Source organism: Vibrio sp. SCSIO 43153, from assembly GCF_023716625.1.
Lineage (GTDB): Bacteria > Pseudomonadota > Gammaproteobacteria > Enterobacterales > Vibrionaceae > Vibrio > Vibrio rotiferianus.
In genome coordinates this window covers 747,999-863,341 of the sequence record NZ_CP071855.1, presented here as the reverse complement: position 1 = coordinate 863,341, position 115,343 = coordinate 747,999, and the positions used below count along the sequence as shown (strand labels likewise).

Annotated in this window: 106 protein-coding genes and 2 tRNA genes (1 of these 108 only partly in view); 46 read left to right on the top strand and 62 right to left on the bottom strand. The window is 44.6% G+C overall.

What is annotated here, in order from left to right:
- Positions 1-658: 658 nt before the first annotated feature.
- Both J4N37_RS04035 and znuA read right to left on the bottom strand, forming a co-directional pair.
- Positions 659-4,054 carry an AraC family transcriptional regulator gene (locus J4N37_RS04035; RefSeq protein WP_045392946.1) on the bottom strand — a complete coding sequence of 1,132 codons (3,396 nt, stop codon included), beginning with the start codon at positions 4,052-4,054 and terminating at the stop codon, positions 659-661.
- Between the two features lie 208 nt (positions 4,055-4,262).
- Positions 4,263-5,141, bottom strand: coding sequence for a zinc ABC transporter substrate-binding protein ZnuA (znuA, locus tag J4N37_RS04030; RefSeq protein WP_045392950.1), 879 nt, complete (start codon positions 5,139-5,141; stop codon positions 4,263-4,265).
- Positions 5,142-5,219: 78 nt separating this feature from the next.
- Here znuA and znuC point away from each other — a divergent pair, with 78 nt between their 5' ends.
- Complete coding sequence (gene znuC, locus J4N37_RS04025) at positions 5,220-6,008, top strand: zinc ABC transporter ATP-binding protein ZnuC (RefSeq protein WP_045392953.1); 789 nt, start codon at positions 5,220-5,222, stop codon at positions 6,006-6,008.
- Positions 6,001-6,786: a zinc ABC transporter permease subunit ZnuB gene (znuB, locus tag J4N37_RS04020; protein ID WP_010446842.1), complete on the top strand. Its 786-nt coding sequence runs from the start codon at positions 6,001-6,003 to the stop codon at positions 6,784-6,786. The genes znuC and znuB overlap by 8 nt, the downstream gene beginning before the upstream one ends.
- A gap of 111 nt (positions 6,787-6,897) precedes the next feature.
- Here the strand turns inward: znuB and sucD are convergent, their stop codons facing one another.
- From sucD to sdhC, 8 genes are all read right to left on the bottom strand, one after another.
- A complete protein-coding gene (sucD, locus tag J4N37_RS04015) occupies positions 6,898-7,770 on the bottom strand; it encodes a succinate--CoA ligase subunit alpha (RefSeq protein WP_005436989.1) in 873 nt (290 codons plus the stop codon).
- Positions 7,770-8,936 carry an ADP-forming succinate--CoA ligase subunit beta gene (gene sucC / locus J4N37_RS04010; protein ID WP_005426700.1) on the bottom strand — a complete coding sequence of 389 codons (1,167 nt, stop codon included), beginning with the start codon at positions 8,934-8,936 and terminating at the stop codon, positions 7,770-7,772. Before sucC ends, sucD begins: the two co-directional genes overlap by 1 nt.
- Positions 8,937-9,138: 202 nt before the next feature.
- Positions 9,139-10,347 (bottom strand): 2-oxoglutarate dehydrogenase complex dihydrolipoyllysine-residue succinyltransferase, encoded by a 1,209-nt coding sequence (gene odhB, locus J4N37_RS04005; protein WP_252041701.1) that lies wholly within the window; start codon positions 10,345-10,347, stop codon positions 9,139-9,141.
- 28 nt (positions 10,348-10,375) lie between these two features.
- Positions 10,376-13,201 carry a 2-oxoglutarate dehydrogenase E1 component gene (sucA, locus tag J4N37_RS04000; RefSeq protein WP_010446836.1) on the bottom strand — a complete coding sequence of 942 codons (2,826 nt, stop codon included), beginning with the start codon at positions 13,199-13,201 and terminating at the stop codon, positions 10,376-10,378.
- A gap of 92 nt (positions 13,202-13,293) precedes the next feature.
- Positions 13,294-14,004: a succinate dehydrogenase iron-sulfur subunit gene (locus tag J4N37_RS03995; protein ID WP_038885285.1), complete on the bottom strand. Its 711-nt coding sequence runs from the start codon at positions 14,002-14,004 to the stop codon at positions 13,294-13,296.
- Between the two features lie 18 nt (positions 14,005-14,022).
- Entirely contained in the window at positions 14,023-15,789 is a 1,767-nt protein-coding gene (gene sdhA, locus J4N37_RS03990) for a succinate dehydrogenase flavoprotein subunit (RefSeq protein WP_010446832.1), read from the bottom strand.
- Entirely contained in the window at positions 15,790-16,134 is a 345-nt protein-coding gene (gene sdhD / locus J4N37_RS03985) for a succinate dehydrogenase, hydrophobic membrane anchor protein (protein WP_010446829.1), read from the bottom strand. It lies immediately after the preceding gene.
- Positions 16,128-16,520: a succinate dehydrogenase cytochrome b556 subunit gene (gene sdhC, locus J4N37_RS03980; RefSeq protein WP_005426687.1), complete on the bottom strand. Its 393-nt coding sequence runs from the start codon at positions 16,518-16,520 to the stop codon at positions 16,128-16,130. Before sdhC ends, sdhD begins: the two co-directional genes overlap by 7 nt.
- Positions 16,521-16,915: 395 nt before the next feature.
- On the opposite strand from sdhC, the gene J4N37_RS03975 reads away from it, so the two are divergent.
- Positions 16,916-18,205 carry a citrate synthase gene (locus J4N37_RS03975; RefSeq protein WP_010446823.1) on the top strand — a complete coding sequence of 430 codons (1,290 nt, stop codon included), beginning with the start codon at positions 16,916-16,918 and terminating at the stop codon, positions 18,203-18,205.
- Between the two features lie 227 nt (positions 18,206-18,432).
- On the opposite strand, the gene J4N37_RS03970 is transcribed toward J4N37_RS03975, so the two are convergent.
- A complete protein-coding gene (locus tag J4N37_RS03970) occupies positions 18,433-19,191 on the bottom strand; it encodes a Nif3-like dinuclear metal center hexameric protein (RefSeq protein ID WP_252041700.1) in 759 nt (252 codons plus the stop codon).
- A gap of 132 nt (positions 19,192-19,323) precedes the next feature.
- Here J4N37_RS03970 and J4N37_RS03965 point away from each other — a divergent pair, with 132 nt between their 5' ends.
- Positions 19,324-20,076, top strand: coding sequence for a DUF1853 family protein (locus J4N37_RS03965; protein ID WP_252041698.1), 753 nt, complete (start codon positions 19,324-19,326; stop codon positions 20,074-20,076).
- Positions 20,077-20,200: 124 nt separating this feature from the next.
- On the opposite strand, the gene pgm is transcribed toward J4N37_RS03965, so the two are convergent.
- Together pgm and seqA are read right to left on the bottom strand one after the other, a co-directional pair.
- The gene (pgm, locus tag J4N37_RS03960; RefSeq protein WP_252041697.1) at positions 20,201-21,847 is read right to left on the bottom strand and encodes a phosphoglucomutase (alpha-D-glucose-1,6-bisphosphate-dependent); all 1,647 of its coding nucleotides are present in this window, start codon (positions 21,845-21,847) and stop codon (positions 20,201-20,203) included.
- 93 nt (positions 21,848-21,940) lie between these two features.
- Positions 21,941-22,483, bottom strand: a complete 543-nt coding sequence (gene seqA, locus J4N37_RS03955) for a replication initiation negative regulator SeqA (RefSeq protein WP_010446807.1) — start codon at positions 22,481-22,483, stop codon at positions 21,941-21,943.
- Positions 22,484-22,575: 92 nt separating this feature from the next.
- On the opposite strand from seqA, the gene J4N37_RS03950 reads away from it, so the two are divergent.
- The 3 genes from J4N37_RS03950 (at position 22,576) to fldA (ending at position 24,260) form a co-directional block, all read left to right on the top strand.
- A complete protein-coding gene (locus J4N37_RS03950; RefSeq protein WP_010446805.1) occupies positions 22,576-23,343 on the top strand; it encodes an alpha/beta fold hydrolase in 768 nt (255 codons plus the stop codon).
- A 112-nt stretch (positions 23,344-23,455) separates the two neighbouring features.
- Positions 23,456-23,677 (top strand): DUF2788 domain-containing protein, encoded by a 222-nt coding sequence (locus tag J4N37_RS03945; RefSeq protein WP_010446802.1) that lies wholly within the window; start codon positions 23,456-23,458, stop codon positions 23,675-23,677.
- A 49-nt stretch (positions 23,678-23,726) separates the two neighbouring features.
- Entirely contained in the window at positions 23,727-24,260 is a 534-nt protein-coding gene (gene fldA, locus J4N37_RS03940; RefSeq protein ID WP_038885291.1) for a flavodoxin FldA, read from the top strand.
- Between the two features lie 54 nt (positions 24,261-24,314).
- Here the strand turns inward: fldA and J4N37_RS03935 are convergent, their stop codons facing one another.
- The gene (locus J4N37_RS03935) at positions 24,315-24,818 is read right to left on the bottom strand and encodes a DUF4442 domain-containing protein (RefSeq protein WP_038885315.1); all 504 of its coding nucleotides are present in this window, start codon (positions 24,816-24,818) and stop codon (positions 24,315-24,317) included.
- Positions 24,819-25,017: 199 nt separating this feature from the next.
- Here J4N37_RS03935 and fcrX point away from each other — a divergent pair, with 199 nt between their 5' ends.
- Both fcrX and J4N37_RS03925 read left to right on the top strand, forming a co-directional pair.
- Positions 25,018-25,467, top strand: a complete 450-nt coding sequence (fcrX, locus tag J4N37_RS03930) for a ferric iron uptake transcriptional regulator FcrX (RefSeq protein WP_010446797.1) — start codon at positions 25,018-25,020, stop codon at positions 25,465-25,467.
- 75 nt (positions 25,468-25,542) lie between these two features.
- Complete coding sequence (locus J4N37_RS03925; protein ID WP_252041696.1) at positions 25,543-26,124, top strand: type II secretion system protein; 582 nt, start codon at positions 25,543-25,545, stop codon at positions 26,122-26,124.
- Between the two features lie 62 nt (positions 26,125-26,186).
- Here J4N37_RS03925 and glnS read toward each other — a convergent pair whose 3' ends face one another.
- Together glnS and nagE are read right to left on the bottom strand one after the other, a co-directional pair.
- Entirely contained in the window at positions 26,187-27,857 is a 1,671-nt protein-coding gene (glnS, locus tag J4N37_RS03920) for a glutamine--tRNA ligase (RefSeq protein ID WP_038885293.1), read from the bottom strand.
- Between the two features lie 236 nt (positions 27,858-28,093).
- Positions 28,094-29,668 (bottom strand): N-acetylglucosamine-specific PTS transporter subunit IIBC, encoded by a 1,575-nt coding sequence (gene nagE, locus J4N37_RS03915; protein ID WP_252041695.1) that lies wholly within the window; start codon positions 29,666-29,668, stop codon positions 28,094-28,096.
- 490 nt (positions 29,669-30,158) lie between these two features.
- Between nagE and nagA the strand changes: the two genes are divergently transcribed.
- The 4 genes from nagA to asnB all read left to right on the top strand — a co-directional run bounded on the left by nagA (position 30,159) and on the right by asnB (position 36,077).
- Positions 30,159-31,295 (top strand): N-acetylglucosamine-6-phosphate deacetylase, encoded by a 1,137-nt coding sequence (gene nagA, locus J4N37_RS03910; RefSeq protein ID WP_038885294.1) that lies wholly within the window; start codon positions 30,159-30,161, stop codon positions 31,293-31,295.
- A 2-nt stretch (positions 31,296-31,297) separates the two neighbouring features.
- A complete protein-coding gene (gene nagC / locus J4N37_RS03905) occupies positions 31,298-32,512 on the top strand; it encodes a DNA-binding transcriptional regulator NagC (protein ID WP_010446789.1) in 1,215 nt (404 codons plus the stop codon).
- 81 nt (positions 32,513-32,593) lie between these two features.
- Positions 32,594-34,183, top strand: coding sequence for a cation:proton antiporter domain-containing protein (locus tag J4N37_RS03900; protein WP_138956011.1), 1,590 nt, complete (start codon positions 32,594-32,596; stop codon positions 34,181-34,183).
- A gap of 229 nt (positions 34,184-34,412) precedes the next feature.
- Positions 34,413-36,077, top strand: coding sequence for an asparagine synthase B (asnB, locus tag J4N37_RS03895; RefSeq protein ID WP_010446787.1), 1,665 nt, complete (start codon positions 34,413-34,415; stop codon positions 36,075-36,077).
- Positions 36,078-36,420: 343 nt separating this feature from the next.
- Here the strand turns inward: asnB and rfaH are convergent, their stop codons facing one another.
- The gene (gene rfaH / locus J4N37_RS03890) at positions 36,421-36,915 is read right to left on the bottom strand and encodes a transcription/translation regulatory transformer protein RfaH (protein WP_010446786.1); all 495 of its coding nucleotides are present in this window, start codon (positions 36,913-36,915) and stop codon (positions 36,421-36,423) included.
- Between the two features lie 331 nt (positions 36,916-37,246).
- Here rfaH and J4N37_RS03885 point away from each other — a divergent pair, with 331 nt between their 5' ends.
- The gene (locus J4N37_RS03885) at positions 37,247-38,635 is read left to right on the top strand and encodes a peptide MFS transporter (protein ID WP_010446785.1); all 1,389 of its coding nucleotides are present in this window, start codon (positions 37,247-37,249) and stop codon (positions 38,633-38,635) included.
- Positions 38,636-38,727: 92 nt separating this feature from the next.
- Here the strand turns inward: J4N37_RS03885 and hemH are convergent, their stop codons facing one another.
- The 3 genes from hemH to htpG form a co-directional block, all read right to left on the bottom strand.
- Positions 38,728-39,693, bottom strand: a complete 966-nt coding sequence (gene hemH / locus J4N37_RS03880; protein WP_252041694.1) for a ferrochelatase — start codon at positions 39,691-39,693, stop codon at positions 38,728-38,730.
- 140 nt (positions 39,694-39,833) lie between these two features.
- Complete coding sequence (gene adk / locus J4N37_RS03875; RefSeq protein ID WP_005425498.1) at positions 39,834-40,478, bottom strand: adenylate kinase; 645 nt, start codon at positions 40,476-40,478, stop codon at positions 39,834-39,836.
- Between the two features lie 319 nt (positions 40,479-40,797).
- Positions 40,798-42,702 (bottom strand): molecular chaperone HtpG, encoded by a 1,905-nt coding sequence (htpG, locus tag J4N37_RS03870; RefSeq protein ID WP_252041693.1) that lies wholly within the window; start codon positions 42,700-42,702, stop codon positions 40,798-40,800.
- Between the two features lie 269 nt (positions 42,703-42,971).
- Here htpG and J4N37_RS03865 point away from each other — a divergent pair, with 269 nt between their 5' ends.
- From J4N37_RS03865 to J4N37_RS03850, 4 genes are all read left to right on the top strand, one after another.
- Positions 42,972-43,850, top strand: a complete 879-nt coding sequence (locus J4N37_RS03865) for a transcriptional regulator (RefSeq protein ID WP_071235567.1) — start codon at positions 42,972-42,974, stop codon at positions 43,848-43,850.
- A gap of 11 nt (positions 43,851-43,861) precedes the next feature.
- On the top strand, positions 43,862-44,377 hold the full coding sequence (locus tag J4N37_RS03860) for a regulatory protein ToxS (protein ID WP_010446781.1): 516 nt from the start codon (positions 43,862-43,864) through the stop codon (positions 44,375-44,377).
- A 46-nt stretch (positions 44,378-44,423) separates the two neighbouring features.
- Positions 44,424-45,179, top strand: a complete 756-nt coding sequence (locus tag J4N37_RS03855; RefSeq protein ID WP_252041691.1) for a sulfite exporter TauE/SafE family protein — start codon at positions 44,424-44,426, stop codon at positions 45,177-45,179.
- 289 nt (positions 45,180-45,468) lie between these two features.
- Positions 45,469-45,747: an Rdx family protein gene (locus tag J4N37_RS03850; RefSeq protein WP_045399025.1), complete on the top strand. Its 279-nt coding sequence runs from the start codon at positions 45,469-45,471 to the stop codon at positions 45,745-45,747.
- A 53-nt stretch (positions 45,748-45,800) separates the two neighbouring features.
- Here J4N37_RS03850 and yfcE read toward each other — a convergent pair whose 3' ends face one another.
- From yfcE to J4N37_RS03820, 6 genes are all read right to left on the bottom strand, one after another.
- Positions 45,801-46,346 (bottom strand): phosphodiesterase, encoded by a 546-nt coding sequence (gene yfcE, locus J4N37_RS03845; protein WP_038885303.1) that lies wholly within the window; start codon positions 46,344-46,346, stop codon positions 45,801-45,803.
- A gap of 85 nt (positions 46,347-46,431) precedes the next feature.
- Positions 46,432-46,641, bottom strand: coding sequence for a hypothetical protein (locus J4N37_RS03840; protein WP_010446774.1), 210 nt, complete (start codon positions 46,639-46,641; stop codon positions 46,432-46,434).
- Between the two features lie 124 nt (positions 46,642-46,765).
- The gene (locus tag J4N37_RS03835; RefSeq protein ID WP_010446771.1) at positions 46,766-47,170 is read right to left on the bottom strand and encodes a CBS domain-containing protein; all 405 of its coding nucleotides are present in this window, start codon (positions 47,168-47,170) and stop codon (positions 46,766-46,768) included.
- Positions 47,167-47,517 (bottom strand): P-II family nitrogen regulator, encoded by a 351-nt coding sequence (locus tag J4N37_RS03830; RefSeq protein WP_010446770.1) that lies wholly within the window; start codon positions 47,515-47,517, stop codon positions 47,167-47,169. Before J4N37_RS03830 ends, J4N37_RS03835 begins: the two co-directional genes overlap by 4 nt.
- Positions 47,507-48,298 (bottom strand): DUF1538 domain-containing protein, encoded by a 792-nt coding sequence (locus tag J4N37_RS03825; protein WP_010446768.1) that lies wholly within the window; start codon positions 48,296-48,298, stop codon positions 47,507-47,509. The genes J4N37_RS03830 and J4N37_RS03825 overlap by 11 nt, the downstream gene beginning before the upstream one ends.
- Positions 48,295-49,029, bottom strand: coding sequence for a DUF1538 domain-containing protein (locus J4N37_RS03820; RefSeq protein ID WP_010446766.1), 735 nt, complete (start codon positions 49,027-49,029; stop codon positions 48,295-48,297). The genes J4N37_RS03825 and J4N37_RS03820 overlap by 4 nt, the downstream gene beginning before the upstream one ends.
- Positions 49,030-49,268: 239 nt before the next feature.
- On the opposite strand from J4N37_RS03820, the gene J4N37_RS03815 reads away from it, so the two are divergent.
- The 6 genes from J4N37_RS03815 to J4N37_RS03790 all read left to right on the top strand — a co-directional run bounded on the left by J4N37_RS03815 (position 49,269) and on the right by J4N37_RS03790 (position 53,906).
- Positions 49,269-50,186: a TIGR01777 family oxidoreductase gene (locus J4N37_RS03815; RefSeq protein ID WP_038885316.1), complete on the top strand. Its 918-nt coding sequence runs from the start codon at positions 49,269-49,271 to the stop codon at positions 50,184-50,186.
- Between the two features lie 37 nt (positions 50,187-50,223).
- Complete coding sequence (locus J4N37_RS03810; RefSeq protein ID WP_010446761.1) at positions 50,224-51,051, top strand: SDR family oxidoreductase; 828 nt, start codon at positions 50,224-50,226, stop codon at positions 51,049-51,051.
- A gap of 74 nt (positions 51,052-51,125) precedes the next feature.
- Entirely contained in the window at positions 51,126-51,308 is a 183-nt protein-coding gene (locus J4N37_RS03805) for a hypothetical protein (RefSeq protein WP_077201018.1), read from the top strand.
- Positions 51,309-51,506: 198 nt separating this feature from the next.
- The gene (locus J4N37_RS03800; RefSeq protein ID WP_010446759.1) at positions 51,507-52,361 is read left to right on the top strand and encodes a thioredoxin family protein; all 855 of its coding nucleotides are present in this window, start codon (positions 51,507-51,509) and stop codon (positions 52,359-52,361) included.
- A gap of 159 nt (positions 52,362-52,520) precedes the next feature.
- The gene (locus J4N37_RS03795) at positions 52,521-53,435 is read left to right on the top strand and encodes an SPFH domain-containing protein (RefSeq protein ID WP_010446739.1); all 915 of its coding nucleotides are present in this window, start codon (positions 52,521-52,523) and stop codon (positions 53,433-53,435) included.
- A 9-nt stretch (positions 53,436-53,444) separates the two neighbouring features.
- Positions 53,445-53,906, top strand: coding sequence for an NfeD family protein (locus J4N37_RS03790; RefSeq protein WP_045385374.1), 462 nt, complete (start codon positions 53,445-53,447; stop codon positions 53,904-53,906).
- A gap of 601 nt (positions 53,907-54,507) precedes the next feature.
- Here J4N37_RS03790 and J4N37_RS03785 read toward each other — a convergent pair.
- From J4N37_RS03785 to zipA, 4 genes are all read right to left on the bottom strand, one after another.
- Positions 54,508-54,876: a DUF2799 domain-containing protein gene (locus tag J4N37_RS03785; protein WP_010446733.1), complete on the bottom strand. Its 369-nt coding sequence runs from the start codon at positions 54,874-54,876 to the stop codon at positions 54,508-54,510.
- 75 nt (positions 54,877-54,951) lie between these two features.
- Positions 54,952-56,337 (bottom strand): hypothetical protein, encoded by a 1,386-nt coding sequence (locus J4N37_RS03780; protein WP_010446732.1) that lies wholly within the window; start codon positions 56,335-56,337, stop codon positions 54,952-54,954.
- A 512-nt stretch (positions 56,338-56,849) separates the two neighbouring features.
- Complete coding sequence (gene ligA, locus J4N37_RS03775; RefSeq protein WP_045385371.1) at positions 56,850-58,862, bottom strand: NAD-dependent DNA ligase LigA; 2,013 nt, start codon at positions 58,860-58,862, stop codon at positions 56,850-56,852.
- A gap of 88 nt (positions 58,863-58,950) precedes the next feature.
- Positions 58,951-59,907, bottom strand: a complete 957-nt coding sequence (gene zipA / locus J4N37_RS03770; RefSeq protein ID WP_010446730.1) for a cell division protein ZipA — start codon at positions 59,905-59,907, stop codon at positions 58,951-58,953.
- A 291-nt stretch (positions 59,908-60,198) separates the two neighbouring features.
- Between zipA and cysZ the strand changes: the two genes are divergently transcribed.
- The 5 genes from cysZ (at position 60,199) to crr (ending at position 65,106) form a co-directional block, all read left to right on the top strand.
- On the top strand, positions 60,199-60,936 hold the full coding sequence (gene cysZ / locus J4N37_RS03765) for a sulfate transporter CysZ (protein ID WP_252041690.1): 738 nt from the start codon (positions 60,199-60,201) through the stop codon (positions 60,934-60,936).
- A gap of 166 nt (positions 60,937-61,102) precedes the next feature.
- Positions 61,103-62,071, top strand: coding sequence for a cysteine synthase A (gene cysK / locus J4N37_RS03760; RefSeq protein ID WP_005436896.1), 969 nt, complete (start codon positions 61,103-61,105; stop codon positions 62,069-62,071).
- Between the two features lie 298 nt (positions 62,072-62,369).
- Positions 62,370-62,627: an HPr family phosphocarrier protein gene (locus J4N37_RS03755; protein WP_005436894.1), complete on the top strand. Its 258-nt coding sequence runs from the start codon at positions 62,370-62,372 to the stop codon at positions 62,625-62,627.
- Between the two features lie 139 nt (positions 62,628-62,766).
- On the top strand, positions 62,767-64,491 hold the full coding sequence (ptsI, locus tag J4N37_RS03750; protein WP_010446728.1) for a phosphoenolpyruvate-protein phosphotransferase PtsI: 1,725 nt from the start codon (positions 62,767-62,769) through the stop codon (positions 64,489-64,491).
- 105 nt (positions 64,492-64,596) lie between these two features.
- Positions 64,597-65,106, top strand: coding sequence for a PTS glucose transporter subunit IIA (gene crr / locus J4N37_RS03745; protein WP_005425608.1), 510 nt, complete (start codon positions 64,597-64,599; stop codon positions 65,104-65,106).
- Between the two features lie 98 nt (positions 65,107-65,204).
- Here the strand turns inward: crr and J4N37_RS03740 are convergent, their stop codons facing one another.
- The 16 genes from J4N37_RS03740 to J4N37_RS03665 form a co-directional block, all read right to left on the bottom strand.
- Positions 65,205-66,329: a flagellin gene (locus J4N37_RS03740; RefSeq protein WP_252041689.1), complete on the bottom strand. Its 1,125-nt coding sequence runs from the start codon at positions 66,327-66,329 to the stop codon at positions 65,205-65,207.
- 113 nt (positions 66,330-66,442) lie between these two features.
- Positions 66,443-67,576, bottom strand: coding sequence for a flagellin (locus tag J4N37_RS03735; RefSeq protein ID WP_252041688.1), 1,134 nt, complete (start codon positions 67,574-67,576; stop codon positions 66,443-66,445).
- A gap of 496 nt (positions 67,577-68,072) precedes the next feature.
- Positions 68,073-69,227 carry a flagellin gene (locus tag J4N37_RS03730; RefSeq protein ID WP_010446723.1) on the bottom strand — a complete coding sequence of 385 codons (1,155 nt, stop codon included), beginning with the start codon at positions 69,225-69,227 and terminating at the stop codon, positions 68,073-68,075.
- A 404-nt stretch (positions 69,228-69,631) separates the two neighbouring features.
- On the bottom strand, positions 69,632-70,822 hold the full coding sequence (flgL, locus tag J4N37_RS03725) for a flagellar hook-associated protein FlgL (RefSeq protein WP_010446722.1): 1,191 nt from the start codon (positions 70,820-70,822) through the stop codon (positions 69,632-69,634).
- 13 nt (positions 70,823-70,835) lie between these two features.
- A complete protein-coding gene (gene flgK / locus J4N37_RS03720) occupies positions 70,836-72,752 on the bottom strand; it encodes a flagellar hook-associated protein FlgK (RefSeq protein ID WP_071235550.1) in 1,917 nt (638 codons plus the stop codon).
- 167 nt (positions 72,753-72,919) lie between these two features.
- Positions 72,920-73,846 carry a flagellar assembly peptidoglycan hydrolase FlgJ gene (flgJ, locus tag J4N37_RS03715; protein WP_252041686.1) on the bottom strand — a complete coding sequence of 309 codons (927 nt, stop codon included), beginning with the start codon at positions 73,844-73,846 and terminating at the stop codon, positions 72,920-72,922.
- Between the two features lie 18 nt (positions 73,847-73,864).
- A complete protein-coding gene (locus J4N37_RS03710; RefSeq protein WP_010446716.1) occupies positions 73,865-74,956 on the bottom strand; it encodes a flagellar basal body P-ring protein FlgI in 1,092 nt (363 codons plus the stop codon).
- A gap of 45 nt (positions 74,957-75,001) precedes the next feature.
- On the bottom strand, positions 75,002-75,781 hold the full coding sequence (gene flgH, locus J4N37_RS03705) for a flagellar basal body L-ring protein FlgH (RefSeq protein WP_171359203.1): 780 nt from the start codon (positions 75,779-75,781) through the stop codon (positions 75,002-75,004).
- 27 nt (positions 75,782-75,808) lie between these two features.
- Entirely contained in the window at positions 75,809-76,597 is a 789-nt protein-coding gene (gene flgG, locus J4N37_RS03700; protein WP_005382032.1) for a flagellar basal-body rod protein FlgG, read from the bottom strand.
- An 18-nt stretch (positions 76,598-76,615) separates the two neighbouring features.
- On the bottom strand, positions 76,616-77,365 hold the full coding sequence (locus J4N37_RS03695; RefSeq protein ID WP_010446701.1) for a flagellar basal body rod protein FlgF: 750 nt from the start codon (positions 77,363-77,365) through the stop codon (positions 76,616-76,618).
- 299 nt (positions 77,366-77,664) lie between these two features.
- Positions 77,665-78,978, bottom strand: a complete 1,314-nt coding sequence (gene flgE / locus J4N37_RS03690; protein WP_010446697.1) for a flagellar hook protein FlgE — start codon at positions 78,976-78,978, stop codon at positions 77,665-77,667.
- Positions 78,979-79,009: 31 nt separating this feature from the next.
- On the bottom strand, positions 79,010-79,717 hold the full coding sequence (gene flgD / locus J4N37_RS03685; RefSeq protein WP_010446696.1) for a flagellar hook assembly protein FlgD: 708 nt from the start codon (positions 79,715-79,717) through the stop codon (positions 79,010-79,012).
- Between the two features lie 17 nt (positions 79,718-79,734).
- Entirely contained in the window at positions 79,735-80,148 is a 414-nt protein-coding gene (flgC, locus tag J4N37_RS03680; RefSeq protein WP_038886574.1) for a flagellar basal body rod protein FlgC, read from the bottom strand.
- A 5-nt stretch (positions 80,149-80,153) separates the two neighbouring features.
- The gene (gene flgB / locus J4N37_RS03675; RefSeq protein ID WP_010446694.1) at positions 80,154-80,549 is read right to left on the bottom strand and encodes a flagellar basal body rod protein FlgB; all 396 of its coding nucleotides are present in this window, start codon (positions 80,547-80,549) and stop codon (positions 80,154-80,156) included.
- A gap of 319 nt (positions 80,550-80,868) precedes the next feature.
- A complete protein-coding gene (locus tag J4N37_RS03670) occupies positions 80,869-81,696 on the bottom strand; it encodes a protein-glutamate O-methyltransferase (protein ID WP_010446693.1) in 828 nt (275 codons plus the stop codon).
- A gap of 11 nt (positions 81,697-81,707) precedes the next feature.
- Entirely contained in the window at positions 81,708-82,634 is a 927-nt protein-coding gene (locus J4N37_RS03665) for a chemotaxis protein CheV (protein WP_010446692.1), read from the bottom strand.
- A 75-nt stretch (positions 82,635-82,709) separates the two neighbouring features.
- Between J4N37_RS03665 and flgA the strand changes: the two genes are divergently transcribed.
- The 3 genes from flgA to J4N37_RS03650 all read left to right on the top strand — a co-directional run bounded on the left by flgA (position 82,710) and on the right by J4N37_RS03650 (position 84,351).
- Complete coding sequence (gene flgA / locus J4N37_RS03660; RefSeq protein ID WP_038886578.1) at positions 82,710-83,456, top strand: flagellar basal body P-ring formation chaperone FlgA; 747 nt, start codon at positions 82,710-82,712, stop codon at positions 83,454-83,456.
- 126 nt (positions 83,457-83,582) lie between these two features.
- Positions 83,583-83,897: a flagellar biosynthesis anti-sigma factor FlgM gene (flgM, locus tag J4N37_RS03655; protein ID WP_010446690.1), complete on the top strand. Its 315-nt coding sequence runs from the start codon at positions 83,583-83,585 to the stop codon at positions 83,895-83,897.
- A 28-nt stretch (positions 83,898-83,925) separates the two neighbouring features.
- A complete protein-coding gene (locus J4N37_RS03650) occupies positions 83,926-84,351 on the top strand; it encodes a flagella synthesis protein FlgN (protein ID WP_010446689.1) in 426 nt (141 codons plus the stop codon).
- A gap of 122 nt (positions 84,352-84,473) precedes the next feature.
- On the opposite strand, the gene flgP is transcribed toward J4N37_RS03650, so the two are convergent.
- On the bottom strand, positions 84,474-84,905 hold the full coding sequence (gene flgP / locus J4N37_RS03645) for a flagellar assembly lipoprotein FlgP (protein WP_010446688.1): 432 nt from the start codon (positions 84,903-84,905) through the stop codon (positions 84,474-84,476).
- Between the two features lie 9 nt (positions 84,906-84,914).
- Positions 84,915-85,553 (bottom strand): FlgO family outer membrane protein, encoded by a 639-nt coding sequence (locus tag J4N37_RS03640; RefSeq protein WP_038886580.1) that lies wholly within the window; start codon positions 85,551-85,553, stop codon positions 84,915-84,917.
- Positions 85,554-85,724: 171 nt separating this feature from the next.
- Between J4N37_RS03640 and J4N37_RS03635 the strand changes: the two genes are divergently transcribed.
- The 3 genes from J4N37_RS03635 (at position 85,725) to J4N37_RS03625 (ending at position 87,935) form a co-directional block, all read left to right on the top strand.
- The gene (locus J4N37_RS03635) at positions 85,725-86,858 is read left to right on the top strand and encodes a flagellar assembly protein FlgT (protein ID WP_252041685.1); all 1,134 of its coding nucleotides are present in this window, start codon (positions 85,725-85,727) and stop codon (positions 86,856-86,858) included.
- Between the two features lie 68 nt (positions 86,859-86,926).
- A tRNA-Arg gene (locus tag J4N37_RS03630) sits at positions 86,927-87,003 on the top strand.
- Between the two features lie 425 nt (positions 87,004-87,428).
- On the top strand, positions 87,429-87,935 hold the full coding sequence (locus J4N37_RS03625; protein ID WP_045385347.1) for a hypothetical protein: 507 nt from the start codon (positions 87,429-87,431) through the stop codon (positions 87,933-87,935).
- A gap of 113 nt (positions 87,936-88,048) precedes the next feature.
- On the opposite strand, the gene J4N37_RS03620 is transcribed toward J4N37_RS03625, so the two are convergent.
- From J4N37_RS03620 to J4N37_RS03610, 3 genes are all read right to left on the bottom strand, one after another.
- The gene (locus J4N37_RS03620; protein ID WP_171359201.1) at positions 88,049-89,008 is read right to left on the bottom strand and encodes an OmpA family protein; all 960 of its coding nucleotides are present in this window, start codon (positions 89,006-89,008) and stop codon (positions 88,049-88,051) included.
- 604 nt (positions 89,009-89,612) lie between these two features.
- Positions 89,613-91,040 carry a glutamate--tRNA ligase gene (gene gltX, locus J4N37_RS03615; protein ID WP_138956021.1) on the bottom strand — a complete coding sequence of 476 codons (1,428 nt, stop codon included), beginning with the start codon at positions 91,038-91,040 and terminating at the stop codon, positions 89,613-89,615.
- A gap of 161 nt (positions 91,041-91,201) precedes the next feature.
- A complete protein-coding gene (locus tag J4N37_RS03610; protein ID WP_045385340.1) occupies positions 91,202-92,593 on the bottom strand; it encodes an OprD family outer membrane porin in 1,392 nt (463 codons plus the stop codon).
- 475 nt (positions 92,594-93,068) lie between these two features.
- Here J4N37_RS03610 and J4N37_RS03605 point away from each other — a divergent pair, with 475 nt between their 5' ends.
- The 3 genes from J4N37_RS03605 (at position 93,069) to J4N37_RS03595 (ending at position 96,613) form a co-directional block, all read left to right on the top strand.
- Positions 93,069-95,765: a heavy metal translocating P-type ATPase gene (locus J4N37_RS03605; protein WP_045385337.1), complete on the top strand. Its 2,697-nt coding sequence runs from the start codon at positions 93,069-93,071 to the stop codon at positions 95,763-95,765.
- A 24-nt stretch (positions 95,766-95,789) separates the two neighbouring features.
- Positions 95,790-96,239 (top strand): DUF411 domain-containing protein, encoded by a 450-nt coding sequence (locus tag J4N37_RS03600; RefSeq protein ID WP_045385334.1) that lies wholly within the window; start codon positions 95,790-95,792, stop codon positions 96,237-96,239.
- A 143-nt stretch (positions 96,240-96,382) separates the two neighbouring features.
- The gene (locus tag J4N37_RS03595; RefSeq protein WP_010446514.1) at positions 96,383-96,613 is read left to right on the top strand and encodes a PAS factor family protein; all 231 of its coding nucleotides are present in this window, start codon (positions 96,383-96,385) and stop codon (positions 96,611-96,613) included.
- Positions 96,614-96,806: 193 nt separating this feature from the next.
- Here the strand turns inward: J4N37_RS03595 and J4N37_RS03590 are convergent, their stop codons facing one another.
- Entirely contained in the window at positions 96,807-97,463 is a 657-nt protein-coding gene (locus J4N37_RS03590; protein WP_045385332.1) for an oligogalacturonate-specific porin KdgM family protein, read from the bottom strand.
- A 440-nt stretch (positions 97,464-97,903) separates the two neighbouring features.
- The gene (locus tag J4N37_RS03585; RefSeq protein ID WP_252041684.1) at positions 97,904-100,555 is read right to left on the bottom strand and encodes a beta-N-acetylhexosaminidase; all 2,652 of its coding nucleotides are present in this window, start codon (positions 100,553-100,555) and stop codon (positions 97,904-97,906) included.
- A gap of 458 nt (positions 100,556-101,013) precedes the next feature.
- On the opposite strand from J4N37_RS03585, the gene J4N37_RS03580 reads away from it, so the two are divergent.
- Positions 101,014-101,892 (top strand): TraB/GumN family protein, encoded by an 879-nt coding sequence (locus tag J4N37_RS03580; protein WP_252041683.1) that lies wholly within the window; start codon positions 101,014-101,016, stop codon positions 101,890-101,892.
- Positions 101,893-101,973: 81 nt separating this feature from the next.
- Positions 101,974-102,396, top strand: a complete 423-nt coding sequence (locus J4N37_RS03575) for a hypothetical protein (protein ID WP_038885393.1) — start codon at positions 101,974-101,976, stop codon at positions 102,394-102,396.
- Positions 102,397-103,178: 782 nt separating this feature from the next.
- Here J4N37_RS03575 and J4N37_RS03570 read toward each other — a convergent pair.
- Positions 103,179-103,255: transfer RNA gene (locus J4N37_RS03570), tRNA-Pro, on the bottom strand.
- Positions 103,256-103,515: 260 nt separating this feature from the next.
- Here J4N37_RS03570 and J4N37_RS03565 point away from each other — a divergent pair.
- The 3 genes from J4N37_RS03565 to rluF all read left to right on the top strand — a co-directional run bounded on the left by J4N37_RS03565 (position 103,516) and on the right by rluF (position 105,630).
- Positions 103,516-103,656, top strand: a complete 141-nt coding sequence (locus J4N37_RS03565; RefSeq protein ID WP_005382236.1) for a DUF3149 domain-containing protein — start codon at positions 103,516-103,518, stop codon at positions 103,654-103,656.
- Between the two features lie 133 nt (positions 103,657-103,789).
- The gene (gene smrA, locus J4N37_RS03560; RefSeq protein ID WP_045385321.1) at positions 103,790-104,371 is read left to right on the top strand and encodes a DNA endonuclease SmrA; all 582 of its coding nucleotides are present in this window, start codon (positions 103,790-103,792) and stop codon (positions 104,369-104,371) included.
- Positions 104,372-104,475: 104 nt separating this feature from the next.
- Positions 104,476-105,630, top strand: a complete 1,155-nt coding sequence (gene rluF / locus J4N37_RS03555; RefSeq protein WP_005438611.1) for a 23S rRNA pseudouridine(2604) synthase RluF — start codon at positions 104,476-104,478, stop codon at positions 105,628-105,630.
- 64 nt (positions 105,631-105,694) lie between these two features.
- Here the strand turns inward: rluF and ybaK are convergent, their stop codons facing one another.
- The 8 genes from ybaK to hemA form a co-directional block, all read right to left on the bottom strand.
- Entirely contained in the window at positions 105,695-106,168 is a 474-nt protein-coding gene (gene ybaK / locus J4N37_RS03550; protein ID WP_005438610.1) for a Cys-tRNA(Pro) deacylase, read from the bottom strand.
- 91 nt (positions 106,169-106,259) lie between these two features.
- The gene (gene ushA / locus J4N37_RS03545) at positions 106,260-107,921 is read right to left on the bottom strand and encodes a bifunctional UDP-sugar hydrolase/5'-nucleotidase UshA (RefSeq protein WP_009705661.1); all 1,662 of its coding nucleotides are present in this window, start codon (positions 107,919-107,921) and stop codon (positions 106,260-106,262) included.
- A 339-nt stretch (positions 107,922-108,260) separates the two neighbouring features.
- Positions 108,261-109,112: a 3-deoxy-8-phosphooctulonate synthase gene (gene kdsA, locus J4N37_RS03540; protein ID WP_012127204.1), complete on the bottom strand. Its 852-nt coding sequence runs from the start codon at positions 109,110-109,112 to the stop codon at positions 108,261-108,263.
- Positions 109,113-109,166: 54 nt separating this feature from the next.
- Positions 109,167-109,976 carry a SirB1 family protein gene (locus J4N37_RS03535; RefSeq protein WP_010446497.1) on the bottom strand — a complete coding sequence of 270 codons (810 nt, stop codon included), beginning with the start codon at positions 109,974-109,976 and terminating at the stop codon, positions 109,167-109,169.
- A gap of 5 nt (positions 109,977-109,981) precedes the next feature.
- Complete coding sequence (locus tag J4N37_RS03530) at positions 109,982-110,365, bottom strand: SirB2 family protein (RefSeq protein WP_010446496.1); 384 nt, start codon at positions 110,363-110,365, stop codon at positions 109,982-109,984.
- Positions 110,366-110,405: 40 nt separating this feature from the next.
- A complete protein-coding gene (prmC, locus tag J4N37_RS03525) occupies positions 110,406-111,263 on the bottom strand; it encodes a peptide chain release factor N(5)-glutamine methyltransferase (RefSeq protein ID WP_252041682.1) in 858 nt (285 codons plus the stop codon).
- 3 nt (positions 111,264-111,266) lie between these two features.
- Positions 111,267-112,355 carry a peptide chain release factor 1 gene (gene prfA / locus J4N37_RS03520; RefSeq protein WP_038885386.1) on the bottom strand — a complete coding sequence of 363 codons (1,089 nt, stop codon included), beginning with the start codon at positions 112,353-112,355 and terminating at the stop codon, positions 111,267-111,269.
- 29 nt (positions 112,356-112,384) lie between these two features.
- A complete protein-coding gene (gene hemA / locus J4N37_RS03515; RefSeq protein ID WP_038885385.1) occupies positions 112,385-113,641 on the bottom strand; it encodes a glutamyl-tRNA reductase in 1,257 nt (418 codons plus the stop codon).
- Positions 113,642-113,775: 134 nt separating this feature from the next.
- On the opposite strand from hemA, the gene lolB reads away from it, so the two are divergent.
- The 3 genes in view from lolB to J4N37_RS03500 are tightly spaced (at most 28 nt apart) and all read left to right on the top strand, a layout consistent with a single transcriptional unit that may run on beyond the window.
- Positions 113,776-114,414 (top strand): lipoprotein insertase outer membrane protein LolB, encoded by a 639-nt coding sequence (gene lolB / locus J4N37_RS03510; protein WP_081641200.1) that lies wholly within the window; start codon positions 113,776-113,778, stop codon positions 114,412-114,414.
- Complete coding sequence (gene ispE / locus J4N37_RS03505) at positions 114,411-115,283, top strand: 4-(cytidine 5'-diphospho)-2-C-methyl-D-erythritol kinase (protein WP_252042100.1); 873 nt, start codon at positions 114,411-114,413, stop codon at positions 115,281-115,283. The genes lolB and ispE overlap by 4 nt, the downstream gene beginning before the upstream one ends.
- Positions 115,284-115,311: 28 nt before the next feature.
- Positions 115,312-115,343, top strand: the 5' portion of a protein-coding gene (locus J4N37_RS03500) for a ribose-phosphate pyrophosphokinase (RefSeq protein WP_010446481.1). 913 nt of this gene lie beyond the right edge of the window; only the first 32 of its 945 coding nucleotides appear in the window; the start codon lies at positions 115,312-115,314; its stop codon lies beyond the right edge, outside the window.

The window sequence follows — 115,343 nt, the reverse complement described above, 5'->3', positions numbered from 1 at the left end:
AATTAAAACTCCGTCATTTTCGTCAAAATCAATAAATGAGCCCACAGAAAACAATAACAAACCGATAACAAAAGAAACCCAAAAATAAATTAAACCCTATTTATCAATGCCTTACGGTATAAAATTCAACTTGTCGCATTTCTCACATAAAGGTGTCGTTATTTTTATAAGAAAAATAAGTAAGGTCTCGTATAGTTAACCCATCGAGAGGCAACAGCCACTCAAAAGAATTCCAGAGGTGGCATGGCAACATGTCACTCCGGCAGCAAGCGAAGGTGTCATTGACACCCGTGGTATAGTCCCCCCGGCTATACCACGATATTTTTTTCTTCTCTTTCTTTATTGTTTCTTAAGTAACCTCCACTAACCTCTTAAATCTCTACTACTAGTCAATAGTCGTTGTTACCCTTATTACCTATCGCTCTTACATACCACCCCATTGATTTTGAACTAGTTAACTAAAGCCCTGTGTCTAGTTTTTAGGCGACATCTCGTATCTCGTATCTCGTATCTCGTATCTCGTATCTCGTATCTCGTAGAAATTAAAGCGGATATCCAACAAACCAACATTTAGTTTGCTTTGTTCTATCAGCAGCTCGCACGGCAAGCGTAAAAAAGCCCAGCGCTAAGGCTGGGCTAAGTCATATCGAATTAAGAGCTATAGGCTTGTTTGGCTCTCTTGAGTCGTTGCGAACTTGGACGGTGGCAGTCCAAAATGCAGTCTAAACTTCTGACTAAAATAAGAAGGGTCATTAAAGCCACAATTAAACGCGACCTCGCTAATTTTCTCGCCAGCTAGGAGCTGCTCGCATGCTGTTTCTAAGCGAACTTCGGTAAGATAATCTTTAAAAGTACGAGATGACGCTGATTTAAAACGTCGTTGTAAGCTTCTTTCTGACATAAACAACAATTTTGCAGCTGAGGCAGTACCAAACTCAGCGTCGGAGAAATTGTCACTCACTAGCTGATAAACTTTGTTGAGCCACTCTTGTTCTGGTGACATCTTAACTGGCTCTTGCCTAGTCGGCTCTAACACGTCATCGAAGCTATTCATCATTACATGCTCGAGTTGTTCATCCGTGAAATGAACTTTCGGCCACGTAATGTCGAACTTATTCTGCGTATCAGAGCTTATAATCGATAACTTCCCTCCACTAGCTTCAACCAACGTTGATAACTGCTCAATACTCAGATCCACTTGGTTCATTGATATTGGCTTACCAAACGTCAGTTTAGAAGGGAGTTGATTACCAAAATCCAACATGGTTAAAGTGATATGCTGCTCATCTTCCCCGATTGAAACCCTAACGGACTGACCTCGATAAGAACGTTTAATAATATTGGCGAAAACTGTATTAAAGATCACATCAAGATTAAAGCTTTCCAGTACAACTCTGCTGTGGCTTTCAACATCCTGAAATTCTAGTTCTAAGCCTGCTTTTTTAAAGTCTTCTCGCCACACGTCAATCACTGAACTGGTAATTTGATTCAAATCGTAACTCTGAGCACTCCCAGTGTTCTCTACCGGTACTACTTTTAATTCATTAAGCTGCCAATATGCTTTCTTCAAATGATCTTGCGTCGATTCATCGCAATCATCAGGAACAAACTTAGCAAAGACGTCGATACTTGTTTTTATGGAACTTGCAACGTGATCAACAAGCAGGTTTCTCACTTGAATTTGCTTACGTAGTTGCTGATTACTAGAAAGTAATACCCGACTTTGATGACGAAGCTGGTTAGTTTTTAATGTTACCTGCGCCGCCAACTCTTTATTATGTTGAAGGACATAACGTGACCGCCAGTAACCTACAGCGCCAAACACGAACAGCAGCGTCATTACAAAACTAAAAATAGCAAATGACGTACGATACCAAGGTTCTAATACCGTAAATTGAAACTCAGCCCCCACCTGACCGCGTATAACTTGCTCACCGCTGCTAACTTGAAGTGTGTAGTGACCAGAACTCAGATGCTCTAAGTTCAATTGTCTGCCTTCTAGCACTTGCCACTCATCATAGGTATTGAGTCTAAAGTGAAGTACTTGGGTATTCGGTTTTGGCATCACACCGAATAAAAAGCTCACCGAAGACCCATACGGAATGTAAGTGTCATTAAGCTCCCCACCGCCAACTTGAATCACGCCACTTTCCGAGGACACCCGGCTAATAATGACTTTGGATTCAGGAGATTTAGACACAAGCAGGGTTGTGGAGTCAGCCTTAACCAGACCGTATTTTGAGCCAAACACTAATGTTTTATGGTTACTCTCAGGATGAGAAATCTGATTACAAACCCCTGAGGTAAATTCATTGTTGATCAACCCTGAAGCTGAAGAGTAGTGTTTGACTAATTCACCAGATAACCGGTAATAACTTAAACCTACGGATGATGAAAGCCAGACACCTTCAGAGTCAGCCAACATGCAGGCCGGACGAGCATTATCAATCCGCAACGCCATGGATACTTGTTCATTACTACGTAGCTGAGTTTTGAATACGCCATACGCCGAAGCAAACCAATATGCCCCATCGGTTGATTCGACAATATCTAGCACCTCTCCATAACTTGCCGAAAAGTGATTAAATCGTATTTTTTCGCCATCATACTGATAATAACCATGGTCAGTACCAATAATCAGTTCAGAGCTAGAAGCAAATAATCGGGTTATTTTCGCAGGAAGATATTTTGCAACGAGCCAATCACCGCCTAAGTTACGTAGCAACTGCTTAATAGGGTCGATGTAGAAAAGGCTTTTTCCACGAGCAAGCCATATTTTTCCTTCATCTGTATTAATAATGTGCTCTATTGGCGCTCCCGCTAATGCCCTCAGATATGGAAGCTCAACCCATTGTTGTGTAGATAAGTCATAAACTTGAAGGCCATCATTGGTAGCAATCCAAATCTGCTTCTCTCTTATAGCAAACTGTGTGATCTCATTTTGAGCTTGAATGATGAGTTTGGTACGATCATTACTGCGCAGATACACATTCCGACCACTTGATAACCACAGCTGATCCTTTGGCCCTGTGTAGGTTTGCGTAATTTTGTTGAGATCTGCAATTCGATGTCCACCATCGAAAGTCATTCGCTCAAATTTTTTGCTAAACATCGAGTAATATCGAATACCACGATTTGTCGCAACCCACATACCGCCCATGTTGTCATTAAGCAATGAGTAGATTTTACTTTGACTCAAATCGAGCTCTTGGAAACTGGCAGCGGTTACCTTAGAAGTCTCACCGGATAAGAACGAATGAACGAAGAGCCCATGCTCTGTACCTATCCAATACTCTTGATTCGTTTCTGCTATTGCCAATACATGCGAATCGCCAATTCTTACAATAGGTTGTTCTGCATTTTCTAGACTGAACACTAACGCCCCTTTTAGGGAACCAATGACGATCTCACGCCTTGAGGCTGAATAATAAACTTTTTCAATGAAGTGCTTTTTAGAAGAGACAACATGATTAAATCGCTTGCCTTCAGATAAGTACGCCCCTGAGTTCGTTGCTAATACCCAGCGCGTTTTTACGAAAATAGCGTCATTGATGTAAACATGACTGTTGTTGCTATGTTGATACAACTGAAGCAATGAGTACGCCTCGAGCTTATTTTGAGCAACATGGTAAGTGTAAAACTGCGAGCCATCACTAACCCAGATATAGTCACCTGATGCACCAATTTTTCTAATTTGTGCACCTGGATTCAAACTAAAGATTAGCTTTCGTTCTTGATTTGGCTTAGTTCTATAGACTTCGTTATTGAAAAAAGTCCAAAACGCTCCATCAATATAAGCAACTTGATCTACAGAAAAATCTAGCAAACTACCTGACTTGGGCTGAAGGTTACTGCCATCATAAAAAAGCACTCGGCCATGCACGTCATGAATCCACAAGCCGCCCTGCTCTCCAGAGAAAAGGTGTTGGGCAGCAATGAACGTACCCTTTATCTGAGTCGGTAATGGGTAGAAGATTGCACTGGCACTATCAAGCGCAAGTACTGGAAAGGAAAGCAAAATACCCAACCATAGCTGGGTGATAGTACGGAGCAAGTCGAAACCCTTAATAACATAATATTGCGCTTCATATGCCTTTCAACAATCCATGGTCAGGCTTAAAGTATCGTTATTTCGAAGCGCTAATTATGCTAATAATATATCAATTCCCGTGCGATAAAAGTTTCGACTCACGATTGCTGTCAAATCTTACTGCTGGATCACGTTAAAAACAGATTCAATGCCGACAAGTACAACACAATTGTTACTTTTCGCTCAAACATTGAGCAAAACTGTTTGAAATTCCTTTCAAGAATACAAAGTAACTGCCTGATTTAACATCAACACTGCTACCCAATGGGTCAAGAACGCCAGCATTAACATCGCTGCCACGCATCACACTTTCAACCACAGCAGGGGTGAATTGTGGTTCTGAGAACACACAAGCAACATCACCTGTACCCAACGTTTTACGAATATGAATCAATGTTTTTGCTCCCGGTTTACGATCTGGAGAAACCGTAAAGTGCCCGAGTTGATTTAGGTTGTAACGTGATTCAAAATAGCCGTAAGCATCGTGGAAAACAAAATAACCTTTGTCTTGCACTGGTGTCAGTTGTTGCTTAATCTCCGCATCCGTAGCTTTTAACTCCGCTTCAAACTTCTTCAAGTTTGCTGCGTAAGTGTCTGCATTCGTAGGATCGATTTCTGCAAGTTTGTGAGCGATAGCGTTGGCAACTTGTTTTACGGTTTCAACACCCAACCAGAAATGTGGATCGTGTGTGCCGTGATCGTGACCATCATGGTGATCATGCTCACCACTAAATGCACGTAACGACAGGCCCGGAATTTCGCTAACAGTTAGCGTGTTACCTTTATCCGTCACCACTTTCTCTAGGAAAGGTTCGAGATCATGGCCGTACCAAATGACAAGGTCGGCGGAAGCTACTTTCTTCACATCTGATGGACGAAGCGCATAGTCATGAGGTGACGCATTTGATTGCAGCAAAACATCTGGCGATGTAACGCCTTCCGTCAGCTCGGTTGTGATCATTTGAATTGGCTTAATACTGGTTAACACCGTTACTGCATGAACAGGCACTGTCAATAATGTAGAAACGGCAAGAATGATGGCTCTTTTCATAGTTTTTCTTGGGGTATGGCGTGGAAAGTGAGATAATGTTACATTATAACATTATTGAATTGCAAATGAGTTTCATTCATGTCTTCACTAGTCCGTCTTGAGCAGTTATGCGTCGAATTTGACGAACGCAGAGTTCTCGATAATATCACTATGGAATTAGAAAAGGGCAAGATCACCACCCTAATTGGTCCCAATGGAGCGGGGAAATCGACGTTAGTTAAAGTCATTTTAGGTCTCCAAAAGCCAACTAGTGGCAAGCTAATTAGACAACGTAAACTGAAAATTGGCTACGTACCTCAAAAGCTGAAACTCAATGACTCGTTACCACTGACTGTCATCCGCTTCTTAAACTTAGCAGGAAAATACAGTAAGCAAGAATGCCTCGATGCATTAAAGCTTGTCGGTGCTGAACACCTCATCGCAAGCAACATGCACCGTCTTTCTGGTGGTGAGAATCAACGTGTACTGCTTGCCCGTGCGCTCCTACAGCGCCCAGAGTTATTAGTGCTGGATGAGCCGGCTCAAGGTGTCGACGTACAAGGTCAAATCGACTTATATGATCTGATAGAGAGCATTCGCCATCGCTTTGATTGTGGTGTATTTATGGTTTCGCACGACCTGCATTTAGTCATGGCAAAAACTGATGATGTAATTTGCTTACATCACCATGTGTGCTGTTCAGGTTCACCAGCCACCATTACTCAACACCCTTCTTATATTGCGTTATTTGGTAACGCCGCTCGTGAGTCTTTAGCATTTTACCATCACGACCATGAACACCATCATCACGACTTGGCTGGAGCACCAGTGACTGGTGACGCGACATCTTGTTCAAACCATTCTCACGGACACCATCATCATGATTGAGTTTTTATTGCCTTCAATTCTGGCCGGTATTGGTATCGCAATCATCGCAGGCCCACTTGGCTCATTCGTGGTATGGCGCAAAATGGCTTACTTCGGTGATACGCTTGCACATGCATCTTTGATGGGGTTGGCACTTGGCTTCCTACTAGATATAAATCTATACCTTGCACTGCTTGTTTGCTGTCTCGCTTTAGCAGTACTGCTAGTGACACTTCAAAAGCAACAGCTTGTCGCAACAGATACTTTGCTGGGCATCTTAGCGCACAGTGCTCTATCTATCGGTTTAGTATCGGTGAGTTTCTTAGACAACGTTCGTGTCGACCTAATGAGCTACTTGTTTGGTGACCTATTGGCGGTATCACCTCAAGATCTGATGTTCATCTATGCTGGTGTTGTCGCAGTCAGCGCTTGTTTGTATCTGTTTTGGCGCCCATTGCTATCCAGCACTGTGAGCGAAGAGCTTGCTGCTGTTGAAGGAGTGAACACCGATTTAGTGCGTCTAGTACTGATGCTTATGGTAGGTGTGGTGATTGCAGTCGGAATGAAATTTGTTGGTGCATTGATCATGACGTCGCTATTGATCATCCCAGCCGCAACTGCGCGTAAAGTTTCTTCTTCGCCAGAACAAATGGCACTGTTTGCTTCGATTATCGGTTCGATCGCTGTGCTGATGGGTCTGAGCCTGTCTTGGCATTTCGATACTCCAGCTGGCCCTTCCGTTGTGATTAGCGCGACGACCCTGTTTATGCTTAGCCAACTGATTAGGCGCAAAGCATAATCGCACTGAGTGTTAGAAAAACCATACTTGAGACGCAAATCAAGATGGACCAGAAAAAGAAAAGCCTGCGAAATCGCAGGCTTTTTAATACTTATAACGTGGTTTGGTTGATTACCAACCTGTCACTTCGCGTAGACCTTTACCAATCTCAGCTAGAGATTTCACAGTCTTAACGCCAGCCGCTTCTAGTGCTGCGAATTTGTCTTCTGCAGTACCTTTACCACCAGAGATGATAGCACCTGCGTGACCCATACGCTTACCAGGAGGAGCAGTAACACCCGCAATGTAAGAAACCACTGGCTTCGTTACGTTTTCTTTGATGTAAGCCGCAGCTTCCTCTTCCGCAGTACCACCAATTTCGCCAATCATTACGATTGCTTCTGTTTCAGGGTCTTCTTGGAAAAGCTTCAGGATGTCAATGAAGTTTGAACCTGGGATTGGGTCGCCACCGATACCAACACACGTTGACTGGCCAAAGCCTTCGTCAGTCGTTTGCTTAACCGCTTCGTACGTTAGTGTACCTGAGCGAGAAACGATACCCACTTTACCTTTCTTGTGGATGTGACCAGGCATGATGCCGATCTTACACTCATCAGGCGTGATAACACCCGGACAGTTAGGACCGATCATGCGAACGCCAGTTTCTTCTAGCTTCACTTTTACGTCGATCATATCTGTCGTTGGGATGCCTTCAGTGATCGTTACGATAAGCTCGATACCTGCGTCGATCGCTTCTAGGATTGCATCTTTACAGAATGGTGCTGGAACGTAGATAACTGTTGCTGTTGCGCCAGTCACTTCTACTGCTTCACGTACCGTGTTGAATACAGGAAGACCAAGGTGAGTTTGACCACCTTTACCTGGAGATACACCACCAACCATTTGTGTACCGTAAGCAATTGCCTGCTCTGAGTGGAAAGTACCTTGACCACCAGTGAAGCCCTGACAGATTACTTTAGTGTCTTTGTTAATTAGTACAGACATTATTTAGCCTCCGCAGCAGCAACAACTTTCTGAGCAGCATCTGTTAGCGACTCAGCAGCAATGATATCAACATCAGAATTAGCAAGAACTTCGCGACCTAGGTCTGCGTTAGTACCTTCTAGACGAACAACAACAGGTACTGTTACACCAACTTCTTTCACTGCACCGATAATGCCTTCTGCGATCATGTCACAACGTACGATACCGCCGAAGATGTTTACTAGGACGGCTTTCACGTTGTCATCAGATAGGATGATCTTGAATGCTTCTGCTACACGCTCTTTTGTCGCGCCGCCACCTACGTCTAGGAAGTTAGCTGGCTTACCACCGTGTAGGTTTACGATGTCCATTGTACCCATCGCTAGACCCGCACCGTTAACCATACAGCCAACGTTGCCATCTAGTGCTACGTAGTTCAGTTCCCACTGAGCTGCGTGCGCTTCACGCTCGTCTTCTTGTGAAGGATCGTGCATTTCACGAAGCTTAGGCTGACGGTATAGTGCGTTTGAGTCGATGTTGATCTTACCGTCAAGACACAGCAGGTTGCCTTCGCCAGTAATAACCAGTGGGTTGATCTCTAGTAGCGCTAGGTCGTACTGAGAGAACATAGTGCCAAGACCCATGAAGATCTTAACGAATTGTTTGATTTGGTCACCTTCAAGACCAAGTTTGAACGCTAGCTCGCGACCTTGGTAAGCCTGAGGGCCCACTAGTGGATCGATTGCCGCTTTGTGGATTAGCTCCGGCGTTTCTTCCGCAACTTTTTCGATTTCCACACCACCTTCAGTCGAAGCCATGAAAACGATCTTACGAGTCGCACGGTCTACAACCGCACCAAGGTAAAGTTCGTTAGCGATGTTAGACGCTTCTTCTACAAGGATTTTAGTAACAGGCTGACCATTTGCGTCTGTTTGGTAAGTCACCAAGTTCTTACCTAGCCATTTTTGTGCGAATTCTTTTACGCCATCTTTTGTATCGTGTAGCTCAACACCGCCCGCTTTACCGCGGCCACCAGCGTGAACCTGACATTTTACAACTTTCTTTTCAGTAGTGATGCGACCCGCTGCTTCGAAAGCTTCTTGTGGCGTATCACATGCGTAGCCTTCCGGTACAGGCAAACCGAATTCTGCAAACAGCTGTTTGGCTTGGTATTCATGCAAATTCATTTTGATATTCCGTTTGTTTATCCCTCAAGGGATTTATTATTTCCATAACACCACTTCATGCGGTGCGTCTGTAGGGTCTTCTCAAATCAACTGCTTATGTATTTATCGGGCGCAGTTCAAGTGAAGGCCAGACGCTGAGCCAGTCTAGCCTTGGATATCGTGGACGTCGAGCTATCAAGGACAACTCGACGTTTTAGCGATATTAAACGTCTAATAACAGACGTGCTGGATCTTCTAGTAGCTCTTTAATCGTTACTAGGAAACCCACAGATTCACGACCATCAATCAAACGGTGATCGTAAGATAGTGCTAGGTACATCATTGGCAAGATTTCTACTTTGCCGTCAACCGCCATTGGACGCTCTTGGATTTTGTGCATGCCCAAGATTGCCGATTGTGGTGGGTTGATGATTGGCGTAGACATCAATGAACCAAATACACCACCGTTGGTGATAGTGAAGTTACCGCCCATCAACTCATCAACCGTTAGCTTGCCGTCACGGCCTTTGATTGCTAGCTCTTTGATGCCTTTCTCGATGTCAGCAAAACCTAGTGTGTCACAGTCTTTTAGAACTGGAGTCACTAGACCACGTGGCGTAGAAACCGCCATGCTGATGTCGAAGTAGTTGTGGTAAACGATATCATCACCATCGATAGAGGCATTCACTTCTGGGTAACGTTTTAGTGCTTCAGTTACTGCTTTCACGTAGAAAGACATGAAGCCAAGACGAGTGCCGTGACGCTCTTCGAACTGGTCTTTGTATTGCTTACGAAGGTCCATGATTGGCTTCATGTTCACTTCGTTAAACGTGGTTAGCATTGCCGTGTTGTTCTTCGCTTCTAGAAGACGGTTTGCTACTGTCTTGCGCAGACGCGTCATTGGTACACGTTTTTGGCTACGAGCTACTGCAGGCGCTTCAACGGCTGCTGGAGCTTCTGCTTTCGGTGCCGCTTTTGCGTTTGCAAGGTGTGCTTCAATGTCTTCGCGAGTAATACGGCCGCCAACACCAGAGCCTTTCACTTGGCTAGCTTCAAGACCGTGTTCAGCAAGAAGACGACGAACTGCTGGGCTTAGCGCATCGTTGCTCTCTTCTGTTAGCGTTGCTTTATGACGCTTATCAGGAGACGCTTCTTTGTCTTCTGTTGAATCTGTTGTTGGTTCGCCTGCTACTGCACCTGGCTTAAGCTTGGCGATCAACTGCTTAGAAAGTACTGTTGCACCTTCTTCTTCAATAATGGCTTCTAATACGCCCGCTTCCGGAGCAGGTACTTCAAGCACAACTTTATCGGTTTCGATGTCAACCAGAACTTCATCACGCTCTACTGCGTCGCCTGGTTGTTTGTGCCATGTCGCTACGGTTGCGTCAGCAACTGATTCAGGTAAATCTGGAACCAGAATTTCAATTGTCATATCTGTTTCTTCCTTTAACTTCTAGTTCTTAATTCGAAGTTTTTGAGTTCACGTTCAGAGCGTCTTCAACCAACGCTTTTTGTTGTTTCAAGTGCACCGACATGTAGCCTACTGCTGGCGAAGCAGAAGCTGGGCGACCTGCGTATTTAAGATCTGCGCCTGCTGGGATAGCAGCACGGAAGTTGTGTTGGCTACAGTACCAAGCACCCTGGTTTTGAGGCTCTTCCTGACACCATACGAAATCTTCAACATTCGTGTATTGTGCAATAGCGGCTTGAACCTCATCCATCGGGAATGGATAAAGCTGCTCGATACGCACAATAGCCACATCATCTTGTTCGTTGTTGCGACGCTGTTCTAGCAAGTCGAAGTAAACCTTACCCGAACAGAACACAACACGCTTCACTTTGCTTGGCTCCAGATTATCAGTTTCTGGAATTGCTGGTTGGAATGTGCCATCAGACAACTCTTCCAACGTTGAAGTACAAAGTGGATGACGCAGTAGCGACTTAGGTGACATAACAATCAGTGGGCGACGCATAGGACGCACCACCTGACGACGGATCATGTGGTAAACCTGAGCTGGTGTAGATGGCACTACAACCTGCATGTTTTGTTCTGCACATAATTGTAGGTAACGCTCTAGACGCGCTGATGAGTGCTCTGGACCTTGACCTTCATAACCGTGTGGCAACAGCATGGTTAGGCCACACAGACGAGCCCACTTTTGCTCACCTGACGAGATGAACTGGTCAATCACCACTTGTGCACCGTTTGCGAAGTCACCGAACTGTGCTTCCCAAATGGTCAAGCCGCTTGGCTCTGCTGTAGCGTAACCATATTCAAACGCCAATACCGCTTCTTCTGACAACACTGAGTCAAAGACTTGGAATGGACCTTGTTTGTCATGAATATTCGCCAGCGGGATATAGGTGCTAGCATCGTTCTGGTTATGTAGAACTGAGTGGCGGTGGAAGAAAGTACCACGTCCAGAGTCCTGGCCTGAGATACGAATACGCTTGCCATCATCAACCAGCGTTGCGTATGCCAGTGTTTCAGCCATACCCCAGTCAATCGCCTTTTCACCGCTGATCATTGCAGAACGATCATTGTAAAGCTTGTTTACACGGCTTTGCAGCTTATGGCTATCTGGGTATTGAATCAGACGTTGACCTAGCTCTTTCAAGCGAGTCGCATCAAACTTGTTGTCCCACTCCACATCCCAGTCGTGACCAAGGTATGGTGACCAGTCTACTGAATGAAGTGCCATTGGACGCCACTCTTTTACCACAACCTCACCTTTATCAAGTGCGTCACGGTACTCATTAACTAGCTGGGTCGCCACCTCGATGTCTGATTCGTTTTTGTCGATCAGAACATCAGCGTACAGCTTACGAGGCGTTGGATGTTTTTTGATTTTTTGGTACATCAACGGCTGAGTCGCATTCGGCTCATCCGCTTCGTTGTGACCGTGACGACGGTAACAAACCAAATCAATCACAACATCACGTTTGAACTCGTTACGGTAATCCAGTGCAATGCGTGTTACGAAAGCAACCGCTTCTGGATCGTCTGCATTAACGTGGAAAATTGGTGCCTGAACCATCTTCGCGATATCAGTACAGTACATAGTCGAACGTGTATCACGAGGGTTCGACGTAGTGAAGCCAACTTGGTTGTTAACAACAATACGGACCGTACCGCCAACGCAGAAACCACGTGCAAGAGACATGTTGAACGTCTCTGCTACCACACCCTGACCTGCGATTGCAGAGTCACCGTGGATAGTAATAGGCAGTACGCGGCTTCCATCAAAGTCACCTAAGCGATCTTGACGAGCACGAACCGAACCAATAACTACTGGGTTTACAATCTCAAGGTGAGATGGGTTGAAGGCTAGCGCGAGGTGAACATCACCACCCGGTGTTGCAAAGTCTGCAGAGAAACCTTGGTGGTACTTAACGTCACCCGTACCCCATGTTTCATCATGCTTACCCGCAAACTCATCAAACAAATCTTGCGGCTTCTTACCAAGAACGTTAACAAGCATGTTCAAACGTCCACGGTGAGCCATACCGATAACCACTTCACGCATGCCACTTGTACCAGCATGACGGATCAGCTCTTTTGTCATCGGAATCAGTGCATCACCACCTTCTAGAGAGAAACGCTTCGCACCTGGGAACTTCGCACCCAAGTAACGCTCAAGCCCTTCAGCAGCCGTTAGCTCCTCAAGGAATGTACGTTTTTCGTCTTTATCGAAAGATGGCTGACCAACGACAGATTCAAGACGTTGTTGGATCCAACGCTTTTGCTCTGTGTCTGTCATGTGCATGTATTCTGCACCGATAGAACCACAGTAGGTTTTCTTCAGTGCTGAGTAGATGTCTTTCAACTGCATCGTTTCTTGGCCAATGGCAAAAGAACCTACGTTGAAAGTTTCTGCGAAGTCATCTTCGGTGAGATTGTGGAATGCAGGGTCTAGCTCCGCCACAGGTGGGCGTTGCCATAAACCTAGAGGATCAAGTTCAGCAGCTTCATGACCGCGGAAGCGGTATGCGTTGATAAGCTGGAGAACTTTTACTTGCTTAGCGTCGACATCTGGATCACTAACCTGGACACTGTAATGCTTTGTTTCTTGAGCGAGTCGTCGGAAGTAGTCGCGGACACGCGAGTGCGGCTGATCAGCCACTTCTTCTGAGTTCTTAGGCAACTCATCGAATACACGTTTCCACTCCTCACTTACCAGATCGGGGTCACTTAGATACAGTTCGTAGAGGTCCTCTACATACGTTGCATTGGCGCCAGCCAAGTGTGAAGACTCGAGCCATGCCTTCATCACGCCGTTGTGCATATTTTCCCTTAACCAGTAGTTTTCACGTTTGCTTCGGTCTGCGCCGAGCTATTAAGAGCCGCTCCAAGTGGAGCGGCAATTTTTGTTGTTAATTAAATCGAACGATTCACTAGCATCGACTTGATGTGACCGATGGCTTTCGTAGGATTTAGCCCCTTAGGACAAACACTTACACAATTCATGATGCCATGGCAACGAAAAACGCTAAATGCATCATCAAGATCGGACAAACGTTCATCAGTTGCTGTATCTCGGCTATCAATTAGCCAGCGATAAGCCGCTAAAAGACCAGCAGGGCCGATAAATTTATCTGGGTTCCACCAGAATGATGGACAAGACGTTGTACAACATGCACACATGATACATTCGTACAATCCATCTAAATGGGCACGCTCATCTGGCGACTGTAAGTTTTCACGAGATGGTGGTAGAGCACCATCATCAATCAAGAAAGGCTTAACTTTCGCATAGTTATCGTAGAACTGTGTCATGTCAACGATAAGATCGCGTACTACTGGTAGACCAGGTAATGGACGGATGACAATCTGGTCGCCTTGAAGTGCTGAAAGTGGCGTAATACACGCAAGGCCATTCTTACCGTTCATGTTTAGGCCATCAGAGCCACATACACCTTCACGGCATGAACGACGAAACGCAATGCTAGGATCTTGCTCTTTTAATAGAATCAAGGCATCCAGAAGCATCATGTCTGATCCTTCTTCCACTTCAAGCGTGTAGTCTTTCATGTACGGCTTTTGGTCGACATCAGGATTGTAGCGGTACAAAGAGAAATTCAGTTTCATAATATTACCCTCCTTTCCTTAGTACGTACGTGCTTTTGGTGGAAATGCTTCACGATGGATAGGCTCCATGTTTACACCACGTTTCGTCATTGCTTCCGTTTCTGGGTTGTAGATAGAGTGGCATAGCCACTGCTCATCATCACGGTCTGGGAAGTCAAAACGAGCATGCGCACCACGGCTTTCTGTGCGGTAGTTAGCCGCAACCGCCGTCGCATAAGCAGTTTCCATCAAGTTTTCTAGTTCAAGACACTCAATACGTTGTGTGTTGAACTCAGTCGACTTATCAGCAAGGTGAGCGTTTTTCAGACGTTCACGGATAGCTTTCAGCTCTACTAGACCTTTTGCCATTGCATCACCTTCACGGAATACCGAGAAGTTGTTTTGCATACACTGTTGTAGGTCTTTACGAATTTGCGCTGGGTCTTCACCGTCAGTACTATTTTCCCAACGGTTGTAACGCTCTAGTGAACGTTCAATATCAGCTTCTGTAGCAGGTTTCGCGTCAGCTTGTTTAAGCAGTGTTTCACCCAGATGAAGGCCCGTCGCACGACCAAATACCACCAAGTCAAGTAGTGAGTTACCACCTAGACGGTTTGCACCGTGTACCGATACAGAAGCAATCTCACCACAAGCAAATAGACCTTGAACTTCAACGTCACCGCCATTCTCATCCTGACGAATCGCTTGGCCTGATACTTGAGTAGGAATACCACCCATCATATAGTGACAAGTAGGAATTACAGGGATTGGCTCTTTGACCGGATCAACGTGAGCAAATGTACGAGACAGTTCACAAACGCCAGGTAGACGTGACTCAAGTGTTTCTTTACCCAGGTGGTCCAGTTTCAGTTTAATGTGTGGACCCCAAGGGCCATCACAGCCACGACCTTCACGGATTTCAATCATCATTGAACGTGCAACCACGTCACGACCAGCAAGGTCTTTCGCGTTAGGTGCATAACGTTCCATGAAGCGCTCGCCGTCTTTATTAAGAAGGTAACCACCCTCGCCACGACAACCTTCGGTTACAAGCACACCTGCGCCAGCGATACCCGTTGGGTGGAACTGCCACATTTCCATATCTTGCATCGGAACACCCGCACGAAGTGCCATACCAACACCATCACCAGTATTGATGTGCGCGTTAGTTGTTGATGCGTAAATACGGCCTGCACCACCAGTTGCTAAGATAGTTGCTTTCGATTTGAAGTAGCACACTTCACCCGTTTCCATGCATAGCGCAGTACAGCCTAGAACAACACCATCTTCATTTTTAACGATATCAAGAGCATACCACTCAGAGAATACCGTTGTTTTGTGCTTGATGTTCTGTTGGTAAAGCGTGTGCAGAAGTGCGTGACCAGTACGGTCAGCCGCTGCCGCTGTACGTGCCGCTTGCTCACCGCCAAAGTTCTTTGACTGACCACCAAACGGGCGTTGGTAAATAGTGCCGTTATCAAAACGAGAGAAAGGAAGACCCATTTTCTCTAGCTCGATAACAGATTCAGGACCGTTCTTACACATGTACTCGATTGCGTCTTGGTCACCGATATAGTCAGAACCTTTAACCGTATCGTACATGTGCTGTTCCCAATGGTCTTCGTGCGCGTTACCTAGCGCAACCGTAATACCACCTTGAGCAGAAACAGTGTGTGAACGAGTTGGGAATACTTTAGATAGCAAAGCACAAGAAAGGCCTTGCTCCGAAATTTGTAGTGCAGCGCGCATACCTGCACCACCAGCGCCGATTACTACGGCATCAAACTCACGAACTGGAATAGACACTTACGCACCCCACAGAATAAATAGACCAGAGAAGACATAGCCGAATAGCACGGCAATAACACCAAGTTGAAGTGCACCACGAAGTTTCGCGCACTTAATGTAATCGGTTAATACTTGCCACAAACCAATCCACGCGTGAATCAGTACTGAAACAAGTGCCAACATGGTGAAGACTTTAGTGAATGTTCCACCAAAGAATTGGGTCCAAGATGCATAAGAGATATCTGTGAAGGCACAAAAGCTAACCAGATAAATCGTGTATAAAGTCATAATGATCGCTGATGCACGAATCAATAAGAAATCGTGGACACCATTACGACCAAATGAAGAAACGTGTTTTACCATACCAAGATCCCCGCCAATAGTGATAACACTGCAGTAGCACCAAACGCGACTTTCGCGCTCATCGCGCCGGATTCGAGTTCTTCAAAGTGGCCTAGGTCCATCAGTAGGTGACGAACACCACCAGCAATGTGGTAGGCAAGTGCAGTTAGAATGCCCCACAGAATGAATTTCACGAAGAAGCTATCGACAATGTCAGCGGCTTCCATAAAACCCATAGGGGATGACAGAGAAATGGACAGTAACCAAAGCAATATGCCCACCGCAACAAACGTAATCACTCCCGACACACGGTGTAGGATTGACGCGATTGCTGTGATGGGAAAGCGGATGGTCTGTAAATCTAAATTAACAGGTCTTGACTTTCTTTCTTTCACGGGCTTGCTCACTCAGCTCCATTGAGCATTTATTGTTATAACTAATTTCAGCTTCCAAATGTGCAAAAGTTAACATTTGATTAACAAATACTCGCAATATACCTAGAGATAATTGTAAACACTTTGTTAACAACCGGAGTCCACAAACAAACCTCACTTTTGTTTCCAGCCCCGAATTTATAAGGATTTAACTAAAATTTTCTGTGCCAATATACGACCAGCAACATTCTAATACAATTGATGTAACAAATTATGCTACATAGAACAGATTTTTAACGATTTTCATGAGAAAAATCATAACAAGTGCACACAAAAATGGAGAAAAATTGACTTTAAGCTTTAACAACAGTACAAAAATGGCACATAAACATCCTGGACGGATTAAATAATAAACAAAGGAGATTGTTATGGCGGATAAGAAAGCTACCCTTCATGTTGAAGGTCATGCGCCGATCGAACTGCCAATTATGGACGGTACGCTAGGTACACCTGTAATTGATGTTCGTAAACTGGGAGCCAATGGTTACTTTACTTTTGACCCAGGTTTTCTTGCCACTGCATCTTGTGAATCATCAATCACATACATCGATGGCGGCAAAGGTATTCTTTTGCACCGCGGTTACCCGATTGATCAATTAGCCAATAACGCAGATTACTTGGAAGTATGTTACATCCTGCTTTATGGCGAAGCCCCTACCCGTGAGCAATACGAGCAATTCAAAACAACTGTTACTCGCCATACTATGGTGCACGAGCAAATCGCAAGCTTCTTCCATGGCTTCCGTCGCGACGCTCACCCAATGGCAGTAATGTGTGGCGTAGTTGGTGCACTAGCGGCCTTCTACCACGATTCACTAGATATCAACAACGACGAGCACCGCGAAATTGCGGCTTACCGTCTGCTATCGAAAATGCCAACATTGGCGGCGATGTGTTACAAGTACTCAATCGGCCAGCCGTTTATTTACCCTCGTAACGACCTAAACTACGCAGAAAACTTCTTACACATGATGTACGCAAACCCATGTGAAGAATACGAGGTAAACCCTGTTGTTGCGCGTGCGATGGATAAAATCTTCACACTTCACGCAGATCACGAGCAAAACGCTTCAACGTCGACGGTTCGTCTATCTGGTTCTTCTGGCGCGAACCCGTTTGCGTGTATTGCCGCAGGTATTGCTTCTCTATGGGGTCCTGCACACGGTGGTGCAAACGAAGCGTGTCTGAAGATGCTTGAAGAGATTGGCAGCGTAGATAACATTCCTGAGTATGTAGAGCGTGCGAAAGACAAAGATGACCCATTCCGTCTGATGGGCTTCGGTCACCGCGTTTACAAGAACTACGACCCACGTGCAACAGTAATGCGTGAAACATGTCACGAAGTGCTAAAAGAGCTGAACATCAAAGATCCACTACTAGATGTAGCAATGGAACTTGAGCGTATTGCACTTTCTGACGAATACTTCGTGTCTAAGAAGCTTTACCCGAACGTAGACTTCTACTCAGGCATCATCTTAAAAGCGATCGGTATTCCTGTATCGATGTTTACGGTAATCTTCGCGATTTCTCGTACTATCGGTTGGATCGCTCACTGGAACGAAATGCACAGCGACCCACTAAACCGAATCGGTCGTCCTCGTCAGCTATACACTGGTGAAACTCAACGTGAGTTCTCTCCATTGCACGAGCGTGAGTAACGGTTAGAATCGAATAAAAATAAGGGTTGGCGTGAAAGCGTCAACCCTTTCTTTATTTAAGGAACTCAGGAACAAGCTGAAGCCCTATGGATGCGGGATAGCGCTCGTGCGGGGTCCGAGTACTTCGTCACCCTCAAGAGCGAGGGACGAGCGAGTTGGGGATCTGTTCTCCCTTCAGATCCCGAAGTACAACAGTCTCTCATGGCAAAGGACAAAGCCCTTCCCTTTTATACTGGGTTATCAATATCGATAAACGTGACGTCTAAGCCATGCTCCTGCGCTAACCACTCACCCAACGCTTTAATGCCGTAACGTTCGGTTGCATGGTGGCCAGCTGAGAAATAATGAATGTCTAACTCACGAGCCGTGTAAGTGGTGCGCTCCGAGATCTCACCCGAAATAAATGCATCTAATCCATGCTGAGCAGCAAGCTCAATGAAATCCTGACCACCGCCAGTACACCAGCCGACTGTCTCAATCATTTTGTCTGCATTGCCAGGGGCAATATGCAAAGGTTCACGGTTTAGTACTTGATTGATTTTGTTCGCGAAGTCGGCACCTGTCATTGCCTGTTTCAAACGACCAAACATCGCTACCGATTGAGGATCTCCTTCTAAGCCGCCTTCCACTTCAATGTCTAGCAAGCGTGCAAGTTCTGCGTTGTTACCAAGTTCAGGATGAATGTCTAACGGTAAATGGTAGCTATATAGGTTGATATCATTTTTGATCAAGCTACGGATACGCTTTCCTTTCATACCACGAATTGGCTCTGGCTCGCCTTTCCAAAAGTAGCCGTGGTGAACAAGCAGTGCATCAGCATCTAACTCGATGGCTTTATCGATCAGCGCTTGTGAAGCAGTGACACCTGTCACGATGCGTTTGATTTCTAATTTGCCTTCTACTTGCATACCATTAGGTGCATAGTCTTTAATCAGTTGCGGCGACAGTTTCTCGTTAAGGAGCTTTTCCAGCTGTAAATTATTCATTTTTACTTCCAATACTTGTGGCTTGAGCAAAGTGTATCTCGAACCGCAATCGAGATGCCAGTTGTGGCATCCCCAAGTCAAATAAATTTAGATACAATAAAGACGCTTTGCCCGTGACAACAAGGATAATGGATGAATTCTCTACAACGTTTCTATCAATGGGTTGCTAACACCCCACCACTTTTTAAACTTCAAACGCCCTTTGTCACTGTTGAAGATATTCCGGCATTGCCGCTACCAGACAATGAAGATTACGATGGCAACCCACGACTCGGCTTTCTATACCAACATCTTTGTACCAAGTTGCTGACTTGCTCCTCTCGATATGAGTTGGTTGCCGAAGAGATTCAACTCAATGATGCTACCGGTCGCACAATTGGCGCCGTCGATTTGGTCCTCGAAAATCAAGAAACCAAACAGAATGAGCATTGGGAAGTGGCCATCAAGTTTTACTTACTGCATGAAGGCATTTGGTATGGGCCGAATGCACACGACCAACTGCATAAGAAACTCGAACGTATGCTCACCCACCAGCTAAAGATGAGCCAGAGAGAAGAGTTCCATCAGCAACTGCCTTTAGACCATATCCCGAGTGAGCACCTCCTGATGCAGGGACGTCTTTACGTTAACCCTTTTTCTGCAGAACCTATCCCAACAAGCTGTTTAGGATACGAACTAAACCAAAGCCAAATATCCGGTTACTGGTGCTATCAAAGTCAATGGGAGCAAGTCGAAGAGCCGCTTTACGCCCTTTCTAAACCGCTTTGGGCAATAGGCAATGAGGAGTTCTTAGAGCCAATCGATAAACCATCAGATAGGTTTGTTCACGCTCAAACAAAGAACGGTCAATTTTGGTTTGTTGTACCGGACACTTGGCCGAACTAAAGCGGGAAACGGGAATCTCGATTCCTAAAGCGAAGCGCTCCCGACTCTCGAAGCGCAGCGTTTCCTCTTCACAAACAAAAAGGGCCGACGCAATGTCGACCCTTTCGAACTTTAATCGTTTGAATTACAAACCAGCGGCTGCAAATACTTGATTAACGATTTCTTGTGCTTCAGCTTCGATTTGTTTCAGATGCTCTTCACCTTTGAAGCTTTCACAGTAGATCTTGTAGATGTCTTCAGTGCCTGATGGACGTGCAGCGAACCAACCATTCGCTGTCGTTACTTTAAGGCCACCAATCGCAGCACCATTACCTGGAGCGTGCGTCAGACGAGCAGTGATTGCATCACCAGCTAGAGTTTCAGCCGCAACCATTTCTGGTGACAACTTCTTCAATACGTCTTTTTGTGGGCCATTTGCGACAGCTTGAATACGGTTGTACTTAGACTCACCATGCTTCGCCGCTAGCTCTTCATAGTAATCTTGAGGGTTCTTACCCGTTACCGCAGTGATCTCTGCAGCTAGAAGACATAGCAAGATGCCATCTTTGTCTGTTGACCAAGGCGTACCATCTTTACGAAGGAAAGATGCACCAGCGCTTTCTTCACCGCCGAAACCGAACTTACCAGTGTACAGGCCATCCACGAACCATTTGAAGCCAACAGGTACTTCACATAGCTCACGACCTAGATCCGCAACAACACGGTCAATCAGAGCACTTGAAACTAGCGTTTTACCCACAGCGACATCTTTACCCCACGCGTCACGGTGACGGTATAGGTAATCGATACAAACCGCTAAGAAGTGATTCGGGTTCATCAAACCTTTTGGCGTCACGATACCATGACGATCGTAGTCCGGATCGTTACCAAATGCTAAGTCGTATTCATCTTTCAACGCCAATAGACCCGCCATTGCGTAAGGAGATGAACAGTCCATACGTACAACGCCGTCTTTATCTAGAGACATAAATTGGAAAGATGGGTCAATGGCTTCACTTACTAGCGTTAGATCTAGGTCGTATGCCTGACCAATTTGACGCCAGTAATCAATACCGCTGCCACCCAATGGATCTACACCAATCTTCAGATTTGCTTTTTGGATCGCTTCCATGTCGATAACATTCACTAAGTCATCGATGTACGGCTTCACCAAGTCCATCTCAACGAACAACTCCGAAGCTTTAGCTTCTGCTAGTGGTAGGCGTTTAACACCTTGTAGGCCTTCTGCAATCAGCGCGTTTGCACGATCTTCGATAGCTTGAGTCAGCTCTGCTTCTGCAGGGCCACCGTGCGTCGGGTTGTATTTGATACCGCCGTCTTGTGGTGGGTTATGAGATGGGGTAATTACAATACCGTCAGCTTTGTCATCATGCTTGATGTTGTGAGTCAGAATTGCATGTGAAATACCCGGTGTTGGTGTATAGCCGTTGTCTTGTTGGACAATCACTTTCACACCATTTGCAATCAATACTTCAATCACACTTGAAAACGCTGGTTCAGATAGCGCATGCGTGTCTTTACCTACAAACAGTGGACCTGTTGTACCTTGCTCAGCACGAACTTCTGCTACCGCTTGAGCGATGGCTAAAATGTGGTTTTCGTTAAAAGTGTGCTTATCTGCTGTACCGCGGTGACCAGAAGTACCAAATTGAACTTTGTGTTCTGCGTTTGCTGCGTCTGGTTGAAGTAAGAAGTAGTTAGCAACGAGTGCTGGGATATTGTGAAGATCTTCCTGCTGCGCTTTTTGCCCAGCACGAGGGTGCATAGCCATGTTTGACATCCTTTCTTTAAATACAAATAAAATTAAAAAAGCCTCATAATATCCGCTAAACGCTACACATTATGAGGCTTCTATCAGGTTTCTTTAGATTGAACCTGTTACTTTTTCGATTAAGTCAGGTTGGAACTCCATGTGTGTCATTACCTGCTCAACCATCTGTCTTTTACGACTGGTATTGTTATTGGTAATCACCCAAAACGGTGTATCCGGAATAGCTTTAGGCTTGGTTGTATTACCGTTTGCTAACAGTGTCTCTTCGTTGTCTGCAAAATATACACGTTTGCGACCTTTAACCTTTGTTGCTTGCGCAAACCCTTCTGGGTTCAGGTTATGCAATGTTGACAATACCAACATAAAACGATCAATTGCTTTTTTAAGTGACGCGAACTCATCCGAAATTAATAGCGAACGCATTTCTTTCACAGTATCAATTTGCGCGTCTTTACCAGCATCTTTACTTACTACAATTCCCTGTGGCTGCTCTAATACAGGAGCACTTGTTTGCTGCTGTTTTTGACCATCTAGGTCCAAAAGGCGTCGTAAAATATCCGAGGCACTTTCACCGATATGCTGAGTTTTGCTCGCAATAAAACGGTATAGATCCTCATCAACCTCAATTGTTTTCATTCGCTTTTCACATTCTCAATGTTTAAACTCTGGGGGATTATAACGAGATCCTCTCGGATACTCCACGTTAAACCCATCACGAATAAGATAAAATGTCAGCATTACTCAACTATAAGCAAGAAGGGCAAGGCCAACCGGTTGTTTTGATTCATGGATTGTTTGGAAGTTTCAGTAATCTAGGGTTACTGGCTCGCGATCTCGTTCAGGATCACTCGGTGATCAGTATCGATCTCCGAAATCATGGCCTCTCTTTCCATTCAGACACGCACAATTATGAAGTTCTAGCACAAGATGTGGCCGATTTACTTCGCTATCTAAAGGTTGAGCCTGCACTTGTCATCGGCCACTCTATGGGTGGAAAAGTCGCTATGAAGTTGGTGGATGCAGCACCTGAGTTTGTTAAACGACTTGTCGTGCTGGATATGGCGCCCGTGGCTTACCAAACCAACCGTCACGACAACGTATTTAATGGCTTGCAAGCAGTAATCAAAGAGCAACCAGCTAATCGCCAGCAAACAATGGATATTCTCGCTCAACATATTGAAATCGATGGAGTCAGACAGTTCCTGTCGAAATCGTTGTATAAAAATGGCGACAAAATGGATTGGCGCTTTAACGTTGCGAGTTTGTTCAACAACTATAACGACATCATTGGCTGGCAAGAAATCGCACCGACAAACATTCCCACTTTGTTTGTTAAAGGTGGTGATTCAGATTACTTAATGCCTGAGCACCAGCCTGCGGTTCAGCGCCAGTTTAATAACGCCAAAGCACACATTATTGCCAATACTGGGCACTGGTTACATGCCGAGAAGCCGGCCGAAGTGATGCGCGTGATCAGGAAATATATTTCGAGTTAACAAATTCGAAAAACTACGCCTAATTATTGAATTAACCCTTCTTATAGTGCATTAACTTTACGGATTAACAGTGGTATAGTGCGCCCAAGATTTTTTGGCATGAAGGACGACAATGCTATACGACTATATGGACATGCTCGAGTCAATTGGACTCGATCTGCTTTTTGCTGCTATCTTCTTTTTCATCGGGATGGCAATAAAAGATGTACTCAAGCAAGGCAATGTACCTGTTTTTGGTCGTCGTATCGTATGGTTAGTCCTTTTCCTAGGCTGTGCTGGTTTTATCGCTAAAGGCATTATTCAGCTAAGCTGGGAAGGTACTGGATTAGGTTAAGTCCGGCTCCCCCATCGCCAGTAACATACAATGTAAAGGTATAGACTCTATGGCAAGTGTAGGTATCTTCTTCGGTAGCGACACAGGTAATACTGAAGCCGTTGCAAAGATGATTCAAAAGCAGCTAGGTAAACAGCTAGTTCACGTTCAAGACATCGCAAAAAGCAGCAAAGAAGACATTGATAACTTTGATCTTCTACTTCTAGGTATCCCAACTTGGTACTACGGTGAAGCACAATGTGATTGGGATGACTTCTTCCCAGAGCTTGAGCAAGTAGACTTCTCAACTAAGCTTGTGGCTATCTTCGGTTGTGGTGACCAAGAAGATTACGCAGAGTATTTCTGTGACGCGATGGGCACAGTGCGTGATATCGTTGAAGCAAAAGGCGGTACTATCCTAGGCCACACTTCAACTGATGGTTATGAGTTTGAAGCGTCTAAAGCACTTGTTGAAGGCGATGACAGTCAATTCGTCGGTCTATGTATTGATGAAGATCGTCAACCTGAATTGACTGACGAACGCGTTGAAAACTGGGTTAAGCAAATCTACGAAGAGATGTGCCTAGCCGAGCTTGAAGGCTAACACAGCATTCATGAAGAAAGACCTCCTATTGGGAGGTCTTTTTTTCTCTGATGATTATGGTGCTTCTGTTGCAATTTCTTCTTCTCGATACTGAGGCTTTTTACGTACATATAGCTTACGTTTAACTTCAGACACTACGTTACCATCTTTGTCTTTCACATAAGTGATGAATTCAGGAAAACACTTTTCTCCATTTCGCGTCATCTGATAGATCTCATCTAACATCCCATCGGTCACTTCGAAATCTGCATACAAATCACTTTGACCAGGTTTAATAAAGTTAATGCTCGCCTCTTTGTCCCATACATAGTATTCCTCTCGCAGAATGCCCATTAGCATCAGAGAATAAACAGGATCGGTCAGAGAGAAGATACTGCCACCATATTGGGTTCGATTTGCATTTTTGTTCCACCACCGAAGCTTCAGTCGGACTTTAACTGTTCGAAAGTCCTCGGAAATATGTAAGATTTTAATTCCAGCCCCCCAAAAAGGAGGCCAAATATTGAGCGCAAACTTCACTATTCCCGGCTTATATATTTTGGCGAGTCGCTTATTCATTGCCTTCCATGCCTCTAACATTTCCATGTTACGCAATTGTAACTGGTCTGATCTGTAATATAATCGACCCGTTCCCAATTTACAAAAATAATCTATTAACCCTTTGAAGTTCGTGGTTTATTGTTGACGCGGCTTAACCTATAATGGTAGGAATATTGAATTCTGTTAAATCGCTGCAGATGATCCAACGGGAAAGTATATGTCAGACAACAATCAGGCGCTAAAGGATGCGGGTCTTAAAGTAACGCTTCCTAGGCTAAAAATTTTAGAAGTACTACAACAGCCAGACTGCCAACACATCAGCGCTGAAGATTTGTACAAGAAGCTTATCGATTTAGGTGAAGAAATTGGTCTTGCGACTGTTTATCGAGTTCTAAACCAGTTTGATGATGCGGGTATCGTAACTCGCCACCATTTTGAAGGCGGCAAGTCGGTATTCGAACTTTCAACTCAGCACCATCACGACCACCTAGTGTGTCTTGATTGTGGTGAGGTTATTGAATTCTCAGATGACATTATCGAGCAACGCCAGAAAGAGATTGCAGCTCAATACAACGTACAGCTGACTAACCACAGCTTATACCTTTACGGTAAGTGCAGTGATGGCTCTTGCAAAGACAACCCTGACGCACATAAACCATCAAAATAAATAGTTGTTGATGTTTATGTAATTTATGGTTAAAACGCTAGCGTAAAGCTGGCGTTTTTTGTTTTGGAGGTAGCCATGAATTCTCAGCAGAATGGTTTTACACTGCTTGAGCTTGTAATCGCGATCTTTGTGCTTGGTATTCTTGCTGTCGTAGCAGCGCCAAGATTTCTCAACATTCAAGACGATGCATATCTAGCTAAAATCGAAGATATCGCCACAAACCTCCAAACCGGGGTAAAGTTCACCCAGAGTCAGTGGCTCGCCAATGGTGCTACACCTGAAGCTCAGGTCAATTTACAAGGATATGGTGGTGGAAGCCTGGATGTAAATGAATTTGGCTATCCGCTAGGAACCAACAAAGGTAACAGTAACGGTAAGATTGGTAGTCCTTTTAACATTGGCAAGAACAACCCAGGCTGTATCGCCGTATGGGAAGCGTTATTGGGGGCTGAATATCGTTTATCTAACTCCAATAACCAGCATGATGCTGTCGACTTCATTACAAAAAGAGTAAAAGACAGCTCTGGTCACTGGTCTGTATGTTATTACATATATACAGTAAAGGGATATGATGATGATCCTGACAGCGCTCAGTTTGTGATTTGGTATGACTCTAAACAAGGTACCGCTTCCACAACAAAACCAGGACGTCTCTAACACTAACGTACAAACAAAAAATGCCAGCAATTGCTGGCATTTTTGTTGGCGATAAATTGAGATTATTGGTTCTCGATTTTCGCCCAAGTATCACGTAAACCAACCGTACGGTTGAATACTAGATTATCTGCTGAAGAGTCTTTCGAATCTGCACAGAAGTAACCCATACGCTCAAATTGGTAACCTTTTTCAGCTTCTGATGATGCTAAACTTGGCTCAACAAAACCGTTTAGAATCACTAGTGATTCTGGGTTGATTGTCGCAGCAAAGTCATCCGCAGCAGCTGGGTTTGGTACTGTGAACAAACGATCGTACAGACGAATTTCTGCAGGCAGCGCTTTGTCCGCTGAAACCCAGTGAATTACACCTTTCACTTTACGTCCATCTGCTGGGTTCTTACCTAGTGTATCAGCATCGTAAGTACAGAAGATTGTTGTGATGTTGCCTTCTGCGTCTTTCTCGATGCGTTCAGCCTTGATCACGTATGCGCCACGTAGACGTACTTCTTTACCTAGAACAAGACGCTTGTACTTCTTGTTTGCTTCTTCACGGAAGTCTTCGCGCTCGATCCAAACTTCACGAGTGAATGGCACTTCACGCTCACCCATTTCAGGTTTGTTTGGATGGTTAGCTACCGTTAGAGTTTCAACCGCGCCTTCTTCAAAGTTCTCGATAACGATCTTAACTGGATCTAGAACGGCCATCGCACGTGGTGCATTTTCGTTTAGATCATCACGAATACAAGATTCTAGTGAACCGAACTCAATCATGTTCTCTTGCTTCGTTACGCCGATACGCTTACAGAACTCACGAATAGATGCAGATGTGAAACCACGACGACGCAGACCTGATACGGTTGGCATACGTGGGTCATCCCAACCATCAACCAATTTCTCAGTTACTAGTTGGTTTAGCTTACGCTTAGACATCACTGTGTATTCAAGGTTTAGGCGGCTGAACTCGTACTGGTGAGGACGACATTCAATTGTGATGTTATCTAGTACCCAGTCGTACAGACGACGGTTATCCATGAACTCTAGCGTACAGATAGAATGCGTAATGCCTTCTAGCGCATCAGAGATACAGTGTGTGAAGTCGTACATTGGGTAAATGCACCACTTATCACCAGTCTGGTGGTGAGTCGCGAAACGTACACGGTAGATCACTGGATCACGCATAACCATGAATGAAGAACCCATGTCGATCTTCGCACGAAGACACGCTTTACCTTCTTCGAACTCACCCGCACGCATTTTTTCAAATAGCGCTAGGTTTTCTTCTACCGGACGATCACGGTATGGGCTTGGTTTACCCGGAGCCGTTAGCGTACCGCGGTATTCACGAATCTGCTCAGGACTTAGCTCATCAACGTACGCTAAGCCTTTATTAATCAATTCAATTGCATATTCGTAAAGCTTGTCGAAGTAGTTTGATGAGTAACATACTTCACCATCCCACTCAAAGCCCAACCAGTTTACATCTTTCTTGATAGACTCAACGTATTCGATGTCTTCTTTTTCAGGGTTTGTATCGTCGAAACGTAGGTTACATTGACCCTGGTAGTCCTGAGCAATACCGAAGTTCAAACAGATAGACTTAGCATGACCGATATGCAGGTAACCATTTGGTTCCGGCGGAAATCGAGTATGCACGCTAGTGTGTTTACCATCCGCTAGATCTTTATCAATGATCTGGCGAATAAAGTTTGATGGACGAGCATCAGCTTCACTCATCTATAGCACCTCAAAATAATAGTATTGTCAGAGAAAACGAGACTCTGTTAACCGCTATGGTTTTACAGAGTGCATTGCTCCTAATGATCCACAATTATTAGTAATTAGACAACAAGATCTCGCTTTAAATAGCCATTATTTATCGTGTTAGCTTGATTGCTCAGCAGTTCATCGTCTTAAAAACGAAAAAAGGCCTCCCGAAGGAGGCCCAATCATAGAGAGTCAGTTTGATGTAACTAAGGAAGTTTTACATCTGATAGGTCTTCACCTGCACCGATTGCTTTCATTTCACCAGCAACGATTTCAGCAAGAGGACCAAGGATAACTTGAAGGTTGTTTTCGCCTAGCTTAACGACACCTTTCGCACCTAGTTTCTTAAGTACAGCTTCGTCTGCTACTGAGCGGTCTTTAAGAGTAAGACGTAGACGAGTGATACATGCGTCGATTGAAGTTAGGTTGTCATGACCACCTAGCGCTTTCAGGTATTGACGAGCTAGGTCACCTTTCTTCGCATCACCAGCTGGAGCAGCAGATGTATCTTCGTCATCGTCTTCACGACCTGGAGATTTCAGGTTGAATGCGCGGATTGCGAAGCTAAATGTGAAGAAGTATAGAGCACCGAAGCCTAGACCGATTGCGAACAATAGTAGAGGTTTAGTTGCTAGGCCGTAGTTCAATACGAAGTCGATAAGACCAGCAGAGAAGCCGAAGCCGTGCAGTGTACCAAACATGTTAGCAACTACTAGAGATAGACCAGTAAATACTGCGTGCATTGCGTATAGAGCTGGAGCTAGGAATACGAACATGAACTCTAGTGGCTCAGTGATACCTGTTAGGAATGAACAGAATGCTACTGAGAATAGTGCACCACCAACTTGGCTACGTTTTTCAGCAGGTGCTGCAAGGTACATAGCTAGAGCTGCACCAGGTAGACCGAACATCATTACTGGGAAGAAACCGTTCATGAATACACCAGCGCTCTTATCGCCGCCGAAGAAACGGTGTAGGTCACCAGATTTAACAGTTTCTGTTACTTCTTTAACTGTTGCAGTGATTTCTGGAGTTACAGAGTTAGCAAATTCGAATGTGTGAGTTTGACCAACAACAAGAGTCTTAGCTAGAGCTGGGTCAACACAAAGCTGTTGTAGAGCAGGAAGAGCTTGACCAGCAGCCGTTGCGCCAGAAACTAGAACTTCTTGACACGTACCCATACCGAACCAGAAGTACGAGTTTAGTACGTGATGTAGACCTACAGGGATAAGTGCACGGTTAAGAGTACCGTATACGAACTGACCGATAGCACCAGAAGTAGAAACTGCGTGAGCTAGCGCGTCAAGACCGCCTTGGATTGTTGGCCATACAACACCAGCAACAGCACCAGCTACTAGCGAGAATAGACCTGCCATGATTGGTACTAGACGTTTGCCAGAGAAGAATGCCAACCACTCAGGAAGACGTGTAGCATGGAAAGCGTTGTAAGAGTGACCAGCGATAATACCAGCGATGATACCGCCGAAGAATGACATGTTAACGTCAGCGTTGATTGTGGTCGCTGTTGCTGTAATTACGAAGTAAGCAACTGCACCAGCTAGACCTGCAGCACCTTGACCGTCTTTAGAAAGACCAATCGCAATACCTAGACCAAATAGAAGTGGAAGCTGACCGAAGATCGCGCCACCAGCTTGAGCCATAAATGGAATGTCTAATAGGTCACCTTGACCTAAGCGTAGTAAAAGCGCCGCAACTGGAAGCGTTGCGATAGGAAGCATAAGAGCTTTACCTAACTTTTGCGCATATCCAAGAATATTCACCTTAAGTTCCCCCTATAGGATTTTATGTTTTGTCGAAAGACTTATTTCAGTCGTTCAATTTAGTCGTTCTCAGTTTATGATATTAATTTTGCTCCGCAAATTAAAAGCTCATTGTTTGTGATCATAATCACCAGTTTTTGCCTTTCCAAAAGGTTTTTGCTAGCGAGATCATAAAACTTATTTTATTATACGAAAAAATGGCGTTTTAAAGATAAGATTCTCGCACTTTATGCAAGACAGAATCAGTGTTATTTTGGTATCTCAATAGATGATTCATAGTAACTTCGCTCTAAAAAACAATCATAAAAACCAATTACTTTTATGTTTTTCAGTTGGTTACTCTGATAATGACATCGATAAAACGCGACTTGCTGTATTTAACTCGTTATCTAATTCAGTAACACAAAGTAAGTTACCGATTAGGTTCGCATTCATCGCTATTAGATAACGAGGAAGAATTTAAATTCTCACGTATAAGGATTAGCTGACTATGTATGCGCTAAGTAACTGTAAAATCTATACCGGTAGTGATGTTCTTACCGATCATGCGGTCATCATCGACAACGACAAGATTCAATCAGTAGTGCCAGTTACTGAACTGCCAGAAGGTATGGAAATTAGAAACCTAGAAGGTGCCAACCTAAGCCCGGGTTTTATTGACCTTCAGCTAAACGGCTGCGGCGGCGTGATGTTGAATGATGAAATCACTCCAGAAACAATGCAGATTATGCATGAAGCTAACCTCAAGTCTGGTTGTACAAGCTTCTTACCTACTCTTATCACTTCTTCAGACGAAGACATGCGTGCTTCGATTGCTGCGGCCCGCGAGTACCACAATAAATACCAAAACCAATCGCTAGGTTTGCATCTTGAAGGTCCGTACCTAAACGTAGCGAAAAAAGGTATTCACAGCGTTGACTTCATCCGCCCTTCTGACGACGGTATGATTGACCTGATCTGTGCGAATGCTGACATCATCGCAAAAGTAACGCTAGCACCAGAACAAAATGACCCAGAGCACATCTCTCGTTTGAAAGCGGCTGGTATCGTGGTTTCTATTGGTCATACCAACGCGACTTATGCAGAAGCTCGTCAAGGCTTCGACGCAGGTATCACTTTCGCTACGCACCTATTTAACGCAATGACACCAATGGTTGGTCGTGAACCAGGTGTAGTTGGTGCGATTTACGACACTCCTGAAGTTTATGCAGGTATCATTGCTGACGGCTTCCACGTTGATTACGCAAACATTCGAATTGCTCATAAAATCAAAGGTGAAAAGCTTGTTTTGGTGACGGATGCCACAGCTCCAGCAGGTGCTAACATTGATCACTTTATTTTTGTCGGTAAGAAAGTATATTACCGAGATGGTAAGTGTGTTGATGAAAATGGCACACTAGGCGGCTCAGCTCTGACTATGATTGAAGCAGTTCAGAATACAGTTGAGCACGCAGGCATCGCTTTAGACGAAGCTCTACGAATGGCTACGCTGTATCCAGCAACCGCAATTGGTGTTGAAGACAGTCTTGGTCGTATTCGAAAAGGAATGGTAGCTAACCTGACCGTTTTCGATCGTGACTTCAATGTAAAAGCGACGGTTGTTAACGGACAATACGAGCAAAATTAAGCATGAATGGCGGACAGATTGGTAATGTAGATTTAGTAAAACAGCTTAACAGCGCTGCGGTATATAGGCTGATTGACCAACAAGGTCCAATCTCCCGTATTCAGGTCGCGGATGTTAGTCAGCTCGCTCCAGCGAGTGTTACCAAAATAACCCGCCAACTTTTAGAGCGCGGCTTAATCAAAGAAGTCGCGCAACAAGCTTCTACCGGCGGTCGACGAGCTATCTCGCTGACCACTGAAGTAAAACCTTTTCACTCCATCGCTGTTCGATTAGGACGAGACTATGTTCAGTTTTGTCTGTATGACCTCGGTGGCACCGCACTAGCAGAAGACCAACACGAACTTCACTACACCAATCAAGCAGACCTCATTGCAGGTTTGGTCGATTTGTTAAAAGAATTTGTGGATCGCTGCCACGATAAGATCGATCAATTAATTGCTATTGGCATTACGCTTCCTGGCTTGGTAAACCCTACCACCGGCGTAGTTGAGTACATGCCAAACACAGATATTGATAACCTAGCCTTGGGTGAGATCATTCGTGAAAAGTTCAATACCGCATGTTTTGTTGGTAACGACGTGCGTGGTATGGCACTGGCTGAACACTACTTTGGTGCGAGCCAAGATTGCCAAGACTCAATCCTTGTCAGTGTTCACCGTGGTACCGGTGCTGGTATCATTGTGAATGGCCAAGTATTCCTCGGCTTTAACCGCAACGTAGGTGAAATTGGTCACATTCAAATCGACCCGCTTGGCGAACAATGCCAATGTGGCAACTTCGGTTGTTTAGAAACCGTAGCGGCAAACCCAGCTATCGTTCAACGAGTGAAAAAGCTGATTGCACAAGGTTACGAATCTAGCCTTACCCAGCTTGAGCACATCACCATTGAAGATGTATGCACGCATGCAATAAACGGTGACGAATTAGCGAAACAAAGCTTAGTCCGCGTGGGCAACCAGTTAGGAAAAGCCATTGCGATTACTGTTAACTTGTTTAACCCACAGAAAATCGTCATTGCCGGCGATATTACTGAAGCAGAAGAAATTGTTTTCCCTGCAATCCAGCGTAATGTTGAAAACCAGTCACTTAAAACATTCCACAATGAGCTGCCTATTGTCGCATCTCTTATTGATAAACAACCGACAATGGGTGCCTTTGCGATGATCAAACGCGCTATGTTGAACGGAGTTTTGTTACAAAAGTTGCTAGAAGACTAAGTTTATACAACCAATTGAGTTACAATCTCGGGCTGTGGTTTCACAGCCCGTTTTTGTATATCAGGAATATAGCTCAACAGTATGGAAATTATTCTAATTACAACGGCGTTTCTCGCCGGCTTCATCGCTCTAAAATGTAACCTCCCCCCTTTGGTCGGCTTCCTACTTGCAGGTTTTGGCCTTCATGCGTTTGGCTACCAAAGTAATGACGTCATTGTCACGCTCGCAGATCTTGGTGTGACCTTGCTGCTTTTCACCATTGGTTTAAAGCTGGATGTAAAAACGCTGCTTTCTAAAGAAATTTGGGGCGGTGCTACAGCGCACAATATTCTCTCGACTCTTTTCTTTGCGCTGGTTCTCGTTGGGCTGAAGTTGCTTGGGCTTTCATCCCTTGCCACCATGGATCACAGTCAGATCCTATTACTTGCCTTTGCGCTCTCTTTCTCTAGTACCGTATTTGCCGTTAAAACTCTACAAGAAAAAGGTGAGATGAATGCTACTTACGGTACGTTAGCAATTGGTATTCTGGTTATGCAGGATATTTTTGCTGTGGTCTTCCTTACGGCTTCTACAGGCAAGATTCCAGAGTGGTACGCCATAGGTTTATTTGCATTACCGCTCCTTCGACCATTGTTCTACAAGCTGCTCGATAAAGTAGGTCACGGTGAAATGCTGGTTCTGTTCGGCATCTTTTTCGCGTTAGTGGTTGGTGCAGGCTTATTTGAACTGGTTGGTATGAAACCAGATTTAGGGGCTTTGATCTTAGGTATGCTACTGGCTGGTCACCGTAAAGCGTCTGAGCTATCAAAATCGCTCTTTAATATGAAAGAGCTATTCTTAGTCTGTTTCTTCCTTAACATCGGTTTATCTGCGTCATTGAGCTTTACAGGTGTTGGCTTAGCTCTGCTATTTATTCTGCTGCTGCCAATCAAGGGCTTGCTCTACTTCCTGACCATCAACCACTTTAAGTTCCGTGTGCGTACTTCATTGCTGACATCGTTATCACTTTTCAACTACAGTGAATTTGGTCTGATTGTTGGTGGCTTGGCCTATAAGATGGGATGGATGCCTAGCGACATGCTGGCTGCAATTGCTGTTGCGGTGTCTATTTCATTCATCATTTCAGCCCCGCTGAACAGACTTGGCCACCAGATTTACCAACATTCTGGCAAGTGGTTGCAAGAAACTGCAGCAGAAAAACTGAACCAACGCGACCAGCTCATCAATCCCGGCCATGCCCAAGTCTTAATTCTTGGTATGGGTCGAATTGGCACTGGTGCTTACGACGAATTACGCGCTCGCTACGGTAAGATTTCGCTCGGCGTAGAAGTTCGTGAAGACGCCGCTCACAAGCATCGCTCTGAAGGCCGCAATGTCATCTCTGGCGATGCGACTGACCCAGATTTCTGGGAGCGTATTTTAGATACAGCAAACGTCAAACTGGTTCTATTGGCGATGCCGCATCACCAAGGTAACCAAACTGCGCTAGAGCAGCTGCAAAGTCGAAACTATAAAGGGCAAATTGCAGCGATTGCCGAATACCCAGATCAACTTGAAGGCTTGCTAGAGACTGGCGTCGATGCCGCATTCAACATCTATAGCGAAGCTGGTAGTGGTTTTGCACGTCATGTTTGCGATCAACTTCAACCTCAATTTACGCCGATGAAATAAGCATCGAGGTGGATATTTTTACCGAGCCCTCTTTCAATAAGAGGGCTTTTTTGTACATTTCTTAAACCAAACCTTGATCTCATTCATTAAAAATAGATAATTTTTAAATAAAATCTAATCAACAAGCCTTTTTATCATTTTTTTAATCACAAAACGTTGCTTTTTTTACTCAGAATGGCAAATTGAATCCATACCGATTAAAAATTGTTTAGTTTAAAAAGGATGTTGTATGTGTTCAGTATTTGGCATTTTAGACATTAAGAGCGATGCAGCGGCATTGCGCCCTATCGCACTTGAGATGTCGAAAAAGCTTCGTCACCGTGGTCCCGACTGGTCTGGTATTTACTCATCAGAGCGCGCAATCCTAGCGCATGAACGTCTGGCGATCGTTGGTCTAAATAGTGGTGCCCAACCGCTATACAGCCCTGATAAAAAACTCATCCTTGCTGTAAACGGTGAAATCTACAACCACAAAGAGATTCGTGCTCGCTACGAAGGCAAGTACGAATTCCAAACCGATTCAGACTGTGAAGTGATCCTAGCGCTATACCAAGACATGGGCGCTGACCTTCTGGAAGAACTAAACGGCATTTTTGCATTCGTACTTTACGATGAAGAAAAAGACGAGTATTTAGTAGGTCGTGACCACATCGGTATCATTCCGCTTTACCAAGGTTACGATGAGCACGGCAACTACTACGTTGCATCAGAAATGAAAGCACTAGTACCCGTGTGTAAAACCGTGAGTGAGTTCCCTCCAGGTTGTCACTACAGCAGTGCAGATGCGGAGCCTCAGCGTTACTACACCCGCGACTGGAACGAATATGCAGCCGTACAAGGCAACAGCACAAGCAAAGAAGAGCTAACTGAAGCGCTAGAAGCAGCAGTAAAGCGTCAGCTCATGACAGACGTGCCATACGGTGTACTTCTTTCTGGTGGTCTAGATTCTTCTATCACATCAGCAGTTGCAAAACGATTTGCAGCGATGCGTATTGAAGACGATGAGAAATCTGAAGCATGGTGGCCACAACTGCACTCATTCGCAGTTGGCCTGGAAGGTGCACCAGACTTGAAAGCCGCTCGTGAAGTTGCAGACCAGATTGGTACGGTTCACCACGAGATGACATACACCATTCAAGAAGGTTTAGATGCGATTCGTGATGTGATTTACCACATTGAAACCTACGACGTAACAACGATTCGCGCTTCAACACCAATGTTCCTAATGGGTCGCAAGATCAAAGCAATGGGCATCAAGATGGTACTGTCAGGTGAAGGCGCAGATGAAATCTTCGGTGGTTACCTATATTTCCACAAAGCGCCAAACGCGAAGGAATTCCACGAAGAGACAGTACGTAAGTTGCTTGCTCTGAACATGTTTGACTGTGCACGTGCTAACAAATCACTAGCAGCATGGGGCGTAGAAGGCCGTGTACCTTTCCTAGACAAAGAGTTTATTGACGTAGCAATGCGCTTGAACCCAGCAGACAAGATGTGTGGCAACGGCAAGATGGAAAAACACATTCTTCGCGAATGTTTTGAGCACTACCTTCCAGAGTCGATCGCATGGCGTCAAAAAGAACAGTTCTCTGATGGTGTAGGCTACAGCTGGATCGATACGCTCAAAGAAGTTGCAGAACAGAAAGTAACGGATCAACAAATGGAAACGGCGCAATTCCGCTTCCCTTACAACACACCAACGACGAAAGAAGGTTATGTGTACCGCGAGATCTTCGAAGAGTTGTTCCCACTGCCATCTGCTGCAGAGTGTGTTCCTGGTGGTCCGTCAGTAGCGTGTTCTTCGGCTAAAGCGATCGAGTGGGATGAGTCGTTCCAAAACTGTGTCGACCCATCGGGTCGTGCAGTACAGACCGTTCACAACGACGCATACTAATCTTATTGAGCTTTTATTAGGGCTGGCTTCCCCAGCCTTGAATACAGGTAAGACAAACACGATCAAAAAGAGGTGCTTTCGCTCCTCTTTTTCTATTTACTAGGGCCTGCTGATCTTTTGAGCTGATTTTTGCAGCACTTTGTGGGAAATTTCTACAAGGCAGAGGCTTTGAAGTGTAGCTAGCCTACACGAGAAGCCGATAACGCTGTAGAAATGAACCACAAAGGCTGCCCGAAGGGTTCGGTTAGAATCGTTTTATACTTCTTGCCGCGCCTAAAACGATTCTGACTAGGCGTCCCCATCCGAACAAAATTTAACCGCGAAAGATCAACAGACCCTAGCATCACAAGTCGAGATCTTTATTCTCAATACTGACAGGTACGCTTTGCGTAATCATTTTCACCAGCATCATTGAACGCTTCTCGCCATCTTTTTCTTGGAAGATCGCTTCTATACCAGCAAACTGACCACTCTTAATACGAATCATGTCTCCTTGCTTTGGCAAGCAACTGGCTGTTACTTGTTCGATTTGATGTTCCGATTCCCTTAGTTCAGAAATCAATGCTCCATCCACTTCTGTGGGTTGTGAGCCAAAGCGAACAAAGTCAATGACACCTCGAGTTGAACGAACTGCCGTAAATGTTGGTCCTTGCTCATAGTCAAACTTAGCAAAAACATAGGAAGGGAAAAGAGGCTCATTAACAACCTGCCTTTTCCCTCGTAAAATCTTTTCGACTTCTACCGTCGGATAGAAACACTCTACCGATTGGTTCTCTAAGTGCAGTTTCGCTCTAGCCTGCTCACCACGCTTACAATAAATCAAATACCAACGTTTCATTTTTTATATTCGCCTACTGCTTTTTTAATTATCGTAGCATTATCAAGAAAACGAGTCATTCCCGATCAAAATCATATACGTAACACCAAAACACATCCACGAAATCAATAACTTAAAACAACCCAACGCCGCAAAAGTCTATAACCAAAACTGAAAAGTAAGTTTGTAATACAAACATTACACCGACAAAAACACTGGATTTATGCTCAAAAACAGCAACTTAACAAAGGATTACTATCGAAACATGAAATTTTATTATTTGTCATCACACAAATTGCAATGTATACGTAGATTTCGTTAAAAAATGTAATAACTACTATTAGAAGAGCTTATGTCAAACCAACATCAATACTTTGGTCACCCACGTGGCTTGTTCTTATTGTTCGGAACTGAACTATGGGAACGCTTTTCTTACTACGCAATGCGCGCCATTCTAGTACTTTACCTGACTGACACAACCATGAACGGTGGTCTTGGCTGGTCGACTAAAGATGCTCTAGATCTTTACGGCATCTATACTGGACTTGTCTACATCACTCCTCTTATCGGTGGCTACCTTGCGGATAACTACTTAGGTCAACGCCGCTCAATTCTGATTGGTGGTGCGTTAATGGCTGTTGGTCAATTCACGCTAGCGATGCCTGCAGATGCTCTAGGTCTTGGTTCTCTTCACACTTTCTACCTAGGTCTTGGACTTCTTATTGCTGGTAACGGCCTGTTTAAGCCAAACATCTCAACGATGGTAGGTGACCTATATCAAGAAGGTGATAACCGTCGTGATGGTGCTTTCACTATTTTCTACATGGGTATCAACATCGGTGCATTGCTTGCTGGCGTTGTATCAGGCTCAGTAACTAACGAATTTGGTTGGAAAGCAGGTTTTGTTGCCGCTGGTATTGGTATGCTTGTCAGCCTTGTTATGCAAATGACATTCGCTCAGTCTTGGCTTGGTGATATCGGCCGTGAACCAGCAGCAAAACGCGATCTAGCAAACAAGAATTCAGAGAAAAAAGAGCCACTAACGAAAGAAGAAGTGGATCGAATCAAAGTTATCCTAGTGATGAGTTTGTTTACTATCGTTTTCTGGGCTGGCTTTGAGCAAGCTGGTGGTCTAATGAACATCTACACGCAGCAATACACGGATCGCATGATCGGTGGCTTTGAAGTTCCAGCAGCGTGGTTCCAATCACTAAACCCATTCTTCATTATCACCCTTGCTCCTGTATTAGCAGTACTTTGGGTAAAACTAGGCAAACGTGAACCAAACTCACCAATGAAATTTGCCTTAGCTATGTTCTTCCTAGCTCTTGGCTTCCTATGCATGGTTGGTGCAGTTATGGAACAAGGCGGTGACACTGCTGTTAAAACATCAATGCTATGGCTAGTGGGCGCATTCTTCTTCCATACCCTTGGTGAACTGTGTCTATCTCCTATCGGTCTATCTCTAGTAACGAAACTAGCTCCGCTACGCCTTGCTTCGCTTATGATGGGTGCATGGTTTGGTTGTAACGCGATTGCAAACTACGTTGCAGGTTACGTAGGCTCTCACGTGGGTGAACTTGGTGCGCTAGCTATCTTCAGCGGCATCGCAGTTACTGCAACAATTTCAGGCGTGATTCTACTGTTGTTCTCTAACACGCTAGTTCGTTGGATGCACGGTGCTGAAAACACGCACAGCACAGCAGAACAAATTGAAGAGCAACAAACTCAAGTTGCTTAATATAAAGTACAAATAAAAACAAAGGGTCGCAATCGCGACCCTTTTTGTTTTCTGACACTCAAACAACGTTGGTGATAGATTTGGATTAAGCTTTACAGCTTAGAACGAACAAGCTCAGTCATCATTTCGATGTGGTCATCGTTGTCGTTCAAACAAGGGATATAGCTAAAGCTCTCGCCACCAGCCTCTAGATAGATTTCACGACACTCTTCAGAGATCTCTTCAAGCGTTTCTAAACAGTCTGCCGAGAAAGCTGGAGTTATAATGTTCAGCTTCTTCTTACCTTGGCCAGGTAGCACTTCTAGGGTCTTATCCGTGTATGGCTGTAGCCACTCTTCGCGACCGAAGCGAGACTGATACGTCATGCCGATCTGCTCTTCATTCAAGCCTAGCGCTTCACCAAGCAAACGTGTCGTCTCTTCACAATGCTTAGGGTAAATATCACCATTATCTGCGTATCGTTTAGGAATACCATGGTAAGAACACAGCAAGTAATCACCTTGGCCATGCTCTGCCCAATGGTCACGCACCGATTGCGCCAATGCAGCGATGTATTGGGGATGGTTGTGGTAATCACGGATAAAGCTAAACTCTGGCATTACAGGCATTTTTTTGAACGCCTTCGTCATACCATCAGAGACGGCGGCCGTCGTTGTGCCTGAGTATTGCGGGTAAAGAGGCAATACAATCACTTCCTCTACCCCCTGAGCCTGCAGCGCTTCAAAGCCTGATTGTAAGCTTGGGTTACCATAAGTCATACCCAACTCAACTGGCATATCGAGGGCAACAGCTAACTTCTGAGCTTGTCGTTTTGAGTACACCATTAAAGGCGAGCCCTCTTCCATCCAGACGGACTGGTACAGCTTGGCAACTTTCGGTGAGCGAATTGGCAAGATGACACCGTGAAGAATTGGACACCAAAGCCAACGCGTCATATCAACGACACGATGATCATGAAGAAACTGACTTAAAAAGCGTTTTACAGCTGGTGCAGTTGGCTCATCAGGCGTACCCAAGTTAACCAATAACACGCCCTGTTTATTATTGTTGTTTTTCATAACATCCTATTCATGGTGATCGGCTTGCTTTGTACGGTGGAACGAACCAGATGGTTCATCGTACTTACAGGCAAAAATAAAAAAGCGACCCAAAGGTCGCTTTTAAATATATCAAAATATTAAATTTTGCCGTTAGCAAATTATGCTAGTGCTTTCTCAATATCTGCGCTTACTTCTGCAACTTGCTTAGTACCATCGAATTTAAGGTACTTAGTGTTACCAGCTTCAGCTTCTTTACCGTAGTAGTTGATAAGTGGCGCTGTTTGCTCGTGGTAAACACCTAGACGTGCACGTACTGTTTCTTCTTTGTCGTCATCACGAACAACTAGGTCTTCACCCGTTACGTCGTCTTTACCTTCCACTTTTGGTGGGTTGTAAACAACATGGTAAGTACGACCTGAAGGAAGGTGAGCACGACGACCAGCCATACGCTCAACAATCACGTCATCCGCTACATCAAATTCAATAACGTAGTCTACGTCAACGCCCATTTCTTTTAGGCCGTCAGCTTGAGGGATAGTGCGAGGGAAACCATCTAGTAGGAAACCTTTTTCGCAATCGTCTTGAGCAATACGCTCTTTGATTAGACCAAGGATGATTTCATCAGAAACTAGCTGACCAGCGTCGATAACAGCTTTAGCTTGTTTACCAAGCTCTGTACCTGCTTTGATAGCAGCACGAAGCATATCACCAGTAGAGATTTGTGGAATACCGTATTTATCCATGATGAAGTTTGCTTGTGTGCCTTTACCTGCACCTGGAGCACCTAGAAGAATGATGCGCATGATTTATCCTCTTTAATATTTAAGATTTATACCGAAGCTCACAATAGCTGGGCTTCCAGGAATCAATCCTGCGAAGCACTGGCAACGATAAGTTTCGGTATAACGTTTAGGCGAGCCAAAATACACGCCTTATTACTCACATTCAAGTGTTGCGATTCTAACACAGGTTAACGATGCAATGAGCAGGTTAAGACTAAAGAATGTTAGCAATGCCTGCTTTCTTGTCTTATTGATTACTAACTCAACACTTAAAGTGTGAATCTATGCGGTAGCAAACAAAAAGCCCGCATTTTGCGAGCTTTTTGCTGATATTTGACTATTAAACCTTAGTCAAAAGCTTGTTGATGGCACCGACAAATTGCGTTGGATCTTCCATCGAACCTCGCTCTGCCAGCATTGCTTGGCCTAGTAACACTTCTACCCAACGTCCGAATGCTTCTTCATCTGCTTCGTCCGCCATACGCTTCACTAGCTCATGCTCTGGGTTAATTTCGAAGATGTACTTAACTTCAGGTACCGCTTGACCGGCGGCTTCGAGAAGCTTCGCCATCTGCGTGCCCATTTCGAAATCATCCGTCACGACAACCGCTGGCGTAGTAGCAAGTTTGAAAGTCGTACGAACTTCTTTCACTCGGTCGCCTAGGTAAGACTGGGTGCGCTCAACAACAGACTTAAACTCTTCTTCAGTTTCTTTCTGCTTTTCTTTTTCCGCTTCGTCTTCAAACTTACTTAGGTCTAAGCCTGCTTTAGTAATCGACTGGAACTGCTTACCATCAAACTCAGTCAGGTAGTTCATCAGCCACTCATCAATGCGGTCAAACATCAAAATAACTTCGATGCCTTTCGCTTTGAACTGCTCTAGGTGCGGGCTGTTCTTCGCGGCTGCGTAGCTGTCTGCCGTTAGATAGTAAATCTTATCTTGGCCTTCTTTCATGCGTTCAATGTAAGAAGCAAGTCCGACAGTTTGCTCAGCAGAATCCACTTCAGTAGAAGCAAAGCGCAATAGACCGGCAACTTTCTCTTTGTTTGCCATGTCTTCTGCAACGCCTTCCTTCATCACAAGGCCGAACTCTTTCCAGAATGATTGGTATTTAGCTTCATCATTCTTCGCCATGCGCTCTAGCATAGTAAGCACACGCTTAGTACAAGCATTACGTAGCGATTGAGTAACTTTATTGTCTTGTAGGATTTCACGCGATACGTTCAAAGGCAGATCGTTGGAATCAATCAAACCACGAATAAAGCGCAAGTAAGAAGGCATAAATTGCTCTGCATCATCCATGATGAACACACGCTGCACGTACAGCTTCAGACCCGATTTATGGTCACGATTCATCATATCCCATGGTGCTTTTGCCGGGATGTAAAGCAGGCTGGTGTAGTCGTTCTTACCTTCTACACGGTTGTGGCTCCAAGCAAGAGGATCAGCAAAGTCATGAGAAACGTGCTTGTAGAACTCTTGGTACTCTTCTTCAGAGATATCTGATTTATTGCGAGTCCAAAGCGCTTGAGCTTTGTTGATTTGCTCCCACTTCTTCTCACCAGTTTCTTTACCTTCGTCATCACGAACCGCAGTTTGGATAGAAACAGGGATACCGATATGATCAGAGTATTTGCTGATCACATCACGCAGACGCCATTCGTTTAGGAATTCTTTACCTTCTTCACGCATGTGTAGCACGATATCCGTACCACGAGTGTCTTTGGTGATAGTCTCGATGGTGTAATCACCTTCACCTGCAGAATGCCATTGAACCGCTTCGTCAACCGCTAGGCCCGCAGCACGAGTGCGAACAGTTACCGCATCAGCAACGATGAACGCCGAGTAGAAACCAACACCAAATTGACCAATTAGCTGAGAGTCTTTACTCTGCTCATCAGATAATTTTGAGAAAAATTCTGCCGTCCCTGATTTTGCGATCGTACCTAAGTGTTCAATCACATCATCACGGCTCATACCGATGCCGTTATCAGAGATGGTTAATGTGTTCGCGCTTTCATCAAACGCAAGCTTGACACCAAGGTCTGCATTGCCCTCAAACAAGTCTGGGTTAGATAGCGCTTGAAAACGCAGTTTATCCGATGCATCAGACGCATTTGAGATCAATTCGCGCAGGAAAATCTCTTTATTCGAATAAAGAGAATGAATCATAAGGTGAAGTAGCTGTTTTACTTCAGATTGAAAGCCACGAGTTTCTTTGTTTTGAGATACGGTCTCGCTCATGTTTGCTCCATATATCTAAATTAACGGCCATAACTGGCGTAGCCTGAGAGGCATTTAATCATTCAATGCCAACGTGAGATGCTATTTAACATGTGGCTGACAAATGTAAATTCAAGGTCAATATTGGTAAAAACGGTGTTTTTTTAGAAAAATTTGTTTATCCTTGATGCATAAAACCTTCTAAAATTCACTATTTTGATCTTGTTATTGCAGAATAAATGCGATGCAAATCACCACTATTACAAAATCATCCATCTAAGAAGAACTAAATGACTAACATCGGCACCAAATTCCTACTTGCTCAAAGGTTTATCTTTGACCCAAATAGCAATTCTCTCGCTGACCAACAAAGTGGCAATGAAGTTGTTCGCTTAGGAAGCAATGAAAGTCGAATTCTGCTTATGCTTTCAGAGAGACCAAATGAAGTATTAACCCGCCATGAGCTCCATGAGTTTGTTTGGCGAGATCAAGGCTTTGAGGTGGATGACTCAAGCCTAACTCAAGCGATTTCTACATTGCGCAAAATGTTGAAGGACTCAACAAAATCCCCCGAGTTTGTAAAAACGGTACCTAAACGCGGCTATCAGTTGATTTGTAGTGTCGAAAGAATGAGCACTCCAACCTCAGAGCCAAATGCCGAGCTTGAAGATATCGACGCTGAAGAAAGCACTTTTGAAAGTGTTACCGAAGAGATTCAAGCGCAACCGCAGGCTGAAGACTCTGTATCAACAGATCCAAGCTCAGTAAGCGACAACGCAACACCACTTTCAGCGGCAAAAGTAAGTTCAAAAAACAACTGGTTCACGCGTGCCATTTTATTCGTTGCTGTACTGCTGCCAATCATCGTCTTTACCCTCACTAAACCAGCTGAATCTCAATTTCGCCAAATTGCAGAGTTTAGCGGTGTACCCGTTATGACTCCGGCAAACCACCCTCAATTGATGCAGTGGATGCCTTCCATCGAGCAATGTGTTGCTCGATACGTAGAAAATCATACAAACGATGTAATGCCAGTGAAAGTTATCGCTACTGGAGGTCAAGGTAATAAGCTTGTATTGAACTACATTCACGATACGGACCATTCATATGAAAATGTGACATTGCGTATTTTTGCTGGTCAAAACGACCCAACTGACATCTGCAAATAATAGGAGGCATGATGAAAATTAAACTCGCTATTGCGGTGTTAGCCGTGTCTGCATTATTTAGTAGCTGGCTTTATTGGGGCAGTGACCTAAAAGTAGAACAAGTTCTGACTTCTAATGAGTGGCAATCCACTATGGTTACCGTCATTACAGATAATTTACCGGATGACACAGTAGGCCCATTACGCCGTGTCAACGTTGAATCGAACGTCAAATACTTACCTAACGGCGATTACATTCGCGTAGCAAATATTAAGTTGTTTGCTCAGGGTTCATCTGCTGAGTCCACGATCAACATTTCAGAACGAGGACGCTGGGAAGTAAGTGACAATTACCTCTTAGTCACCCCATCAGAGTTCAAGGATATCTCGTCATCTCAGTCAAAGGATTTTACTGACGAACAGCTGAGCTTAATTACGCAGATTTTCCGACTGGATGCCGAGCAAAGCCGTCGCATCGACGTGGTTAACGAAAAAACGTTACTACTGACTAGCTTGAACCACGGTTCTACGGTACTGTTTAGAAACTGATTTTGATTCAATGATAAGGGGCCAAGATGGCCCCTTTCTTTCACGCATGGATTGGCTAGATACTCTCACTCTCTTCTTCGGTTCCCTTGTTGCAAATACACTCGCTTCCCTCTCTGGTGGCGGTGCTGGCTTATTGCAATTTCCGCTATTGATCTTTCTCGGCTTGCCCTTTTCTGTCGCACTTGGTACACACAAAGTGGCTTCAGTGGCACTTGGACTAGGTGCGGCAAGCACACACCTCAAAGCGGGCACAATAAAACCGAAAGTCGCACTTTATCTGATTCTAGTCGGCAGCATTGGTGTCGTGATTGGTGCGAATCTGATTGTCCAAATACCTGACAATATCGCTGAGAAAATGCTTGGTGCGATGATCCTTGCTCTTGGCATCTATTCCCGCTTTAAAAAAGAACTTGGCCAAGTCGAGCTTGCTACCCACCGAGATACATTGGGCTGGATCTTGGGCGGATTGGGGTTGATGTTAATAGGCATAGTCAATGGTTCTCTGACCGCAGGTTCAGGTCTCCTTGTGACGCTGTTCCTCGTGCGTTGGTTTGGGTACGACTACAAGCAAGCAGTGGCTTACACCATGATTTGTGTCGGTCTGTTTTGGAATGGTATTGGTGGTGTTGCCATCGTACACGCAGGCGCTCCGATTCATTGGGCATGGCTACCCGTGCTGTTATTGAGTTCATTTTTAGGTGGCAGTTTAGGTGCGTGGGCAGCAACTCGATACAGCAATCGCGTTATCAAGATTGCGTTTGAGATCCTCACCTTTGCTGTCAGCATCAAACTGCTACTTTAGGGTCTGTTGACCTTTCGAGCTGATTTTTGCAGCGAATTGTTGGGTATTTATACAAGGCAGAGACTTTGTTGTGTAGCTAGCCTACATGAGAAGTCGATAACGCAGTAGAAATGACCAACAAACGCTGCCCAAAGGGTTCGGCTAAAATCGTTTTATGCTTTGTTAAGGAGTATTTGCTTAGAATGACTAGGCGACACACTCCTCGCCTCACCTAAAACGATTTTATCTCGAACAAAATTTAACCACGAAAGTTCAACAAACCCTCGTGTTTAGAGAAAGGAAATAAGAAATGGATAAAGCCATCATAGACATTTACTACTGTCGCCAGTGCAATTGGATGTTGCGCTCTACTTGGCTATCGCAAGAGCTACTTCATACTTTCAGTGAAGAGATTGAAACCATCAGCTTGCATCCGGACACAGGTGGCCGTTTTGAGATTTTTTGCAACGGCACGCAAATTTGGGAGCGTAAAAAAGACGGCGGTTTTCCTGAGGCTAAAGTCCTTAAACAACGAGTAAGAGACATCATCGACCCAGAGCGTGATTTAGGCCATTCAGATACAAAATAGGGAGCCAATGGCTCCCTATTATTTAATATCTGATGTGCTCTATGACTCGTTGATTAAATCGTTGTTTGAGCTAGCACTGCACCTTCCGGCGTTTGCACGGTTAGTGTGTTACCTTCCATCAAACCATAGCTGCGCGGCAAACCGTTTCGAGGAAATGTCATCGAGCCAGGGTTAAAAATAACAGCCCCGTCTTGTTCCTCTGCCACTGGTATATGAGTATGGCCGTGAGCAATAATGTCTCCCTCACGCAATGGTGGACGCTTACCACTATGATACAAGTGACCATGAGTTAAGAAAATGCGCTTGCCGGATTCTAAAAGGATCCACGCATAGTCTGTCATCATTGGAAAGTTCAATAGCATCTGGTCAACTTCACTGTCACAGTTACCACGTACCGAAATAATCTGTTCACTGTATTGATTCAGAAGCTCTGCCACTTGTGGCGGATTGTAGCCTTCTGGCACTGGGTTTCTCGGCCCGTGATTGAGCGTATCTCCAAGTAAGATCAAGTGCTCTGCACCTGAGGCTAAATACAGTTTGATGGTTTCTTCTGTTGCTGGCAAAGAACCGTGCAAATCTGAGGCAAAAAATAGTTTCACGACATCGTCTCCTCAAAAAGAATGACGCCATTCTACGGCTTTCTTATATAACCTCAACAGCGATTCAGCTTCAGTACGGATTCAACTACTGCTGACGAGCAAACTCAATCATCATAGGCAAAAGGTAAAACCAGAAGGCATAACCAAAACCAATCAATGCAGCTAGCCATAGTGTCATCGACAGAAACTTAGATTTAGCCAAATGATTTAGAGGATCTGGCTCTCCACACCCCGGGCAACTGTGTGCTCGTTTTGAAATCTGTCTTTCGCAGACAGGACAGGCAACTAAAGGCATTCACTATTTCCTTAAAATTCTACTCTTTGCAAAAGGATAAAATGCATACTTCGGTTATGCAAAGGGATTTATAGCTGAAATAATGCTGTTCACTCCCAGTCGCTTGAATGAGATTAATGATCAGCTATTCCCCTTTCGCCATCCCATTCATGACAATGTTATTGTAACTAACCATGCCAATGACTTGGCCATTTTCAATCACTGGTGCCCGACTAATACCAAAACGCTCAAATAACCGCGCACAATATTTTACGTTCATGTTAGGGTCGACTGTCAGCGCTGGTTTAGTCATGATTTCGTAGATATTGGTTCTTTGAGGAGATCGATCAACGGCAAGCACTTTTTTTGCAATGTCGTTCATCAGCACAATACCAAACTCATCATCTTGATTGCGTTTCTGGACGACTAATGCTTTGACCTGATGTTTTCGAGCCAGACCGATACCTTCATGAACCGTCATAAGTCCATCAACGATAACGTAGGTAGATGCCATCACATCTCTAATACGAATGATTTCTTGATTACTCATAGCTCATCCTCAACAACCTTTGCTAATGTCTCGACTTGGTGCGCAACACCCACTGCGTCTTCCACATCGATTTGTACCGCGATTCCCTGACCGGATTCTTGGTCAAACTCTCCGACCTCACTGATCGTTTCTAATATATGCCGCGAAAGATGCTCTTCAACGACAAATAGCAACACATCTTTCTGTACTTCAAGAGTGAGACCAAAGAAGGTACGTTTTTGATTTAAACCTTGCCCTCGGGCGTTATTGATGACCGTCGCCCCGGTTGCACCTGCTTCGCGAGCGGCATCCAACACTGTGTCGGTTTTGCTATCCTCCACAAAGGCCAGAATTAATTTAAAGCGCATTTTCTTTCTCCTCCGCGGTATCTTTATTCAACCACTGGGTTATTTGGGCATAGCCCATCACAGAAATCATAGGAAATAGACTGGCAAAAGCGATTAAGCCAAAACCATCAATCATCGGGTTTCGTCCAGGTACAGTAGACGCAAGCCCTAATCCCAAAGCCGTAACCAATGGGACAGTGACCGTCGATGTCGTCACCCCTCCCGAGTCATATGCCAAGGGAATGATTAACTTTGGTGCATATAGTGTTTGAATAACCACCACTATATAACCCGCTATGATGTAATAATGAATAGGATCACCCACTACAATTCGATAGCTACCTAAAGCAATACCAATGGCCACCCCTAACGCAACCGCAATTCTGAGTCCGTTAACACTAATACTTCCCCCAGACACTTGATTTGCCTTGATGGCAACAGCGATAAGCGAAGGTTCAGCTATCGTAGTACTAAAGCCAATACAAAACGCGAATAGGTACACCCAATAATAGTCAACCCAACTCAGAGCTTTACCCAGTGAGACTTTAAATTCGATCAAAAAGTCAGGAGCTGTTAGCTGCATCGCCATTGTTTCACCTAATGGAAACAACGCCATTTCGAGCCCGATTAAAAAAAGAGATAATCCTAAAATAACGTAGAAGAAGCCAAGTATGACTTTAGAGAGGTTGGTAACAGGACGTCTCAATACCGCAAGTTGGAAACCAAAAATAATGGTCGCGATAGGCACTACATCACGGACGGTGGAAAGAAAAGTATCCGAAAACTGAGCAAATGAGATCATGCCACCACCATCCCATAAACCATCACAAACATCATCGGTAGAAGAGAGGCAAAAGCAATCAGCCCAAAACCATCAATCATCGGATTACGACCTTTGATCGCAGAAGCAAGCCCTACTCCCAAAGCGGTTACCAAAGGTACGGTAATAGTAGAGGTTGTAACGCCGCCAGAATCATAAGCAATACCAATAATATTCTCTGGAGCAAACCCGGTTAGAATAACAACACCGATATACCCACCAATAATCATATACTGAATTGGCCAACCTTTAAGAATGCGTAGAACACCGAGCACGATTGCAATCCCTACCGACAATGCAACTGTGAGACGTAAGCCATCCGCGTATTCTTCCATCGCTTCTTCGGTATTGAGTATCATCCCGCCCTCAGCTGCCACTTCTGAAGCTTCATCAGCAACAGCAGTCAGAGCTGGCTCTGCGATGGTTGTTCCAAAGCCAAGACAAAAAGCAAAAATAAGCAACCAGAATACGCTGCCTTTTCTGGCAAAAGCCTGCGCCATGCTTTCTCCAATCGGAAACAACCCCATTTCCAACCCAAAAATAAAAAACGTCAGGCCAAGAACAACCAGCAATAAACCAAAAAGAATTGGAGCGATGTTGGGTAGCGGCTCTTGTAAAACAACCAGTTGGAAAAAAGTAATCACAACAACAATAGGAAGTAAGTCCCTTGCGCTGCTTAGACAGGCGCGAAATAGTGCCAACAATGCTGCCATTCAATTCCCTTTTTTGTATGTGCTTTTTTAGAATGACATAGTTTTGAACAAGCGAGTGTGAGCAACATTCCGACATAAATAACATTTGGTTACATATGTTAAAAATGTGAACTAAGTGGGAGGGCAATGACTTAAATTGGGAATGTGCCAATGTATCAACATCAATTGAACACATCACTGATCATCTCAGTCAAAAAAGACTATAATGAGTAAATATGTCTTTAACTCAAAGGGATACCATGAAGATACTGCTTACTGGCGGCACTGGTTTTATTGGTTCAGAATTGATGAAGTTACTCACAACTCATCAAGTACTTTTGTTAACTCGCAATCCCGCACAGGCAAAACAGCGTCTTCAGCATGCTGATGTTGGAAATATTCAATACTTAGACTCTCTTAACTCCCTTGAAGATCTCAACGACATTGATGCCGTAATTAACCTCGCAGGAGAGCCAATTGCAGATAAACGCTGGACCAAGCAGCAAAAAGAGCTTATCTGCAGTAGTAGGTGGAAAATAACGGAGCGAATTGTCGAGCTGATTCATGCCAGCACCAAGCCACCTTCGGTGTTTATAAGTGGTTCCGCTGTTGGTTACTACGGCGACCAACAGGATCACCCCTTTGATGAAGCGTTGCATGTGAATAGCAACTGCTTTGCCCATCAAGTTTGTGAAAAATGGGAACAAATCGCAAAACATGCCGAATCTGAGCAAACTAGAGTTTGTATAATACGCACTGGTATCGTACTTGGCCAAAATGGTGGCGCGTTGGCAAAAATGATCCCTCCCTACAAGTTTGGTTTGGGTGGGCCACTGGGTAGCGGCAACCAGTATATGCCTTGGATACACTTACTCGATATGGTGCGAGCAATAATGTACCTATTAGAAACGCCTCATGCTCATGGACTCTTTAACCTATGCGCTCCCCATCCAGTTACCAACAGTATTTTTAGCAAGACATTAGCAAAAACCTTAAAGCGTCCCCACTTCATGCGTTCTCCTAAATGGGTGATGGAGTTAGCCATGGGCGAGGCAGCTTGCCTACTCTTCGATAGTGCGCGAGCTAAGCCGAAAAAGTTAACCGAACTCGGCTTCAAGTTCAGTTACTCTAGAGTTGCCCCAGCCCTCAAACACTTGCTTCAAGACCGAAGTTGTTGAATCATAAGGCTCACGCCCTCTCAGTGAGCCCTATACCATGAAAAAGTCAGTTCTTATCACCGGATGCTCCACTGGCATCGGTTACGTATGTGCCCATGCTTTGCAAAAGGAAGGCTTCCACGTCATTGCTTCCTGCCGACAAGACCAAGACATCGAACGCCTAACCAACGAGGGCTTAACGTGTATTAAGCTTGACCTTAATGATCCTGAGAGTATTTCATCCGGCGTCGCGCAAGCGCTCGAGCTAGCTGAGGGTAAACTTTATGCCGTCTTCAACAATGGCGCTTACGGTCAGCCGGGTGCTTTGGAAGACTTGCCGACAGAGGCCCTTCAAGCACAATTTCAAACCAACTTCTTCGGCTGGCACCAACTCGTAAGAGAAGTGCTACCGCACATGCGTAAACAGGGTGAAGGGCGCATCATCCAAAACAGCTCCGTACTCGGCTTTGCCGCCATGAAGTATCGTGGCGCCTATAACGCATCTAAGTTCGCGCTAGAAGGCTGGACAGACACCCTACGTTTGGAATTGATGGATACCAACATCAAGGTTGCATTGATCGAACCAGGGCCGATAGAGACCCAGTTTAGACAGAATGCCTTAAAGGCGTTTGAGCAGTGGATTGATGTGGAAAGCAGCGCCCACAGAGCAGCTTACGAAGGGCAGAAGCAGCGTTTAGATAACGACAAGTCGAACAACAAGTTTGTGCTTCCTGCTGAATCTTGTATTGAGCCCGTGCTTCACGCACTCAACAGTGATAAACCAAAGATTCGCTACAGAATCACCACACCAACTAAAGTCTTTGCCGTTTTAAAGCGCCTATTACCAACTCGTCTTCTTGATAAAATTTTGCGACAAGCAGCATAAAAACTTTTTATCACAATGTAATTTTATCGTAACAATGTGATGTCATTATGAGCATGTAGGTTAAGAAAACCTCAATGTTCGAATCAATTTCTAGGTTAGTATCTTCATCCATCGAGCCTGAACGCGATGTGGATACTCACTTTAGATTTGGTATCGCCACCCTTTCTGTTTTGTATTTTCGCGAGACAATAATGACATTAAATCAGCTTAACTGGCTTAGTGTGGGTGTAGTGTTGACCATGTTCATCCTATTTTGATACCACACCCAGCACACAACTATAACGTCTAACAAGACTCTCTAACCCGTGCTGGACTTGCCAAATTTAATAGCACTTTCGCTTGCTATCAGGAATACGCTGCTTCGGCAGCGTTTTTCCTTTCTATCGCTTGAATTTCCCAAATATCAACTCCATATCTACAATCAACGACAAGAAACAAAAAGCAAGGATACTCTGATGCAATCCCCATTTATCGTTGAGTTAACAGAACAAAACTTCCGTGAAACGCTTGAAGGATCAATGAACACGCCGGTGTTGATTCATTTTTGGGCGAGTGCTCAACCAGAAAGTGCACAAGTGATTCCTGAATTACAAATGCTGGCTCAGCAATACAACGGCGCTTTCACCCTTGCTCTATTGAACTGTGAACAGCAGCCTGCTCTTGCTTCTCAATTCGGCGTGCAAGTGCTACCGACCATCGCATTGTTTATGAATGGTCAAGCAGTCGATGGGATGGGTGGCCCTCAGCCAATTGACGCGATTACGGCAATGCTGCAAAAACATCTACCAAGCCAAGATGAAATGCAGTTGAAGCAAGCCAGCGAACTGCTCCAACAAGGTGAACATGCTCAAGCTTTGGCGATTCTACAAACGTTATCGGAAGAGCTTCAAAACCGTGGTGATGTAAAACTAGCGATGGCAGATTGTTTACTGGAAACCAAGCAGTTTGAATTGGCACAAACGCTATTGGGTGCGATTCCACTGGAATACCAAGACAACTACTACAAAGGTTTGATCGCGAAGTTAGATCTACATCTTCAAGCCGCAGATAGCCCAGAGCTTCAACGCCTTGAACAAGAGCTAGCCGCAAACCCTGATAATTTAGAACTCGCGTGTGAGCTTGCAGTTCAATACAACCAAGTCGGCCGTGATGAAGAAGCACTTGAGCTACTTTGGAACATTCTCAAAGCCAACCTCGGTGCACAAGACGGTGAAGTGAAGAAAGTCTTTATGGATATCTTGAGCGCACTTGGCCAAGGTAACGCATTGGCAAGCAAATACCGCCGTCAACTTTACTCGATTTTGTACTAATCAAATCTTCGTAAAGTTAAAGAGTTTGAATAGAAAAGGCCGGAAAATCTCCGGCCTTTATTTTATTCGGAATTTATCAAACCTCTCATTTCTACGATTGTTTAATAAAGCGAAATGCGTAAGAATGGATTAATTATTATGCATTTAAGGGAATAGCACATGCCAATTGACTCATTGATAACCATCGGTATTTTCGTTGCTTTAGCCGTCGTCATCCTCGCCTCTGCAATTAAAACCGTTCCACAAGGCAATAACTGGACAGTTGAACGCTTTGGGCGTTATACCCACACTTTAAAGCCAGGTCTCAACCTAATCATTCCTTTCGTCGACCGTGTCGGACAAAAGGTCAATATGATGGAACGCGTTCTCGACATTCCTGCTCAAGAAGTTATTTCCAAAGATAACGCCAATGTAGTCATCGACGCGGTAGGTTTTGTTCAAGTCATCGATGCTGCAAAAGCCGCTTATGAGGTTAACGATCTAGAACATGCCATTCGCAACCTAACCCTCACTAACATTCGTACCGTGCTTGGCTCAATGGAACTGGACGAGATGCTCAGCCAACGCGACATGATCAATACCAAACTGCTCTCTATTGTCGACCAAGCAACCAACCCTTGGGGCGTAAAAGTTACTCGTATTGAAATCAAAGACGTTCAACCACCTGCAGATCTCACTGCGGCGATGAATGCCCAAATGAAGGCTGAACGTAACAAACGTGCCGAAATCTTAGAAGCAGAAGGTGTTCGACAAGCAGAAATTTTACGAGCAGAAGGCCAGAAGCAATCAGAAATCCTCAAAGCAGAAGGTGAAAAACAGTCCGCAATTTTACATGCTGAAGCTCGCGAACGGGCAGCTCAAGCAGAAGCGAAAGCCACCTACATGGTATCGGAAGCCATCGCAAAAGGTGATGTACAAGCTGTAAACTACTTCATTGCCCAAGGTTACACCGAAGCGTTAAAGAGCATCGGCCAAGCAGAAAATGGTAAGATCGTCATGCTGCCACTCGAAGCAACAGGCCTCATGGGCTCAGTAGCTGGTATCGCAGAAATGTTCAAACAAAGTAAAGACTAAGGCCTGCGTATGGATCTATTTAGCCTATTAGAAGGTGTTACATTCTGGCATTGGATTGCATTTGGCCTCGCGTTGCTTGCCGTTGAATTACTGGGAACCGCTGGCTACTTTCTTTGGCTAGGCATCTCAGCGCTGATCGTGGGCGCCATTATGTCCTTCTTACCCATCAGTTGGCAGATGCAATGGCTTGCATTTGCTACTTTTAGCTTAGTAACAACATGGCTATGGTGGAGAAAACAATGGTCAAAAGATCGCAAAGGTGATGAGTCCCGAGATCTCAACCAAAAACACAAACAATTAATCGGCAACATTGTCACTTTAGAAGAAGACTTCAAGGTAGGGATGAATCGCTTAAGAATAGCGGATTCAACTTGGTCAGCAGAATCTGAGCACGATTTACCAGCAGGAACTCGAGTCGAGATTGTGGCTGTAGAAGGTATTATTCTTAAGATTAAGCCTGTTTCTCGCTGATTTGTGTCAAAATAATAGGGTGTAAAGCACCCTATTTCATATTTATTCCAACTACCTCTTTTATTTCATCGACTTATTTAAATTATCCATAGAAATTAAGTAATAGAAATATTATTAGTATTCTATCAGTTCTATTTACCATTCAATTATTCGAGTCGAATAATTCAGATACATAGAAAAATATATTTCCTTTTTCGTAATCTAAATTTATTTTAAAAAATAAAACACTGTTGAATTAATTTTTGATCTTTCTTGGTCTCTATACATACTTAACGCATGAGCATTTCACTTTGATGCTTATATTTTTGGTAAGTAAGAGGATGTACTATGAAAATCTTAAGCCTAGTTTTTGCTGTGGGACTATTATTCTCAGTAACCAGCGTTTCAGCTCAAAATAGCGCAGGGCATGCATTTGGAGCTGGTGTAGATTGTACGTTTAGCGATGGGACAGTCAAACACCTTCCGAGAGAATTATGCAAAATGTATGGTGGTGAGCATAAGTAGTCATAACTAGTCCTTCATGCATAAACACATTTCAGAACGAAGCAACCACCACAAAAAGGCCACCAGCAAAGCTAGTGGCCCTTTTGAATGTTATTCATCAACGAAATCTGTAGAAATCCGCACCAATAAATGCATCCCATCCCCTTTGCCATTCTGCTTTGATCATCACTTCTTGTGGCTGCCCTCTGCATTGGTCAGTATATTTTAGTCCTTGGATTCCCTTTTCAAAGGCCTTAAATGGATCGCAATATTCCTTTTTCCCTAGCTCATAACCACTCTTATAAGCTTCTTCATCAAACGGGACTTTCAGCTTCAACATTTCAATAGTGTCATTTTGATAACTATAACCATTTGAACCGAACCTCTCACCTTGTCCCATCCAGTATTCTGATGCTGTTTTCGGACTTGACGAACAAGCTTGTAAACCAATTAATAAAGCTGGAATAATCAATATTTTTCTATTCATAACCCACCCCAAAGAAATAAAAAAAGCTGAGCAAGTGCTCAGCTTTATAGACAGTAGTTAACTAAACAAGTTCTCTTATTTCACAGAGAATGGGATTGCCAACACTAACTTGAAATCTTCCTCGTCTTGGAACAAGTTTGTGTAACCAGTCCAGTTTGGAGCATTAGTGTCATTGAAGTAGTTAGTGTAGTAGAAGCTGATGTGTGCATCTTTAAGAGCACCAGCTTGGATAGCGTAGTTAGCGAAAGCACTGTATGCGTATTCTGTTAGGTCATCGTAACCTTGAACAGATGAACCGAAGCCATATGCACCGCTAATACCAGCGCTGAAACCTTTGCCACCAATGTCAGAGAAGTCGCGAGATACAGATGCGAATACCGCTAGCTCTTCATCATGGTTAAAGTCAGAACGGTTGTTCCACCAGATTTCGTAAGCACCATTAGAACCACCGTATTGGCTTGTTAAACGGTAAGACATGTTGCCCACAACTGCTGAGTCGCCGGAATCTGCACCCGTGTATGTTGCTTCTGCACGGTAAGAGTACTGACCTGAAGAGAAGCTAGTTAAAAGAGCTAGTTGGAATGCAGTGCTATCATATTGTTCACTGTCATCAACGATGTATAGTTGTGGAGACCAGTATAGACCACCTTCAGTAGTACCTTTCACTTTGAAATGAGCATTCCAACGGTCACCATCAGATAGACCACCGTATGCAGCATCAAGAGAAATACCATTATCTAGAGTGTAACGACCACCAATTGAGTACAATGTGCCTGCATCTTCACCTTTGGTTGTTTGGAACTCATAAGTTTCTTTGAACCATGGGGCTTTGTATTCAGTTGCAACAACCAAACCAAGATCTAAACCAGCAACCGAGCCACCAATCTCACCACCTAAGTATGAACCTGGAGCGAAAGACCAGTTCACACCAAGAGAACTAGGAACTGAAGGCTGGAAGTAACCTAACTTAGCAGTTACATTCTCACCAAATTTGAACTTAGCTGCTGCAGTAGCAAACGATACACCGTTATCAGTACAGTCAGTCCAAACGTTAGAACATGCGCTGTCTTTTGGTTGCTTATCATAAGGGTTATTTACACCCCAGAAGTTCATTTCGTGGTCAGCACCACCGTTTTGCCACATGTCGAAAGTGCTGTAGATAACAACATCAAGACCTGCAACACCACCTACGTAACCAGAGTTAAAGCCTAGATTAGCAAAAATAGAGCCATGGTCTAGGTTTGTCGTTTTCTTGGTATCGTTGCCGTTAGCATCTACGTTACCGCGGTCACGAGCACGCATCCAAAAGTTAAGGTTACCGCTAATTGTTGATTCTGAGAAAAACTCAGAAACTGCATCAGCATACTCAGGACCCATAGGGTCTTCAGCCATTGCTGGAGCAGCAGCGATTGCGCCCATCATTGCTGCAGTGATCGCAGATACTTTAAAAAATTTGTCCATGGAAAAACTCCTAAAAATGGATATAGCTGTACTTGTTTTCCTCACCTTTAGTTGGCCGCCGAAGGCAAGAAGTCAATTTCCTGATTAAACCTAATCATTTCTAATTTGGTTTTTTTTAGCTCCTGCATACACACCGTGTATCCATGACTTTAAGACTAACTTCGCAGCTAAAAACATCCAAATAGAACTTATTTTTTTTCTAAAAAAATATGAGCCACGCCAAAGTTCCATCTAAGTTATTGATCTAGATCTGATTTTTGTCACTACTAGTTGGAACCATAAATAAATACATGAATAACAATAGCTTAAGTAAATAACTCATTAGTTAGTTTGAAGTGCGTCGCATGGCTGTAGGGGATATTAATTCAATATTTAAAGGAGAGACATTGATCACTGAATAAAAAAAGCGAGGTAAATTAGTGCTAATGTGTGACTTATTACGCGCAAACAAAAAGCCCAAAACTTGAACAGCTTTGGGCTCTTGAAGGCAATTTTTTGTTTTTTTAGGTGGGTTATTTCATCAAATTGAGTAAGTCTTGTTCAGTTTGAATCTCAATACCTAGCTCCTGCGCTTTTGCAAGCTTAGAACCAGCATTCTCACCTGCAAACAGAATGTCTGTTTTCTTAGATACACTGCCTGTCACTTTCGCTCCTAGATTCTGTAGCGCTTCTTTAGCTTCTGAGCGGCCTAACTGAGAAAGAGTGCCAGTTAACACGACCGTTTTCCCTTCCAAAGGCAGCTCTACCCCTTCTTGTGGTGCTGCAATTTCTGGCCAGTGAATACCTTGTTCTAACAAGTCTTGTACAACTACTTGGTTTTTCTCTTCGCTGAAGAAGGTGGTAATGTGTTTCGCTACTATCACACCAATGTCTTGAACTTCAATCAACTGCTCTTCTGTGGCTTGTTGAATGGCATCGAGGTTTTTGAAGTACTGTGCTAGGTTGGCTGCAGTCGCCTCCCCTACTTCACGAATACCGAGCGAGTACAAGAAACGTGGCAACGTTGTTAGTTTTGACTTCTCAAGCGCATTCACAACGTTGGTCGCCGATTTCGGTCCCATTCGCTCTAGAACCGTCAATACGCCCGCAGAGAGCTTGAATAAGTCAGCTGGGGTTTCCACCATTTCACGATCCACCAGCTGCTCAATCACCTTATCGCCTAAGCCGTCCACATCAAGAGCCTTACGAGACACAAAATGCTTCAGCGCTTCTTTACGTTGAGCCTGACAAACTAAACCGCCAGTACAACGTGTTACCGCCTCCCCTTCGATGCGCTCAACGTGAGAGCCACATACTGGACAAGCATTCGGGAAGATGATCTCACGAGCCGTCTCTGGACGGCGCTCTTTAATCACCGATACAACTTGTGGAATCACATCACCAGCGCGACGAATAACAACTTGGTCACCGACCATCACTTGTAAGCGTTCGATCTCGTCTGCGTTATGAAGCGTAGCGTTAGAGACCGTCACACCACCAACGAACACTGGCTCAAGCTTAGCGACAGGGGTAATTGCACCGGTACGACCCACTTGGAACTCGACTTCATTTAGCGTTGTAATTTCTTCCTGAGCAGGAAATTTGTAGGCAATTGCCCAACGCGGAGCACGAGCAACAAATCCCAATTGCTCTTGAATAGCAATGTCATCAACCTTGATTACTACGCCGTCGATTTCGTAAGCTAAAGCCTCACGGCGCGTGAGAATATACTGGTAGTAAGCTTTGACCTCTTCTAAGTTGTCGACACGCTTGGTTTCAGGGCACATTGGTAAGCCCCAAGATTTGATTTGCAAGAATCGCTCGTAGTGACTGTTGGCAAGTGTAGCGCCCTCAACAACACCAACACTGTATGCGTAAAAGCTCAGTGGACGCGAAGCGGTAATACGTGAATCTAATTGACGTAGGCTACCCGCCGCTGCATTACGCGGGTTAACAAATACTTTCTCGCCTTTTTGACGAGCGATCTCGTTAAGCTTGTCAAAACCCGCTTTGGGCATAAACACTTCACCACGGACCTCGAGTCGAGCAGGCCAATCATTGCCTTGCAGTCGAAGAGGAATTGCACTGATAGTTCGCACGTTCTCAGTGATGTTTTCACCTGTTGTACCATCGCCACGAGTTGCTGCCTGAACCAGTACGCCGTTCTCGTATAATAGGCTTACCGCCAAGCCATCAAGCTTTGGCTCACAGCAGTATTGTTTAATGCTATGACCAACAACACGGTCTTGAGCACGTTTATGAAAGCCGTCTAACTCTGCATCATCAAAAGCGTTATCTAGCGACAGCATTGGCACTTCGTGAGTGACTTGGCTGAATTCAGACAGTGGCTGACCACCAACACGTTGGCTTGGAGAGTCAACAGTCACCAACTCTGGGTGCTCGGCTTCAATATCCAATAGTTCACGCATCATACGGTCGTATTCTGCGTCTGGAATCTCTGGGTTATCTTCCACGTAGTAACGAACAGCGTGGTAATGCAACGACTCTTTTAATTCTTCTAGTCGCTGATGTACTGATTCAGACATATTAAAGCCCCGTGTATATTGTTCAATGAGGTTGGGAATCTAAGAAAAAGGGCTCCTAACGGAGCCCTATCATTATTTGGTGTTAAGGTTATGCGTTAGCAGCATTAAACTCAACTATTTGACGTCGATATGATGCCAATCGATCTGGCGTCATCAAGTTACGTTGATCGTCCAGTACGTTACCACCCATATCATCCGCTACTTGTTGTGCAATACGCAGCATAAGGTTGAAGTTTTGATCCGCTTCACCATAGCAAGGTAGCGTCATAAAGAATGAAATGCCTTTGGTCGTGAACTCAGCTGGATCACCGTGCTCCAACGTGCCTGGGTGCATCATGTTTGCAACGCTGAATAGCACTTTGCCATTACCAGATAAGTCTACATGACGGTGGAAAATGTTCATTTCACCGTAGATCAAACCATTTTGTTGAAGACTATCGAACAGCTTAGTTCCCACAAACGGGTCTTCTCCAGCACAGTGCACATTTAATATGATCACCTGCATTTCTGGCTCTGGCTTTGGTTCTTCTACTACGTTTGGCTCAATCACTTCTGGCAACGCTTGTTCTTCGGTATCTTCTACAAGGGTACTTTCAAGCGGTTCCTTTAGCGACTCTTTAGGTTGAACAACTGGCGCCTCGATTTCGACTTCTTCATCGGCAACGGCGCTAAACGCTGGCAACTCACTCTCTTGCTCTACAATAGCTGAAGGCTTTTTTACTGGCTCCGTATCTGGAACACCATCAATAAGAGGATCGTGGTTAATCAAAGGATCCGATTCGATATTCTTCTCAAAAGGATCATTGCTACCAAAATCCGGCTCTTTTCGGTCTTTACGGATTATCTCAAAATCATCTTCAGGCGCAGGAGCAAAGTCACCACCAGCTAAGCTCTGCTCGTCAACCAGATCATTATCGAGCTTACCTAATGGTTTATCCCCAAATTTGGCTTTACCTTCTTTTTTACTTGTCCACAAACCATGGAACAACAACGCTGCAATGGCTAAACCACCAACAACGATGAGTACGAATCGCAATTCCTGCATTATTTACTCTCAATATCCTTAGTAAAACTGCCTTTGGGTATCCTGAAGCAGTCACGCTAAGCGCCAAAAATTCTATAGATAGATGTACTTTACCAAAACTGTATGCTGGTTTAGAACAACTTAATGCAAGAAGTTCCGTTTTTTGTTGTGATTTTTGCCACGAAAATTAATCCTCAGTCATGATTATCACTTTTAGTACAAAGAGTCGCTGGGGCGAGCTACGACATTGCAGTTGTTCACTAGGTGGTTACAATGGAGCCTTTACCGTTTATGACAAGAGATTAGGAATCTGTGGATATAAAACAGCGTAGTGGATTTGGGTACTTTTTCTATGGGCTTAAACTAGCCCTTTCTCCCCAACTGAGAAGATTTGTAGTATTGCCATTAATGGCCAATATTTTGTTGGTTGGTAGCGCTATCTATTATTTATTTTCTAATTTGAATCTCTGGATAGAGAGTTGGATTGGGCAACTACCCGAGTTCTTATCTTGGCTTACGTACATTTTATGGCCACTATTAGCACTGACCATCCTCGCTACTTTCTCGTACTTCTTTAGCACCCTAGCAAATTTTATCGCCGCGCCTTTCAATGGCCTGCTTGCTGAAAAAGTAGAAGAGTCTTTAACTGGAAAAAAGCTTAACGATGATGGACTAAAAGCCTTACTCAAAGACACGCCTAGAATTCTTGCGCGTGAATGGCGAAAGTTACTCTATGTATTACCAAAAGCCATCGGCTTATTCTTACTTCTACTAATTCCGGCGTTAGGTCAAACTGTGGGACCAATCCTATGGTTCATCTTCACGGCTTGGATGTTGGCGATTCAGTACTGTGACTATCCATTTGATAATCATAAAGTGCCTTTCAATGACATGCGTTACAAATTGAAACAAAAGCAAGGTAAGGCATATGGCTTTGGTGTGTTGGTTTCTGTATTCACGACCATTCCAATTCTTAACCTCATCGTGATGCCAGTTGCCGTCTGTGGTGCGACTGCAATGTGGGTCACCGAGTTTAAGCATCAACAATAAAGCGCGTTTTCATCCGATTAGGGGAGGCTCCACATACCTCCCCCTTTCATTTTGTTTAATTCTCGACCAACCTCATAAGATATAACTTTTTAATCCTTTTCCCTTTTTTTCATACCGCATATTCTTTTACCCATATTCACAAAACGTGTAATGAAGGAACATCACTATGAGCAAGATCTACGAAGACAACTCTCTTACTATTGGTAATACTCCTCTAGTTCGCCTTAATAAAGTGAGCAAAGGCAAAGTTCTAGCGAAAATCGAAGCACGTAACCCAAGCTTCAGCGTTAAGTGCCGTATTGGTGCCAACATGATTTGGGAAGCGGAAAAAGCTGGCACGCTTAAGCCGGGTGTTGAGCTAGTAGAGCCGACCAGTGGTAACACAGGCGTTGCGCTTGCATTCGTAGCAGCCGCTCGCGGTTACAAGCTAACGCTAACCATGCCAGAGTCAATGAGTCTTGAACGCCGCAAACTTCTAAAAGCACTAGGTGCAAATCTAGAACTAACAGAAGCAGCAAAAGGCATGAAAGGTGCGATTGCTAAAGCGGAAGAAATCGTAGCAAGCAACCCAGACAAATACCTTCTCCTACAACAGTTCAACAACCCAGCTAACCCAGAAATCCACGAGAAGACGACTGGCCCTGAGATTTGGGAAGCAACAGACGGTGAAATCGATGTATTCGTAGCGGGTGTAGGTACGGGTGGTACTATCACAGGTACAAGCCGTTACATCAAAGGCGAAAAAGGCAAAGCCATCACTTCTGTGGCAGTAGAGCCAGCTGAATCACCAGTGATTGCCCAAGCGCTAGCAGGTGAAGAAATCCAACCAGCACCACACAAAATCCAAGGTATCGGCGCAGGTTTCATCCCTGGTAACTTAGATTTAGAACTTCTAGACCGCGTTGAGCAAGTCACTTCTGAAGAAGCAATCGAGATGGCTCGTCGCCTAATGGAAGAAGAAGGTATCCTAGCTGGCATTTCTTCGGGCGCAGCGGTAGTAGCAGCAAATCGACTTGCAGAACTCCCTGAATTTGAAGGAAAAACTATTGTTACGGTTCTACCAAGCTCTGGTGAACGTTACCTAAGTACCGCGCTATTTGCGGGTATCTTTACCGAGAAAGAGAACCAACAGTAATATGTGGTCAAATCAATTTTTCGTTTAAAAAAGCCCCGTTCAGGGGCTTTTTTGTTGATCCCTGCCTCACCTTTGGTAATATCAGGGTGTTTTATTTTTAGGTTCAAAATAAAGAATCTAAACCAAAAAGTTTTCTAAGTAATTGTGCACGCAAACAGTTGCGTAATTACCAAACTTTTGACTAGTATCAGTTCTGACACGCTTTGAACTCTCCCGTGCTAGCGCACAAGAAGTAAAGCAGTTAAGCTAAAACTCAGTCACAAACTAACAAAAAAATACATTTATTGGGGTATATCACATGTACGAGAAGCAAGTAGAAATCACAGCAGAAAACGGTCTTCACACTCGTCCAGCTGCACAGTTCGTTAAAGAAGCTAAAGCATTCGACGCGGACATCACTGTGACTTCTAACGGTAAAAGCGCTAGCGCTAAGAGCCTATTCAAGCTGCAAACACTAGGCCTAGTAAAAGGTACTCTAGTAACTATCTCTGCTGAAGGCCCACAAGCTCAGCAAGCAGTTGACCACCTAGTTGCTCTAATGGACCAACTACACTAATTCGGTCTCCTATTTCAGAAGCCATTTTGTGAAAGCAAAATGGCTTCGTTGGAAATAGGCTCAAAACTAAGCTAATACTATTCGTTAGCGCACCCATTATTCTCCCGTTTTATAAAGTTGACCAACTTAAGGTAAGGCTATGATTTCAGGCATCCTAGCATCTCCTGGTATTGCAATCGGTAAAGCACTACTACTTCAAGAAGATGAAATTGTCCTAAACACAAACACTATTTCTGACGATCAAGTAGAAGCAGAAGTTGCACGTTTTTTTGACGCACGTAACAAATCTGCAGCTCAGCTAGAAACTATCAAGCAAAAAGCGCTTGAAACTTTCGGCGAAGAAAAAGAAGCGATCTTTGAAGGTCACATCATGCTTCTTGAAGACGAAGAGCTAGAAGAGGAAATCCTAGCACTTATCAAAAACGACAAGATGACTGCTGATCACGCGATTCACTCTGTGATCGAAGAGCAAGCATGTGCTCTTGAGTCTCTAGATGATGAATACCTAAAAGAACGTGCTACTGACATTCGCGATATCGGTTCTCGTTTTGTTAAGAACGCTCTAGGCATCAACATCGTTTCGCTAAGCGACATCGATGAAGAAGTTATCCTAGTAGCTTACGACCTAACACCATCTGAAACTGCACAGATTAACCTAGACTACGTTCTTGGTTTTGCTTGTGACATCGGCGGTCGTACTTCTCACACTTCAATCATGGCTCGCTCTCTTGAGCTTCCAGCTATCGTTGGTACTAACGACATCACTAAACAAGTTAAGAACGGCGATATGCTGATTCTTGACGCGATGAACAACAAGATCGTTATCAACCCATCTGACGCTGAACTAGAAGAAGCGAAAGCAGTTAAAGCTGCATTCATCGCTGAAAAAGAAGAGCTAGCGAAGCTAAAAGACCTACACGCTGAGACAACTGACGGTCACCGCGTTGAAGTTTGCGGTAACATCGGTACGGTTAAAGACTGTGACGGTATCATCCGTAACGGTGGTGAAGGTGTTGGTCTGTACCGTACTGAATTCCTGTTCATGGACCGCGATGCACTTCCAACTGAAGAAGAGCAATACCAAGCTTACAAAGAAGTTGCTGAAGCGATGAACGGTGAGTCTGTGATCATCCGTACTATGGATATCGGCGGCGACAAAGATCTTCCATACATGGATCTTCCAAAAGAGATGAACCCGTTCCTAGGCTGGCGTGCAGTACGTATCAGCTTGGATCGTCGTGAAATCCTACGTGACCAGCTACGTGGTATCCTACGTGCATCTGCACACGGTAAACTGCGTATCATGTTCCCAATGATCATCTCTGTAGAAGAAATCCGTGAGCTTAAGAAAGCGATCGAAGAGTACAAAGCAGAACTACGCGCTGAAGGTCATGCATTCGACGAAAACATCGAAATCGGTGTAATGGTTGAAACTCCAGCTGCAGCAGCTATCGCACACCACCTAGCGAAGGAAGTATCTTTCTTCTCTATTGGTACAAACGACCTAACTCAGTACACACTAGCGGTTGACCGTGGTAACGAGATGATTTCTCACCTATACAACCCACTATCACCAGCTGTACTTACTGTGATCAAGCAAGTTATCGACGCTTCTCACGCTGAAGGTAAGTGGACTGGTATGTGTGGTGAGCTAGCAGGTGATGAGCGTGCAACACTTCTACTTCTAGGTATGGGTCTAGACGAGTTCTCAATGAGCGGTATCTCTATCCCTAAAGTGAAGAAAGTTATCCGTAACTCTAACTTCGCAGAAGTGAAAGCAATGGCTGAAGAAGCACTTTCTCTACCAACAGCAGCAGAAATCGAAGCAGTTGTAGAAAAGTTCATTGCAGAGAAAACTCAATAATCAACTAATTCCAATGAGATAGGCGGTTAAAAAAAGTCGTCTATCTCGAAAGATTGGTATACTATAATTCGACAGAATTAAATAAAACGTTAGGAGCATGACACAATGGGTCTGTTTGACAAACTTAAGAAGCTAGTATCTGACGACAGCGCTGACGCAGGTGCAATCGAAATCATCGCACCACTTTCTGGTGAGATCGTGAACATCGAAGATGTGCCAGATGTTGTTTTCGCTGAGAAAATCGTTGGTGATGGTATTGCTATCAAACCTGCTGGTAACAAAATGGTAGCTCCTGTAAACGGTACTATCGGTAAGATCTTCGAAACGAACCACGCGTTCTCTATCGAATCTGACGACGGTGTTGAGCTATTCGTTCACTTCGGTATCGACACTGTTGAACTGAAAGGCGAAGGCTTCAAGCGTATCGCAGAAGAAGGTCAAACTGTTAAAGCTGGCGACACTGTAATTGAATTCGACCTAGCTCTTCTAGAAGAGAAAGCGAAATCAACGCTAACTCCAGTTGTTATCTCTAACATGGACGAAATCAAAGAGCTGAACAAGCTTTCTGGTTCTGTAACTGTTGGTGAAACTCCAGTTCTACGTGTAACTAAGTAATTATTACTTAACCTAACACGAAAAAAACGCTGCCAACGGCAGCGTTTTTTATTACCTGAAACTTTTACTTCCGAACGATTTCTATCGCTGAACCTCGTTCAACTGAGCAAGCCAAGTGCCGAGTTAGGTCTCTGTTTCGCTTGAGCCAACAATGCTGTCGTTGCGTCTTGCAGCACTTGTGAACGTACCATCTCTGTCGATTCTCGAGCAAAGTCAGTATCTCGTATCCGCCCTTTAGATTCAGTCACACTGCGATTGACGGTATTGAGGTTGTCCATAGTGCCACTAACCCGGTTTTGAAAGCCGCCTATTTCACTTCGATGCGAGTCAACGTACTTAATTGCCGCATCTATCACGCCAACCGAAAGCTGTGCTCCGCCGACAGTCGACATATCGATGTCGTCCATTGTGACTAACCCACCAGCAGTAACATCAAGCTCATCCACTAAACTGCCCTTTAGTTCCACACCTTCTGGCGCATTCAGCGTCGAGGAAAAGAATTGCAGTTCATTGTTTTCAGTCACTGAGGCACTCACTATCGATTGCTGCGCATTGATGTAAGTGGCCACTTGCTCGATGCGGTCTCCTCGTTTGAGCCTAATAGATTCTGTTTGGGTTTGCCCTTCGCTGTCTTGGTATTCAAACTTGAGAGTTTGATTACCTTTGGAGACTTGCCAATCTTTCTCGACTGCATCACCGATATAATGCTGCCCTCCCATCTCCGGGATATGGCTGCGCATATTTCGCAGTGTCAAAGAGATTGAGTTGGCATTTGCTCCGATATGGAAGCTTTGTGAGCCGTAAGATCCATCAAACAGGTTTTTATCCGCAAATGTCGTCGTGATCGCAACACGATCAAGCTCATCTTGTAGCGCTACGACCTCGTATTGAATACTTTGCCGGTCACTTGAATCATTACTGCCGTTTGCAGCTTGAAGCCCCAGAGAGCGTAAGCGTTGCAATATATCGCTACTCTCATGCAAAGCCCCCTCTGCGGTTTGCGCCACCGAATATGCGTCGTTCGCATTTCTCAAGGCGACATCCAACCCTCTTGTTTGGACATTAAGAGTATTGGAGATCTGTAGACCAGCAGCGTCATCACTGGCAGAATTAATCCGATAACCCGAGGTAAGATTACGCTGCGATTCTATATTTTGCTCAGTTGCATGACCGAGGTGTCGCTGCGTCATCATCGCAGTAACATTGGTATTTAAAGAGACCATCTAATCGATACCAACTCCTTGTCCCCGCCCTATACGGCCTGTCTAGTGCGTAATTTGAATAAGCAAAAAGCCAGGGGCGAGCCTGGCTTTTGTATCGCGTCGTATTAGGTTGACTAACCTAGTAAGCTTAGCGCTGAGTTTGGCGCTTGTTTCGCTTGCGCAAGAATTGAGCTTGACGCTTGCGATAGAATTTGCGACTTGGTCATTTGAGTCGTTTCTTTCGCGAAGTCTGTATCTTTGATACGGCTCTTCGATGCGTTCACGTTCTCGTTAATGTTATCCAAGTTGCTGATTGCATGGTTGAAACGGTTTTGGAAAGCACCTAGCTCTGCACGGTGGCTGTCTACGTATTTCAGTGCCGCGTCAACAATAGCTACTGACTCTTGTGCGCCTGCAACCGATGTTACGTCAATCGTATCTACGGTTACTGCTTTAGCTTCACCTAAGCCTAGCTCACCAGCTAGACCACCAGAGAATGACACTTCGCCGTCAACTTTGTTGTTACCCGCAAATACTTGTAGCTTACCGTCTTCACCTACAGATGCTTTCACTAGGTCAGTTTGACCGTTGATGTAAGTTGCTACTTCTTCAATATCATCGCCAGCTTTTGCGTTGATAGTGAACTCTTGCTCTTCACCAAAGCTGTCTTTTAGCGAGATAGTAAGGTCTGCTTTGTCGCCAGCAACCGACCAGTCTTTACCTTTACCGTTTTCAGCGACGTAGCTGCTGCCACCCATCATTTTGTTGTCTGAGCGCATGTCTTTTAGCTCAAGCATTACTGCTTCGCCATTATCAGCACCAATTTGGAAAGATTTCGAACCATGTGTGCCGTTTAGCAGCTTGTTACCACCGAACGATGTCGTTTCAGCGATACGGTTAAGCTCATCGTTTAGTGCCGTTACTTCTTCCTGAATCGCAACACGCTCCGCTTTAGAGTTAGAACCATTAGCAGATTGTAGAGATAGGTCACGCATACGTTGTAGGATGTTGGTTGTCTCATTCATTGCACCTTCAGCCGTCTGTGCAATTGAAATACCATCATTCGCGTTGCGCACCGCAACGTCTAAACCACGGCTTTGAACATTCAAGCGGTTCGAGATTTGAAGGCCCGCAGCGTCATCTTTTGCGCTGTTGATTTTGAAGCCTGAAGACAAGCGCTCCATTGAAGTTTGTTGAGCTGAGTTTGCATTGTTTAGGTAACGCTGAGCGGTCATCGCCGATACGTTTGTATTTACATTCACTGCCATGGTGATTTCTCCAATTGATTTTCCGATAAAGCGGTTTCCGACGTCTCGGAAAACCAAATAGTTCTCTCAAAGTTACCCTTATAACGACGTCAATTTGAGAAGCTTTAGAAAAAAAAAGAGAAAAATAGCAATGCGAGATTCGAACGACAGTTTTGAAAAAATAGTAAAAAAAACACTAAAGTTTTAATAAGATACGTCGAGAATGGCTCTTAGGTATGATCAATATACGATTAAGAAAAGGAACCACCAGAATTGGTTCACTAGGAAAGAAAAAGAAAGCCCCTTTTCCTTTGAGAGAACCGGGGCTAGGTTGGTAGCCAGAGCCTATGTGGAGATCAAGAGAAATGAACACATATCCGACATACCGGGTGCAACCTTACATTGAAAATGATTGGCAGGTGAGAGATGAGAGAGCCGCACATTCTATTGTAAAGTCGCTTGCCAAAAGCCTGTATTCCCATCCACGTCTGAATGTATTGAGTACAGGCTAGATAAACTACTGCAATAGTGACATTGCAGAGTTTGGCAACTGCTTTGCTTGAGCAAGAATCGAAGTCCCTGCCTGTTGCAAAATTTGAGCTTTAGTCATTTGCGTCGTTTCTTTCGCAAAATCTGTATCTTTAATTCGACTATTCGAAGAATCTACGTTTTCTTGAATGTTAGCCAAGTTGTTAATGCTGTGACTTAAACGGTTTTGCTTCGCACCTAAATCCGCACGCTGTGAATCCACATACTTCAGTGCGGCATCCAAAACACCAATCGCATTCTGAGAACCTTGAACCGACGTCATATCGATATCTTGCACTGTGGTTGCAATAGGTTCACCAGTGAATCCTAGATCAGATGCTAGACCACCTGAAATTGAGATATCACCTTGTACATTTGGTTCTGCAATGAAAATTTGTAGTTTGCCATCTTCACCGACAGATGCGTTGATCAAATCTGATTGACCATTGATGTATGTCGCTAACTCTTCAATGTCGTCACCGGCCTTTGCTGTGATTTCGATATCAAGGTCAACCGTGTTACCTTCTTCATCCTGCCCCATGCCTGGTAAAGTAATCTTTAAGTCAGCTTTATCTGCTGCGACGCCCCAATCTTTACCTTTACCATTTTCAGTCAGGAATGTTGTACCACCCATGCGATGATCGTCCGCACGAATACTGGTTAGCCCCACAATCATAGCTTCACCAGAACTTGAACCAATTTGGAATGCCGCTTCACCAAATGTACCATTTAGTAGACGACGACCACCAAATGATGTGGTTTCAGCGATACGGTTAAGCTCATCCTGAAGTGCATTTGACTCTTCATTAATTGCTTGTCTTTCCGCTGGTGAGTTCGTACCGTTTGCCGACTGAATGGCAAGGTCACGCATACGCTGCATGATGGATGTCGCTTCATTCATTGCACCTTCTGCTGTCTGTGCAATGGAAATACCATCGTTCGCGTTGCGCATCGCCACGTCCAGACCACGGGACTGAGCTGTCAGACGGTTCGAAATTTGTAGACCAGCAGCGTCATCTTTTGCGCTGTTAATCTTATGACCTGATGACAAACGCTCCATTGAAGTATTGAGTTCGTTTGACGCTTTATTTAAGTAACGTTGTGCGGTCATCGCAGAAACGTTAGTACTAACCGTTACAGCCATTTTGCTCTCCTTTTGAGTTCGCAAGCTTTGCGAAGCGGCCAGCTTTACTCTCATTTGGAAAAGCACTGACCGTAAAAATTACTTGCTAAAGCTGCCTACTAGGCAAGGTTTAGAATCCGTAAATCTATTCTGACCACATAGATACAATATACATGCCAACTTTAATAAAAAATAATCAAAATCAGCAAAAGCCTTTATCAGCATAGGGTTACAATAAAGCCAGCCCCATTAATTCCGCCAAAAAATACGTTGAGTGGCATTGCCCATCCCAACAAATACATCATTCCTGATGAACCTCCCCCAAACTTTGCCGCTTTGGGAAATAACATGCCGCTTATTTATCTCTCGCACTTAAGGCATTGCACATAAGGCATAGAGAGAAGCGCCGCTGCACGCATCGATATTTAGATGTAGTTAAATAACGTTAAGTCTTTCGTCTTACCAAAAGCTTGCTGCGATGCTTGCAGTGCTCTTGTGTTTTCCGAAAATTCAATAACAGCCTTGGAATAATCTAAGTCTTCAAAATTACTCTTTGATTTGGCCAGAGAGAGATTGAAGTCTTCATGATTCTGCTCTTGAATATCTAGCGTACTCAGTCGAGCACCAACATCGGTTCTTGCTTTGTTTAAATGAATAAACGCCGCCTGAAACTCTTCTGTCATCTGATGAAGCTGTGCTGTTGCCGAGGCATCGGAAACTGATTCATCAGACCATTTAGCGGTATCTCTGAATGTATCGAAGATACTAAAAGTCTTGCGCGGCTCAATCGTAATGCTGTCTCCGGCAGTGACTTGCCCTTTCAGTTGGATGCTCACCCCTTCATATTTAATGCCATCAATTGGTGAGTAGTCATCAACTTGCACAACACTTCCGTTCTTTTCCAATTGATAACCAAATTTACCATTGCTCATATCAACAAAAGTGAGTTTGAAATTGGATTCATCTCTTGAGCGAGTTGTTGCGCTGCTTAGTAAAAGCTCAGATCCTTCCTGCAACTCGTATTTAGGCTCAAAGTCACCAAACGGGTTAGGAATATCCATGAATAGCTTACTACCAGGATCACTCGTTGCCATTTCTATGTTCGACGAAATGCGCATTTTCCTTTGATAGTCATCACCGGTATATGTGACCGTGCCATCAAAGTCTCGGAAAAAAGGTTGGTTTTTCGGCTTGGTGCCAGCAAAAACGTAGTTGCCTGCTTCATCTTGGGAGTTAACTAAAGCGAGGAAGTTATTGGAGACTTCTTCCAACTCTCGCTTTTTTGCCTCACGATCTTCTGGCGACATCGCACCGTTGATCATTTCCATACTTAAGCGCTTAGCATCGTCGGCAAACTGCTCGGAGTTAGCGATAGTAACCTCATGATGCTCGAGTCTATTACGCACTAAAACAATGGCATCCAAATACTGTTTTAGTTGCTCTTCTTGCTGACCAATACTTTGGATGTAGTGAGTCGCTAGTGGGTCATCACTCGGTTTAGTTAACTTCTTACCGGATGCTAATTGTTCTTGATTATGATGAACTTTGTTTTCTTGACGACGAAGATCATTCTGCACTGATTGATAGTTATGGAAGCTAGAAATTCGAGTTAACATTTATTCTCTCCTCCTATCGCAACTGAAGAATGGTATTAAACGTATCGTTTGCCGCCTGCATAATGCGTGAGGAGGCCATATACGCTTGTTGAAACTTCATCATATTCGCAGCTTCTTCATCCAGATTTACACCGGAAATAGACGCTAATCGCTCTTGAGCAGATTCGTTTTCTAGACGAGCAACATCAGACAAGCGACTTGCTGTAGAGGCTTTAAGTCCAACGTTGGTATTCAAATTTTGATAGATATTCAAAATGGTCGCTTCTTTGCCATCCATTTTTTTATCTGTTTGAATATGAAGCATTTTCCTCAAGTTACCGTTATCACCCTCTGAAGGAACGAGGTTTGCCGTAAATTTATCATTCGCTATAGCGCCAGACGACAGCTCAAATACTGTTGCCGAGCCATTTTTATAGAGCGGATGTTCTGGCGGTAATGTTACTGATACCGGACCTGATGGTGGATACGCCTGAGGTGGCATCACAACATTGCCGCTGGTATCTGTTACAGCAAATTGGTCTCCCATCGGAGAAACAACGACCTCAAATTCACGCAGGTCACCAGCATCGACAATTTCGAATGTGGCTTTGCCTTGTGCAAAGGTCGTGGACGCTTCATAACTTTGAGCCGCAATTGCCTTTGGATCGTTAGTTTCCATCTGAATCTGCGCAGCACTGCTTCTGGTTGGGCGAATTAACACTTGCTCACCCACTTTAGGCTCATTACGAACTTCGACGCGCATGCCATCAAGATAAAACGCTTTACCTGACGAATCTGTATCAACTTTCACTGTTTCGCCGTTAGGCTTGGTGATGCTATAGCTATTGCCGTCGTAACGTAATGCGTACTCACCACCTTTTAATTGGCTCAAATCATTGATATAAACCGCCATATCAGCTGTCGATTGAGCGGATGTGACCACTCTCGACTTTGCGAGCAATTCTGAGTTTACATCAGTAAAAATCAGCTCACCAACGTTGCCATATAGATCTAACCCTTGGCTCTGTAACTGGTTTACTTCATGAGAAAATGCGGTAGCTAGACGACCAAGCTCGTCCATTATGTATGGGATTTGCTCATCTCTCATACTTAGCATGGCGCCTATTTTTCCATCTATGTCATCTGATTTAATTGGTTTTATTCCGCCACCTTCAACCATAGCCAGTCGACGCTGGTGAACATCAGGGTAACCATCAATCATTTTGAGTTGACTCGCTTCCGTACCAGATACCAATGTATGGCCATTACCGATATGGACATTAAAGCCTTCAGCATTCTTGCGCGGAGTCACTGTCACCTTGGTATAGTCAGATAACTCTTTGATTAACTTTTCATGTTGGTCCATCAAATCGTTATGAGGACCAGGCGAGCGCATCATCAATCGATGTACATCACGAATCTCAACAGCAAGCTGGTTAACACGCTCAATACCCATGTCGAGTTTACGGTTGGTCACGTCAGACTGTTGTCGAACTGTCTCATGAAAACCATTTAAGGTTTCACTCAACAGTTTTGCTTTCTCAAGTACCACTTTACGTGCACCAATATCATTTGGTGTATCCGCTAAAGTTTTTACCGCGTCAAACCATTCGTTAAGGTTCTCTGGAATTTTCTTTGAGGCAACAGATGAGAGCATGCTAGAAAGCAAATCGAGGTCTGCTTCTTTATCTAGCTTATTCGCGTAGTTCGTTGTGGACAGGTTCAACTCTTTAACGGCAAATTCATCCCATGAGCGGCGAACATTTTCCACATGCACGCCCATGCCATAAGTCGAACCACCAAATTGTCTAGGATCATTGGTACCTTGGATGACAGACTGACGGCTATATCCCTCGGTATTAACATTCGAGATGTTATGACCTGTGGTATTTAGCTGTCTCTGAGCGGTAAGTACACTTTGAGTACCTACATTCAGCAGATCTGACGCCATAAATGCCCCCAACAAACAAAATAAAATCGGTATTGACCAATCACCTAATTAGAAGATTAGCAAAAGGCGTGCCAGCATAGACAAAACGGCAAACAGAAAGAAAAAGAAAGGCTTGCACCATGGCAAGCCTTATCAAAGAGGAGGAGTGCATTCAAAATCGTTATAAATTACATACTTTCGATTTTTTGCTTCACCTGCAGCACTTTGTCTGCGTAATTTGGGTCGGTCGCGTAACCAGCACTGTGAATACCGCGAATAAATGATTCTGAATTGCCTTGATGCTGAAGTGCTGTCTCATAGCGAGGGTTGTCGTTTAAAAAACGGACGTAGTCATTAAAGCTGTCTTGGTAGCTTGAGTAAGAGCGAAAAGCGGCGGTCTCTTTTACTGGGGTGTTATCATGAAACTCCAGAGTTTGGGTAGTAACTTTATCCCCTTGCCAACTTCTGTCTGCTTTTATATTGAATAAGTTATTACTACTACCACGAGCATTTTTAACCATCTTTTGCCCCCAGCCAGTTTCTAGCGCTGCCTGTGCAATTAGTAGAGATGGCTCAACACCCAAAGCTTTTGCTGCGCGATCAGCGTATGGCTTCATTGAATTAACAAAAGACTCCGGTGTATCAAAGCGTGCGGATTCTGAACTTGGACGCGATAACTGACCGGATTCTATTAGACGCTGCTCTATTTCACGTGCTTTCTTCGGATCGACGCGACGATATTCAACAGCATTGTTGGCCGCATCGCGCATTGCCGTTTCAGTTTTGTCGTCACCTTGACCAACCGTTAATTGCTTAACAATCATATCAGCGAGTCCCATCGAGCCTGACGCACTTAAATTGCTCACCATCTGCTCATCCAGCATTTGACGGTAGAACTTTTCGTTTTGGCTATTCATGAAGTTAGACTCAAAGCCTTCATTGGCTTCACGCATCGACTTCAACATCATTGAGGTGAAAATAGATTCAAACTGACGAGCTGCCGCGCGCAACGCTTCTTGCTCACCATCTTTGCCCTCTTTCACGGCCTTTTGGCGCAAAGTATCAAGTGAGCTAATGTCATGAATAAAGCCAATATCGTTAGGATTGTTCACCATGGTTTTCCCCCTAATCGATTAGATGATGATCAGCTGGCCTTCAATAGCACCAGCTTGTTTCAATGCTTGTAGAATCGCCATCAAGTCAGAAGGCGCAGCGCCGACCTCATTCACGGCTCTAACAAGATCATCCAATGTAAGTCCAGGCTCGAACTTAAACATTTTTCCCTGTTCTTCAGTGACTTCGATATCTGAATCAGGCACAACCACGGTTTGTCCTCCAGAAAAACCATTTGGCTGACTTACATTTAAGTTCTCTTTAATTGCAACGGTCATTCCACCATGAGTCACTGCCGCTGGTTTAAGTCGAACATGCTTACCAACAACAATGGTACCTGTTCGAGAATTGACAATGATTTTTGCTGCTCCATCTGCCGGATCAAACTCAAGGTTTTCAATCGCAGAGAGGAATGCCACTCGCTGGCTAATATCACGTGGCGCGCGAACTTTTACTGACGTAGCATCAACCGCGTTTGCCATTTGAGGGCCTAAAAAGTTGTTCACTGCGTCAGCCATGCGCTGCGCTGTAGTAAAATCAGAATCCAATAAGTTGAAGGTAATAAAGTCACCTCGACCAAAAGGTGTCGGGACTTCACGCTCAACCATTGCTCCGCTAGAAATAAGTCCTACTGTTGGGTTATTACCCACTAACTTGGAACCATCCGCGCCTTGAGCACTAAAACCGCTCACGACTAGGTTACCTTGCGCTACGGCATAAACTTGCCCGTCAAGGCCTTTAAGAAAGGTCTGTAGCAACGTGCCACCACGAAGGCTTTTCGCACTACCGATAGAAGAGACCGTCACATCAACTTGTTGGCCAGGTTTCGAAAATGGAGGCAGTTCAGCTGTCACCATTACGGCAGCAACGTTCTTGATTTTTGGCTTAGTACCCGGTGGTAATTGAATACCAAAGTTCTGCAACATTGCATTAAAGCTTTGTTCTGTAAAAGGGTTAGACTCACCTGTACCAGGTAACCCCGAAACCAAACCATAACCGACCAACTGGTTACTACGTACCCCAGCAACTTGTGCAACATCTTTAATTCGTGCAGCTTGTGTCGATGCCGAAAATAGAGCGACACTCATCAACAGTAGTACGATTCTTTTCATGATTACCTTTCTTATGCAGTCAAATTGCCGTCAATTTTGCATTTGTTACAACGATACATTAAAGAATCGTGCCAAAAATCCAGGCTCTTGCATATCTTGCTGGATTCCTGTGCCAGAGTATTGAATTCGCGCATTCGAAACGCGATTAGATGCGATTGTATTGTCGAAGCTGATGTCATCCGGACGGATTGTGCCGCTTAGACGAATATACTCATCGCCAGTATTCAAAGTCATCCACTTTTCGCCTCGGATAACCAAATTACCGTTAGCTAAAACTTCAATCACCTCAACAGTAATGTAGCCACTGATGCTATTACTTTGCTTAGAAGAAGCATCACCAGCAAATGTATTACTATTACTTAAATCATAAGAAAAGTTGTATTTGCCACCGACTTGCAGCTCTTGACCGCCCACTGATAGAGGATCCATCGTCGCATCGTTAGACTTAGACAAATCTGCGTTTGCACTTTTCGTTGCACTGGTTGTCTCGTCTAAGGTGACTGTAATAATATCGCCGACACCACGAGGCTTAGAGTCATCGTACAAGTCGGAAATGTGGTCTGCGCTAAACAGCGACCCTGTTGCTGCTGCATAATGCTCTGGCTTTTGTTTAGGGTGAATCGGTGCCCAGGCAGGATCACCCGCTATAGGATCAGTCCTACCTCTTAGCGTATCAACCAGACCATTACTTTCATCTTGAGATTTATCACCTTCAACCGCATCAACTACCGTTGTCGCTTGCGATACTTCATCCGTTTCAATTGGCTCTAACATTGAACAACCAGACATGGTTAAAATCAGTGTAAGGAGAGAGATACGTTTCATCTGAAGGCCCTCAATTCGAATTAGTCGTTATAGTTGCTGGTTGACAAAGCTCATCATCTTATCGACAGATGAGATAACTTTAGAGTTCATTTCATAAACTCGCTGCGCTTCGATCATGTTGACCAACTCTTCAGTCACGTTCACGTTAGAAGCCTCTAGCATGGATTGACGAATTTCACCTAAGCCATCTAGACCCGGAACCCCCTCTTGAGGATCACCACTTGCTCCCGTTGGTAGGTAAAGGTTTTGGCCAATTGGTTCTAGACCACCTGGGTTAACAAAGTCTGTAATAGTTAACTGGCCAACGACCTGGTTATCTTGCTGACCACGAACACGTACAGATACCTCGCCATCAGTACCAACAGTAATAGAGATCGCATCTTCTGGGATAACAATTTCTGGCTCAACAGGGTAGCCAGAACCCGACGTCACTAATGTACCTTCACCGTTCAAGGTGAACTGGCCATTTCGCGTGTAACCAATATTGCCGTCAGGCAGAGTCACTTGGAAAAAGCCATCACCCTCGACCATCATATCTAGCGCGTTGGTAGTTGTTTGCGCATTGCCATGAGTGTGAACTTTTTGAGTAGCAACCACTTTAGAACCAGCACCCAGCATCAAGCCGCTTGGTAATTCTGTGTTTTGTGAGGACTGACCGCCTGGTTGATTAATATTCTGGTAAAACAAATCTTCAAATACGGCACGACTTTTTTTGTAGCCAACCGTTGAGGCGTTTGCCAAGTTGTTGGAAATGGTTGCAATATTGGTCTGCTGGGCGTCTAGACCTGTTTTACTTACCCATAGTGCTGGATGCATAGTAAACCTCTAACTCAATTAACTCATACGAAGCAGTGAATCGGACGACTTGTCCATCTCTTCAGCTGTGCTCATCATCTTGACCTGCATTTCAAATTGACGCTGTAAATCAATCAAAGCGGTCATCTCACCTACGGCATTGACGTTACTACCTTCAATCGCACCTGTTTGGATGCTTACTGATGCGTCTGCTTCGTAAGGTTGGTTTGGAGTTTTATGGCGAAATAAGCCATTGATATCTTTAAAAAGTCCTTGATCGTCAGTACGAACTAACTTAATACGATCAACCACTTCTAATTCTTCAGCCGGAGCACCTTGTGGAAGTACAGAGATGGTGCCATCACGACCAATTTCTATTTTGGATAATGGTATAGGGAGTGTAATTGGCGCATCATTTTCACCAAGTACAACATGGCCCGAGCTATTGGTTAGCAAGCCGTTTTGATCAACTTTCAGGTTACCATTGCGCGTAAGACCTTCTTTGCCCATCGGATCGAGAACTGATATCCACCCTTGGCCTTCAACCGTAATATCTAGGTCGCGCCCGGTAGTAATCACACTGCCCTGAGCAAAGTTATGCCCCGGCCGTTCTGTCATACTAAAAACACGTGAAGCGTGGCCTTCACCATAGGCTTGCATTGAACGAGCTTGTGCTAAATCAGCACGAAAGCCTGTTGTGCTCACGTTAGCTAAGTTATTAGCACGCAATTGCAGGGCTTGCATATTCTGCTTAGCGCCACTCATTGCGAGAAACAGTGCGCGATCCATAAATTACTCCAAAAGTCTCTGTACTAAGGAGTAAAAGCAATAGTTATGCCAACATTAAAATAATGTTATTAATCAAAAACTTGAATATAAAATGAGAATTTCAGATGGCAATTCGGGATGAATCAACCAAGAGAGAGGCAATACTTTGATCCGCCTAGCGGCAACAGCGGCAAACGAGAGATCAAAGCATGCTCAACCAGAATCGAGGTTTATTCTGGTTGAGCATCAGATGAATGTCATGATGTCATCAAACGAAGCGGCAAACGCACGTAACGTCTGATTAAACAAAGTATCCTGCTCTAGCGAATCTGCAGGATATTTTGTTGTAGCTGGTTATGCACTTCTAGCGCACGCGAGTTGGCTTGGAAGTTACGCTGAGCAGAAATCAGGTCCACAAGCTCTTGAGTCATATCGATATTTGATTGCTCAAGCATACCATTATCGATAGTTCCGAAGGAGCCCTTGTTTGACTCACCCCAGATCTTGTCACCAGAGAACTGTGTTGAATCCCATTGAGTACCGCCTTTCTTATCCAAACCTTGCTCGTTAGGTACACGTACAAGTGCAACACGGCCTAAAGTGACATTTTCACCGTTAGAATAAGTACCTAGCACACTACCGTTTTCATCAAAATCGATCTTTGTTAGGAAACCCGTTGTTGCGCCATCTTCATCAAACTTGGTTAGTTCAAATGGTGCGGCAAATTGGGTCGCTGAGTCCAAACCAAAGTTCAGAGTCTGAGCAGGATCAGCGCCGTTAAGATCGACAGGTGAACCGTTAGTCGCAGGGTCCCCAAGTCCAACAGAGATTATTGGCTGGCCATTATTTAAACTTGCCAAAGTACCGTCATTGTTAAACCGCATAGTATGGCCAACGTGACCACCAGGAGTTGTCGCATCACCATTTGCAACACTTAACGGTTTCTCACCCGTTTTATCTGTCACGGTATAGTAGGTTTGCCATGTATTAGGCTGAGTCTGATCTTTCAAGTAATACGTAGTCAACTTGTAAGATTGGCCCATGGAATCGTAAATTGTCGATGACGTTGAACGGTTATATGTATCTGGGTCTGAGAAATCAAACTGAGTTGGATCTTTAAGATCACCATTTGCTGGCAAGTTTACCCCAACCTCAATATTTGCGGTCTGCTTCGGTTTACCGAATTCAGCCGGAATATTGATTGGTTGTGGTTCATAAGATGAAACTTCACCTGACTCAGGATTTACTTGGTAACCAAGCAAAAACTCATCATTCGCCGTAACCATGTAGTTGTCTTTGTTTAAATGAAATGCACCATTTCGTGTCATCTCATTTTGTTGCGGAATCAAGCGATCTTTCGCTACCGAAAAAAAGCCAGTACCTGATACACGCAAGTCCATTGGATTATTAGTATAAATACTTGAGCCTTCGTGGAATTGCTGAGCTACTTGGTTTGCTTGAGCACCACCACCAGGTGTGGTTTTAGCATTGGTAAATAGCGAATTAGAATATACATCACTAAACTCTGCACGAGACTCTTTAAAGCCGTAAGTGTTCGCGTTAGCAATGTTATTACTGGTAGTGTTTAAGTCCAGCTGAGCTGAAGACAAACCACTTAAAGATACATATGACATTTCAAAATCTCCTAATCTGGCTAACGCTCAATTACGCCTTGCCTACCTCTAGTACTTCAGCAAGTCGAACTGGCGATTCAAAGCCAGCCAGGTTGAGCAGTACGTTACCATCACCCTTACCAAGCAATACACTGTTTACATTCGCGTATGTTGACACAGGAAATTCTTGTGACTCTCCCTCAATCAAGCCAGACGCTTTTACATTGTATTTGCCAGCAGGCAACGGGTTACCGTTTTCATCATTTCCGTCCCAAACCACACGTGTATCTCCAGCAGGCTTCGCACCAACCTCAAAGGTACGAACCAGTTGGCCAGCTTGATTCTCAACACGGACAAATAGATTATCCAGAGCTTGAGGAAGCTTAACCATTGCTGCCATTGCAGCATCATCTGTTTTTACACCAGCGGCACCAGGCACCAATACATCACGCCCAACTAATGAAGAAGCTTGTAACGCTTGGTTAGAAGTCATTGACGAGTTCAAGCTCTCAAACTGAGAGTTCATCTTGCCGATACCATCTACGGTCGCAAATGAAGCCATTTGCGCAATCATCTGGTCGTTGCTAACCGGCTTAAAAGGGTCCTGCTGAGAAAGCTGCTTAGTCAACAGGGATAAGAAATCTTCTTGTTTAAGATCCTGCTTACCTGTTGTTTCGTCAGGCTTTTTGTTCTCTTGTAAACTCTTAAGCTGATCAACATAGGACAAGCCGCTTTGACCAACGTTATTAAATCCGGCCATACGCTACCCCCTTATCCCTATTGACCCATCTGCAGCGTACGCAGCAGCATTTGTTTGCCTGAATCAGCTACTTGCACGTTCGTTTGGTACGCACGAGAAGCAGAGATCATATTTGCCATTTCTTCCATCACATTAACGTTTGGCTTATAGATATAGCCTTCGTCATTTGCAAGTGGGTGATCAGGGTTATACTCCGCATTGAGAGGTTTATCGCTTTCAACAATACCCAAAACTTGAACAGGTACAGTATCACCGCCTCGCAACGCGTGACTTAACTCGGCACCAAAGACAGCGTGACGGGCTTTGTAAGTATCTTTTGCTGAGCTACTTACACTGTCCGCATTGGCTAAGTTACTTGAAGTTGTATTTAGACGAACAGACTCAGCGCTCATTGCAGAACCTGTTACATTGAAAACGTTAAATAAGCTCATCTAAATTATTCCCCTTTGATTGCCTTGGTTAAGTTCTTAAATTTACTACCTAAAAATTCGAGTGATGCTTGATGTCGAATTTGGTTTTGCATAAACAAGTTACGCTCTAGATCCAAATCAACCGTGTTGCCATCGCCCGTATCTGGCTGAGTAGGTAAACGATATAACTTGTCCCCGACCAACGTAGTAGTGGCAGGAATGTGCCGACCATCTGTGCGGCTAAGACCAATGCTTGCCCCAGAAGTTGCCGCCTGCAATTCCTTAGCAAAGTCTAGACCTCTTGATTTATACCCAGGCGTGTTAGCTTGCGCGATATTGGTGGAAATCACCTCAGCGTTGCGCTCACGTACGCCCACCGTGTATTGGTGGATGCCTAGTGCATTGTCAAAAGATATAGCCATGTTTGCCTCTACATTAAGAACTGACCGTTATTGATAACTTAAAAGCAATTAGCGTGCCAAAAGCATAACATGCTGTTTTGCCACTTTGGTTATCGACGTAATGGATTGCAATAAACAAGCCAAAATGAATGATGAAATGTCATATCAAGTCAGTTAATCAATCTAACTCACTAAAAATATACACCCTATATTCATGCACAGGCAAAAGAACCCTATGCATAAGATCAAAACGCGGGAAAGAATGGAAAGAAGAAGATGAAACACTAGAAAAAGAAAAGCCTGACAAAAAGTCAGGCTTAATAAGTATTAAAGCAGTCCGCTATTTTAGTTTGTAAATGATGCCTGGATTACAACGCACCATTTCAAATCGATCCGTTAAACCGGTTAACGACTCTGACGCGCCAAGCAGCAAGTAACCACCAGGGTTCAAGCTATTGGCCATTTGGTTCAGAACCTTAGACTTCATCTCTGGAGAGAAGTAGATTAGTACGTTGCGACAAAAAATAATGTCAAACTTACCAAGTAAGGCATAGCTATCCATTAAGTTCTGCGGTCGGAAGTTGACTAATCGCTTAACGTTATCTTTAACCTTCATACGACCATCGCCAGCATCTTCAAAGAAGTTGCGACGACGCTCCGGTGAGAGTCCTCGTCCCAAAGCCAAGTTGTCGTATACGCCTGTGCGGCACATATCAAGCATGCTCGCTGAGATATCGGTTGCTGTAATAGAAACACTAGGCAACAAACCGGGTTTGCGTTGCTGAGTTTCCAATACCGTCATAGCCATCGAATATGGCTCTTGACCTGATGAACTTGCTGCCGACCAGATTTTTATTGGGCGTTTGTTCGCCGCCACTTCAGGCAATAATTTGTCAGCTAAAACCGTGAACGGGTAAGTATCTCTGAACCACAATGTCTCATTGGTTGTCATGGCATCTACAGCAGCCACACGTAACTCACGATTACGTCCAGTCACTACATCACGAAGCAGATCAGAAAGTGACGCTAGCTTGAACTTTGTCACCAAAGGGCTCAAACGACTACGCACTAGATACTGCTTACTATCACCTAACACAATACCGCATTGTGATTCTAGAAAACGGCTAAAGTCACGATACTCTTGATCACTGATTGTAATAGCAGTCATTAATGTCTCTTTTACTTAGTTAAAGCAGATTTAACCGCGTTACCTAATTCGTCCGGGTTAAATTTCGCAATGAAAGAGTTTGCGCCAACACGCTCAACCATCGCTTGGTTGAATACTCCACTTAGTGAAGAGTGGAGAATTACATAAAGATCTTTAAGATCAGCATTGCGACGAATTTCCGCAGTCAGCGTATAGCCATCCATCTCAGGCATTTCAATATCAGAAATAACCAAAGATATTTGATCGTAAATACTGCCCTGCTGAGCCATCTCAATCAACTTATTATACGCTTCTTTACCGTCTTTGACTGATACGACTTCAAATCCAATTGAAGTAATTGCACGTTCAACCTGCTTACGTGCCACTGTAGAATCATCAGCAATCAGGATTCGACGTACAATTGCTTTCTCTTGCTCTGCTTGAGCAATCTCTTCACCGATAGTGCTATCCATTGTTTCATCAACAGGCGCGATCTCAGCAAGAATCTTCTCAACATCAAGAATCTCAACCAACTCATTATCGATATTGGTCACAGCTGTTAGATAATTTGCTTTGCCCGCACCATCAGGTGGCGGCAAAATCGCTTCCCAGTGCATATTGATGATTCGTTCAACTGAAGTCACCAAAAACGCCTGAATCGTGCGGTTAAACTCTGCAATAACAACAAAGCATTTTTCAATATCAGTGGTTGGGCGACCGCCGATAGCCAAGCTCAAATCAATAACCGACACTGTATGGCCACGGATATGAGCGACACCTTTAACCAGCGGGTGTAGGTTTGGCATAGAAGTCAACTTAGGGCATTGTAGTACTTCTTTTACTTTAAATACGTTGATGCCGTAACGCTGTCGTCCCATTAGCCGAAAGGTCAATAGCTCCAATCGGTTTTGGCCGACGAGTTGCGTACGTTGATTCACCGAATCAAGAATCCCCGTCATATGCTCATCTCCATCTCAAACTTTTTGGTTTTAAATGATACTCTACATCTGGCAGCACGATACCAAAAAAACAGTATGGCGTATTTTAATACTAGTTGGATACCAATTTCTATGAATATATGTAGAGTGTTCTATACAAATCTCGCTAAGTCTATCGGCATTTTACTCATTATGTTTAGTTTTTTTGCGCATTCAGCGACAGAAAATCAGATCGAGCAGATAAAAGTAGCGGCAGAGAACCATATTCTAACAACGGTTCCCCACCCAGAGGGAGGGAATTTAAGTGTTAATGCGGCAAATATTGATCAACGTATCAAAGCAACAGACTGCCCCGAGCCGCTCGCGACCTCTGCCTCTTCGACAAGTAGCACAAGAAGCAATATCAACGTTCTTGTTGAGTGCCCTACCGATGATTGGAAAGTGTACGTTCCAGTTCGACTGTCAGTTTCAATCCCGATGGTCGTCTCTGCTCGGCCTTTAGCTCGGGGGGAAATGATCTCCTTATCGGACGTTAGGATCACAATGATCGAACTTCAGAGATTTAGGAAAGAAGGCTTTTCTGAACCTAGCCAAGTTGTTGGAGCCAAACTAAAACGTAACGTTCGCTTAGGAGATGTGGTAGAACGTAACGATATTTGTGTGGTATGCCGAAACGAAAAAGTAACCATTAGAGCAGTAAAGTCAGGAATGACGATCACCACTCAAGGTACTTCACTGCAAGATGGTGGAACCGGAGATCAAGTGAGAGTGAAAAACGATAAGTCTCAGCGTATAATTGAGGGAATAGTAACTAATGCAGCAGAAATAACGGTTACATTTTAAACCGAAATCTGCCACTATTCGTTAGCAACAAACCGTGCAAATATAGCGCAAAAAAAAGCTAAAGTTTTACACGCTCCGGTCGATAGTGTGGATACCAATACTACGACATGACTAAAAGGTTGATATATGGCAGGTATAGACAACATACGTTCTGGACAAATAATGACGACAACAAGTCGTACTCCAGCACGTAGCGATTCTAGTACCACCACAAGTACAGAATCGAAAAAATCCACTGTGGCTCAAGACGCAGTATCACTTAGCAAGCAAGGCAAAGCTGTAAGCCAAATGCATCAAGACCTCGCAGCTTCGCCAGCGTACGATAGCGCTAAAGTTGCTGCGATCAAAGATGCGATTGCTAATGGTTCATACAAAGTTGATCCTGAGAAATTAGCTGACAACATGATCAAGTTTGAAAATGAGCTAAAAGCCGAAGGTTAACTGGCTTAGTTTGTAAGGTAACTCCAGTATGGCAGCACTCGTCGATTTGGTTAATTTCCAACTTGAGAACGCGAAAGCTTTATCTCAAGTACTTCAGCAAGAAACACGTGCAATTGCTTCTCGTGTATCTGCTGATATCGAAAAAGTTGCCAAAGAAAAAATGACCCTCATTGATCAACTTCGTACAACCGATCAGCGTATTGCCTCTCACCCGCATGTCAATCAACTTACCGAAGATGAACAGCTAAGCCAAACGGTCAAACAAATACAGTCGATAGTCTTAGACTGCCAGCAAGTGAACCACGTAAATGGAGAGTCTCTTAACCGAGCACAATCTAGCTACAACAAACTCAACAACATGCTCCAACGTACCCACGGTAAAGTAGGTATGACTTACAATGCTGGGGGTAAGACTCACACTATCTCCACGCTAGGCACCAATATCAAAGCCTAAACCACCCAAATTCTTACCTAACCAATGGCTACAACAACTCAGAATGTCGCCTATAAAAAAGCGACCGATTGTTGCCAATCAGCCGCCCGCTAAGATTATCTGATAAACAAAGCTTGTTTCAATTAAAACAAGGTCTGCTGACGCTTCTCAGGAACTTGTTGTACTTCTCCATAGTCACGTAGCTTATCCATCTTACGGATATCAAGGCGAAGCTCTGTTACGTAACTATCTTCAACAAGGTAACTACGCACTACTTCGGCACCACGAATAACGCCATCAACCGCACCTGAGGTACTCTCGACACCCAATCTTTGATCTTCTAGCTCAGCACGACCACTCACGCGCATGCCGTAAACCTGCTCTGCAAGCTCGCGATACGCATCAATTTTGGAGGCACGCATCGCACGAACACGTTTCTCTTCAATAGTACGCCCTGTTTGCTCACTAACACTTGCATAACCGACCGCTACCAAAATTTCATCTTGGCGCATTTGCTGTAAAGGCTGGCAACCCACCAGCACCAATGTCGCGATAATAAATAATAACTTGTTCATTTCGGTTTCCTACGGGCGGAGAATCACAGTGTAAGGCTGACGAATAGTTGGGTCAGAACGAATCAGAACGCCATCTTGGGTACGAATGCTGTTTAACGTATCTAAATCACGACCAATACGGTCGGCCGGTAAAAAGCCTTGAGCTGTTGCCACAACAACACGGCTTTGCATCCCCACAACACGCGCATTAACTAATACACCACCTTCTTGGCGTAGCATGGTACCAGTAAGCACATACTGAACTTGTTGTTCTTGCGCAAGCTCTTGCCAATCTCGACTCAGTGCAAAATCGCCTTGCTGCGTCACTTGAATCGATCCCGTCGTTTTGAAGTCGACCACTTTAAAACCACGACGTTGAAACTGGTGAATAAAGCCTTCTGATACCGAATTACCTAACCAATTAGTTGCATCCAAATTTTGTAGATCGACGAAGGATGTAATGGCAATTGGCGTCCGTGATGAAACCGCCACATTTGATACCATTAAATCTTCAGTCATGCTTTCGATAAAAAAGTCCATCGTATGGCGAGGGCTATCCATTAACATGAATTGGCTACCAGAATATGGTTCTTTACCATTATATATGGGTGCATATGCACACGATGTTAACAACGTCATCATCGATATTGCAATAAGCCATTTCTTCATGGTTTCGTTCTCCAGATAATCTTGGGTGTCACTGTTCTCTGTCACTTCATTTAGAAAGAAATGTAATACTGGAACAGTCTTTGCTTTCTTCTGTTTGCTGAACTAAAGAAAAACCACCAATACGTTACTGAAATTGTTAATGCAATATTTATACCTGAACGGTCAAACACAATGAAAAAAATAGTTTTAAGCCTAATATCAACCGCTTTTGTCTTGATCATGCCATTTCGAGCTATCGCGTCTTGGTATGAAGTTACAGGCGTTGCCACGATCGTTTCTTCTGAAGAAGCGGCTAGATTACACGCGTTGGAAGATGCTCTGTTTAAAGCCGTCAACTTCTCAGGTGCAGATATTGGTAGCATCAGTAACTTAATGCCTTTATTAGAAGAGAGCCGCAGAGAATATCAGTTCACAAACCATGAAGTACGCTACATATTGGTGGAATCAGAGCGTAAACGTGGTGGCAAGATGGAGCTAAAGATCCGCGTTGATATCTATCCATCGGCAACGGGTTGCCACGTTGATCAATACAAGAAGACGGTCCTCGTAGGTAATATTGATGTTGCTTCCCCACAACAAGCTGTCATGGGACAAATCTACCGTGTTGGTGATGATTTCAGCCATGTAGTTGATCGACAACTCGAGCAAACATCGCGCAGCTTTGTCTCGGTGGGGACAACTGACTATGCTATCGATAAGAATTACCCAGAGCGCGTAAAAATGATCGCTCAAGATACTGGTTCGCAGTACATCATCGGTGGTGTTATTACCGATTTGACCGCCACTGTTGAATCAAAGTTACTAAAGGACGATATCATCAATCGTCAGTTTGCTTTGGAGATGCAAGTCTACGATGGTAAAACGGGACATGAAGTTTATAACAAGAATTATCGCGAAGTAGCAAAATGGCCATTCGCGAAAACAAGCCAGGTTGATACACGAAGTGCACGCTTCTGGGCATCAACTTATGGTGAAATGATGCTACGCGTTAGCCGCAACATTATGTTGGATTTAGAATCAGAGCTGTCTTGCAAAATCACGCTTCCAGAGGTGGTTGCCGTATTTGGTAATACAGTGACAATGGATCTTGGTCGCATACATGGCGTACAAAAGGGTGACAAGCTGCAATTGTGGCACACGGCATCTTTCATTGACCAAAATGGGTTACCGCGCAATAAAGTATCTCAGAGCGAAATTACCCTTACCGTCTCTCGGGTATACGAACATGAAGCAGATCTGACAATTGACCAAGCAAACCTTGCTTCGAGCATACAAATTGGCGACGTCATGAACAAACTGTTGTAGATTCACGTGTAAGTCATTGCTATATGCTTTCTTTTGAATATCATAGGTAACGCATCATATTTAATTACGCCCCCATGGCACAGCTGGATAGCGCAGTCCCCTCCTAAGGGACAGGTCGTAGGTTCGAATCCTACTGGGGGCGCCATCCACGCTCTGGCTGTATGGCAGGAAACCAAGGCAATATACTCAAGTGATTTCAAGATGCAAGGTCCAGAGCATTGTCACGATTCCCTGTTTACCGAAAGTAAGCAAACAGCGTGCTTCGGTGACACGCTCCATAAGGGTGAGTTGCCTTGGCTCGCATGCTTCGTTAACAATTTTCGATGTAGAACCGCCAGATCTTCAAATCGTTGCCTCGCCTTCAAACCAAGTCATTATCGCTGAACTAAGCACCTCGAGGTTACTTGAGCACAAAACACCCATTCATATCTAATGTTCGCCCTTTTTGCTCTTAGGACCTAAACTTATCGGAGAGAAATGTCATCTCTTTGCAGTTTTGTGTTTTATTACTTTAATTATCCATAAGTTTTGCTTACTCTTTAGGTATTAACAAAAATATTATTTAGCAATATGTCTAAGAGCAATTTAATTACAAATACTGGACACCGCTTTATTTCAAAAGGCAAAACCGCCTTCAAAATTCATATCCATACCCCAGATGATACGGTGTTACATCGCTCTGTTGGGTTTATTCGCATTGGTGAAAAGAAAGGACTCAAAAAGGCAATTAAACTACGTAATGAGCTTGGGCGTGAAATGTGGGGCAAGTTTTGGCGCCGCCTGCTAAAGGATCCCTACCTAATGACAAGGCTGCCGCATAGTGTCGAACCGAAGATTGTTCACAAACCTAATCCTACTCTAGAGGATCCTGACAACCGAGACACATGTTATATTGCTAAATGGCGAGAGTTCAATGATTCCGGCGAATACAAGTATAAAACGGTGGTTCGTTCGATTAATAAATACGGGAAACTCGCCGCTTATATGCAAACCAAAAAAGCACTGCTCGATGCACACAAGGACAACCTCGAGATCCTAACGTTTATGGGCCGACTTAACAGCATTGACCTAAAGTAACCCTTACTTTCTCTGCGACTTGAGTATCTCATTCATATTAAAAAGCCCCAAAGAGCAAACTCTTTGGGGCTTATTATATTTGGCTTTCTAACAGCTAAACGTTAGATTCGCGCTTATTGTTGAACTTGGTATTCAAACTCAGGAACAACGATTTCTACGCGACGGTTTTGCTCGCGACCTTCACGAGTCTCGTTTGAAGCGATCGGGTTGTTTTCACCTTCGCCACGAGCGTGGATGCGTGATGCATCAATGCCTTTTTCAGCTAGAGCGTTTGCCACAGACTCAGCACGCTTCTCAGAAACTTTTTGGTTGTATGCAGCAGGGCCAGAAGTGTCTGTGTAACCAATTACATCAACGTTTGCTTGTGGGTACTCGTTTAGGAATGCTACTAGGTTATCTAGTTTAGCAGCGCTCTCTGGTTTAAGCGTTGTGCTGTTTAGCGCAAAGCTACCAGTACCGATTGTTTGAGTTTCAAACGTTTTAGTTACAACAACGGGTGTAACAACTTCTTCTACCACTACTTCTTCAACGATTGGCTCTTCTTCAACAACAACTTCATCGTTGCCGCCAAACTTGAATGCAACGCCTAGTGTTGCTGAGTTGCCCATTGCTTTTACTGAATCGTTGTTGATGTCAGTGATTGTTTGGTATTCCGCACGTGCTGTTACGTTTTGACTAATGTTAAACTCAACACCAGCCGCACCTAGGTAAGAGTAGTCGTCTTTACCATCGTTCATCATTAGGTAAGCACCACCCACTTTACCGTAAAGAGCGATGTCTTCAGTGATTGGTAGGCTTAATTTTGGCGCAAGAGTGATTGCTTCTACATGACCACCGAAAGACGTTTGGTCAAAATCACCTAGATTGTCAAAACCAGCTTCTACTGAGAAGTAGTCATTCATTTCGTAACCAACGAAAGCACCTAGAGTAGAGCCATCTTTATCGCAAGCTTGACCAGCTACACAAGCGTCGTCCATCCAAGACTTACCCATCTTACCGCCCACGTATACTTCTGCGTGCGCTGCTGAAGCCATAAGTAAAGAAGCTGAAATTACCGCTGCTAGTTTTTTCATTATTGATTCCTCTAAAAGAAGTTCTTTTGTTCGTTAACGAAATGCACTGTCTTTGAGACGTTGTATTTCTATTCTTTTTTCAGTTCCTTTGAGCTTGATACCGAAATAACTTCCATCTCAGTGGTTAAAAGTCACTTGGGTATACCTCCTGTCCAATGATGCATATCAATACTTCACTGACGGCGAGCACTATAACTCCAAGAAATCCGAAGACAAAACCCCAAACTGTCAATTTAATGTCATCGAAACACTCCAATTTATGTGATCCAGAGCACAGCAAAGCCCGCCACCACAAGAGGGCAAACGATTGCGCGAATGTTTGAGATAGAATATCTAAAGCAAATTAATTTCTCATTTATGAGATAAAATATGAGGAACTTTAGGAATTAACGCTATATTTCAGAGAGATATTTTGAATAAAACAAGCCAAGTAATATTTACATCAGCTATATTTTGATAAGTAAAACTAATTAAATATTGAGCGATTTAACGAATCATACAGCAGCACTTTGGCCAATCATCAGACGGAATATTGATTTAAAACGCCCAACAAACAAAAAAGCCGCGGAAATCTCCGCGGCTCATTAACAGTTTTTTCGCGTAATTATGCGTTTGCTTCACGCTCAGCGATGAACTCAAGAGCCATCTTGATACGAGCAACACAACGCTCTTTACCAATCAGTTCCATTACAGCGTCTACAGAAGGAGACTGACCGCCACCTGTAACTGCTACACGTAATGGCATACCGATTTTACCCATGCCAATTTCTAGCTCTTCACATACTGCTGCGATAACGCCATCTTTGATGTTCGCTGTCGTCCACTCAGTCAGTGCTTCTGCTTTTGCTAGCGCAAGCTCTAGAGGCTCTTTTGCAACGCCGCGTAGGTGTTTCTTCGCAGCGCCCGCTTCAAACTCAGCGAAGTCTTCGTAGAAGTAACGGATTTGCTCCGCTAGCTCAACAAGCGTGTTGCAACGCTCACCCACTAGCTTGATCACTTCAGTGATTGCTGGGCCGTTCGCTACGTCAAGTTTTTGCTGATCTAGGTGCCATTGTAGGTGCTCTGCAACGTACGCTGGATCGGAGTTCTTGATGTAGTGGTTGTTCAACCATTGCAGTTTGTCAGTGTTGAATGCAGACGCTGACTTAGATACCGCATTTAGGCTGAATAGGTTGATCATCTCTTCTTGTGTGAAGATCTCTTGATCACCATGAGACCAACCAAGACGCACTAGGTAGTTGTTTAGCGCTGCTGGTAGGTAACCCATATCGCGGTACTGCATTACAGATACTGCGCCGTGACGCTTAGACAGTTTCGCACCGTCATCACCCAAAATCATTGCACAGTGTGCGAATGTTGGTACTGGTGCACCTAGCGCTTCGTAGATGTTGATCTGACGAGGCGTGTTGTTGATGTGGTCTTCACCGCGCACTACGTGAGTAATGCCCATATCCCAATCATCAACCACTACACAGAAGTTGTATGTTGGAGAACCGTCAGTACGACGAATGATCAGATCATCCATTTGGTCGTTACGGATTTCGATACGGCCACGGATTTGGTCATCAAATACTACGCTGCCTTCTTTCGGGTTACGGAAACGGATAACGCATGGTTCGCCATCTTTTGCTGCTTCGTTTGCTGCTTTGATTTTTGGATGGTTTGCATCGTAACGAGGCATTTCTTTGTTTGCTTCTTGCTCAGCACGAACTTCGTCTAGCAGCTCTTTAGATGCGTAACATTTGTATGCTTTGTCCTCTGCAAGAAGCTTATCAACCATCTCGTTGTAACGGTCAAAACGTTGAGTTTGGAAGTAAGGACCTTCATTCCACTCAAGACCTAGCCACTCCATGCCTTCAAGAATTGCATCTACGGCTTCTTGAGAGTTACGCTCAAGGTCAGTGTCTTCGATACGTAGAACAAATTCACCACCTTGGTTTTTTGCGTATAACCAAGAGTAAAGTGCAGTGCGTGCACCACCTACGTGAAGGTAGCCTGTTGGGCTTGGAGCAAAACGTGTTTTAACCGTCATTGTTTATTACCTTAATATTAAGACATTCGCTGACTAACTCAGCGCAACCTAAATTTTTGCGCGTTATTCTATCACTCCAAACTCGACAACTACAATTTATTCCCCGAAAACAATTAAAGCCCCTACATTGAGGGGCTTGTTCTTTTATGTAAGCTCAAAAATTATTTGATGCTCATTGGAATCACTAGAGTGACTTTCAAGTCGTTTTCGTCTTGGAAACCGTTTGAGTATCCTGTCCAGTTTGGTGCGTCTGAATCATTAACATAGCGTGTGTAGTACATTCCTAGGTGGGCACCTTTCAAAGGACCACCTTGAATAGCGTAGTTAGCAAATACACTGCCTGAGTACTCGATTAGCTCATCGTATCCTTCAGCTTCTGCACCAAACGCGTATACACCGTTGATACCAGCACTGAAACCTGGAGCGCCTAGATCTGAGAAATCACGACTCATTTGGCCAAAGAAGCCAATTTCACCATCATGGTTAAAGTCAGAACGGTTATTCCACCAGATATCATATGCACCATTCGAACCGCCGTATTTCTCAGTTAAACGGTAAGCAAAGTTGCCTACGTTGCCACGAGTATCCGTTGAATCGGCTGACGTGTATGTACCTTCTAAACGGAAGCTGTATGCGCCTACCGATTTAGAGGATAGGAATGCAGCTTGGAATGCCGTGCTATCGTACTGATCTTCATCATCCATAATGTAGACTTGAGGAGATAAGTACCAACCGTTTTCCGTGGTGTGCTTGTACTTAATGTGGGCATTCTTACGAGGACCATCAGTCAAACCCGCATAAGCGATATCTAGAGACGAGTTTGGTGTTAGGTTGTAGCGAGCACCGAAAGAGTATGCATCGCCTGCATCTTTATTTTGTCCATCACGGAACTCGTAGCTCTTCTTAAACCAAGGAGCACGGTATTCAACGGCATAGACAAAACCAAGAGCTAGATCATCAAAGTTTGCGCCGATCTCACCACCAGTATACGTACCAGCCGCAAAAGACCAGTTAACTCCCATTGCTGTAGGAACACTTGGTTGGAAGTAACCCGCTTTCGCTGTCACAGAGTCGCCAAACTTGAACTTTAATGCCGCCGTTTGGAATGCTGCGCCGTTGTCAGTACAGTCAGAATCCCACGCGCCACTACAACCAGAAGAAGCCGTTGGGTTCATATCGTAAGGGTTATCCACCCCCCAAAAGTTCATTTCATGGTCTGGTGAAGCGTTATTCCACATATCAAACGTCGAATACACATTAAGGTCCAAACCAACAGTATCACTAATATAACCAGAGCTAAAACCGAGTGAAAGGTACATAGAACCATGATCTAAGTTTGGCTTCTTGGACGTTTGATCTCCGTTAGAGTCTACATCTGCTCGAGTACGGTCGCGCATCCAAAAATTCAACGCACCAGTAACGGTAGACTCTTCAAAAAAGGCTGATGCTGCTGACGCATACTCAGGACCAACAGGATCGGCGGCCACCGCAACCCCACCAAACATGAAACTGGCTACTGCACTCGCAACCAAGCTTTTCTTTAGGTAAGACATTTTTAACCCCTATATTTTATTTGTTTTTCCATTTTCAAATTCATTAACTAGGACAGGTATGGAATCTGAAACAACTTGTGGACGGAGCAAATATGGCAAACTTTTTTTTCTTCAAAAAATGAAAGGCAAGGCAATCTGAGCCACTTCAAACTAACAAAAACAAAAACAATATAAACAAAATAAAAACAATAACTTGAATCCGAACATAAAGAAAAAAAAACGTCAAAGAAGAATTTATGCACACTATTTTTATAAAACAAACGGCAAATTTGTGACTTATCACTCCTGAATTTCACATCGATTAATGGAACTTTATAAACAGAGAGAAAAAACCTTGATGTGACTCGCAAGCATTCATGACCAAAAGTTCAGTTTTTAACCTAATTTTGACGTTATGAATTCAGCAATTGAATGCTTGACCTTCCCCTTGCAGGAAGGTTTATGCTCTCCACATTAGTATTATTGAGGACAAATTATGTATCAGTTCGTTGTACCTATGTCGGGACTTAACTGCATGGGCTGTGCGAGAAAAGTTGAGAAAGCTTTACATGCCAATCACAGTGTTGAGATCATCAATTTGTCCCCGACCATGGTTGAAGTGAAAACCGAATCCCCTCTTTCTTCTATTGTTGAATCCATTGAATCATTGGGTTATCAGGCCGGGCATCAATATCAGTTCCACCTAGCAGGATTGAGCTGCGGCGGCTGCGTGAAGAAACTCTCTTCTTTATTAGAAGCGAATCAAGACGTCATTGCGTTTCAAGCATCGACAACCCAACTCGATATCACAACCCTACTCTCAGAGCAGCAAGTGATCGATCTTGTGGCCACTCTCGGCTACACCGCCAGCCTTGATTCTATTGAAGTAGAAAAAGAAAGCTCACCGGAAACTGAACCCGTAGAAAAGCAGACCAATATTGAACACACTCAACGGCCACCAGCAGGTATTCAGTTGCAAATGCTGATTCAAGGCATGACCTGTGCAAGTTGTGTCTCTTCGGTAGAGAAAGCACTTACTAGCGTAGAGGGCGTTGAGAAAGCACAGGTTAACCTTGCTGAACAAAGTGCGTTAGTGTTTGCGACTGAAGATACAGAGTCGCTCCACCAAGCGATTGTCGACTCGGTAAAACAAGCGGGTTACCAAGCTGAAATTCTACAAGACGCAGCTACACAGCAAGAAAAGCAAGCTACTCAACAACTTGCCCAACAAAAACGTTTCAAACTTGATGCAATAGCAGGATTGGTTGTCGGTGCACCACTGATGTTGTGGGGGGTATTTGGCGGCAACATGATGATTCGTAATACCAATGATCAGCTGGCTTGGGGGGCGATTGGTATTCTGTGTTTATTACTGCTTGCGACAGCGGGTAAGCACTTCTTTACTAACGCATGGTTAGCGGCCACTCACAAACGTGCGACTATGGACACCTTAGTAGCCTTGGGCACAGGTGCTGCGTGGTTCTACTCAATGCTTGTTGTCGTTTTCCCTGAATGGTTCCCACTTGCTTCCCGCCATGTGTACTTTGAAGCGAGCGCAATGATCATCGGCTTGATTTCTCTTGGTCACTATATAGAAGCAAAAGCCAAAGCAAACACAACGCGCTCTTTGCAGGCATTGATTAATCTACAACCTCAGCAAGCGACGGTAATTACCGACCAAGGCGATCAACAAATTGCGGTTGAGCAAATCACGCTAGGAATGAAACTGCGCATCAAGCCGGGCGAGAAGGTGCCGGTTGATGGCATAGTGGTTCAGGGTGAATCGTACATTGATGAGTCAATGCTAACCGGTGAACCCGTACCAGTATTAAAAGCACAAGATGCGCAAGTATCTGCTGGTACATTAAATACCGATGGTGGCTTAGTCATTGAAGCAACGGGCATCGGTGCGAACACCATGTTGGCACGTATTATTCGCATGGTACGCACGGCGCAAAGCAGTAAGCCCGCGATAGCCAAATTAGCAGACCAAATTTCATCGGTGTTTGTCCCTGTTGTTGTGGGCATTGCCATCCTTGCCGCTTTGGTTTGGTTTGCCGTAGGTCCAGAACCTAAAGCCAGCTACATGCTTGTCGTAACAACAACCGTGCTGATTATCGCCTGCCCTTGTGCCCTAGGCTTGGCAACACCACTATCGGTCACCGTTGGTGTCGGTAAAGCCGCGGAGCTTGGCATTCTGATCAAGGATGCTGACGCGCTGCAATTGGCAAGCAAAATTGACACGGTCGTATTCGATAAAACGGGTACGCTCACTCAAGGCAAACCAAGTGTGCAGCAAGTGTTTACTCACGCCACTAGCCAAGCGCACTTATTAGCACTGGCCTACGCTGCTGAGCGACAATCTGAGCACCCACTAGCTAAAGCCGTGTGTGATTATGCTAAGCAATACAATACAGAAACTGTTGAGCTGAACTCATTCGAAAACATTCGTGGCCGTGGCATTACTGCGACTTACCAAGAACAACCGCTATTCATTGGCTCATTGCAGTTTATGCAAACCGAGCAGGTTGATATCAGCCCAATGGAGCAAGCGATTCAAGATTGTGCAAGCAACGCATGGACACCGGTAGCTGTGGCGCTTAACAACGAACTGATCGGTTTAATTGCCATCGCTGATCCGATTAAATCTGATGCCAAACAGGCGGTGTCTGCATTAAAATTACAAGGTATAAAAACCGTCATGCTTACAGGTGACAACCAACACGTTGCCAATGCCATCGGCAAAGCTCTCGGCATTGATGAAGTCATTGCTCAAGTGATGCCCGATGAGAAAGCGCAGCATATTGAACTACTGCAATCTCAACGCCGCACGGTTGCGATGATCGGTGATGGTATCAATGACGCGCCAGCGCTTGCACTGGCGGATCTTGGCGTCGCCATGGGTAGCGGTAGTGATGTGGCGATCGAAAGCTCACAAATGACCATTCTCAATACATCACCAATGGCTGTTGTGCACGCGATAGAGCTTTCTCGCGCTACACTTAAAAACATGAAACAAAACTTGTTCGGTGCCTTTGTTTATAACTCGTTGGGTATTCCTATCGCCGCAGGCGTACTTTACCCAGCATTCGGCTTTTTGCTCAGTCCTGTTGTTGCTGGAGCGGCAATGGCACTGTCTTCAATCACGGTCGTCAGTAATGCAAACCGACTACGACTGTTTACCATTAAGTAAGCGACACTTCTTCTCGAGGATATTATGAAGTTGAAACTATTAACCTTTACAATGCTTGCTGCCACATCGGCGAACGTCTTAGCCGCTGATGTCATCAACCACAAATCGCCATACTGTGGCTGTTGTGGCGAATGGACAAAACACATGGAAGAGAACGGCTTTGCTGTAGAGGAAAAGCTGCATGATGACATGAATGCTATCAAGCGCGATTTGGGCATTAAGAACGAACAACTCTACTCTTGCCATACAGCAGAGATCAATGGCTATGTATTTGAAGGACATATCCCTGCTGACGATATTAAAGCCTTTCTAGAAAACCCACCTCGTAATGCTAAAGGACTGGCCGTCCCTGGCATGCCAATGGGTTCGCCTGGCATGGAATATGGTGACAAGAAAGACAGCTACGCTGTTTATGCCTACAACGAAAAAGGCCAAGTGTACGAATACCGTTATCACAAAGGTAACGACCAATAAACGAAACCTAACATCAGGGCATTCATTGAGCTATTGTTAAAAACTCTTAAACTGATGCGTCGTTGTGTGACTGGCTATCCTGAAATGGTGACCTTAACTTCATAAAATACCTATGCACCCCTGTGCAATAAAAAGGAAAATTTATGAAAGCACTTATTTATGACACGCTTGTTAGTCTAGCCAACCAAGAACCAGAGCAACATGCGAGAATTCGGCAACAGTTATACGACCAACTCGATTTGCCCTTCGATAAACAGTTAGCCCTATATGCTTGCGCACTTGGGCCTGCTAGCTCAGGAAAGCTTGAGAGTAGTCAGGTGATCAACAATGTGGTTGACAGTGCAGTTAGACTGCTAGAAACACCTGAGCGTTAAGGTGCTTCCCGAAAAAGGTCCGCTATTCCCCTAGCGGACCTTTTTTGTATCTGACATCCAATTAACGGAATTGGTATTCTCAAGATCCAGAAACAAAAAAACGGCCTCAACAATGTTAAGGCCGTAAGCTTACTGCATTTGGGCAATGCTAAGCTTTGATGTGCTCACATTTTATATGAACAACTAGGACTCATTAGAAACCGTAAGATGCACCAAATACAAATGCGTTGTTTGCGTTGTCAGCTTGGTTACGGTACTCAAAGTAAGGTTGAACACCGTTACGTGTCCAAGTAGCACGAAGCTCGTGATCCATCGTGTTATCAGCGTCGCTGATCACGTATACGTTGTTGTAGCTAACTGCTAGCTCTTCATTCACTGCGTAACCAATACGGTTGTCAAAGCGAGTTTGATCATCTGCTTTGCTGTCTTCCATCGCGTGGTAACGAGTACGGTTGCTGATAGAAATACCGTTATCGAAGTTGTAGCCAATTTTTACTAGAGGACGGTACTGAACAGTTTCACCGTTGTTTAGCAAATGGTGGTAACCCACAGCAACCCAAAGGTTGTCGTTAATGTTGTAGCTTTGTTCGATACCAAGCGTAATGTATGGCGAGTTACCTAAGCCTGTGTCTTGGATCACCTCGTTATCGTATTTACCAAGTGAGATGCCATCAAACTCAGTTAGTAGTGTTGTGCCAGTATCAAACGTATGGCCAGCTTCAAGTGTTGAAGTCGCGTTAGGTTGGAAGTCCGAGTGGAACTGAACGTTACCTGTTACGTAAGAAGAACCCGCGAAAGCGCTAGAAGCGAAAACAAGAGAAAGTGCACTTAGAGCGAAAACATTTTTCATAATTACTGCCTTTGTGTTTTGGGGCGGCTGCGTGGGTCCTCACTGACCTTAAACCGCACTTTTTTAGGGAGTCTCCCTGACGACGGCAATACTGCTTGATTTAATTCGCCTTGAAAAATAATTCAAAACGAAAGGTGATCCAGTTCAAATCAAAAAGAAACAAACCACAAAAACTGCATTAAAAACAGAATGTTATACAAAACATAAAAATAGATAAACAAAACAAAATGTGATTTCACGCAGAAAAATACGGCCAGAACAACACCAAGCAGCAATCAAGATCACACTTCAATATCGATTCTAAAAAAACAACTTATTTATCTTTGAAAAATAATCAGACATTGATCACACTTATTTTCCACCGTGAAATAAATAAAGCCCTCAACATAAGTTGAGGGCTTTGAGTAAGGAACAATGATTTTAGTGAACGATTATCGGAATTATTTCACGCTAGTCACGCGGCTTGTCTTCTCGCCTGTTGCAGATACCGAGCGGATAAACACCTCACCTTTCACATTTGGACGAGCATTGTCTGCATAAGTTAGCCAGTTTTTGCCGTCTAGAGAGTATTGAAGTTTCACACCAGGGAACTGAACGTTCATTGCTAGCTTGCCATCTTCGACTTTCGCGCCAGGGACTGGTAAGCGGTAGTCGATACCTGATTTCTCTAGCTTAGCCAGTTCACGTTGACCAAGCACGTTCGCAAAGCGGTTGTAGTCTTGGTTTAGCGCAGCTTTGTCTACTAGGTTAGAGTTTTGCGAGTACTCAACACCTACTTTGTAGTCGTTTTCCCAGTCTGCACGGTGCCATGCACGCTCAGCCGCCGCTAGTACGCGAGGGAATACCATGTACTCGTATTGCTCATCGTTACGTACTGTCTCAGACCAAAGCTGCGCTGATAGACCGTAGAAAGGTTTCGCTTCGATTTCACCTTTACCAGTAAAACCGTTGCCATCGCGGTCTACAGAAGTTTCTGCGTTCTGCGGCATGTTCTCTGGAGCAAAACCAAACATCTTACGAGTGTCTGTTGCACGCGTTGCCCAGTAGTAACCACGCTCTTTCGGGTCCACTTCGTATGGCATGTCCATGTAAACGTAGTCTGGGTTAGAAACGATCACGTCGTAACCTTTCTTAGACCACTCGTACACTGATGATGTGCCACCCCAGTAAAGAACGTCCCAGAAGTTAACACGTGTGTTTTCTGTAGCGAACGCTTTCTCACCTTCACTGTATTTAAGGCCATCTTGCCAAGCTTGGAAGTTTGGAATGCCCTTCTCTGCCACAATCTTAGACACTTCTTCTGCAAAGTGGCTTGGTAGATGAGCAAAGTCGCTTACCGTACCGTCTGCAATTAGCGTCTGACATTGTGGAGATTGTGCGAATGGCTTATCTTGTTTAGACAGGTCAATCGTACCTTTCCAGCTTACTTTGTCTTCAGCGTTCACATCTTGGAAACCAGCGCCTAGCTTGATGTTCTTCGCTTCGTCACCACCAAAGTGCCATGTTGTTAGCGGCGTACCCGCTTCTTGGTGCATTGCTGCTACTTCTGAAATCACTTTATCAACAAAGCGAGTTGAAGATTCCATACATGGGTTGATGAAGCTTTGCTTGTTGTAGAACTGAACCGTCGTTACGTTCGATGTATCTTGAGGATCCATCAGGCGGTACTCGTTCGCTTCTGCTTCTTTACCTTCTTCCATAAGACGGTCGTAACGCGCTTCCATGGATACTACCGCTGCACGAGCGTGCGCTGGCATATCGATTTCTGGAATTACTTCAATGTTACGCGCTTTCGCGTATTTCAAGATTTCCACGTAGTCTGCTTTGCTGAAGTAGCCAGAGCCAAAGTTGTCTGTCGTTGGACCAGAGCCAAGCTGAGGCAGTAAACAGCTTTTCTCTTGTGTATCGAAACAACGGTTAGCACCCACTTCTGTCAGCTCAGGCAGACCCGGGATTTCTAAACGCCAGCCTTCATCATCCGTTAGGTGAAGGTGTAGCTTATTCATCTTGTACGCTGCCATTTGGTCAAGCGTTGCAAGAATTGCGTCTTTAGAGTGGAAGTTACGAGCCACATCCACCATCACACCACGGTAATCAAAACGCGGTGCATCTTTAATAGACAGTAGTGGTAGAGAATCAGCATTTTGGCTATCTACCAGGCCAAAGATAGATTGTACGGCATAAAAAGCACCTGCTTGGTCAAACGCTTTAATCGCAATACCGTCGCCTTTGATGCTCATTTCGTAAGCACCAGATTTTGCTAATTCACCGGTGAAGTCTGCAGGAACTAGCGTGATGCTAACAGGAACATCACCACGGACATCCACACCTACCACTTCTGCACGTTCTTGAATTGCTGCAAATTGAGCTGCATCGAATGCGTCTTTAGGCAGCGCGATACCAGCCGCGATATCTACCATACCTTTGCCTGCTTCAACAAACATCGGAGTTGGTAGTAACGTGGTTGATACGTCTTGTTTTGCTAGGTCTTCGTTCTTCTCAAAACGAGACACAGCGTTTGCAAATACGTTGTTGTCATCTGGCGTACGTTTTAGGTTGTTACCTTCAAGCCCCGTCACGAAAGATGCAACGTCTTCTGTGTTAAGAGAAGCGATCATCTTAGGCTTTGCATTCGGTGCAGCAACGAAAGCGCCTGGCATAAAGTCAGTTTCAAATAGTTGCCAGTATTCACCAACCAGTGGAAGAACAACCTCTTCACCTGCAGCGAAGCCATCAAACTTATCCGTTGGTTCTAGCTTGTGTAGGTCACCCGTTACTCGTGAAATTTTGAACTGCTCGTTGTCAACATCCAGAATCAAACGAATGCTGTGGAAGTAAATAGCCCAATCTTTTGAGTCAACCGCTTCACCTTGGTTAACAAGCGTCATGTTTACTTTGTTACAAGATGCCCACTCTGCGCCCATATCTTGACACGCAAGACCTTCGTTAGCGCCGTGGTTAGTCAACACTTCATATTGAATATCAAGGTTGTCAGCCAATGAGTTTACAACTTGTTGCTCAGAATTCTGTAGTGAAGAGCAACCTGCCAATGTAGCGATAACAGAAGCAGCAATCAGACTATGTTTCAACATCTTACTTTCCCCAAAAAGTCAGTGGTTCAAAACGACATTTATCAAAAATGGTGAGCACCTAAATGCGAGGCGCTTAACAGTTGCATTCAACATACAAGCAGTTATTTCTAAGCGTAAAATTAATGGAACTAAGAAGTGATCCAGCTCAAATTCAGCTTCAAGCAGAAAAATATAAACACATTAATTTCAATCACTTAGATAAAACGTTAAAAATGACCAACTTTTTTTGACGAGTTTGTTGCGATCTCAATCACAAATATTGATGGGGTTCGACTGGTTTTATAGGATTTTGATCACTATTGGTTATTAAGTGAACCATTAACAACAAACTCAATTGAAACGCTTTCGTGAATTAGCTCTCATTTCTCCGCCGTTAAAACTCGTCAATATTTTTAAAAATGACGATTTTGCCGAACCGTGTTATAGATAAGATGCATATTGAATTCGAGGAGCAAAATATGTTTCGACTCTTGTCCGTAATGTCATCTCTGATCGTCTTTTTTACTTCTTATTCAGTTCAAGCCGAGCCACAGCATTGGCTAGCAAAGAAAGGCGATATGGAATACATGATTATTGGCTCCGTCCATGTGGGTGACAAAACCATGTATCCATTGCCAAAAGCCGTCACTCAGTTCCTCAAAAACAGTGATGGCTTAATCATCGAAGCCGATGTTCGAAATACCGAAGGCGTGACCTACCCAAAAACTGCATTTCTGGCCAAAGATGTTTTAGATAGAACCCAGCGCAAACATCTTGCTGAGATAGCCAATGACTTAGGCCTACAAGAAGCACAGTTACTCAATGTGCCGCCATGGTCTGCGGCTTTAACCATTCAATTGATGTTGGTAAACAAACTGGGTTATGCATCCGACCAAGGCGTCGACATGCACTTGATTAATATCGCGGACAAAAAACGTGTACCCATCCTTCCACTGGAAACGGTTCAATTTCAAATAGACTTAATTGCTGGACAAAAAGACGGTGGCAAAGAATTGCTACTTTCTTCTATTGAAGAATATGACGGAGGCGAGAAGTTAGTGCAGTGCTTAATCGATAGTTGGAAGACAGGAGATGGCAGCTCGCTGGAAGAAGCATCCATGAGTGATCAATCAAGCGATGAGTTTAACGAAGCTTTCTTGTATGCCCGTAACCGAGATTGGGCTGAACAGCTCGATTCTGGCAGAGTTTTACCGAAGAAGTCAGGCCAATACACGATTGTTGTGGGTAGCTTGCATTTGGTCGGAAAAGACAGCTTAATTGAACTGCTCGAGACACGCGGCTTTGCGATTGAACCATTAGGCAATACAGGCAAAGCAGACTGCGATATCGAGCACTAACTCCTACTGATATCATTGTATTTATGCATCTAGATATTATTGGGTCAATCTGTAAACAATTTAAAATTTGATAAGGGCGTTATGAAGTTCAAAGCCTCACTATTATGTCTTGCAAGCGCGCTACTTTTGCCATCGCTTGCTCATGCAAAACCTTCTTGTACGGTTGAAGACTTCCAACCTATTGATGTCACACCAGATACCAAAGGCGGTGTTTTAGATAAAGATAGTGGGCAGTTTCTCATTACTCAAAAGCCGATGATGCGTTGTGCAAACATCACTTTTTCGACCGCTCATACTCGCAATCGCGTCGCTCATATGATGAACCACAACTTTGAAGCCTACTACTTTGATGGCAAAACTGGTCAGTCTCATTCCGCTACTTTTGACGAAGATGAGCTAAAAGCTGGGTACATTAAAATCGGTCCAAACCATCCGAAAACCGCCTACGTGTGTTTCACGACATCCGAAACACCGATTAAAGATATAAGTTGTGATGTGAAGTAACGGGATTCGGGATTCGGGATTCGGGATTCGGGATTCGGGATTCGGGATTCGGGATTCGGGATTCGGGATTCGGGATTCGGGATTCGGGATTCGGGATTCGGGATTCGGGATTCGGGATTCGGGATTCGGGATTCGGGATTCGGGATTCGGGATTCGGGATTCGGGATTCGGGATTCGGGATTCGGGATTCGGGATTCGGGATTCGGGATTCGGGATTCGGGATTCGGGATTCGGGATTCGGGATTCGGGATTCGACTTTATTTTGCTTTTCTAGGAGCAAGTTCCGTCAACACCTTCTTAATAAAAATACCTTTTCTCTATACTCTCAACGAGTACCTCTCGATTCCAAAAGCGAAACGCACCCGACTCTCGGAGCGTAGCGTTACTAACTGAGAGGTTCCCGACTGCGCTCCTTCGTCGCTTTCGGGAATGACGCCTTTGAATTCAGTGCTTTTTATTCGTCATCCTCAAGAGCGAGGGACGAGCGAGTTGGGGATCTCTTACGTTTTCATTTACCAGTTGATGAAAGCTGATTTGCCTCAAAGCGTTCCTTCTCTCGCATCTCGAAGGGCAGAGTCTGTTCCCGAAGCGAAGCGCTCTCGATTCAAAAAGCCGTAAAACGCAAAAAAGCCGTAGCAATTCTGCTACGGCTTTCTCTAATACGGTCAGTGAAGAGCCATATTCTAACTTCAGGCGAACCCCATTTGGTTCGATACTATCAAAGCCAAATTTGCGACCGTGGAAACGACGAAAGCCTGCTCATTGAGCAGGCTTTCTAAATATGGTCGGTGAAGAGGGATTCGAACCCCCGACCCTCTGGTCCCAAACCAGATGCGCTACCAAGCTGCGCTATTCACCGAGATGTTTAACTGAGGACTTATCCCCGTCAACGGATGCGTATATTACGGATTCTCCGCAGAGACGCAAGTGCTTTTTCAAAAAAAACGTAATGTCTTAATTCGTTTGATTATTTACTAAACACTAGCACGTAAAATGTGACTAAGAACCCACAATAAAACACAGTTTATTAACCTTGGCAACATAATTGATCCAGATCAGTGTGCAAAAAAACACCACCCATTAACGTTATCCATGTCGGAAATATCTTGGAGGAAACATATGGACTTTTGGCTTGATCTCCTATTTGGTAATGCGGTGGGGCTATCGTCAATGATAGTAATCTTTGGGGCAATTGGTCTGATGCTATTTTACGGCGGTTTCTTCATTTACAAGATTATGAACGACAAATCTCCTCACTAGATCTCGCTTAGCTCTAGAAACGCTTTGCACCGGAGTTGGTTATTTGCCTGCTCCGGTTTTTTATTTGATCTCAATGCACCACTCCTTGATATAATCTTACTATTCCGACCTTGTTCTTTATGAGATTGCCGTTATGTCTCAAGACGACGATTTTGATCTGTTCCAACAGATGATGGGCGATGTAAAGCCTATCGACCACGACACTGCAGAGCATAAAAAAGTGCATCAAGTAACGGGTGCTCAATTAGCGAAACGCGAAGCTGCAATTTGGCTCACTGAAGATAATCCCGAGTACTTGTCGATTGACCATGCAGAAATGCTCAAACCCGATGACTTTATCGAGTTCAAACGCGATGGTGTACAAGATGGCGTATACCGCAAGCTGCGCCTTGGTAAGTACCCGATTCAAGCTCGACTTGATCTGCACCGTAAAACGCTAAAAGAAGCGCGCGACGAAGTCGTTAAATTCCTCAAGCAATGTATTGAGATGGACATCCGAACGGTCGTCATCGTGCATGGCCGTGGCGAACGTTCAAATCCACCAGCATTAATGAAGAGTTTTGTCGCGAGTTGGTTGCAACAGATCCGAGAAGTGCAATGTGTTCACAGTGCTCAACGATTCCACGGTGGCAGTGGTGCTGTGTACGTTCTATTAAGAAAGAGTGCTGAAAAGAAAATGGAGACCCGTGAACGTCATCAAAAACGTTTAGGCTAACCGGATTCTCGGTGCTAGAATGCCCGACCTTATCTCGCCTTGCTGCTTTTAATTAGCAGCAGGCACTTCAATTAACCGCCGTTGTGAAACGTTAGGAGACTTACATGTCACAAGACAACGCAAAACGCTTAAACAAATACATCAGCGAAACGGGCTTCTGCTCGCGTCGTGAAGCAGACCGCCTTATCGAGCAAGGCCGCGTCACTATTAATGGTCAACAACCAGAGATGGGCACAAAAGTACTGCCAGGCGATGATGTGTGCGTGGATGGCAACCCTGTTGCAGCGAAAGAAAAACCAATTTACATCGCGTTGAACAAACCAACCGGTATCACTTGTACTACTGAGCGTGATATTCCGGGCAACATCGTTGATTTCATCGGTCACAAAAAGCGTATCTTCCCTATCGGTCGTCTGGATAAACCTTCCGATGGTTTGATCTTCCTTACTAACGATGGCGACATCGTAAACAAGATCCTTCGTGCCGGTAACAACCACGAGAAAGAATACGTAGTACGCGTTGATAAGCCAATCACCGGTGAATTCCTTAAGCAGATGTCGAGCGGCGTGAAGATCCTTGATACGGTTACTCTGCCTTGTAAAGTAGAGAAAGAAACCAAATTCTCTTTCCGTATCGTACTGACTCAAGGTTTGAACCGTCAGATCCGTCGTATGTGTGAAGCGCTAGGCTACGAAGTTTTCAAACTGCGTCGCGTACGTATTATGAACATCTCACTTGATGGCATTCCTAACGGTAAGTGGCGTTACCTAAGTGACGACGAAGTGGCAGAGATCCTAGCAATGTGTGAAGGCTCTGTGGGCACAGAAGAAGCATCAAAAACAGATTCTAGAGGCCGCAACATTCGTAAAGCGACCGACGCGAAACTGTACGATAGCCGTGAAGAGAACCAAGGTTCAACGGCGCGCCGCAACCAGAAAACACGTACTTTCCGAGGCAACAACGCAGATGAGTTCCGCCATGCACCGAACTCGAAGAAAGGCCAACAGCGTCGTCAGCGTGATGATGAAGGCGGACGTCCAGCAAAAGAACATTACAAAGCGAAACCACAAGGTGAACGCAGCAGACCGCAAGGCGAGCATGGTAAATCGCACCGTAAGCCAGATGCATCGAGCAATACGCACTCAGCAAACAAACCTCAATCACCGAGTAAGCCTAAGCAGCATTACATGAATCCAAATGCCGCGAAGCCAAGCAAACCAGCTAAACGCACTGGTGGTACATTGAGTCTGAAGAAGTAACGCTTCACTGACTGGCAAGATCAAAAAAGGACGCTCATGGGCGTCCTTTTTATTTGTCATGTCTTTACAGACAAAGAGGGGCAAACTGACCACGAGTTAAGCTCAATAAATCTTTCGGTGCTAACTCGATTTCTAAACCACGTTTACCTGCACTCACACAGATTGTGTCTTGCTCTGTTGCGCTTTCGTGCAAAAAAGTCGGCAGCGCTTTCTTCTGCCCTAATGGGCTAATCCCACCAACAACATACCCTGTGGTCTTTTGCGCGATTTCGGGATCGGCCATATCGGCCTTTTTGCCCTTCGCTGCTTTCGCCGCCAGTTTTAGGTTCAGCTTTTGATCAACTGGGATAATCGCAACCGCAAGGTTCTTTGGCTCGCCGTTCAAACAGAACAACAAGGTTTTGAATACTTTCTTTGGATCTTGTCCCAATACCTCAGCCGCTTCTAATCCATAGCTGTCTGCTCTTGGATCGTGCTCGTATTGGTGAATGGTGTGTGTAACTTTTTTCTTTTTCGCAAGATTAATGGCCGGAGTCATCAAGATTCTCCTTATAAAACAAAAAACGCTGCACCTAGTGAGGGGCAGCGCTTTAAGTTAATGGTATCAGCGACTTTGAGTCAATCGCTTTTTACTTGTAAACGATGTCACCAGAAGGCGCGTACTCATTTACGTCAATTGGACTGTGTGACTCCAAGAACTCTTTCAGTACCTCTGCATCCGTAAAGCCCGTGTTGACGTAACCCGGATGAGTATTCACTTTCGGGTAACCATCACCACCTGACGCATTGTAGCTTGGTACAGTAAAGCGGTATTGACCATCTAAGCGAAGTTGTTTTTCACCGATGAAAACATTCGATACTTTGCCATTTTCAACCGTCATGGTAATACCTGCAAACTGAGCGTAAGCACCTGAGTCAACTGGCTTTGTCGCCACAACGTTTAAGTAATCGAGTACTTCTTTACCCGACATATCGACGTAAGACACCATGTTGCCAAATGGCTGAACCGTCAGCACGTCTTTGTATGTGATGTCGCCTGCTTCAATCGAATCACGCACACCGCCTGAGTTCATCACAGCGAAGTCCGCTTTAGCGCGCTCCATGTGGGCTGTTGCAATCAAACGACCAAGGTTAGTTTGTTGGAAACGAACGACGTTGCGGTCACCTTCTAGCTTACCGTTAGATTCGGCAATTTTTACATTCAACTGGCCCTGACCTTTTTCTTGGTAAGGGCGAAGGAAATCCAGCATTGCTGAGTCTTGTGCAATTTCATCTTGAACCAAGACACGTTGAGACTCGCCGTTCACTTTGATTTTCTTCTTCAAGTTAACCGGAATCAGATCGTAGCTCACCATCGACAGTTCGCCGTTGCGGAACTCGTAATCAGCACGACCAACGTATTTACCCCACTCGTACGCTTGCACAATGTAAGTACCGTTTTGCTCATCTGGCTTACATTCATCACCCGGCTTAAAGTTCTTCTTAATGACGTTAGGGCCTTCCATGCAAACAGGCTCTTGTGAGTGACCACCCACAATCATGTCCAAATCACCTTCATTTAGGTAGCGAGCCAACGCCACGTCACCCGGAGCATTTACACCACGGTTGCCGTTTTCGTAGTGACCCATGTGTGTCACTGCGAAGATAAGATCTGGCTTTTCAGTTTGCTTTAGTTCAGCAATCAGCTTTTTCGCTTCTTCTTTCGGGTCGCGGAAATCAACCTCGCCGATGTACTCTGGGTTACCCAGTTTTGCCGTGTCTTCTGTCGTAAGGCCAATCACGGCAATCTTGATGCCTTGCTTGTTGAACATGGCATAAGGTTGGAACAATCGCTCGCCGGTTTCTTTGTCGTAAATGTTGGCAGACAGCATCGGGAAGTTTGCCCATTCTTGCTGTTTGAACAACACTTCCAGTGGGTTATCGAATTCGTGGTTACCCAGCGCCATTGCGTCGTAACCAATCTTACTCATGCCTTTGAAGTCAGGCTCAGCATCTTGTAAGTCAGACTCAGGAACACCAGTGTTGATATCACCACCTGATAGTAGAAGCACGCTACCGCCTTCGGCTTGAATCTCTGCACGCAGTTCATCAATCAGCGTCTTACGTGCCGCCATGCCGTACTCACCGTACTTGTTTTGCCAAAAACGACCATGGTGGTCATTGGTGTGCAGTACTGTCAGTTTGTAAGTTGTGTCTTCATTCCATTCGTGTGCTGGTTGCGTGGCACATCCGGCAAGAGTTGCCAAGATAGCTGCGCTCAAAGCGGTTTTTACAATCAGGCGTTGCTTCATTGTTTTACCTTTTTATCGTCTGGGGTCCACTGCATTACACGCTCAGCAACCAAGAAACAGGGTTCTCATTGTGCTAAAACGCGCAAACTTGGCGCTAGTGTAAATCACTAAGGTATTGATTTCATGTTTCTGCGACGCAGTTTGCTTATGACAAGCTAGATAGCCGCAAATCTAAGCAAATTATAGACATAATCAAAGTGGTGTAAGGAAGCGAGAAGCGAGAAGCGAGAAGCGAGAAGCGAGAAGCGAGAAAAGGATAGTGAGGCAGAATCAATGTGTCGATACAAAAATGGCCAGCACATAGGCTGACCATTTCATTTAAACATTCACAACAACCGATTATTTGATATCGATGTCTGCAAAGCTCTTGATTAGATCGTCTAGTGATTTCATTTGCGCTAGGAACGGCTCTAGTTTGTCTAGCGGCAGCGCAGATGGGCCATCACAACGTGCTTGATCTGGGTTCGGGTGCGCTTCAATAAACAGACCAGCAATACCTGTTGCTAGGCCAGCTTTCGCAAGTTCAACAGTTTGCTCACGACGACCGCCAGATGCTGCGCCCGATGGATCACGCATTTGAAGTGAGTGCGTTACGTCAAAGATGATTGGGCTACCTTTTGATGCATTTTTCATTACGCCAAAACCAAGCATATCAACCACTAGGTTGTCGTAACCCATACAAGAGCCGCGCTCACATAGGATAATGTTTTCATTACCACACTCTGCGAACTTCTCAACAATGTTACCCACTTGGCCAGGGCTCATGAACTGAGGTTTCTTCACGTTGATCACTGCGCCGGTTTTCGCCATTGCTTCAACTAGGTCAGTTTGACGAGCTAGGAATGCTGGAAGCTGGATAACGTCAACCACGTCAGCCACTGGCTGAGCTTGCGCTTCTGTATGAACGTCAGTGATGATTTTCACACCGAATGTGTCTTTTAGTTCTTGGAAGATTTTCATGCCTTCTTCCAGACCAGGACCACGGTATGAGTGAACAGAACTGCGGTTTGCTTTGTCGAACGACGCCTTGAATACGTAAGGGATACCAAGCTTATCGGTTACTTTTACGTAGTGCTCACAGATCTGCATAGCAAGATCGCGTGACTCAAGAACGTTCATACCTGCGAATAGGGTGAATGGCTTGTCGTTAGCAACCTGAATGTCACCAATATTAACGATTTTCTGTTCCATTTTGATTCTCTTTTTTCTGTCTTCGGCACGCATTTTTTCAGCATGTCGATAAAATTAGTGGAGCGTAACGTGCTTCTCGCTCATGGCGTTAACTTGTGATTTTAGTAGCTCTGATGCTGGATCGTCTGGGCATTGGTCAATAAAGTACTGAAAATCTGAAACCGCTACCTGATGACAGTCTAGTTGCTGAAAGATAAAACCACGATCACGAATCTCATACGGGTCATCCGGTACGAAGGTCAACGCTAGGTTGGTGCACCGCAGTGCTAATGTATAACGCTCTTCACGTAGCATCGCGCTCTTGATTAGAGCCAACCAGCGACCAATAACGGTCGGGTTGTCTGCCTCTTCAAAATGTTCTGGCTTCAACGTTGCTAATGGGCCTTCTTGACCAATCAACCATGCTTGGAGGATTTTCTCACCGACATACTCACCGTTGAACGGGTTAATGTAGTCTGGTGTTTTGTGCATCCAATCCACTTTGATCAGAAATTGAGTAGGAAATGTCACTCCTTTCATCGGAAAACCAAGGCGGTTACCCAAGTAAAGTAAGATAGCACCAAGACTTACAGGAATGCCTTTTTTACGCTCAAGCACTTTGTCGATAAAGCTATTGTCAGAGATAAAGTACTCTTGTTCATCGCCTTTAAAGCCCCATTCATAGAAGAACAGGCGAAGGAAAGAATCAAATCGTTGCTCTTCGTCCGTCTCATGAACCAGAATCGCTTCCGCTTCTTTATAAAGGCGCTCTAGCTCTTGCTTTGCCCAATGTACATTGGTGTCTGGGTTTACCGATTGGTTCAGTACCAACGCCCCTTCCACCAATGCCATATTGTCAAAATCTTCGTCAAAAAACTCTAGCATGACGATTACCCAAATAAGTTCGGATTTTTAGATACGGCAATGTTAGCCGCCATCACTAGCCAACCAAGCGCGCCAAAGAACGCAAATATTCTCAGCAGCTTGTTTTTCGCCATCTTCATTGCGAAAAAGCCAAGAGCGATGTACGCAAGCACACAAGTGATTTTGTTAGTTAACCATGGAGCGGATTCGGTAAAAGGGATAAAGCCTGTCACCATGATCAAACCAATACCAGACAACAACAACGCGGTATCAACAATGTGTGGGAAAACTTTCAGGAATCGATTGTTGCGTTTTGGAGAATCCATCATTAACAACACAAATCGGATCGATAGTAACATCGCGCTCAATGCGATCGTCACCAAGTGAATATGTTTTAGAGCTACGTACATTTCTCTTCTCTTTTATAAGTTACTGCTGACTTGCTCGTTATTATTGAGGCTTGTAACAACCAAGAGTCACTCGATCATTGCCACCGTAGTCTTTTTCCGTGACTACTTGTTCAAAACCAAAGTGAGCCATGATCTTCCGGACCGCTTCTCCTTGGTCATAACCATGTTCAAATGCGAGCCACCCACCATCTTCCAAATATTGACGAGCATGGTCAGATATATGACGAATATCCGCCAAGCCGTTTTCATCAGCGACAAGCGCTGACGTTGGTTCAAAGCGCACATCCCCTTGAGAAAGATGCGGATCTTTTTCGTCGATATACGGCGGGTTGGAGACAATTAAAGCAAACTTTGTTCCGCTAGCAATAGGTTCAAACCAGCTACCTTGGTCAAACGTCACATTTTTGATGTTTAACTGCGACGCATTGTACTCAGCAAGCTCTTTAGCCTCTTGCTTTAGGTCAACACCCATCACTTGGCGGTTCGGCATCTCAGATGCCAATGCAAGCGCAATCGCACCTGTACCGGTACCCAAATCTAGGATTTTTCCAGTCTGCCCATACGTTTTATCCAGTGCGACTTCAACTAAACGTTCCGTATCTGGTCTTGGTATCAGCGTCGATGGGGAGACTTTAAGTGGCAAAGACCAGAACTCACGCTCACCGATGATATACGCCACCGGCTCGCCCGCAATACGTCGCTCTAAAAGCGCATCAAACTGAGCTTGCTGCTCGGCTTCTAATGCTTTTTCTGGCCAAGTGAGTAGATAGGTTCTTGGTTTGCCAAGGACATGGCAAAGAAGTACGGCAGCATCAAGAGAAGGCGACTCTTTGCCGCCTTCTGTCAGAATTGCCGTTGCACTTTTCAGTGCTTGCTCAATCGATTGAACTTGGCTCATCGATTAGTTGTTCTCAGCGAGCGCCGCAAGTTGGTCTGCTTGGTGCTCTTGAAGCACTGGATCAATCAAGCTTTGCAGGTCACCTTCCATCACTTCGTTCAAACGGTAGATGGTTAGGTTGATACGGTGGTCAGAAACACGGCCTTGTGGGTAGTTGTAAGTACGGATACGGTCACTACGGTCACCAGAACCCAGTAGGTTACGACGTGTGTCAGACACTTCTGCTGCACGACGTTCTTCTTCCGCTTGAACGATACGAGCAGCAAGTACCGCCATCGCTTTTGCTTTGTTCTTATGCTGTGAACGCTCGTCTTGACACTCTACCACTGTACCTGTTGGTAAGTGGGTAATACGGATTGCAGAATCCGTGGTGTTAACGTGCTGACCACCCGCGCCAGATGCACGGAATGTATCGATTTTTAGGTCTGCCGCTTTAATTTCTGGTAGATCTGCTTCTGGGATTTCCGCCATAACCGCTACGGTACACGCAGAAGTATGAACACGACCTTGAGATTCTGTTGCAGGTACACGTTGTACACGGTGACCGCCTGACTCAAACTTCAGCACGCCGTATGCGCCGTCACCGCTCACTTTCGCGATCATCTCTTTGTAACCACCGTGTTCTGCTTCGTTAGAAGACATCACTTCAATGCGCCAGCCACGCTTCTCTGCGTACTTGCTGTACATACGGAACAGGTCACCAGCGAAGATCCCCGCTTCATCACCGCCAGCACCAGCTCGAATCTCTAAGAAACAGTTGCGGTCATCGTTTGGATCTTTTGGAAGAAGAAGGATCTGAAGCTCATCAGCTAGACGCTCGATCGCTTCTTTTGCTTCTTTGATTTCTTCCTGCGCCATTTCACGCATTTCTTCGTCATCTTCGTTAGCCATCTCTTCAGCGGCTACAAGATCGTCTTGCGCTTGTTGGTATGCTTGGAAGCACTTAGTAACTTCTTCTAGCTGAGAATACTCTTTTGATAGAGCGCGGAATTTGTCCTGATTTCCAATTACGTCAGGATCACCAAGAAGATGTTGAACTTCTTCGTAACGTTCTACTAGCGTTTCTAGCTTAGTCAGAATTGAGGCTTTCATAGTGTCGTTTTCTTAATAAAAAGCGTGAGTTACAGATCATCCAAACCAAGTGTCTGGCGGATAACCGTTAATTTTGCTGGTTCGCCCTGCTCTGCCGCACTTTGCAGCGCACGAGTCGGAGCGTGAATCAGTTTATTGGTGAGTTTATTGCTAAGCTCGCGCAGTACTTTTTCCGGGTCTGCACCGGTTGCCAGTGATTGCAGGCTTTTACTTAGTAGGTCTTCACGAATCTCGTTGGCAGATTTACGGTAATCACGAATGCTGTCCACTGCTTGGAGTGAACGTAGCCACGTCATAAATGCCGCACTTTCTTCGCTAACGATCGCTTCTGCCTGAATGGCTTCTACTTTACGTTGTTCAATGTTGTTATCGATGATCGACTGTAAGTCATCCACCGAATACAAATAAGCGTCACTTAATTCACCGACCTGCGCTTCCACATCACGTGGAACGGCAATATCTACCAATAGCATTGGCTGATGACGGCGTTGCTTCAACGCAGTCTCGACCATGCCCTTACCAATGATAGGCAAAGGACTCGCTGTCGAGCTAATCACAATGTCTGCTCTAGATAGATGATCTGGAATTTCATTCAAGCTGATCACTTCTGCACCAAACTCTTCAGCCAAACCAAGAGCACGCTCTCGAGTTCGGTTAGCAACAATCATCTTAGTACAGCCATTCGACGCTAAGTGCTTTGCCACCAGTTCGATGGTTTCACCTGCCCCGACTAACAATACCGTGGAGTCAGAAAGTGATTCAAAGATGTGTTTCGCCAGTGTACATGCAGCATACGCCACTGACACCGCATTACCACCAATGTCGGTTTCTGTTCGAACGCGTTTTGCGACTGAAAAAGTCTTTTGAAACAACTTATCAATCGACGCATCCACCGCCTGATGATCACGGGAATCGGAAAACGCTTGTTTTACCTGACCCAAAATCTGAGGCTCACCTAGTACCAGTGAATCAAGGCCGCAAGAAACACGCATCAAGTGCTTAATCGCCGCTTGTTCTTCATGGACATAAAGACTCGGCATCAAGTCTTCTTGACTAACTTGATGGAACTGGGCTAACCAGTCGATAAGCTTATTTCGCGCTCCTTGCTTTACGTCGCAGTACACTTCGGTACGGTTACAGGTTGAAACAATCACACTACCATTAACGGCTTCATGGTCTCTGAGTTGCTCAAGTGCTGGGCCCAGTTTATCGGGTCCGAAAGCCACTTTCTCTCGCAAGTCAACAGACGCTGTATTGTGATTGATTCCAATAGCAAGCAAGGACATCTAACGTGGTATCTCTGAGATCGGTTATAAAATAGGTTCAGAATTTTACTGTAAGCACGCATTTATTGAAAGGGTAAGCCGGATTTGTTTTCCTTCACTCGGCTTTTCAATGCTATAGTTGTGAGCGATTACCGATGAAACTGATTAATAAGCCATCAAACATGACCTTACGCTCCTTTCTCATCTTATTTTTTTCGAGCATTTTGCTCGCGGGTTGTAGTTCTGTCCCTGACAGCATCACTAGCGTAGAGTGGCAAGCACACGAGCAGCGACTCAAAACCATTAATGACTTTCAAGCCACAGGTAAACTTGGCTATATTGCTCCCGACCAAAGACAAAGCCTCAACTTTTATTGGAAGCAATCAACAACATTAAGCCAACTCCGCTTAACTACCGTGCTAGGCCAAACCGCATTAAAGCTCACCATTACTCCGCAAGGCGCGACTGTCGAAACTTATGACGATCAAGTACTCACCGCGCGTAACGCTAATCAACTGATTTACCGTTTAACTGGCTTAATGATGCCTGTTGATCACCTGCCCGACTGGCTACTCGGCTTGCCCACCAACGCTGACTCATTCCAACTTTCATCCACTAACACGTTACAAGTTCTGGATAAACAGATTGGCTTAAACGATTGGAATATCGATTACCAGCGTTACGGTGACATTGAGTGGCATAACCAGACGTTGCCTCTACCAAGTAAACTCAAACTAAGTACGTCTGATGTAAAAATTAATTTAGTGATCACAAAATGGAACATCACCCAATGATCGACCTTTCAACCCGCTGGCCATCACCAGCGAAATTGAATCTCTTTCTTTATATCAATGGTCGCACTGAAAATGGCTACCATGAACTACAAACGCTATTCCAATTCGTCGACCACGGCGATGAACTCACTATTCAAGCGAACAACTCGGGTGAGATCAGTATTTCCCCTGAGATTGAAGGTGTGCCACTGCACGATAACTTGATCTGGAAAGCTGCAACTGCACTTAAGCGTTACGCAAATTGCTCATACGGTGCACATATCGATCTAAATAAGATTTTACCTATGGGCGGCGGAATCGGCGGGGGCTCCTCTAATGCAGCAACGGCGTTAGTCGCCCTTAACTACCTTTGGCAAACCAATCTCAGTGACGATGAACTAGCAGAAATAGGCTTAGCTCTTGGCGCAGATGTGCCTGTATTTGTACGCGGTTTCGCTGCTTTTGCCGAGGGTGTCGGTGAGAAGCTATCTCCTGCTCATCCAGAAGAGAAATGGTATTTAGTCGTTCGCCCGAACGTTTCTATTGCAACAGCTGACATATTCCGACATCCAGACTTAACTCGAAACACGCCAAAACGAGATTTGGAAACGCTTTTGAACGCACCGAGCGTAAACGATTGCGAAAAAATTGTACGAATGCTCTACCCAGAGGTTGATAACCAACTTTCTTGGCTGCTACAATACGCGCCGTCAAGATTGACGGGGACAGGATCTTGCGTATTTGCTGAATTTTCCAGCAAATATGAAGCAGAAGCTATCCTTGCACAACTCTCTGATAAAGTCTCGGCATTTGTCGCTCAAGGGCGCAATGTTTCGCCACTAAAAGAGACTTTGGCTGAATACCAATCAGCCTCACACCGACCTAACTAAAACTGGACGCAAACCCGAGGTTTCCACCGTGCCTGATATGAAGCTATTTGCTGGTAACGC

Coding starts and splice junctions, on each gene's coding strand:
- sucA (WP_010446836.1), bottom strand. CDS start 13,201: ATGCACAACGGCGTGATGAAGGCATGGCTCGAGTCTTCACACTTGGCT.
- J4N37_RS03785 (WP_010446733.1), bottom strand. CDS start 54,876: ATGAATAGAAAAATATTGATTATTCCAGCTTTATTAATTGGTTTACAA.
- sdhD (WP_010446829.1), bottom strand. CDS start 16,134: ATGGTAAAACACGTTTCTTCATTTGGTCGTAATGGTGTCCACGATTTC.
- J4N37_RS03600 (WP_045385334.1), top strand. CDS start 95,790: ATGAAGTTGAAACTATTAACCTTTACAATGCTTGCTGCCACATCGGCG.
- J4N37_RS03885 (WP_010446785.1), top strand. CDS start 37,247: ATGTCAAACCAACATCAATACTTTGGTCACCCACGTGGCTTGTTCTTA.
- gltX (WP_138956021.1), bottom strand. CDS start 91,040: ATGACGGTTAAAACACGTTTTGCTCCAAGCCCAACAGGCTACCTTCAC.
- J4N37_RS03950 (WP_010446805.1), top strand. CDS start 22,576: ATGTCAGCATTACTCAACTATAAGCAAGAAGGGCAAGGCCAACCGGTT.
- J4N37_RS03805 (WP_077201018.1), top strand. CDS start 51,126: ATGTTCGAATCAATTTCTAGGTTAGTATCTTCATCCATCGAGCCTGAA.
- J4N37_RS03850 (WP_045399025.1), top strand. CDS start 45,469: ATGGATAAAGCCATCATAGACATTTACTACTGTCGCCAGTGCAATTGG.
- flgG (WP_005382032.1), bottom strand. CDS start 76,597: ATGCATCCAGCACTATGGGTAAGTAAAACAGGTCTAGACGCCCAGCAG.
- J4N37_RS03620 (WP_171359201.1), bottom strand. CDS start 89,008: ATGAAAAAACTAGCAGCGGTAATTTCAGCTTCTTTACTTATGGCTTCA.
- hemH (WP_252041694.1), bottom strand. CDS start 39,693: ATGAAAAACAACAATAATAAACAGGGCGTGTTATTGGTTAACTTGGGT.
- crr (WP_005425608.1), top strand. CDS start 64,597: ATGGGTCTGTTTGACAAACTTAAGAAGCTAGTATCTGACGACAGCGCT.
- adk (WP_005425498.1), bottom strand. CDS start 40,478: ATGCGCATCATTCTTCTAGGTGCTCCAGGTGCAGGTAAAGGCACACAA.
- flgC (WP_038886574.1), bottom strand. CDS start 80,148: ATGAGCTTATTTAACGTTTTCAATGTAACAGGTTCTGCAATGAGCGCT.
- flgE (WP_010446697.1), bottom strand. CDS start 78,978: ATGTCATATGTATCTTTAAGTGGTTTGTCTTCAGCTCAGCTGGACTTA.
- J4N37_RS03580 (WP_252041683.1), top strand. CDS start 101,014: ATGTTTCGACTCTTGTCCGTAATGTCATCTCTGATCGTCTTTTTTACT.
- J4N37_RS03835 (WP_010446771.1), bottom strand. CDS start 47,170: ATGAGTAATCAAGAAATCATTCGTATTAGAGATGTGATGGCATCTACC.
- rfaH (WP_010446786.1), bottom strand. CDS start 36,915: ATGAAACGTTGGTATTTGATTTATTGTAAGCGTGGTGAGCAGGCTAGA.
- prfA (WP_038885386.1), bottom strand. CDS start 112,355: ATGAAAGCCTCAATTCTGACTAAGCTAGAAACGCTAGTAGAACGTTAC.
- nagA (WP_038885294.1), top strand. CDS start 30,159: ATGTATGCGCTAAGTAACTGTAAAATCTATACCGGTAGTGATGTTCTT.
- J4N37_RS03900 (WP_138956011.1), top strand. CDS start 32,594: ATGGAAATTATTCTAATTACAACGGCGTTTCTCGCCGGCTTCATCGCT.
- prmC (WP_252041682.1), bottom strand. CDS start 111,263: ATGAGCCAAGTTCAATCGATTGAGCAAGCACTGAAAAGTGCAACGGCA.
- J4N37_RS03855 (WP_252041691.1), top strand. CDS start 44,424: ATGGATTGGCTAGATACTCTCACTCTCTTCTTCGGTTCCCTTGTTGCA.
- flgK (WP_071235550.1), bottom strand. CDS start 72,752: ATGGCGTCAGATCTGCTGAATGTAGGTACTCAAAGTGTACTTACCGCT.
- J4N37_RS03665 (WP_010446692.1), bottom strand. CDS start 82,634: ATGACGGGGATTCTTGATTCGGTGAATCAACGTACGCAACTCGTCGGC.
- J4N37_RS03820 (WP_010446766.1), bottom strand. CDS start 49,029: ATGGCAGCATTGTTGGCACTATTTCGCGCCTGTCTAAGCAGCGCAAGG.
- J4N37_RS03595 (WP_010446514.1), top strand. CDS start 96,383: ATGAAAGCACTTATTTATGACACGCTTGTTAGTCTAGCCAACCAAGAA.
- sucD (WP_005436989.1), bottom strand. CDS start 7,770: ATGTCTGTACTAATTAACAAAGACACTAAAGTAATCTGTCAGGGCTTC.
- ushA (WP_009705661.1), bottom strand. CDS start 107,921: ATGAAGCAACGCCTGATTGTAAAAACCGCTTTGAGCGCAGCTATCTTG.
- J4N37_RS03710 (WP_010446716.1), bottom strand. CDS start 74,956: ATGAAAAGAATCGTACTACTGTTGATGAGTGTCGCTCTATTTTCGGCA.
- J4N37_RS03625 (WP_045385347.1), top strand. CDS start 87,429: ATGTCTAAGAGCAATTTAATTACAAATACTGGACACCGCTTTATTTCA.
- rluF (WP_005438611.1), top strand. CDS start 104,476: ATGTCACAAGACAACGCAAAACGCTTAAACAAATACATCAGCGAAACG.
- J4N37_RS03585 (WP_252041684.1), bottom strand. CDS start 100,555: ATGTTGAAACATAGTCTGATTGCTGCTTCTGTTATCGCTACATTGGCA.
- J4N37_RS03865 (WP_071235567.1), top strand. CDS start 42,972: ATGACTAACATCGGCACCAAATTCCTACTTGCTCAAAGGTTTATCTTT.
- J4N37_RS03975 (WP_010446823.1), top strand. CDS start 16,916: ATGGCGGATAAGAAAGCTACCCTTCATGTTGAAGGTCATGCGCCGATC.
- J4N37_RS03840 (WP_010446774.1), bottom strand. CDS start 46,641: ATGCCTTTAGTTGCCTGTCCTGTCTGCGAAAGACAGATTTCAAAACGA.
- J4N37_RS03925 (WP_252041696.1), top strand. CDS start 25,543: ATGAATTCTCAGCAGAATGGTTTTACACTGCTTGAGCTTGTAATCGCG.
- J4N37_RS03670 (WP_010446693.1), bottom strand. CDS start 81,696: ATGACTGCTATTACAATCAGTGATCAAGAGTATCGTGACTTTAGCCGT.
- J4N37_RS03530 (WP_010446496.1), bottom strand. CDS start 110,365: ATGTACGTAGCTCTAAAACATATTCACTTGGTGACGATCGCATTGAGC.
- J4N37_RS03610 (WP_045385340.1), bottom strand. CDS start 92,593: ATGTCTTACCTAAAGAAAAGCTTGGTTGCGAGTGCAGTAGCCAGTTTC.
- J4N37_RS03605 (WP_045385337.1), top strand. CDS start 93,069: ATGTATCAGTTCGTTGTACCTATGTCGGGACTTAACTGCATGGGCTGT.
- asnB (WP_010446787.1), top strand. CDS start 34,413: ATGTGTTCAGTATTTGGCATTTTAGACATTAAGAGCGATGCAGCGGCA.
- flgM (WP_010446690.1), top strand. CDS start 83,583: ATGGCAGGTATAGACAACATACGTTCTGGACAAATAATGACGACAACA.
- J4N37_RS03800 (WP_010446759.1), top strand. CDS start 51,507: ATGCAATCCCCATTTATCGTTGAGTTAACAGAACAAAACTTCCGTGAA.
- pgm (WP_252041697.1), bottom strand. CDS start 21,847: ATGGCTATGCACCCTCGTGCTGGGCAAAAAGCGCAGCAGGAAGATCTT.
- ligA (WP_045385371.1), bottom strand. CDS start 58,862: ATGTCTGAATCAGTACATCAGCGACTAGAAGAATTAAAAGAGTCGTTG.
- J4N37_RS03945 (WP_010446802.1), top strand. CDS start 23,456: ATGCTATACGACTATATGGACATGCTCGAGTCAATTGGACTCGATCTG.
- J4N37_RS03730 (WP_010446723.1), bottom strand. CDS start 69,227: ATGGCTGTAACGGTTAGTACTAACGTTTCTGCGATGACCGCACAACGT.
- zipA (WP_010446730.1), bottom strand. CDS start 59,907: ATGCAGGAATTGCGATTCGTACTCATCGTTGTTGGTGGTTTAGCCATT.
- flgD (WP_010446696.1), bottom strand. CDS start 79,717: ATGGCCGGATTTAATAACGTTGGTCAAAGCGGCTTGTCCTATGTTGAT.
- kdsA (WP_012127204.1), bottom strand. CDS start 109,112: ATGGAACAGAAAATCGTTAATATTGGTGACATTCAGGTTGCTAACGAC.
- fldA (WP_038885291.1), top strand. CDS start 23,727: ATGGCAAGTGTAGGTATCTTCTTCGGTAGCGACACAGGTAATACTGAA.
- J4N37_RS03590 (WP_045385332.1), bottom strand. CDS start 97,463: ATGAAAAATGTTTTCGCTCTAAGTGCACTTTCTCTTGTTTTCGCTTCT.
- flgJ (WP_252041686.1), bottom strand. CDS start 73,846: ATGGTGAACAATCCTAACGATATTGGCTTTATTCATGACATTAGCTCA.
- J4N37_RS03860 (WP_010446781.1), top strand. CDS start 43,862: ATGAAAATTAAACTCGCTATTGCGGTGTTAGCCGTGTCTGCATTATTT.
- J4N37_RS03810 (WP_010446761.1), top strand. CDS start 50,224: ATGAAAAAGTCAGTTCTTATCACCGGATGCTCCACTGGCATCGGTTAC.
- J4N37_RS03790 (WP_045385374.1), top strand. CDS start 53,445: ATGGATCTATTTAGCCTATTAGAAGGTGTTACATTCTGGCATTGGATT.
- flgA (WP_038886578.1), top strand. CDS start 82,710: ATGGCGTATTTTAATACTAGTTGGATACCAATTTCTATGAATATATGT.
- J4N37_RS03565 (WP_005382236.1), top strand. CDS start 103,516: ATGGACTTTTGGCTTGATCTCCTATTTGGTAATGCGGTGGGGCTATCG.
- smrA (WP_045385321.1), top strand. CDS start 103,790: ATGTCTCAAGACGACGATTTTGATCTGTTCCAACAGATGATGGGCGAT.
- J4N37_RS03650 (WP_010446689.1), top strand. CDS start 83,926: ATGGCAGCACTCGTCGATTTGGTTAATTTCCAACTTGAGAACGCGAAA.
- J4N37_RS03635 (WP_252041685.1), top strand. CDS start 85,725: ATGAAAAAAATAGTTTTAAGCCTAATATCAACCGCTTTTGTCTTGATC.
- nagC (WP_010446789.1), top strand. CDS start 31,298: ATGAATGGCGGACAGATTGGTAATGTAGATTTAGTAAAACAGCTTAAC.
- J4N37_RS03780 (WP_010446732.1), bottom strand. CDS start 56,337: ATGGACAAATTTTTTAAAGTATCTGCGATCACTGCAGCAATGATGGGC.
- cysK (WP_005436896.1), top strand. CDS start 61,103: ATGAGCAAGATCTACGAAGACAACTCTCTTACTATTGGTAATACTCCT.
- J4N37_RS03830 (WP_010446770.1), bottom strand. CDS start 47,517: ATGCGCTTTAAATTAATTCTGGCCTTTGTGGAGGATAGCAAAACCGAC.
- flgL (WP_010446722.1), bottom strand. CDS start 70,822: ATGTTAACTCGAATTTCTAGCTTCCATAACTATCAATCAGTGCAGAAT.
- fcrX (WP_010446797.1), top strand. CDS start 25,018: ATGTCAGACAACAATCAGGCGCTAAAGGATGCGGGTCTTAAAGTAACG.
- flgH (WP_171359203.1), bottom strand. CDS start 75,781: ATGAAACGTATCTCTCTCCTTACACTGATTTTAACCATGTCTGGTTGT.
- J4N37_RS03640 (WP_038886580.1), bottom strand. CDS start 85,553: ATGAAGAAATGGCTTATTGCAATATCGATGATGACGTTGTTAACATCG.
- J4N37_RS03825 (WP_010446768.1), bottom strand. CDS start 48,298: ATGATCTCATTTGCTCAGTTTTCGGATACTTTTCTTTCCACCGTCCGT.
- J4N37_RS03535 (WP_010446497.1), bottom strand. CDS start 109,976: ATGCTAGAGTTTTTTGACGAAGATTTTGACAATATGGCATTGGTGGAA.
- J4N37_RS03970 (WP_252041700.1), bottom strand. CDS start 19,191: ATGAATAATTTACAGCTGGAAAAGCTCCTTAACGAGAAACTGTCGCCG.
- odhB (WP_252041701.1), bottom strand. CDS start 10,347: ATGACAATTGAAATTCTGGTTCCAGATTTACCTGAATCAGTTGCTGAC.
- lolB (WP_081641200.1), top strand. CDS start 113,776: ATGAAACTGATTAATAAGCCATCAAACATGACCTTACGCTCCTTTCTC.
- sucC (WP_005426700.1), bottom strand. CDS start 8,936: ATGAATTTGCATGAATACCAAGCCAAACAGCTGTTTGCAGAATTCGGT.
- ybaK (WP_005438610.1), bottom strand. CDS start 106,168: ATGACTCCGGCCATTAATCTTGCGAAAAAGAAAAAAGTTACACACACC.
- flgB (WP_010446694.1), bottom strand. CDS start 80,549: ATGGCTATATCTTTTGACAATGCACTAGGCATCCACCAATACACGGTG.
- J4N37_RS03965 (WP_252041698.1), top strand. CDS start 19,324: ATGAATTCTCTACAACGTTTCTATCAATGGGTTGCTAACACCCCACCA.
- J4N37_RS03935 (WP_038885315.1), bottom strand. CDS start 24,818: ATGAATAAGCGACTCGCCAAAATATATAAGCCGGGAATAGTGAAGTTT.
- J4N37_RS03695 (WP_010446701.1), bottom strand. CDS start 77,365: ATGGATCGCGCACTGTTTCTCGCAATGAGTGGCGCTAAGCAGAATATG.
- hemA (WP_038885385.1), bottom strand. CDS start 113,641: ATGTCCTTGCTTGCTATTGGAATCAATCACAATACAGCGTCTGTTGAC.
- znuB (WP_010446842.1), top strand. CDS start 6,001: ATGATTGAGTTTTTATTGCCTTCAATTCTGGCCGGTATTGGTATCGCA.
- znuC (WP_045392953.1), top strand. CDS start 5,220: ATGTCTTCACTAGTCCGTCTTGAGCAGTTATGCGTCGAATTTGACGAA.
- ispE (WP_252042100.1), top strand. CDS start 114,411: ATGATCGACCTTTCAACCCGCTGGCCATCACCAGCGAAATTGAATCTC.
- J4N37_RS03995 (WP_038885285.1), bottom strand. CDS start 14,004: ATGAAACTGAATTTCTCTTTGTACCGCTACAATCCTGATGTCGACCAA.
- J4N37_RS03740 (WP_252041689.1), bottom strand. CDS start 66,329: ATGGTCTCTTTAAATACCAATGTTACTGCGATGATGACGCAGCGACAC.
- J4N37_RS03575 (WP_038885393.1), top strand. CDS start 101,974: ATGAAGTTCAAAGCCTCACTATTATGTCTTGCAAGCGCGCTACTTTTG.
- htpG (WP_252041693.1), bottom strand. CDS start 42,702: ATGAGCGAGACCGTATCTCAAAACAAAGAAACTCGTGGCTTTCAATCT.
- znuA (WP_045392950.1), bottom strand. CDS start 5,141: ATGAAAAGAGCCATCATTCTTGCCGTTTCTACATTATTGACAGTGCCT.
- seqA (WP_010446807.1), bottom strand. CDS start 22,483: ATGAAAACAATTGAGGTTGATGAGGATCTATACCGTTTTATTGCGAGC.
- glnS (WP_038885293.1), bottom strand. CDS start 27,857: ATGAGTGAAGCTGATGCTCGTCCATCAAACTTTATTCGCCAGATCATT.
- ptsI (WP_010446728.1), top strand. CDS start 62,767: ATGATTTCAGGCATCCTAGCATCTCCTGGTATTGCAATCGGTAAAGCA.
- J4N37_RS03755 (WP_005436894.1), top strand. CDS start 62,370: ATGTACGAGAAGCAAGTAGAAATCACAGCAGAAAACGGTCTTCACACT.
- J4N37_RS03815 (WP_038885316.1), top strand. CDS start 49,269: ATGAAGATACTGCTTACTGGCGGCACTGGTTTTATTGGTTCAGAATTG.
- flgP (WP_010446688.1), bottom strand. CDS start 84,905: ATGAACAAGTTATTATTTATTATCGCGACATTGGTGCTGGTGGGTTGC.
- J4N37_RS03735 (WP_252041688.1), bottom strand. CDS start 67,576: ATGGCAGTGAATGTAAATACAAACGTATCGGCGATGACCGCTCAGCGT.
- J4N37_RS03795 (WP_010446739.1), top strand. CDS start 52,521: ATGCCAATTGACTCATTGATAACCATCGGTATTTTCGTTGCTTTAGCC.